The organism is Mesorhizobium sp. EU05-FHT14A09, from assembly GCF_058790995.1.
In genome coordinates this window covers 1-96,191 of record NZ_JBYTDF010000016.1, presented here as the reverse complement: position 1 = coordinate 96,191, position 96,191 = coordinate 1, and the positions used below count along the sequence as shown (strand labels likewise).

The 96,191-nt window shown below is 62.3% G+C and carries 80 protein-coding genes; 42 read left to right on the top strand and 38 right to left on the bottom strand.

Translation table 11 applies throughout. From position 1 onward, the window contains the following. The first annotated feature begins 142 nt into the window (after positions 1-142). The 3 genes from AC3WTO_RS30725 (at position 143) to AC3WTO_RS30715 (ending at position 3,669) form a co-directional block, all read left to right on the top strand. Positions 143-1,237 carry a porin gene (locus AC3WTO_RS30725; RefSeq protein WP_492464985.1) on the top strand — a complete coding sequence of 365 codons (1,095 nt, stop codon included), beginning with the start codon at positions 143-145 and terminating at the stop codon, positions 1,235-1,237. 114 nt (positions 1,238-1,351) lie between these two features. Beyond that, positions 1,352-2,524, top strand: a complete 1,173-nt coding sequence (locus AC3WTO_RS30720; protein WP_492464984.1) for a serine hydrolase domain-containing protein — start codon at positions 1,352-1,354, stop codon at positions 2,522-2,524. Between the two features lie 89 nt (positions 2,525-2,613). Further along, positions 2,614-3,669 (top strand): dipeptidase, encoded by a 1,056-nt coding sequence (locus AC3WTO_RS30715; protein WP_492464983.1) that lies wholly within the window; start codon positions 2,614-2,616, stop codon positions 3,667-3,669. 59 nt (positions 3,670-3,728) lie between these two features. Here AC3WTO_RS30715 and AC3WTO_RS30710 read toward each other — a convergent pair whose 3' ends face one another. The 4 genes from AC3WTO_RS30710 to AC3WTO_RS30695 all read right to left on the bottom strand — a co-directional run bounded on the left by AC3WTO_RS30710 (position 3,729) and on the right by AC3WTO_RS30695 (position 8,351). After that, entirely contained in the window at positions 3,729-4,829 is a 1,101-nt protein-coding gene (locus AC3WTO_RS30710; protein ID WP_492464982.1) for an alcohol dehydrogenase family protein, read from the bottom strand. A gap of 5 nt (positions 4,830-4,834) precedes the next feature. Beyond that, positions 4,835-6,214 (bottom strand): aspartate aminotransferase family protein, encoded by a 1,380-nt coding sequence (locus AC3WTO_RS30705; protein WP_492464981.1) that lies wholly within the window; start codon positions 6,212-6,214, stop codon positions 4,835-4,837. A gap of 29 nt (positions 6,215-6,243) precedes the next feature. Next, a complete protein-coding gene (locus tag AC3WTO_RS30700; protein WP_492464980.1) occupies positions 6,244-7,737 on the bottom strand; it encodes an NAD-dependent succinate-semialdehyde dehydrogenase in 1,494 nt (497 codons plus the stop codon). Positions 7,738-7,862: 125 nt separating this feature from the next. Next, complete coding sequence (locus AC3WTO_RS30695) at positions 7,863-8,351, bottom strand: Lrp/AsnC family transcriptional regulator (protein ID WP_492464979.1); 489 nt, start codon at positions 8,349-8,351, stop codon at positions 7,863-7,865. 84 nt (positions 8,352-8,435) lie between these two features. On the opposite strand from AC3WTO_RS30695, the gene ehuR reads away from it, so the two are divergent. From ehuR to doeB, 10 genes are all read left to right on the top strand, one after another. Next, positions 8,436-9,821, top strand: coding sequence for a MocR-like ectoine utilization transcription factor EhuR (gene ehuR, locus AC3WTO_RS30690; RefSeq protein WP_492464978.1), 1,386 nt, complete (start codon positions 8,436-8,438; stop codon positions 9,819-9,821). Between the two features lie 257 nt (positions 9,822-10,078). Next, positions 10,079-10,864 (top strand): ectoine/hydroxyectoine ABC transporter ATP-binding protein EhuA, encoded by a 786-nt coding sequence (gene ehuA, locus AC3WTO_RS30685; RefSeq protein ID WP_492464977.1) that lies wholly within the window; start codon positions 10,079-10,081, stop codon positions 10,862-10,864. An 81-nt stretch (positions 10,865-10,945) separates the two neighbouring features. Continuing rightward, positions 10,946-11,797, top strand: a complete 852-nt coding sequence (gene ehuB, locus AC3WTO_RS30680; RefSeq protein WP_492464976.1) for an ectoine/hydroxyectoine ABC transporter substrate-binding protein EhuB — start codon at positions 10,946-10,948, stop codon at positions 11,795-11,797. Between the two features lie 76 nt (positions 11,798-11,873). Beyond that, positions 11,874-12,533, top strand: a complete 660-nt coding sequence (gene ehuC, locus AC3WTO_RS30675; RefSeq protein ID WP_492464975.1) for an ectoine/hydroxyectoine ABC transporter permease subunit EhuC — start codon at positions 11,874-11,876, stop codon at positions 12,531-12,533. After that, complete coding sequence (gene ehuD, locus AC3WTO_RS30670; protein WP_492464974.1) at positions 12,533-13,192, top strand: ectoine/hydroxyectoine ABC transporter permease subunit EhuD; 660 nt, start codon at positions 12,533-12,535, stop codon at positions 13,190-13,192. The genes ehuC and ehuD overlap by 1 nt, the downstream gene beginning before the upstream one ends. Positions 13,193-13,194: 2 nt before the next feature. Continuing rightward, positions 13,195-13,968 (top strand): ectoine utilization protein EutA, encoded by a 774-nt coding sequence (eutA, locus tag AC3WTO_RS30665; RefSeq protein WP_492464973.1) that lies wholly within the window; start codon positions 13,195-13,197, stop codon positions 13,966-13,968. Positions 13,969-13,973: 5 nt separating this feature from the next. Then, positions 13,974-14,954, top strand: a complete 981-nt coding sequence (eutB, locus tag AC3WTO_RS30660; protein WP_492464972.1) for a hydroxyectoine utilization dehydratase EutB — start codon at positions 13,974-13,976, stop codon at positions 14,952-14,954. Beyond that, positions 14,951-15,943, top strand: a complete 993-nt coding sequence (locus tag AC3WTO_RS30655; RefSeq protein WP_492464970.1) for a cyclodeaminase — start codon at positions 14,951-14,953, stop codon at positions 15,941-15,943. Before eutB ends, AC3WTO_RS30655 begins: the two co-directional genes overlap by 4 nt. Positions 15,944-15,982: 39 nt before the next feature. Next, positions 15,983-17,161, top strand: a complete 1,179-nt coding sequence (doeA, locus tag AC3WTO_RS30650; protein WP_492464969.1) for an ectoine hydrolase DoeA — start codon at positions 15,983-15,985, stop codon at positions 17,159-17,161. Between the two features lie 2 nt (positions 17,162-17,163). After that, complete coding sequence (gene doeB, locus AC3WTO_RS30645; RefSeq protein ID WP_492464968.1) at positions 17,164-18,159, top strand: N(2)-acetyl-L-2,4-diaminobutanoate deacetylase DoeB; 996 nt, start codon at positions 17,164-17,166, stop codon at positions 18,157-18,159. Between the two features lie 118 nt (positions 18,160-18,277). On the opposite strand, the gene AC3WTO_RS30640 is transcribed toward doeB, so the two are convergent. Further along, complete coding sequence (locus AC3WTO_RS30640) at positions 18,278-19,834, bottom strand: GumC family protein (protein ID WP_492464967.1); 1,557 nt, start codon at positions 19,832-19,834, stop codon at positions 18,278-18,280. A 132-nt stretch (positions 19,835-19,966) separates the two neighbouring features. Beyond that, positions 19,967-21,082 (bottom strand): glycosyltransferase, encoded by a 1,116-nt coding sequence (locus tag AC3WTO_RS30635; RefSeq protein WP_492464966.1) that lies wholly within the window; start codon positions 21,080-21,082, stop codon positions 19,967-19,969. Here AC3WTO_RS30635 and AC3WTO_RS30630 point away from each other — a divergent pair. Then, positions 21,081-21,443, top strand: coding sequence for a hypothetical protein (locus AC3WTO_RS30630; RefSeq protein ID WP_492464965.1), 363 nt, complete (start codon positions 21,081-21,083; stop codon positions 21,441-21,443). The genes AC3WTO_RS30635 and AC3WTO_RS30630 overlap by 2 nt on opposite strands. Before the next feature lie 51 nt (positions 21,444-21,494). Next, the gene (locus tag AC3WTO_RS30625) at positions 21,495-22,802 is read left to right on the top strand and encodes a VpsF family polysaccharide biosynthesis protein (protein ID WP_492464964.1); all 1,308 of its coding nucleotides are present in this window, start codon (positions 21,495-21,497) and stop codon (positions 22,800-22,802) included. 5 nt (positions 22,803-22,807) lie between these two features. Here the strand turns inward: AC3WTO_RS30625 and AC3WTO_RS30620 are convergent, their stop codons facing one another. Next, positions 22,808-24,292 carry a glucosamine inositolphosphorylceramide transferase family protein gene (locus AC3WTO_RS30620; RefSeq protein WP_492464963.1) on the bottom strand — a complete coding sequence of 495 codons (1,485 nt, stop codon included), beginning with the start codon at positions 24,290-24,292 and terminating at the stop codon, positions 22,808-22,810. Positions 24,293-24,550: 258 nt separating this feature from the next. On the opposite strand from AC3WTO_RS30620, the gene AC3WTO_RS30615 reads away from it, so the two are divergent. Continuing rightward, a complete protein-coding gene (locus AC3WTO_RS30615; protein WP_492464962.1) occupies positions 24,551-25,354 on the top strand; it encodes a WecB/TagA/CpsF family glycosyltransferase in 804 nt (267 codons plus the stop codon). Here AC3WTO_RS30615 and AC3WTO_RS30610 read toward each other — a convergent pair. Beyond that, positions 25,344-26,789, bottom strand: a complete 1,446-nt coding sequence (locus tag AC3WTO_RS30610) for a lipopolysaccharide biosynthesis protein (protein ID WP_492464961.1) — start codon at positions 26,787-26,789, stop codon at positions 25,344-25,346. The genes AC3WTO_RS30615 and AC3WTO_RS30610 overlap by 11 nt on opposite strands. 181 nt (positions 26,790-26,970) lie before the next feature. Here AC3WTO_RS30610 and AC3WTO_RS30605 point away from each other — a divergent pair, with 181 nt between their 5' ends. Further along, a complete protein-coding gene (locus tag AC3WTO_RS30605) occupies positions 26,971-28,071 on the top strand; it encodes a glycosyltransferase family 4 protein (RefSeq protein WP_492464960.1) in 1,101 nt (366 codons plus the stop codon). A gap of 25 nt (positions 28,072-28,096) precedes the next feature. On the opposite strand, the gene AC3WTO_RS30600 is transcribed toward AC3WTO_RS30605, so the two are convergent. Further along, positions 28,097-29,434 (bottom strand): glycoside hydrolase family 5 protein, encoded by a 1,338-nt coding sequence (locus AC3WTO_RS30600; protein WP_492464959.1) that lies wholly within the window; start codon positions 29,432-29,434, stop codon positions 28,097-28,099. Between the two features lie 211 nt (positions 29,435-29,645). Between AC3WTO_RS30600 and AC3WTO_RS30595 the strand changes: the two genes are divergently transcribed. Continuing rightward, a complete protein-coding gene (locus tag AC3WTO_RS30595) occupies positions 29,646-30,641 on the top strand; it encodes a sterol desaturase family protein (protein ID WP_492464958.1) in 996 nt (331 codons plus the stop codon). Then, complete coding sequence (locus AC3WTO_RS30590; RefSeq protein ID WP_492464957.1) at positions 30,638-31,792, top strand: GNAT family N-acetyltransferase; 1,155 nt, start codon at positions 30,638-30,640, stop codon at positions 31,790-31,792. The genes AC3WTO_RS30595 and AC3WTO_RS30590 overlap by 4 nt, the downstream gene beginning before the upstream one ends. A gap of 24 nt (positions 31,793-31,816) precedes the next feature. Here AC3WTO_RS30590 and AC3WTO_RS30585 read toward each other — a convergent pair whose 3' ends face one another. From AC3WTO_RS30585 to fepB, 3 genes are read right to left on the bottom strand one after another with little or no spacing between them, the layout of a single operon-like run. Further along, positions 31,817-32,854 carry a FecCD family ABC transporter permease gene (locus AC3WTO_RS30585; protein ID WP_492464956.1) on the bottom strand — a complete coding sequence of 346 codons (1,038 nt, stop codon included), beginning with the start codon at positions 32,852-32,854 and terminating at the stop codon, positions 31,817-31,819. Continuing rightward, the gene (locus AC3WTO_RS30580; protein ID WP_492464955.1) at positions 32,851-33,894 is read right to left on the bottom strand and encodes a FecCD family ABC transporter permease; all 1,044 of its coding nucleotides are present in this window, start codon (positions 33,892-33,894) and stop codon (positions 32,851-32,853) included. Before AC3WTO_RS30580 ends, AC3WTO_RS30585 begins: the two co-directional genes overlap by 4 nt. Before the next feature lie 2 nt (positions 33,895-33,896). Then, entirely contained in the window at positions 33,897-34,856 is a 960-nt protein-coding gene (gene fepB, locus AC3WTO_RS30575) for a Fe2+-enterobactin ABC transporter substrate-binding protein (RefSeq protein WP_492464954.1), read from the bottom strand. Between the two features lie 182 nt (positions 34,857-35,038). Here fepB and AC3WTO_RS30570 point away from each other — a divergent pair, with 182 nt between their 5' ends. Further along, a complete protein-coding gene (locus AC3WTO_RS30570) occupies positions 35,039-35,863 on the top strand; it encodes an ABC transporter ATP-binding protein (RefSeq protein WP_492464953.1) in 825 nt (274 codons plus the stop codon). Then, positions 35,860-37,128 (top strand): NtaA/DmoA family FMN-dependent monooxygenase, encoded by a 1,269-nt coding sequence (locus tag AC3WTO_RS30565; protein ID WP_492464952.1) that lies wholly within the window; start codon positions 35,860-35,862, stop codon positions 37,126-37,128. The genes AC3WTO_RS30570 and AC3WTO_RS30565 overlap by 4 nt, the downstream gene beginning before the upstream one ends. Before the next feature lie 8 nt (positions 37,129-37,136). Here AC3WTO_RS30565 and AC3WTO_RS30560 read toward each other — a convergent pair whose 3' ends face one another. Further along, positions 37,137-37,925, bottom strand: a complete 789-nt coding sequence (locus AC3WTO_RS30560; protein ID WP_492464951.1) for an IclR family transcriptional regulator — start codon at positions 37,923-37,925, stop codon at positions 37,137-37,139. A gap of 306 nt (positions 37,926-38,231) precedes the next feature. On the opposite strand from AC3WTO_RS30560, the gene AC3WTO_RS30555 reads away from it, so the two are divergent. Beyond that, positions 38,232-40,322, top strand: coding sequence for a TonB-dependent receptor (locus tag AC3WTO_RS30555; protein ID WP_492464950.1), 2,091 nt, complete (start codon positions 38,232-38,234; stop codon positions 40,320-40,322). Positions 40,323-40,383: 61 nt separating this feature from the next. Here the strand turns inward: AC3WTO_RS30555 and AC3WTO_RS30550 are convergent, their stop codons facing one another. After that, the gene (locus AC3WTO_RS30550) at positions 40,384-41,391 is read right to left on the bottom strand and encodes a LacI family DNA-binding transcriptional regulator (protein ID WP_492464949.1); all 1,008 of its coding nucleotides are present in this window, start codon (positions 41,389-41,391) and stop codon (positions 40,384-40,386) included. A 198-nt stretch (positions 41,392-41,589) separates the two neighbouring features. Between AC3WTO_RS30550 and AC3WTO_RS30545 the strand changes: the two genes are divergently transcribed. The 5 genes from AC3WTO_RS30545 to AC3WTO_RS30525 are packed head-to-tail and all read left to right on the top strand — an operon-like array spanning position 41,590 to position 47,098. After that, entirely contained in the window at positions 41,590-42,660 is a 1,071-nt protein-coding gene (locus tag AC3WTO_RS30545) for an ABC transporter ATP-binding protein (RefSeq protein ID WP_492464948.1), read from the top strand. Between the two features lie 37 nt (positions 42,661-42,697). Next, positions 42,698-43,663, top strand: a complete 966-nt coding sequence (locus AC3WTO_RS30540) for an ABC transporter substrate-binding protein (protein WP_492464947.1) — start codon at positions 42,698-42,700, stop codon at positions 43,661-43,663. A gap of 21 nt (positions 43,664-43,684) precedes the next feature. After that, positions 43,685-45,403, top strand: coding sequence for an ABC transporter permease (locus AC3WTO_RS30535; protein WP_492464988.1), 1,719 nt, complete (start codon positions 43,685-43,687; stop codon positions 45,401-45,403). Continuing rightward, positions 45,391-46,506, top strand: a complete 1,116-nt coding sequence (locus tag AC3WTO_RS30530) for an MBL fold metallo-hydrolase (RefSeq protein WP_492464946.1) — start codon at positions 45,391-45,393, stop codon at positions 46,504-46,506. The genes AC3WTO_RS30535 and AC3WTO_RS30530 overlap by 13 nt, the downstream gene beginning before the upstream one ends. 10 nt (positions 46,507-46,516) lie before the next feature. Beyond that, positions 46,517-47,098 (top strand): dual specificity protein phosphatase family protein, encoded by a 582-nt coding sequence (locus tag AC3WTO_RS30525; protein ID WP_492464945.1) that lies wholly within the window; start codon positions 46,517-46,519, stop codon positions 47,096-47,098. Between the two features lie 16 nt (positions 47,099-47,114). On the opposite strand, the gene AC3WTO_RS30520 is transcribed toward AC3WTO_RS30525, so the two are convergent. The 7 genes from AC3WTO_RS30520 to AC3WTO_RS30490 form a co-directional block, all read right to left on the bottom strand. Beyond that, on the bottom strand, positions 47,115-47,732 hold the full coding sequence (locus AC3WTO_RS30520; RefSeq protein ID WP_492464944.1) for a cupin domain-containing protein: 618 nt from the start codon (positions 47,730-47,732) through the stop codon (positions 47,115-47,117). 99 nt (positions 47,733-47,831) lie between these two features. Then, positions 47,832-48,590 (bottom strand): SDR family NAD(P)-dependent oxidoreductase, encoded by a 759-nt coding sequence (locus AC3WTO_RS30515; RefSeq protein WP_492464943.1) that lies wholly within the window; start codon positions 48,588-48,590, stop codon positions 47,832-47,834. Positions 48,591-48,619: 29 nt separating this feature from the next. Then, positions 48,620-49,801: a M20 aminoacylase family protein gene (locus AC3WTO_RS30510; protein WP_492464942.1), complete on the bottom strand. Its 1,182-nt coding sequence runs from the start codon at positions 49,799-49,801 to the stop codon at positions 48,620-48,622. Between the two features lie 32 nt (positions 49,802-49,833). Beyond that, the gene (locus AC3WTO_RS30505) at positions 49,834-51,711 is read right to left on the bottom strand and encodes a dipeptide ABC transporter ATP-binding protein (RefSeq protein ID WP_492464941.1); all 1,878 of its coding nucleotides are present in this window, start codon (positions 51,709-51,711) and stop codon (positions 49,834-49,836) included. After that, positions 51,711-52,631 (bottom strand): ABC transporter permease, encoded by a 921-nt coding sequence (locus tag AC3WTO_RS30500; RefSeq protein ID WP_492464940.1) that lies wholly within the window; start codon positions 52,629-52,631, stop codon positions 51,711-51,713. Before AC3WTO_RS30500 ends, AC3WTO_RS30505 begins: the two co-directional genes overlap by 1 nt. Positions 52,632-52,640: 9 nt before the next feature. Beyond that, on the bottom strand, positions 52,641-53,630 hold the full coding sequence (locus AC3WTO_RS30495) for an ABC transporter permease (protein ID WP_492464939.1): 990 nt from the start codon (positions 53,628-53,630) through the stop codon (positions 52,641-52,643). A 129-nt stretch (positions 53,631-53,759) separates the two neighbouring features. After that, the gene (locus AC3WTO_RS30490; protein WP_492464938.1) at positions 53,760-55,325 is read right to left on the bottom strand and encodes an ABC transporter substrate-binding protein; all 1,566 of its coding nucleotides are present in this window, start codon (positions 55,323-55,325) and stop codon (positions 53,760-53,762) included. Positions 55,326-55,606: 281 nt separating this feature from the next. Here AC3WTO_RS30490 and metC point away from each other — a divergent pair, with 281 nt between their 5' ends. Continuing rightward, positions 55,607-56,863, top strand: a complete 1,257-nt coding sequence (metC, locus tag AC3WTO_RS30485) for a cystathionine beta-lyase (protein ID WP_492464937.1) — start codon at positions 55,607-55,609, stop codon at positions 56,861-56,863. A gap of 104 nt (positions 56,864-56,967) precedes the next feature. Here the strand turns inward: metC and AC3WTO_RS30480 are convergent, their stop codons facing one another. From AC3WTO_RS30480 to cofG, 7 genes are all read right to left on the bottom strand, one after another. Then, positions 56,968-58,074: a porin gene (locus tag AC3WTO_RS30480; protein WP_492464936.1), complete on the bottom strand. Its 1,107-nt coding sequence runs from the start codon at positions 58,072-58,074 to the stop codon at positions 56,968-56,970. Between the two features lie 180 nt (positions 58,075-58,254). Beyond that, complete coding sequence (gene npdG, locus AC3WTO_RS30475; RefSeq protein ID WP_492464935.1) at positions 58,255-58,896, bottom strand: NADPH-dependent F420 reductase; 642 nt, start codon at positions 58,894-58,896, stop codon at positions 58,255-58,257. Positions 58,897-59,039: 143 nt separating this feature from the next. Continuing rightward, entirely contained in the window at positions 59,040-59,999 is a 960-nt protein-coding gene (locus tag AC3WTO_RS30470) for an LLM class flavin-dependent oxidoreductase (RefSeq protein ID WP_492464934.1), read from the bottom strand. A gap of 73 nt (positions 60,000-60,072) precedes the next feature. Beyond that, positions 60,073-61,440 (bottom strand): coenzyme F420-0:L-glutamate ligase, encoded by a 1,368-nt coding sequence (gene cofE / locus AC3WTO_RS30465; RefSeq protein WP_492464933.1) that lies wholly within the window; start codon positions 61,438-61,440, stop codon positions 60,073-60,075. Next, the gene (cofD, locus tag AC3WTO_RS30460; protein ID WP_492464932.1) at positions 61,437-62,411 is read right to left on the bottom strand and encodes a 2-phospho-L-lactate transferase; all 975 of its coding nucleotides are present in this window, start codon (positions 62,409-62,411) and stop codon (positions 61,437-61,439) included. The genes cofE and cofD overlap by 4 nt, the downstream gene beginning before the upstream one ends. Then, a complete protein-coding gene (gene cofH, locus AC3WTO_RS30455) occupies positions 62,412-63,677 on the bottom strand; it encodes a 5-amino-6-(D-ribitylamino)uracil--L-tyrosine 4-hydroxyphenyl transferase CofH (protein WP_492464931.1) in 1,266 nt (421 codons plus the stop codon). A gap of 1 nt (position 63,678) precedes the next feature. Next, on the bottom strand, positions 63,679-64,788 hold the full coding sequence (cofG, locus tag AC3WTO_RS30450; protein WP_492464930.1) for a 7,8-didemethyl-8-hydroxy-5-deazariboflavin synthase CofG: 1,110 nt from the start codon (positions 64,786-64,788) through the stop codon (positions 63,679-63,681). 253 nt (positions 64,789-65,041) lie between these two features. Here cofG and AC3WTO_RS30445 point away from each other — a divergent pair, with 253 nt between their 5' ends. The 5 genes from AC3WTO_RS30445 (at position 65,042) to AC3WTO_RS30425 (ending at position 69,503) form a co-directional block, all read left to right on the top strand. Continuing rightward, a complete protein-coding gene (locus AC3WTO_RS30445; protein ID WP_492464928.1) occupies positions 65,042-65,809 on the top strand; it encodes an alpha/beta fold hydrolase in 768 nt (255 codons plus the stop codon). A 226-nt stretch (positions 65,810-66,035) separates the two neighbouring features. Next, entirely contained in the window at positions 66,036-66,770 is a 735-nt protein-coding gene (locus AC3WTO_RS30440) for an enoyl-CoA hydratase/isomerase family protein (protein ID WP_492464927.1), read from the top strand. A gap of 99 nt (positions 66,771-66,869) precedes the next feature. Continuing rightward, the gene (locus AC3WTO_RS30435; RefSeq protein WP_492464987.1) at positions 66,870-67,577 is read left to right on the top strand and encodes a CoA transferase subunit A; all 708 of its coding nucleotides are present in this window, start codon (positions 66,870-66,872) and stop codon (positions 67,575-67,577) included. After that, a complete protein-coding gene (locus AC3WTO_RS30430; protein ID WP_492464926.1) occupies positions 67,574-68,227 on the top strand; it encodes a 3-oxoacid CoA-transferase subunit B in 654 nt (217 codons plus the stop codon). Before AC3WTO_RS30435 ends, AC3WTO_RS30430 begins: the two co-directional genes overlap by 4 nt. A 103-nt stretch (positions 68,228-68,330) precedes the next feature. Then, complete coding sequence (locus tag AC3WTO_RS30425) at positions 68,331-69,503, top strand: ABC transporter ATP-binding protein (protein WP_492464925.1); 1,173 nt, start codon at positions 68,331-68,333, stop codon at positions 69,501-69,503. Positions 69,504-69,680: 177 nt separating this feature from the next. Here AC3WTO_RS30425 and AC3WTO_RS30420 read toward each other — a convergent pair whose 3' ends face one another. The 4 genes from AC3WTO_RS30420 to AC3WTO_RS30405 all read right to left on the bottom strand — a co-directional run bounded on the left by AC3WTO_RS30420 (position 69,681) and on the right by AC3WTO_RS30405 (position 73,377). Then, positions 69,681-71,045 carry an MmgE/PrpD family protein gene (locus tag AC3WTO_RS30420; RefSeq protein WP_492464924.1) on the bottom strand — a complete coding sequence of 455 codons (1,365 nt, stop codon included), beginning with the start codon at positions 71,043-71,045 and terminating at the stop codon, positions 69,681-69,683. 108 nt (positions 71,046-71,153) lie between these two features. Further along, positions 71,154-71,537 (bottom strand): Zn-ribbon domain-containing OB-fold protein, encoded by a 384-nt coding sequence (locus tag AC3WTO_RS30415; protein WP_492464923.1) that lies wholly within the window; start codon positions 71,535-71,537, stop codon positions 71,154-71,156. An 8-nt stretch (positions 71,538-71,545) separates the two neighbouring features. Then, complete coding sequence (locus AC3WTO_RS30410; protein ID WP_492464922.1) at positions 71,546-72,715, bottom strand: thiolase family protein; 1,170 nt, start codon at positions 72,713-72,715, stop codon at positions 71,546-71,548. Next, entirely contained in the window at positions 72,712-73,377 is a 666-nt protein-coding gene (locus AC3WTO_RS30405; RefSeq protein WP_492464986.1) for a glutathione S-transferase, read from the bottom strand. Before AC3WTO_RS30405 ends, AC3WTO_RS30410 begins: the two co-directional genes overlap by 4 nt. Before the next feature lie 230 nt (positions 73,378-73,607). On the opposite strand from AC3WTO_RS30405, the gene gcvA reads away from it, so the two are divergent. Continuing rightward, positions 73,608-74,570 carry a transcriptional regulator GcvA gene (gene gcvA / locus AC3WTO_RS30400; RefSeq protein WP_165358202.1) on the top strand — a complete coding sequence of 321 codons (963 nt, stop codon included), beginning with the start codon at positions 73,608-73,610 and terminating at the stop codon, positions 74,568-74,570. Here the strand turns inward: gcvA and AC3WTO_RS30395 are convergent. The 5 genes from AC3WTO_RS30395 to AC3WTO_RS30375 are packed head-to-tail and all read right to left on the bottom strand — an operon-like array spanning position 74,548 to position 79,108. After that, entirely contained in the window at positions 74,548-75,708 is a 1,161-nt protein-coding gene (locus AC3WTO_RS30395) for a CaiB/BaiF CoA transferase family protein (protein WP_492464921.1), read from the bottom strand. The two genes, gcvA and AC3WTO_RS30395, sit on opposite strands and share 23 nt — an antisense overlap. Then, the gene (locus tag AC3WTO_RS30390) at positions 75,705-76,790 is read right to left on the bottom strand and encodes a CoA transferase (protein WP_492464920.1); all 1,086 of its coding nucleotides are present in this window, start codon (positions 76,788-76,790) and stop codon (positions 75,705-75,707) included. The genes AC3WTO_RS30395 and AC3WTO_RS30390 overlap by 4 nt, the downstream gene beginning before the upstream one ends. Then, positions 76,787-77,518 (bottom strand): dienelactone hydrolase family protein, encoded by a 732-nt coding sequence (locus tag AC3WTO_RS30385; RefSeq protein WP_492464919.1) that lies wholly within the window; start codon positions 77,516-77,518, stop codon positions 76,787-76,789. Before AC3WTO_RS30385 ends, AC3WTO_RS30390 begins: the two co-directional genes overlap by 4 nt. A gap of 12 nt (positions 77,519-77,530) precedes the next feature. Next, positions 77,531-77,938: a Zn-ribbon domain-containing OB-fold protein gene (locus tag AC3WTO_RS30380; RefSeq protein ID WP_492464918.1), complete on the bottom strand. Its 408-nt coding sequence runs from the start codon at positions 77,936-77,938 to the stop codon at positions 77,531-77,533. A 3-nt stretch (positions 77,939-77,941) separates the two neighbouring features. After that, on the bottom strand, positions 77,942-79,108 hold the full coding sequence (locus AC3WTO_RS30375; RefSeq protein ID WP_492464917.1) for a thiolase family protein: 1,167 nt from the start codon (positions 79,106-79,108) through the stop codon (positions 77,942-77,944). Positions 79,109-79,401: 293 nt separating this feature from the next. Between AC3WTO_RS30375 and AC3WTO_RS30370 the strand changes: the two genes are divergently transcribed. The 7 genes from AC3WTO_RS30370 (at position 79,402) to AC3WTO_RS30340 (ending at position 88,056) form a co-directional block, all read left to right on the top strand. Beyond that, on the top strand, positions 79,402-80,193 hold the full coding sequence (locus AC3WTO_RS30370; RefSeq protein ID WP_492464916.1) for an alpha/beta fold hydrolase: 792 nt from the start codon (positions 79,402-79,404) through the stop codon (positions 80,191-80,193). A gap of 137 nt (positions 80,194-80,330) precedes the next feature. After that, positions 80,331-81,386 (top strand): ABC transporter substrate-binding protein, encoded by a 1,056-nt coding sequence (locus AC3WTO_RS30365; RefSeq protein ID WP_492464915.1) that lies wholly within the window; start codon positions 80,331-80,333, stop codon positions 81,384-81,386. After that, positions 81,383-83,137, top strand: a complete 1,755-nt coding sequence (locus tag AC3WTO_RS30360) for an ABC transporter permease (protein ID WP_492464914.1) — start codon at positions 81,383-81,385, stop codon at positions 83,135-83,137. The genes AC3WTO_RS30365 and AC3WTO_RS30360 overlap by 4 nt, the downstream gene beginning before the upstream one ends. Positions 83,138-83,264: 127 nt before the next feature. Then, positions 83,265-84,128 (top strand): HTD2 family dehydratase, encoded by an 864-nt coding sequence (locus AC3WTO_RS30355; RefSeq protein WP_492464913.1) that lies wholly within the window; start codon positions 83,265-83,267, stop codon positions 84,126-84,128. A gap of 59 nt (positions 84,129-84,187) precedes the next feature. Continuing rightward, positions 84,188-85,618, top strand: a complete 1,431-nt coding sequence (locus AC3WTO_RS30350; protein WP_492464912.1) for an aldehyde dehydrogenase family protein — start codon at positions 84,188-84,190, stop codon at positions 85,616-85,618. Between the two features lie 114 nt (positions 85,619-85,732). After that, positions 85,733-86,938: an MFS transporter gene (locus tag AC3WTO_RS30345; RefSeq protein WP_492464911.1), complete on the top strand. Its 1,206-nt coding sequence runs from the start codon at positions 85,733-85,735 to the stop codon at positions 86,936-86,938. A gap of 158 nt (positions 86,939-87,096) precedes the next feature. Further along, a complete protein-coding gene (locus AC3WTO_RS30340; RefSeq protein ID WP_492464910.1) occupies positions 87,097-88,056 on the top strand; it encodes an alpha/beta fold hydrolase in 960 nt (319 codons plus the stop codon). Positions 88,057-88,162: 106 nt separating this feature from the next. On the opposite strand, the gene AC3WTO_RS30335 is transcribed toward AC3WTO_RS30340, so the two are convergent. Beyond that, positions 88,163-89,911 carry a winged helix-turn-helix domain-containing protein gene (locus AC3WTO_RS30335; protein ID WP_492464909.1) on the bottom strand — a complete coding sequence of 583 codons (1,749 nt, stop codon included), beginning with the start codon at positions 89,909-89,911 and terminating at the stop codon, positions 88,163-88,165. Positions 89,912-90,236: 325 nt separating this feature from the next. On the opposite strand from AC3WTO_RS30335, the gene AC3WTO_RS30330 reads away from it, so the two are divergent. After that, positions 90,237-96,191 (top strand): beta strand repeat-containing protein (locus AC3WTO_RS30330; protein ID WP_492464908.1); only part of this gene is annotated, 5,955 nt, incomplete at its 3' end.

Below are 96,191 nucleotides of genomic sequence, written 5' to 3'. Positions count from 1 at the left end.
GCCGACCTCGTCTCACACACCGTCACACAGGACTACACTAGACGCCTCCTCAAGGCTTCCGAGGGGTTCGTCAGGGCAACAAGGGATGCCGAACTTTCGAGACTTCAAACAAAACCAATGAAAAACCAACAGAGGGAAGACAATGAAATCTGGTCTGGTTCTGGGGGGCTTGAGCGCACTCCTGTTTGAAATCCCACACCCCGCCGCAGCGGAAACGGAGATTATCCCCGATCCCGAGCCGGCCCAATACCTCCGCGCCTGTGATGTGATGGGCGCGGGATTTATCCAGCTTCCGCAAAGCGATGTCTGCCTGAAGATCGGCGGTTATGTCAGCTACGAAGTCTCAGCCGGTGCCGACGTCTACACCGGCGAACGCAAGAAGAGCTGGGGCCAGCATACCAAAGCCAAGCTGAATGCCGACGCCCGCTCGGAAACCGAATTGGGGGCTCTGAACACATTTTTCCAGATCGAGGCAAACTTCACCGACGGCACCAATGAAGGCGCGAGCTTTTCCGCAGCAACGATCGAATTGGGGGGGCTGTTGATCGGCGCTTCGGACTCACAGTTCGATGTCTGGCTGGGATCGGCCGGCAATGTCTCGAGCGACGACGTCATTCCTTATGCCGGCGGCATGACCAATCAGGTCAGCTATACGGCGCGGCTCGGCAACGGGCTTTCAGCCATGTTCGGAGCGGAGCAGGGGGCGAGCGCCGACACCAGCAGCAAGGAAGGAGAGATCGAAGACGACGAGGAAGGTGAGGGGCCCGTCGCGCCTGACATGCAGGACCATCTGATCGACAGCTACATGCCGCATCTGGTCGGAGGGTTGAAGCTCGAAAGGCACTGGGGAGCGATCGCAACCATCCTCGGCTATGATGCCGTGTTCCAGGAGATCGCCGCGAAGGTACGACTGGATCTGCGATTGGGTGGTCCGTTCACGGCATTCGTCATGGGCGGCTATCAGTCCGATCCCGAGAAGCCGAATTATTATGGAGCGTGGGATGGCACCTATGCCGCATGGAGCGGCCTGTCCGCCAGCCTGTCGCCGAAACTGACCCTCAACAGCCAGGTCGCCTATGCGGATTCGGGGACATACGCCCTGGCATTCAACGCCGACTATGAGGTGATCCCGGGCCTGATCGTCACGCCCGAGCTCGACTACACGTCGTTCGGCAGCAGGTCCGCGACATCCGGCGACGCGTTTGCGGGCATCCTCAGCATTCAACGCGATTTCTGATGCCGGGACCGTCCCGGCGCATGCACCAACACTTCATCGGCTGGCCACCAAGCGTCAGCCATTCCGACACCCCGGGTCCAACCGGGACATGAGAGCCACGCAAGGACATTGATCATGATTTCAACGCGACGTTCACTGCTCAAGATGGGATTGGCGGGACTGTTCATGCCGCATGTGCAAATCGCTTTGGCGGAAGACAAGCAGAAGCAGTCGTTCGAGAGCTGGCGCCGCGACTTCGAAGCCAGCGTTCCGGATCGAATGAAGGCAGCCAATGTCGTCGGCGCGTCCGTGGCGATAACGACCAGGGACAATGCCACACGTTACACGGCAGCTTTTGGTTTTGCCGACCTCAAGAAGCAGCGCAAGCTCACAGCCGACACGCCGATGCATCTGGCGTCGGTCAGCAAGCTGTTCACCGTCTCGGCCCTGGTGCAGCTGTTTGAGCGCAAGGGCTATGACCTGAACGGCGACGTCAATGATTTCATCGATTTCAAGGTCCGGAATCCTCGTCATCCGAAGCTGCCGATCACCGTGAAGCAACTTGTCACCCATACATCGAGCATCTCCGACGAGGGCTATGGTTTCGTTTCATTCCCCGGCGATCCGACCCAAAGCCTGCCGGATCTGCTGAAGGGCTATCTTGCGGAAGGCGGCAGTGCCTACTCGCCGAAATCGTTCCTCAAGGGAAAACCCGGCACCAAATGGGACTACAGCAATATCGCGATCGCCCTGGCGGGCTACATCGTCGAACACGTCAGCAAGCAGAAATTCCCTTCCTATGTGGCGGCCAACGTGCTTGAGCCGCTCGGCATCCGGAATGCCCATTGGTATCTAAAGGACTTCGCGCCAGATGTGCTCGCCAAGCCCTATCAGTATGAAAAGGGTGAGTTCGTCGAGTTGCCGCAGCAGGGCTATCCAGACGTGCCCGCCGGCATGCTGCGCTGTTCCGCCAGCGATCTCGCGAAAGCACTGCACGCGATGCTGGGACAGGAAACGGGCAACAAAGCCATCCTGTCCCAAGCTGCAGTCCGCAACATGTTGCGTCGGCAGGTGGATCGCAAGATCTACCCCTATCAGGGTCTTTGCTGGACGGAAGAGGAGACTGCGACCCACAAGGCTGTCGGACACACCGGCAGCGACAATGGCGCCCTCAACATGGTCATCCTGACCAAGGACAAGAGCCAGGCGGTGGCCGTGCTGATGAACATCGACGGCACGGACGAAAACCGGAAGTTCCGAGCTTCGGTTGCCGATGATCTGCTCGTTGGCGCGAAGCTTGCCCGATAAGCCTGGACCGAAATCAGACTGAAGAACAGGGGGCGCACCGGCTGTTACCCGGCGCGCTTCCAGCCCAACACGCAAAGTACAAGACAATCATGCCCGATCTCATTCCCGTTTTTGACGGCCACAACGATACGTTGCTCAACCTCCACCTCTCGACCGAGGCCGACAAGGTGCGGCTTTTCACGGAAGGCGCGCCGGCGACTTGGCATATCGACCTGCCGCGAGCCCGCAAGGGTGGCTTCGCCGGCGGCATGTTCGCCATCTTCGCGCCCTCACCGGGAGAAGAGGATCCCGGCTTCACCGCCTCGGTGCTGGGCAATGACGAACCCTTGCCGCCGCCATTGCCGACGGAGGAAGCGCGTTTACCCACCCTCGCCATGGCCTCGATCCTGTTCAGGCTCGAGCGTGCCGCCGCTCTTGCAGTCTGCCGCAGCGCGGCCGACATCCGGGTCGCGATGGAACGTGATGTGATCGCGGCCGTTTTCCACATCGAGGGCGCCGAGGCGATCGATGCCGATTTCGTCATGCTGGATGTGCTGCACGCGGCCGGGCTGCGTTCGCTCGGTCCGGTCTGGAGCCGTCCCAACATCTTTGGCCACGGCGTGCCGTTCCGCTATCCGTCATCTCCCGATACCGGGCCGGGGTTGACCGATACCGGCAAGGCGCTGGTCAGGGCCTGCAACCAGCTGAACATCCTGGTCGACCTTTCTCACATCAACGAAAAGGGGTTCCGTGACGTTGCGGCCATCAGCGACGCACCGCTGGTGGCGACGCATTCCAACGTGCATTCGATCTGCCCGCACGCGCGCAACCTCACCGACTGGCAGCTCGACGCGATCCGTGAGACGCGTGGCATGGTCGGGCTGAACTTCGCCGTCGAATTCCTCCATCCCGATGGCCCGGACGGCAAGAGCGCCGAACTCGACACGATGCTGCGCCACCTCGACGCCATGCTGCAGCGGCTGGGCGAAGACGGAGTCGGCCTGGGTTCTGACTTCGATGGCGCACCGATCCCCGCGGAGATCGGCGACGTATCGGGCCTGCCGCGGTTGATCGAAGCGCTCGAGCGTCACGGCTATGGACGCGACCTGATCGAGAAGATCGCCTGGAGGAACTGGGTCGGTGTCCTGGAGCGGACGATCGGTTAGAGCACTCCAAGGAAAGTGTGTGGCGGAGCTGGAGTGTCCTGCGAGAAAACGGAAACGCTCTAGCCGCGCTGCCACATCGCGTCAGGCACGACCACCAGCTTGCCGACGAAGTCCTTGGCCATGAAGTCGGTCTGGGCGTTGTGGAAATCCGAGAGCCGATAAACGCCGCCGACCAGCGGCTTGATCTTCTTCTCCTCGATGTAGCGCACGATGCGGCGGAAGTCGGCGCGTGTGCCCTGCGAGGAGCCGTGGAGCTGAAGCTGCTTCAGATACATGGTTCTGAGATCGAGCTGCACCACAGGCCCGGCGATCGCGCCGGCCGTGGTGTAGCGGCCTTCCGGCCGCAGGATGCGCAACAGGTCGTTGAAGGCCGGTCCGCCGACGAGGTCGGCGACCACGTCGATCGGCTTGCCACCGGTCACCTCGGCCACCGCGCCGGGCAGGTCGGCGACGCCGCGCGTGATGACCTTCTCCGCGCCGATGTCGAGCAGCGCCTGTTCCTTGCCCTTTCCGACCACGGCATAGGGGATGGCGCCACGCGCACGGACCAACTGCACGATGCCCGAGCCGACACCGCCCGATGCGCCTGTGACCAGAACGCGCTCACCTGCCTGCAGTCGAACGCGTTCCAGCATCTGCTCGCCGGTCAGGTAGGCGCAGCAGAAGGTCGCCAGCTCGATGTCGGTGAGCTCGGTCTCCACCACATGCGCATTCTCGGCCGGCACCACCTGGTATTCGGCGTAACCGCCGTCGCGGCCATGGCCCATATAGTCGATGTCTGCCAGGGAATCGTCGTCGCGATTGTAGATGGAGAAATCCACCATCACCCGTTCGCCGAGCCGCCTGGGCGACACGCCTTCGCCGACGGCGACGATCGCGCCCACCGTGTCGGTGCCCTGGATGCGTGGAAAGGTCAGTGTGTTACCCTGGCGGCGCCAGGTGGAAACGGCCGCTGCATCCTCCTCCGTACCGTAGGCGCCTTGCCGCACCCACACATCGGTATTGTTCATACCGCAGGCCGTTACCTTGACCAGCACTTCGCCGGCGGCAGGTTTCGGCACGCGCGCATCGGTACGGTAGACAAGCTTCTCGAGCCCGCCATGGCCGGTCAACAGAACGGCGGCCATGGTGTCGGGCAAAGGTCTGGCAATCGCGTTCATGCTTCTTAGACCTTGGAAAAGACGCTTTGCACCGCATCGGCGGTTTTCTCAACGATGGTGTCGGCTTCCTGCCTGGTCAGGCAGAGCGGTGGTGCGAAGCCGAGGATGTCGCCTTGCGGCATCGCCCGGGCAATGACGCCGCGCTCCAGCAGGGCCACGGATACCTGCGGCCCGATCTTCTCGGAAGCGTCGAAGAAGACGCGCCCGTCGCGGTCCCTGACGAATTCCACCGCCGCCAGCATGCCTTCGCCGCGCACCTCGCCGACATTCTTGTGGTCGCCCAACGCCTTGCTCAGCTGCTGGTTGAGATAGGCGCCGGTTTCGCCAGCATTTTTCACCAGCCCCATCTCGTCGATGAGCTCCAGATTGGCGACCCCGGCCGCGGCGCAGATCGGATGCGCCGAATAGGTCCAGCCATGGCCGATCGGGCCGAGCTTGTCGGAACCTTCCACCAGCACCTTCCACATCGTGTCGCGCACGATGACGCCGGAGAGCGGCGCATAGGCCGAAGTTAACCCCTTGGCGATGGTGATAAGGTCGGGTTTTATGCCGTAATGGTCGGAGCCGAACATCGTACCCAGCCGGCCGAAGCCGGTCACCACTTCGTCGGCGACCAGCAGGATGTCGTATTTGGCAAGCACGGCCTGGATCTTCTGCCAGTAGCCGGCGGGTGGCGGCACGATACCGCCGGTGCCAAGCACCGGTTCGCCGATGAAGGCCGCGATCGTTTCGGGTCCCTGTGCCAGGATCAGCGCCTCGAGCTGGTCGGCGCAATATTGCGAGAACTGCTCCTCGGTCTGCGATCGGTCGGCGCGACGATAATAATAGGGTGCCTCGGTGTGCAGGATCGGCGCGCGCGGCAGGTCGAAGGCGTTGTGGAAGCCGGCAAGGCCGGTCAGCGAACCGGTCATCACGCCCGAGCCGTGATAGCCGCGCCAGCGCGAGATGATCTTTTTCTTCTCCGGCTTGCCGCGGACGTTGTTGTAGTACCAGATCAGCTTGATGTTGGTTTCGTTCGCGTCGGAGCCAGACAGGCCGAAATAGACGCGTGACATGCCCTGTGGCGCGCGGTCGATGATCATCTTGGCGAGCTTGATCGAGGTCTCGGTGCCGTGCCCGACATAGGCGTGGTAGTAGGCGAGGCTGCTGGCCTGTTTGGCGATGGCATCGGCGATCTTCTGGCGGCCATAGCCGACATTGACGCAGTAGAGCCCGGCAAAGGCGTCGAGGCTCTTCCTGCCGGTCGTATCCCAGACGGTAACGCCTTCGCCACCGGCCATGACGCGGTTCGGCATCTCGCCGCGCGCATGCATGCCCATATGGGTCGAGGGATGGAAGAAGTGGTCGCGATCCCAGGCGGTGAGTTCGTTGGATTGTTGCAGCATGTCGTCTCCTTTTTGTCTCAGCCGCCGGCTCACGCCAGATCGAAGCAGATGTATTTGAGGTCGGTGAAGGCCTCCAGGCCGTGGCGCGAACCCTCGCGCCCGACACCGGATTGTTTGACGCCGCCGAAGGGGATCGGGGCGCCGGTGATCTTGACCCGGTTGACGGCCACCATGCCGTAGTCCAGCGCGCTTGCCAGCCGCCGCTGGCGCGCGCCATTCTCGGTGACGGCATAGGCGACGAGACCGTATTCGGAAGCATTGGCGCGGGCGACGACTTCGTCCTCGGCATCGAAGGGCGTGATCGCCGCCACAGGGCCGAATGTCTCCTCACGCATGATCAGCGCGTCGTCGGAAAGGTCGGCCAGCACGGTCGGCTTGTAGAACAGCGCACCCGCCGCATGACGTTCGCCGCCGCAGAGCAGACGCGCGCCCCTGGTCGTGGCATCCTTCACCTGTTCGTCGACTTTCTTCACCGCCCGCTCGTGCATCAGCGGGCCGATGTCGCTGTCGGCGGCGAGGCCGCCGCCGACCTTCAGCGCCGAGACCTTTTCGGTGAAGGCCGCGCAGAAGCGATCATAGAGCGGCCGTTCGACATAAATGCGGTTGGCGGCGAGACAGTCCTGTCCCGAGGTGGCGAATTTGGCGTCGACGGCGATCTTCACTGCCTTGTCGAGGTCGGCATCGGCAAAGACGATGAGCGGCGCATGCCCGCCCAGTTCCATGACCAGGCGCTTCATCGTCGGCGCGCATTGCGCGGCGATCAGCCGTCCGATCTCGGTCGAGCCGGTGAAGCTCATCGCCCGGACACGGGCATCGACGCAGAGCTGACCGACGATGGTGGCGGCGTCGCCGGTGACCACGTTGAACACACCGGCCGGCAGGCCGGCGCGCTCGCCGAGTTCGGCAAGTGCAAGCGCCGAGAGTGGGGTCTCGGATGATGGGTGGGCAACGATGGTGCAGCCGGCTGCAAGCGCTGCCGCCGCTTTGCGCGTCAGCATCGCGGAGGGGAAATTCCACGGCGTCACCACGCCGACGACGCCGAGCGCCTCGCGCCGAACGGCCATCTCGGCACCAGGCAGGTGGCTGGTGACGGTTTCAACGTTCAGCCGTTTCGCGTCCTCCGCGTACCACTCGACGAAAGATGCGGCATAGTCGATCTCGCCGAACGATTCCTGCAGCGGTTTGCCTTGTTCCAGCGTCATCAGCAGCGCCAGGTCGTCCTTGGCCGCCACGATCAATTCGAACCATTTGCGCAGGATGATCGAACGTTGCTGTGGCAGCAGTGATTTCCAGCCGGGCAGGGCGCGGGCAGCGGCATCGATCGCCTGGCTGGTCTGTCTGGCATCGAGGGCAGCCACCCATGCCAGGCTCGCGCCGGTGGCTGGATCGGTCACCTCGAAACCGGCGGCAATGTCGCTCGCGGTCCAATGGCCGTTGACATAGGCATGCTCACGGAGGAGTCGCCGGTCGGTCAGGCCGTCAAGCGCTTCATGGCGCTGATGGGGGGCGAAATGGGCGGACATGAGGGGGCCTCCGTTTCGGATGCCTGCAGTCTAGGGACGGCGATGCGAGAGAAAGACCATTCCGCATGCGGCTGGCAGAGAAACTCTCTCTTCTGGTGGGATGGAAGAGAGAGATTCAGCGACCCTCAGTCGCCTGCGAGCAACTCCGGCAAGGGGAGCACGACCTCGTCCTTCACCGTCTTGATGACGATGTAGGTGAAGTAGCGGTCGATGCCGAGTTCGCGCTCCAGCAGCGCATCAACCAGGCGCTGGTAGGCGTCGATGTCGGAGGTCATCACCTTGAGCAGGTAGTCGACGCCACCGCCCACCGACCAGCAGGCGACGATCTCGGGAATGTCGCGGATGGCGCGCTCGAAACGCTCGAAGTCGGCCTGCCGGTGCGCGCCCAGCGTCACTTCCATCAGCACCGTGGCGATGGGAGCGATGGCGCGCATGGCGATACGGGCATGATAGCCCGAGACGATGCCGGCCTTTTCCAGCTTCGCCAGCCGCATCCAGCACGGCGTTGGCGACAATCCCACCTGCTCGGCCAGCGCCAGCTTGGTGATGCGCCCGTCTCGCTGGATGGCGTCGAGGATCTTCAGATCAATGGCGTCTAGTTTCAGTCCGGTCATAATGGTCGCTTTTCCTGTCGCCAACACCATGCAGGTGCATGATTCCGATTGTCAATTGCACTGATTTCGATCTCTAATGAAGTCATGACATTGTGGCGTCCCGATCCGGCGTTGATCCGCCGTCCTGCCTATCTATCGCTGGCCGACCAGTTCGCGCGCGCCATCCATGACGGCCGGCTGGCAAATGGCGAACGGTTGCCGACGCACCGGGCGCTGGCGGACGAACTGAAACTCTCGGTGCAGACGGTCAGCCGCGCCTACGAGGAACTGATCCGGCGCGGCCTCATCGCCGGCGAAATCGGCCGTGGCTCCTTCGTCCAGACGCAGCGCCGCGAGCCGGATCCGCCCTATCTGCCAGAGCGGCCGGGCGAAGTGATCGACCTGTCGATCCTGAAGCCGGTCTGCGAGCCGATGCACCTGGAGAAGCTGAAGCAGGCGCTCGGCTGGCTGGCCGAGACGCTGCCGGCCAGTTCGGCGCTGTCGTTCCGGCCGAACATGGTGTTTCCGCGCCATCGCGCGGTTGCGGCCGAATGGCTGAAGCTGTGCGGTCTCGAAGCTTCACCGCAGAACATCACCCTCACCAACGGTGCGACCGCCGGCATGACGGTGGCGCTGATGAGCGTGGCGCCGCCCGGTTCAACTGTGGTGACCGAGGCGATCGGCCATCACACGCTGGTGCCGCTGGCGCGTTATCTCGGCTTCCACCTGGAAGGCCTGCCGATCGACGACCATGGCATCGTGCCCGAAGCGCTGGATGAGGCCTGCCAGCTTTCCGACATCCGCGCCGTCTTCGTGCAGCCCTCGGTGATCAATCCGACCGCGACCTTGATGGGCAGTGTCCGGCGTGCGCAGATCGCCGAAGTGGCGCGCAAGCACGACATCGCCATCATCGAAAACGATGTGCTCGGTCCGCTGCTGGAGGATCGCCCTCCGCCAATTGCCTATTTCGCGCCGGAGCGTACGCTCTACGTCACTTCGTTCTCCAAGATCACCGTGCCCGGCCTGCGCATCGGTTACCTTGCCGCCCCGGATCGTTATGTCGCGGCGGTGGCCAACCGGCACCTTGTGTCGAACTGGATGGCGACGCCGATGGTGGCAGAGATCGCCAGCAAATGGGTGACGGACGGCACCGCCATGGAACTGGTGCGCTGGCAGCGCGCAGCGGTGCGCCGACGCCATGACATCGCAGCGGAAACCCTGGCCGGGGTGACGTTCCATGCCCATGCCGACGGTCTGCACCTGTGGCTGCCGCTGCCTGAGGACCGGGCGGAAGAGGGGTTCGTAGCGCAGGCGCGGCTGCAGGGCGTGGCGATTGCGCCCGGCGCATCGTTCCGCATTTCCGAAGCCCCCTGGCATCCAGCTGTGCGCATTTCGATCGGGTCGACCACCGAAAGCGAGCTGCGCACCGGCCTCGGTGTTGTCACGCGCCTGCTGCTCGCCGACCCCGAACATCTCCTGCTGGCAATCTAGACCTTCAGAAAAAGATCATGCGACGCGCCAGGGCCTCTAAGGCCCTGGGCTTCCACGCATGACCTGTGCGAGTTGGAAAAATTGTCATGAGATTATTTTGTCAATTGACATGATTTTGTTGCTTCCCCATCGTTAGGGGAATTCCAGCAAAAGTGCGCAGCGGTTTTGCGTCCGGGATTGCGTGGAAGAGTTAGAGCGTCTCCGTGAAAACGGAAACGCCCTGGCAGACAAGAATTCTCCAACACGGGGATAGACGATTGGCCGCGCCCATCATCAAGATCGACGCGATTTCGAAGAGCTTCGGTGCCTTCAAGGTGCTGGACGGGCTGTCGATGCAGGTGATGCCAGGCGAGAAGCTGGCGCTTATCGGCCCGTCGGGATCCGGCAAGACCACGATCCTCCGCATCCTGATGACGCTCGAGCGCATCGACGGCGGCCACATCGAGGTCGAGGGTGAGCAGCTCTACCATATGGAGCGCGAAGGCGCGCTGGTGCCGGCGAGCGAAAGGCATCTCGCCAGGATGCGCCAGAAGATCGGCATGGTCTTCCAGCTCTTCAACCTGTTTCCGCACAAATGCGTGCTCGACAACGTCACTCTGGCGCCGATGCTGACCAAGGGAATACCGCGTGCCGCCGCCGAGAAGCGGGCGATGGAACTGCTGGACATGGTCGGCCTTGCCGACAAGGCCAAGGCGATGCCTTCGCAGCTGTCCGGCGGCCAGAAGCAGCGGGTGGCGATCGCCAGGGCGCTCGCTTTGTCGCCTAAGATCATGCTCTTCGACGAAGTCACCTCGGCGCTCGATCCCGAACTGGTAGATGAAGTCCTGAATGTCATGCGCAAGCTCGCTGCCGAGACCGACATGACCATGCTTCTGGTGACGCACGAAATGGGTTTTGCCCACGACTTTGCCGACCGGGTGCTGTTCTTCGACCGCGGCAAGATCGTGGAAGAGGGCAAGCCCGACGACATTTTCCGCCACCCCAAACAGGAGCGCACGCAGAGCTTCCTGAAGAAGATCATCGCGGCGGGGCATCGCATCTGACGCCGAGCGGAAGCGAATGAGTGCCGCGCAGGCAACATCACGACCGCCAACAAAAACCGAAAAAACATGGAGCTGGGAACAATGAGGACATTTGCAACCACGGCAGCTATCGCCGGTTTCACACTGGGCGTCTTGGCAACTACCGCCGTCGGCAGCCGCGCTGAAGACAGCAAACTCGAACAGCTGAAGAGCCAAGGTTTTGCCCGCCTGGCAATTGCCAATGAACCGCCCTACACGGCGGTTGCGGCCGACGGCAAGGTTTCTGGCGCTGGCCCCGATGTCGCGCGTGAAGTCTTCAAGCGGCTCGGTGTGGCGGACGTCGCCGCTTCGATTTCCGAATATGGCGCGATGATCCCGGGCCTGCAGGCTCGGCGTTTCGACGTGGTGACAGCCGGCCTGTTCATGAAACCGGAGCGCTGTGCTGCCGTCGCCTATTCCGAGCCGGTGCTGTGCGACGCCGAGGCGATGCTGGTGAAAAAGGGCAATCCCAAGGGCTTCAAGAGCTATGAGGATGTTGCCAAGGACACCGCCGCCACCATCGGCGCGCCGGGTGGCGGAACCGAGGAGAAGCTGGCGCTGAATGCCGGCGTGCCGCGCGAACGCGTCATCGTGGTGCCGGATGGTCAGAGCGGCATCAAGATGCTGCAGGACGGCCGCATCGACGCCTATTCGTTGCCGGTGCTTTCGATCAACGACCTGATGAAGAAGGCCAACGATCCGAATCTCGAGGTGATCGCGCCGGTGCAGGGTGCACCCGTCTACTGCGACGGTGCCGCCTTCAACAAGAAGGACACCGCGCTGCGCGATGCCTTCGACGTCGAGCTGGCGAAGATGAAGGAGACCGGCGAGTTCGCCAAGATCATCGAGCCGTATGGCTTCTCGGCCAAAGCGGCGTTGTCGACGACGCGCGACAAGCTCTGCGCGGCAAAGTGAGACGCAATGCATTTCCTTCTCCCCGCTCACGGGGAGGAGGATGCAGCCGTCCCGTTTTCGTCAACCGGAAGACCTGATGATCGACTGGTCCGGATATCTCGACCTGATTTTGCAAGGAGCATTGGTCACCATCAAGCTGACGCTGATGGGATCGGTGCTGGCGCTTGTCATGGCGTTCCTGGCCGGGCTTGGCCGGCTGTCGCGTTTCTTCGCGGTGCGTGCGCTGGCAACGGTCTATATCGAGTTCTTTCGCGGCACTTCGATCTTCGTCCAGCTGTTCTGGGCCTATTTCGTGCTGCCCATGCTCGGCTTCGAACTGACGCCATTGCAGGCCGGCGTGCTGGCGCTCGGCCTCAATGTCGGCGCCTACGCCGCCGAAGTCGTGCGCGGTGCGGTGCAGTCGATCGGCAAGGAACAATATGAAGCCTGCACGGCGCTCAATCTCGGCCGCTGGCAAGGCATGCGCCATGTCATTCTGCCGCAGGCCCTGCTGGTGATGCTGCCGACATTCGGCAACAATGCCATCGAACTGCTCAAGGCCACGTCGGTCGTGTCATTGATCTCGTTGGCCGACCTGACGTTCCAGGCGCAGGTGGTGCGCGCCCAGACCGGCAACACGCTGGTGCCGTTCGCCACCATCCTCGTCATCTATTTCGTGCTGGCGATGTTGATCTCCTGGGGCACGCGCGGCCTGGAGCGCCGCCTGTCACGCGGTCTCGACGGAGTGCGCGTTTGATGGAATGGGATTGGGCCTTCGTTCGCGAGATCATGCCGACCCTCCTCGAGGGCGTGAAGATCACCATCCTGGCGACCATCCTGGGCTCCGCGCTCGCGGCAGGACTGGGGTTGGCAATCGCGCTGCTGCGACGTTCGGAGAACCGCATCCTCTCGCGCACGGTCGGTTTCCTTGCCGAATTCATCCGCGGCACGCCGCTTCTGGTCCAGCTCTATTTCATCTTCTACGTGCTGCCTGACTTCGGCCTGCTGCTGCCGCCATTGACCGCTGGCGTCATCGGGCTTGGCCTGCACTACGGCACCTATGCGGCCGAGGTCTATCGCGCCGGTATCGACAACGTGCCGCGCGGCCAATGGGAAGCCGCCAAGGCCTGCAATCTCAATGCCCGCCAGACCTGGACGCACATCATATTGCCGCAGGCTATCCCGCCGATGATGCCGGCACTGGCCAACTATTTCATCGCCATGTTCAAGGAAACGCCGCTGCTTTCGGCCATCACGGTGCTCGAACTGATGAACCAGGCCAAAAGCGTCGCCAACACATACTACCGCTATGTCGAGCCGATGACATTGGTCGGCGCCTTCTTCCTGGTGATCAGCCTTTTCTCGGTGGTGCTGCTGCGGTGGCTGGAACGGCGCTACGGCAAGGTGGAGCGATAAGCATGGCACCCGACATCCACCTGCATCCGGAGCGTCCGGCGCTGGACCCGCGCCCGCTGGAAAAGCGTGTCGGCCTGATCATCCTGGCGACCGACCACACCACCGAGCCGGACTACCGGCGCATGGTGGCGAGCGAGCGCATCGGCATCTATGTCGCGCGCGTCGCCTACGCCAACCCGACCACGCCGGAAAACCTGCGCAAGATGCAGCCGGCTTTGACCGCAGCCGCCGCCCTGATCCTGCCGGACGAAAAACTCGACGCCATCTGCTATTCCTGCACCTCGGCGTCGGTGGTCATAGGCGACGCCGAGATCGAGGCTGCGATACAGGTTACCAAGCCTGGCGTGACCGTGGTGACGCCGCCAATGGCGGCCATGCAAGGGCTGGAGACGCTGGGCGCCAGGACGATCAGCGTGCTGACGCCCTACACGATCGAGACCAGCCGGCCGATGGCGGATTATTTTGTCAGCCGCGGCTTCAACATCGCTTCCTTCACCTGCCTCGGCTTCGACGACGACCGCGAGATGGCCCGCATCCCGCCTTCGACGCTTGTCGAGTTGGCGCGCCAGGCCGTGCACCCGGAAGCCGACGCACTGTTCGTGTCCTGCACGGCGTTGCGTTCGGCGCTCGCTGCCGTGGCGATCGAAGAAGCCATCGGTCGCCCTGTCGTTACCTCCAACCAGGCGACCGCATGGAATTGCCTCAGGCTCTGTGGTGATGACAGCGCCTATCCCGAATGGGGCAGGCTGATGACCAGCCCATTGCCGCGTAACTGACAGCCATGGATACAGTCACCTTCCAGCATATCCTGGTCGCGCGTGATCGCATCGCGGGCAAGATCGCTGCAACGCCGGCCGTAGCCTCCGTCACCCTGTCAGAGCGCCTCGATGTCCCGGTGTACCTCAAGCTCGAGCATCGCCAGACGACGGGCAGCTTCAAGCTGCGCGGCGCTTCCAATGCGATCGCGTGGCTCGACGCCGAAGACAGGAAACGTGGCGTCGTCGCCGCCTCGACCGGCAATCACGGCCGCGCGCTCAGCTTTGCCGCGAGGCTCGAAGGCATGCGCGCTGTCATCTGCATGTCCAGGCTGGTTCCGGTCAACAAGGTCGAGGAGATTCGCCGTCTCGGTGCCGAGATCCGCATCGTCGGCAACAGCCAGGACGATGCCCAGGTCGAGGTCGAGCGGCTGGTCGCGGAAGAAGGGCTGGTCGTGGTGCCGCCCTTCGATCATCCGGCGGTGATCGCCGGGCAAGGTACGCTCGGGCTCGAGATCGTCAGTGCCGTTGCCGACGTCGCGACCGTGCTGGTGCCGCTGTCTGGCGGCGGGCTTGCGGCAGGCATTGCCGCCGCTGTGAAAGGCACCAGGCCGAACACGAGGATAGTCGGCGTTTCGATGCAGCGCGGCGCGGCCATGAAAGCCAGTCTCGATGCCGGACGGCCGGTCCAGGTCGAGGAAGTGCCGACCCTGGCAGACTCGCTCGGCGGCGGCATCGGTCTGGACAACCAGCTGACCTTCTCGATGTGTCGCGACCTGCTCGACGATGTCGTGCTGCTGTCCGAAGCGGAGATCGCCGCCGGCATCACCCACGCCTACAGCCAGGAGCGCGAGATCGTCGAGGGCGCCGGCGCGGTCGGCATTGCGGCGCTCCTGGCCGGCAAGGTCAGGCCGCGAGGCCCGGTCGTGCTGGTGCTGTCCGGCCGCAACATCGACATGGGCCGGCATCGCGACATCGTATGCGGCAAGGAGGAGCTGGCGGCATGAAGCCAATGACCATCCTCACCGAAGCGGACCTGCGCCGCCTCGTGAAGCTCGATCTCGAGGCCGTGGCCTGCGTGGAAAATGCCTTCCGCGCGCTGGCCACGGAAAAGGTGGCGATGCCGCCGATACTCAGGCTCGACATTCCCGAGCATCGCGGCGAAGTCGACGTGAAGACGGCCTATGTGCCCGGCATCGATGCTTTCGCCATCAAGATCAGTCCGGGCTTTTTTGACAACCCCACGCTTGGCCTGCCCAGCACCAATGGGCTGATGGTGCTGCTGTCGGCGGCGACCGGCGTCACTGAGGCGCTGCTGATCGACAACGGCTATCTCACAGATATCCGCACAGCCGCCGCCGGCGCGGTCGCGGCGAAACATCTTGCCCGGCCCAATGCCACGAAAGCTGCCATCTTCGGCGCCGGCATGCAGGCGAAGTTGCAACTGGAAGCGCTGAAGCTGGTGCGGCCGATCACCGAAGTCCGCATCTGGGCGCGCGATAGCGCAAAGGCGGAGATGGCCGCCGGCGAACTGCGCGAGCGGCTGGGCATCGATGTGCGGGCGGAGCCCGACGCGGCGAAAGCGGCAACGGGGGCTGACGTGATCGTCACCACAACGCCGGCGACCGAACCGCTGATCCACGCCGGCTTTGTCTCGGCCGGGCAGCACATCACCGCCATGGGCTCCGACGCCGAACACAAGAACGAGATCGCGCCGGCGGTGATCCGCATGGCCGATCTCTACGTTGCCGACAGCGCCCGGCAGACGCGGCGGCTCGGCGAACTGCACCACGCTATCGATGCAGGGCTGATGGCGACCGATGGCGTGGTCACCGAGCTTGGCCAGATCGTCGCCGGCCTCAAGGCTGGCCGGCGTACCGCAAACGATATCACGCTTGCCGATCTCACCGGCACGGGTGTGCAGGACACCGCCATCGCCACGTTGGCGCGGGATCGGGCGAGGGCGGCGGGTGCCGGAACAATCTTTGAAAGCTGATGCGGCCCCACCAAGGGCCAAAACGAGGAAACTGGAAGAATGCAGCCCAATTTGAAGTTTTCGCGCGAGGAGTATGCGCAACGCCTCGCAAAGACACGCGCGGCGATGGAGGCCAAGGGTATCGATGTGCTGATCTGCTCGGACCCTTCCAACATGGCCTGGCTGACAGGTTATGACGGCTGGTCCTTCTACGTGCATCAGGCGGTGATCGTGCCGCCGCATGGCGAGCCAATCTGGTACGGACGTGGCCAGGATGCCAACGGCGCCAAACGCACCGCCTACCTGAACCACGACAACATCATCGGCTATGCCGACCATTATGTGCAGTCGACCGAGCGCCACCCGATGGACTATCTCGCCGGCCTGCTGGCCGAGCGCGGCTGGGATGGCAAGCGGATCGGTGTCGAGATGGACAATTACTGGTTTTCGGCCAAGGCCTTCGCATCGCTGCAGCAGCACTTGCCCAATGCCCGTTTCGTCGATGCGACCGCGCTGGTCAACTGGCGGCGCGCGGTCAAGAGCGCGACCGAGATCGACTACATGCGCAAGGCCGCCCGCATCGTCGAAGCAATGCATCAGCGTATCGTCGACAAGATCGAGGTCGGCATGCGCAAATGCGATCTCGTCGCCGAGATCTATGATGCCGGCATCCGCGGCGCCGATGGCTTCGGTGGCGATTATCCGGCGATCGTGCCGCTGCTGCCGTCGGGCGAGGATGCGTCGGCACCGCACCTCACCTGGGACGACAAGCCGATGAAGGCGGGCGAGGGCACCTTCTTCGAGATCGCCGGTTGTTACCACCGCTATCATTGCCCGCTTTCACGCACGGTCTTCCTCGGCAAGCCGACGCAGGCTTTCCTGGACGCCGAGAAGGCGACGCTCGAAGGCATGGAAGCCGGCCTGGCGGCAGCGAGGCCCGGCAACACCTGCGAGGACATTGCCAACGCCTTCTTCGCCGTGTTGAAGAAATACGGCATCGTCAAGGATAACCGCACCGGCTATCCGATCGGCATCTCCTATCCGCCGGACTGGGGCGAACGCACCATGAGCCTGCGCCCCGGCGACCGCACCGAGCTGAAGCCTGGCATGACATTCCATTTCATGACCGGACTGTGGCTGGAGACGATGGGTCTGGAGATCACGGAATCGATCCTGATTACCGAGACCGGGGTCGAGTGCCTGGCCAACGTGCCGCGCAAGCTGGTGGTGAAGGACTGACGATGTCACGGCCTTCTCCCATATCCGCGTCCGTCGACTTTGGTCGCGACGGCGTCCAGCACGGCTTCCTGCGGTTGCCCTACAGCCGCGACGATTCCGCCTGGGGCTCGGTGATGATCCCGATCTGTGTGGTGAAGAACGGCGCCGGCCCGGCCGCGCTACTCACCGGCGGCAATCACGGCGACGAGTATGAAGGTCCTCTGGCGCTCTATGAACTCGCGCGCACGCTCGATCCGAAAGCGGTTTCCGGCACGGTGATCATCGTGCCCGCGATGAACTATCCGGCCTTCCGCGCCGGCACGCGGACCTCGCCGATTGACAAGGGCAACATGAACCGCAGCTTCCCTGGCCGTCCCGACGGCACGGTCACGGAGAAGATCGCCGACTACTTCCAGCGTGAACTGCTGCCCCGCGCCGATGTCGTCTTCGATTTCCATTCCGGCGGGCGCACGCTGGATTTCGTGCCGTTCTGCGCCGCCCATATCCTGCCAGACAAGAAACAGGAGGCCCGCGCCTTCGCAGCGGTCGACGCCTTCTCCGCGCCCTTTTCGATGAAGATGCTCGAGATCGATGCGGTCGGCATGTACGACACGGCGGCCGAGGAGATGGGCAAGGTCTTTGTCACCACCGAACTCGGTGGCGGCGGCACCTCACGCGCCGAGACGGTGCGCATCGCCAGGCGCGGCATCCTGAATGTGCTTCGCCATGAAGGTATCGTCGAAGGTGCTGTCGAGAGACTGCCGACACGTTGGCTCGACATGCCGTCCGGCGACTGCTTCTGCTTTGCCGAGGAGGACGGCATGATCGAGACGATGGTCGATCTCGGTGAACCGATCGACGCTGGCGCGGTCGTCGCGCGCATCCATTCGACCGGCCGCACCGGGCAGTCGCCGCAGGAGGTCAGGGCGAAGATTTCCGGTCTGCTCGCAGCCCGGCATTTTCCCGGACTGGTGAAGGCAGGGGATTGCGTGTCGGTGATGGCTGTCGTGGAGGAATGAGCCCATCCAGAGAAGAGGGTTGGCTCAGTCTGCAGCACAAATGTGCAGCGCTTTTGCGCTCGGAATCTCATAAAACAAATAGATAGAGCGTTTCCGTGAGAGCGGAAACGCTCGGATATCAGGCCAGGCCGGCATTGGTTTCCGGGCGGCTTGGCGGGTTGCGCATATCCCGCAGGATGCCCAAGGCAATCGCCAGCAGCATGCCGAGCACAAAACCACCCACGGCGCCCAGGCCGATCATGATGGGGGTGCTCGGCGGCCATGAGCGTGCATTCGGCGGCACCGCCATGGAAATCACCTGCACGTTGGTGGTGTCGATCTGCTCGCGCTCGGTGATCTGGCGGGCGCGCGACAGGAAGCTCTCGTAGATCGCGCTCTTCGATGCCGCGTCGCGCAGAAGCTCGCGCAGAGTGACCTCCGATTCATTGTCGTCGAAGACACTGCCCTTCAGGTCGTTCATCCTGGCGTTGAGGGAAGCCAGCGAGGCCTTGCTCCTGTTGAGATCGGCTTTTGCCTGCTCGACGGTGCGCGCGTATTCGGTTCTCAGCTGCTGGTCCACTGTCCCGAGTTCCGTCCTGAGGCGGACAATCACCGGGTGGCGGGGGCCGAGGGTCATGGCCTGTGAATCGATTTGCTGCCGCAAGCCGTTTGCCCTCTCGCGCAACTGGGCGAGTGCCCCTGACGCTTCCGGCGTAGCGGGGCTTCCGTTGATGCCCGAGGCAACCAGGGCGTCCAGGTTCGCTTTCGCGGCGACAGCGCGTGCCTGTTCTTCGACGATCTGGCCGTTGAGTTGCGTCATGGTTTGGGAGCTGACAAGCTGGCCATTGCTCGAAGACAGGTTACGGCTGCGCCTGTAGGCTTCGACCTTTTCTTCCGCCGCCTGCACGTCGTCCTTGAGTTGGCCGAGTCTGGCGTCGAGAGCTGCCGCCGCCCGCTTCGCTCCGGAGGCGTCGGTGCTCGCCAGTTCTTCCTGGAAGCTTTCGGCGATCTTCTGCGAAATCTCGACGGCTTTTTCCGCGGTTCGCGCCGTTACGGACAGTGTCGTTACAAACGATTTGTCATCCGAGGCGGTCTTGACCTTGGTTTGCAGGGATCTCAGCGCAGCGAGTTTCGGATCGGGCTTGGGGGCTCCTGCGTCATCGTCTTTGCTTTTGGGATTGTAGAATTCCGGGTCATTGAAAAGTTCGAGCTCGTCGACGACACGCGACAAGACGCTGTTGGAGGTCAGGACACGCTGCTTGCTGCGGGCACTCAGGATCTGGCTGTCGATCTGGCCGGACTGAGGGTAGAGGTCGTTCTGGATAACCTGCAGGTTGCCCGGGTTGATCAGGATGTCCGTTGTGACGGTGTAGCGTTGCTTGGCCAGCAGCGCATAAGCACCGCCGGCGATGCCACCGACGATGGCCAGCAGACATGCCATGATGAGGCCAGCGCGTAGCCAGGTGAACAGGCGCCGAAAATCGAGTTCGAGAAAGGATCCGATCTTGTCCAACGTCACCGTTACGACAGGCTCGGGTTCGTTGGCGATCACAGGCTCCGATGTGAGCGCGCGTGCCACGGTCGAAGCGCGTTGCTGGGCTTTCTGGGCGCTGGCCCGCCGCGCATTTTCGATCCGCTCATAGGGGCTGATACCGGCGCCCGCCGCGGACGTAGGAGGGCGGGGACCCGCGGACATCGTGTTAACCCTTGCTAATATTCACCACGCTTCCTGAGTACCGAAACATGGTTAATATTTTGTTTTCCATGTTGGACGCGGGCTGATGATACGATGCCTGGTCCTCAGGGCCGACGGTGCGCGGTACTGGTCTTATGCGTCGAGCAGCGCTTCGTAGCGATCGCCGATCTTTCTGACATCGAAGTCCGCGGCCCTGCTTTTCAGGACGGCGGCAGGGATCGGCCGCTCCAATGTTTCGGACATCACCTTTGCCAAGGCAGCCGCATCGCCAACCGGCACCAGCGGGCCGAAACGGCCGTTCTCGAGGATCTCACGCGGACCATGCGGTGCGTCCGTGGAAACCACGGGAACTCCAGCGGCCATCGCTTCGATCAATACGTTGCCAAAACCTTCGCTCGTCGATGACAGCACAAACAGGTCGGCTTCAACATAACAGGCTGCGGGATCGCTGACGTAGCCGGCAAAGAGCACGTCGGCGGCGATTCCGGTTTCCTCGGCATAGGTACGCAGATCCGCGTTGAGCGGGCCTTCGCCGAAGATGACGAGACGAGCCGGGCGGCTGGTGCGCAGGGTCGCGAAGGCCCGCAGCAGGGTGCGATGATCCTTGACCGGCACGAGGCGGCCTGCAGTCACGATGACCGGACCTCCGCCCATCGCAGCCAGCCTTTCCTGCCAGGCATAGGAGCGTTTCTGGGACACCGTCGCCGGCGGCAGCGGGTTGTTGATGACGACGACCTTGGTGTCGGGAAAGCCGCGGGCGATGAGGTCACGGCCGACACCTGCCGAAACGGCAATGACTTTGGTCGTGCGTGCAGCCGTCAGCCTGGACAGTAAAGAGGTCGCCACGCGCGCGCCGCGCGTGCTCGCTGGCAACGATGCGGCTGCGTGGAAACTCGGAAAGAACTTTGCGCGGCTTCGCGCCAACAGCAGCGCCAGCGTCATGACCAGATTGGCGAATTCCGGCCCGCAATAGACCGCATCGGGGTCAAGGCGCCTGAAAAGGCGGGCGCTTCGCATCATCGCCTTCAGCGTTGCAACCTTGCCAAAGCGGGCGTCTTTCACAGCAAGGCCGAAGTCGATGAGATGCACCGCAGCGGAGCGCAGCGCGGCATTGGGTCCTTCCGCATTCCAGGTAAAAAGCGTGACGTCGTGCCCGCGGGAGGCCAGCTCGTTTGCCATCAGGACAAAGACGCGCTCAGCGCCGCCGCCGCCAAGGCTCGCTATGTGAAAGACGATGCGTTTCCCCATGACTGTGCCCTGCTGTCTGCTGTCGATCAGCCGCGCGCCATGGAGCGCGTGTCCTGGCAGGGGAGCCCAGCCGGTTCATCGCGACTGCGGCGTACCTCGCCAACTTGATCCGATCGCGGTCTTCGATGTTGAAATCCGCCTCGCCAACCATGGTATCAACTGGTTAAAATTCGCTGAGTTTCACGCGTGGCACCGACGGTTCGTTAATGTTCCATTTGCCATGTTTGTGTATCTTGTCGCATCGTCTCGTAGAGCGTTTCCGGTTTCTCCGAAAAGCTCTGACTCTTTGTTACGCAATCTGGACGCAAAACCGCTGCGCACTTTTGCTGGAATTGCTCTGCCGCGTTTTGCGGAAATTTGATCTGGTTTCATGAGCTGGAATGGCTGCTCGATACCTCCACACGGATAGACCATGAGCTCTCTCGCCGGCGGATTGGAAAGTTTGGAGGCCAGCAAGGCGCGCCGCCAGAATGCGCTGTCCATTCTGTTCCTGCTGGGTGCGGCGGTTGCTTTTCTGCTTCGCTTCGGCGTGTCGGTCCAGACGATGAACAGGTTCGTTCCCTATACGACCGAGGGCGGTTCATTCATCGTCAAATTGCATATCGGCACCTATGCGATTTGCCTGATGCTCGTCGTCGTTCTCTTCAGTCGGCCGTTTTTGTTGCACCGCAACGAAATCGCGACGTTCAAAGCCCTGCTGTATTTTTCGGCGTCCATGTTTGCGATGGTCGCTTTCCTGTTTGCTAGCGGACATGCCAGCGCCTCTGGATTTATCATCGATGGATATGCAGGGGCGGGCGCGGCTGGCCTGCTGATGCTGGGCCTCAATACAGAGGTGCGGCGTACACTGGGCGACATCGTGCTGGTTCTTCTGATCACAAGCGCCGTGATTGCCACCGTAGAGGCGATAACCCAGCATCGGTTGATGCCTTATGAGGAAGCCGAACCCGTTTTCAGACCGATCGGGCTGTCGTCGCACCCGCTGGAGCTTGGGGGAATCTGTGCCGCAGCCATCGGTTTCGCGGCGGTGACGAACTGGCGCATGTGGGTGCGACTGAGCGCTATCTTGCTGTTGTACATTGGCTGTGCGGCCTCAGGCGCTCGTACCGCGCTGATCCTCGCTTCCGGCGAAATCCTCATTCTGCTGCTTTTCGTGCGCTGGCCGCGCCTGTCGCCCAAGCATGAACGGCAGGCCAAGTTCATTGTGTTGTTGTTCACTCTGACGATTGGTGCGGCACTGGTGGCTGCATTGTTCGCAGGCGGGCTGCTCGCGCGCTTCGGTGATACGATTTTTGACGCGAATTTCATGGCGCGCGTCACGATCTACCAGGTGTATGGCTATCTCAGCTGGAAAGAGATCTTCTTCGGCATGGATGGTGCGGAGCTCCTGAAGGTCGTCAACGAGAAGCTTAATCTGCCCTTTATCGAGAGCTCGCCGGTGGTGATCTCCATGATGTTCGGTTTGCCGGCGGGGTTGCTTTTTATGACGCTGATCGTCTGGTTTATCTTCCGATTGCTGCGCGGCGTTGAGCTGCCGGCGCGGATCGGCACCATGACATTCCTGATTGCTTCGTTGTCGAACAATGCGCTTTCGTCAAAAGCGCCGAGCATTACCATGATCGTCATGTTGCTGTTGGCCTACAGCAATCCGTGGACGAGCAAAGCGCCGAGCGCTTCCGTTTCCGGTCGAAATGCAAAGCCCCATATCCGTGCCGAGTGAGGCGATCAGCCGGCGCTGTCAACCACTTCGACACGTCCCACACGATTGAGCGTGTGGATGCCCGAGCGGGCCCAGGCCGGACCCGTGTCGATCGGGCGGGGCGGGGCGAAACGCACATCGGAATCGTCGAGCTGGTCTAGCTGCATCAGCCCCAGGCCACCGCCATAGGCGTTCGACCCGTTCTGCACCGGCAGCACCGGCGTGTTGTTCTGCCGGATAAAGGCACCGCCGGGTCGGGTCCCCGAATGATCGATCGCAATAGGATTCAAGGCATGCGCAGTCCAGGGGCCGCGCAACGACGGTGCGGAATAGACAGCCATCGTATCGGATGCATTGCCGTAGCCAAATTTCTCGGTCCCCAGTAGCCAGAAGCGTCCATCTGTTTCGAGCAGCGTCGCGTCATTGAACTGCCTGCCTGTCATCAGGACGGTGTCGCGTGTCCAGCGATCCGGAAACCGTTCAGCTCGATAAAGCACTAGTTCGTGCGCGGCATTGCTTTCGGGGATCATGAAGATCTCCCCGGCATGAGCGAATACCTGCGGATAGGACAAGTGATGGGGTTCTTCGAGGACCACCTTCGGTACACCGAACGTCCCATCATCTCCCAGTTCGGCAACGGAGATCACACCGCGACCTGTCGCGTAGGGAAATTCTTCGACAAACAGATAGGACCGGCTATCGCTCTCGAAGACAAAAGGATCGGCGTAAAAGCGGTGGCCATCATCCGCGAGGACTGTGAATGGCGTGCCGTCGAGTTTGCCGGTTTCTGCGACGCCAGGCCCGTCGATCAGCCGGTAGGCGACCTGCCAATAGAAAGGGCGCTGCCGAAGTCTGAATTTTTGTCTGGCCCTGTCCCTCAGGTTCCCCAGTAAATGGGGCAGGTAGTGCCGGAGAAATCCGTTGCCTGTCGTGATCGGAGCCGGCAAATCAGTTACCGGTCCGAGTTTGCCGGCGGCAAAACGGGCGACGCTTTGTACAAGCAACGAGATGGTTCCGGCGAGCAGGTCATCGCAGCTGCGCGACAGCCAGAGACGATCCCAAAGCACGGGCCGCCCCCGGGCAACCGTCACTCCATCGCGGCGAACGGCAAGTTCTGGCAAACGTTTACGCGCCAGTATCTCAACCAGGCCTGAAGGAAAGGTGCTGTGGCCGCAAAATTCGAGTGTCAGGACCGGCACGCCTGGTCTGATGGTGCTGGCCGTTGCGTTGGCAGTGAGATCGATGACAATATCGGCAGGACCGGAATCGCTGTTCGGCAATGGATCGGAGGGACTTGCCAGCGAGGGACCAAAGCGCCAGCTCTCGATCGTCAGGACTGCATCCAATGCATGCACTGCGGGCATGGGCGTCGCTACGCGGAAGCTGGAAACCGTGTGGCCAGCCGCTTTCAAACGCGCCAAAAGTTCATGCTGCCAGCGTCGAGATCCGTCAGCGTGGCTGATAATTAATATACTGGTCAACTGAATATGTTCTTCTAGAAGCCAAACCACTTAAGCTATCTCTTGATTTGGTCTCTCCAATCAAGAGGCTAATTAAGTGAAGCCACATGGACTGGTCATAAATCGGATGTCAAGGATTAGGTCGCAGACGTACTTTCCAAACCGTTGTCACTCTAATGGTGGTTATTCGAGATCTCGTGGCGGACCTTTGGCGACCAAGTTCCTCGCGACAGACAGATCCGGCATCTATTTCGGCGGCAAAAAATCACGGATCGACCGCTCGCCACTCTCAGGCGCAGAGGAGGCCGCATGAGCGTGGCAGACTCGACATGGGCACAACACCCCTTGCTGGCGTCACGGCGATACGAATTCCTCGGAGCGCCGATCCACTCGCTGACCATGGCCGAAACAATGGCTATCATCGAAGAGGCGATCCGTTCGCGGCGGCCGTTGCATCATGTGGTCGTCAACGTCGCCACGATTGTGAGCATGCGGCAGAGCACCGAACTGCACGAAGATATCGCTGCGGCGGACATGGTCAATGTCGACGGCAAAGGCGTGCTTTGGGGCGCGCGCCTTTGTGGCCTGGCATTGCCGGAACGCGTGGCAAACTATGACGTGATGCTCAACCTGTTCGGCCTGTGCGCGGAGCGTGGTTACAAGCCGTTCCTGCTAGGCGCCGAACAATATGTCCTCGATGCGGTTGCTGCGAGACTTGCCAGGGATTACCCGAGCCTCGTGGTGGCCGGTCGGCGTAATGGCTATTTCAAGCCCGAGGACGAGGCTGGGATCGTTGAAGCGATCAATGCCTCGGGCGCCGACTGTCTCTTCGTGGCCATGCCTACGCCCTACAAGGAGCGCTTTCTCAAGCGTTATCGGGACAAGCTCAAGCCGAGCTTTGTCACGGGTGTCGGCGGCGGTTTCGACGTCTATGGCGGCAAGGTTGCCCGCGCACCGGTGCTGATCCAGGAACTCGGACTGGAGTGGGTGTTTCGCCTCGCCCAGGAGCCGCGACGCTTGTGGCGCCGCTATTACGAGACCAACACCGCCTATGCCGGATTGCTGTTTCGGGAGTTCCGGGACCGGCGCGCGCGCCGAAAGTTCAAGCTCTAGGCGCGTCGTTGGCTCTGCGCAGTTTGGCCAGGAGCAGAGTCACGGCCTCCGGATGGAGCAGCCAGACCTGTCCCAGGAAGACCACGGTACCGACCGTGCCGCCGATGGCGAGCGAAAGTGCGGGCGACACATCACCCAGCAGGTCAGTGGCAAGACGAGCGGTCAAACCGGTGACGAGCGAGATGACAATCGAAAAAGCGATGTCGCGCCATGGCACTGGCACCGGCATCAGCCTTCCGCTGATCACAATGCAGGCGACCAGGGCAACCAGCGATCCGCCCGCCAGAGCCAAAGCGGCGCCGGTTTCCGCCATTGTTGGGATCAGCAGCAGGGAGAGGGCGATCGTTCCGACAGAACCGAGCGACGTCACGATGATCAGCAGCCATGGGCGCTTGTGCGCATGGATGACGCCGCCATAAACATAGCTTGTAAGGTTCGAGCAGAGAACACCGAAGGCGATAATCGGAAACAGCAGGCTGACGCCGTGATAGTCCGCCGGCAACAGTAACCGCGTGATGTCGGTGTTGAGTGCGATAAGCATCGCAGCTACCGGCAGGCAAAGGCGGATCATCAGCGCCATCAATTGGGAAAGCAGTTGCGCTGACGCATCTCGCCCTTCCTCATCGAAGCGGCTGACCACTTCGGGAAATGCACCCATATTGATGGCGTTGGCGATCATATCGATCGGCTGCCGCGCCAACACGTAGATAGCTGCGAAATTCGCGACCGCGCCGGCATCGTAGTAGACCTTGAGAAATATCCGCTCCGCACTGTTGAGGCCGAAGCCGGCAAGAGCCATGACCACCAGTGGAACGCCAAGCGCAAAGAATTCCCTGTGCGTAAAGCGCGGCGGGCCGGGGACGAGATGACGGAAGGCCACGATGCATGCCGCGATGCCGGCGATCAGCGCGCCGAGGCTCGAGCTCAGCGAAACCGTCAGAAACGAAGGGTGGAACAGCAGGGCAGCAGCGACCGGGAGCACGAGTTGCAGCACGCCGCGCAGGGATTCAAGCGCCGAGTAGACGGAATGGCGCTGTTGCATCTGCAAGACCGTCAACGCGAAGCGGCCGATGGCGCCGGCAATCAGATAGCTGCAGACCGCGATTGCAAACTCGACCCAGCGTTCCGGTACGATCACCGCCGAAGCAACCACGGAAACGACCAGCGCCAGCAGCGTGCTGCCAAATAGCACTTCTCCCGCGAGCTTCAGGCTGCCGCGACTGACATCATCACCCTTGCCGCCGAGCCTGAGCAGGGCGATGCGCAGCCAGTTGGTGACGGCGACGTCCGTCATTTCGCCGACGGTGACCACCAGAGTAAGCAGGCCGTACTCGGTCTGGTCGATCAGCCGCGTCATGACGACGAGCAGGAGCAAAGCTGAGATGCGCGTCAGCAGGATTGCTGGGCCATAGATGAGTGTGGAGCGTAGCAGCAAAGCGTATCCCGGCAGTTCGCCTTTGATTAGCCGTTGCCCGGCATGAAATCCAGCTATATCGGCAGAGCGTGAACAGATTCAGTTTGAACTAAAGGATTGATTGTAAACCTTAGTGGCAAACTCTGCGCTGGATTTGCCTGACCCATGCTATTCAAACTCCAGAACACGTCGTGGTATCTTCATGCAGGATAAAAAAGCCTACGTTATGGTCGCGACACCTGAAGGCGTGTCGGGCCAGGGCGGTATCGATCGCATCATGGCCGCGCTGCGAAAGGAGCTTGAACGGCAGCAACGAACAGATGTCGACGCTCGCTTTCTTCCGAGCCGGGGTTCAGGGCCGGTCGCGCTTTCGTTCTTCTACATGAGTGCCTTTTGCTTGCGCATGGTGGCCGCATGTCTTGCCGGGCGTGTGGACGTCGTCCACATAAACGTGTCCGATTTCGGCAGCACCTATCGCAAACTGGTGATTGCGAAATGCGCCTGGCTGCTCGGTATCCCCTATGTCCTGCATTTGCACGGCGGGCGATATCCGAAGCTCTGGACCGACAGCCCAAGCTTCAAGAACCGTTGTATTCGACAGATGTTCGAGAACGCCGGCCGCGTGGTGGTTTTGGGCCGAGTTTGGCGTGACTTCATAGCAAGCCGCGCGCCAGGCGCTGGACCAAATATCGTGATCGTGCCCAACGCTGCCGAAATCCCGACACTCCCGCATCTTGGCGGCGGCGACAGGGTTCATATTCTGTTTCTGGGCCATGTCGTCAGGGACAAGGGTATTCCGCAATTGCTGGAAGCGTTGCACCGCATGAAGTCCGTCGCAGGATGGCGTGCCACGATCGCCGGAAAGGGGGAGGTCGAGGCGGCACGAACGAAGTCAGCCGAATTCGGCCTGTCCGAGCAGATTGCTTTTCCCGGTTGGGCGGGACCTGACGAAGTCGCATCGCTGATCGCATCGGCGGATATTCTGGTGCTTCCTTCGTTCGTCGAAAACCTTCCGGTCTCGGTCATCGAAGGCATGGCCGGTGGACTTGCCGTCGTGGCGACGCCGGTCGGCGCTGTCGAGGATATCATCACCAACGAGCAGACCGGTCTGTTGGTGCAGCCTGGGGATGTCGAGGCCCTGGCGACGGCAATGACCCGGTTGGTCGAGGATAGGGCATTGCGCGAGCGGCTCGGCAAAGCGGCACTGGCGGTGCATCGCGAACGACTTGAACTCACATCGTTTGCCAATACCATCTGCAATATCTGGCTGGCAGCCGTATCGAAGGGCCGTCGGCCGCGCTGATACTGCGGCCTGATGATAGAGCGGATTATGGCATACCCAATGCCCGCAGCAGATCCTGGTCTGGCACCAGCGGCCCCGTGGGTGGGATCAGGGTCATGCCAGCCGCGTTGGAGTACTCCCAGGCCGCCCATGGGATACCGAAGCGCTCCGCCTGCTGCCGCACTGCCGCGACATAGCGGGAACGATCTGCTTCGAACGCTCCCCTGCGTCCATCATCCGACATCAGGATCGCACCGAACTCGCCCATGAAGAGCCGCTGGGTCGGAATGCCGTGCTCCTGTGCCCAATCCGTCGCCTGACGCAAACGCGCCTCCAACTGAGTCGGTCCCCAATTCTCCGCGAAGTATTGGTCGATACGGGGGCGAGCCCTGGCAAGGTTCAATTGCTGGCCCGCGGCGCTCACGCCGGCGATGTCCATTTGCGATTTGAGCGTTTCGATCACCACTTCGGGCGTGCTGCTGTCGGCGGGCCAGGGGAGGCCGGAAACGAAGCTGCCGTCGGGCTCCACGGAGCGCTGGTGGGTGAAGCTGTGCGGCTCATACATGTGGAAGCTGTAATAGATATTGGGATCGTCAAAGGTGGGAGCGAGATTGACCAGGCCGCTGATGTTGCCGCCGCAGGCGCCGGTTACGACAATGGTGAGTTCGCTGCTGATTGCGCGAATATCGCGAACCGTATCCGTCATGATGCGTTGCCAGCCATCAGGGTCGTTAGAATGGCAGGTATCGTAGGCGGGCTCGTTAAAGGGTTCGAGGGCTACTTTGTCGGTGCCGATCTTGACCAGCATGGCGGCGACTGCCGCGACCACTTCGCGATAGTCGGTGACACCCTTGCTGTCGGCGCCGCCATTGAGCATATCGATGCTGTAGGCCGGGACCTGGGTGGCGCTGTGCAGGTCGAAAACCACCTTCAGGCCGGATGCCGTAACCCGTTCCGTCGCCGATGAAAGGATATCCAGGGCCTGCTGCCGTTTTGCGCCCTGACTGGCAAGCAAAGGGCCGGGATCGACGGCCAACCGGATGAAATCAAAGCCCATTGATCGAATGCGTGCAAACTCCGCCTCGCCGCCGCCGGGCCAGTCGTTTTGCGACCGACTTTCCCTCAGCCATTGCACGTCGCTGCGATAGGGCGGCCATTTGTACGTCCCATCCTTCCCGATCGGTGCCCAGTTGAGCCAGTCGTGCAGGCCCATACCGCGTTTGAGCGGCAGGGCCGCGGCTTCGGCTGCTATCGCCATGCCAAGCGTCCAGATTGCGACGCACGCTACCTTAAAAACAGCCGCGGCAACGCTGAGCCGCCGCAACTCCTTGTTTTTGTGCAATCCCGGACGCAAAGCCGCCGCGTCCCCCCGTTGCTCAAGCATCGCTGATCTCCGCGGCAACCATCATTTGACGGTATTCGACTTGGTTATTTTCGGACAGTTAACGGTCGTGCTAGAATTAAGCTGGTACTGATGCCATATGCGTGCCCTGGCCGTTGCATCCACCATGCTTATTGCTGCAGGCAACATGCGGCAGATTTGCGCTTCGTAATTCGCCGGACCGCCGTCTCACGGCCCAGGAGTTGCCGCACTGATGTTTTCTGAGTTGGTCGCGAAGATTGCGGAAAAAATTGCAAATATCAATCTGCCTGTTCTCGGCCTGCTCCTGGCTACAGCGTTGGGCAGTGCGCTGATCGTCTACTGGCGAACGGTCGAGAAAAAGTCCCTCCGCGATTTCTTCGACTTCGCCTTTCCGGCTGAAGTCATTATGCACCCGTCGGCACGCGCGGATCTCCTGTTCTGGATCACCAAGAAATTGATGATGCCGTTCCTGCTCATTCCTGCCGGCTTCGTTTTCGTTGCCGCGGTGGGCTATGCGACGAGAGAGTCGCTCGGCTGGCTCTTCGGTATATCCGAGCCGCTCATCGAAGGCCCTGCCGGTCCGGTGACCCTCGTCCTGTTCACCGCGACCATGCTGGTTGCCTATGACATTTCCTACTATCTCTACCATGTCGCCCAGCACCGGTTCCCGTTTCTGTGGGAATTGCACAAGGTGCACCATTCCGCTGAAGTCATGGTCGGTATCACCAAGGATCGGGTTCACCCGCTTGACGAGCTGATGAACCGAGCCTGGGACGGCGTCATTCCTGGCATCAGCTTCGGAATCTGGAGCCTGATCGCGCTGAATCCGGTGGAGGTCGCCGTGTTCGGCATCAATGTCTATGTCATGCGGAACATCCTGATGATGGATTTCGTCCGCCATACCCATCTCAATATTTCATTCGGCCGGCTGGACAACATCATCCTGTCCCCGCATTGGCACCAGGTGCACCACAGCGTGAACCCCAAACACTATGACAAGAATTTCGGACTGCTGTTTTCATTCTGGGACCGCATGTTCGGAACGCACTACGTGCCGAAGCCGGATGAGGATCTCAAATTTGGCTTGATGGATCGCGATGTGCGCGACTATCAGTCGCTTTACGGCCTCTATCTCCTGCCTCTCAAGAAGATGGCGGGTCATCTCATTCGTCCATTCAAGAAACGCGCCGCGGTTGCGGCGCAGCCGGAGGATCGTCTCCCCTCATGAATGAAACTGTTGTGATCGGGGCAGTTGGGGGAGAGCGTCTGGAGATCGTCAGTTCGGCAGATCGCTTGCAGGCGATCGAGCCAGGCTGGACCGATCTGTGGCGACGCACCGACGGATTGATCTTTCAGAGCCATGGCTGGATCTCAGCGTGGTGGAACACGGTACGCGACCGCGACCAGCGCTCATTGCGGATCGGGTTGATCTGGAACGGCGATCGGCTGGTCGCCCTCATGCCCCTGGCGATCGGCAGGCGCAAAGGTCTCCGGTTTCTCGAATGGGCGGCCAGCAGCTACTCGGACTATGGAGACATTCTGGTTGCCCCTGAATGCTCCCAATCCGCGCTTGAGCAATTGTGGGCTCGCATATGGTCGGCGGGCGGCTTCGATATCGCTTTCATCAACCGCCTTCTGCCGGACGCGGCTGCGCAGAGGATTTTCACGCCAGGTGTTTCGGGCGGTATCAAGCTGCGTCGCAACCATCGCGAAGAGGTCAGCTATCGTGTGGCGGGGCCATGGGCGAGCGGAGCCGAATGGCTGGCGACGCATCCGAAGAAAACCCGTCAGAACTATCGCCGCGGCATCAAGATGATGGAAGAGGCGGGCGAGGTGACGTTTCGCCTGCTCGAACCTCACGAGCCGCTTGGGCCGATGCTGGAGCGGCTCGCTCTCCTCAAGCGCAGATGGCTGGTGCAGCAGTCGCTGGAATCCGATCTTTTCCACGAAGGCGAGTCCGTGCTCGCCGCGCTGGTCGACGTGTTGGCGCGTGCAGGCGTGCTGCGCATTTTTGTGATCGAGTGCAACGGCGCGATGGTCGCGGTCTCCATCAACATCGTCCAGCATGACGTGATGATGGCATTCGTCACGACGTATGATCCGGAATTCAGCCGGGCTTCGCCGGGTATGGTCCTGATCATGGACTACATACAGTGGTCGATTGATCGCGGCCTGCATACGGTCGATTTTCTTTGCGGCGGTTATGCCTTCAAGAGCAGGCTTGCAACCGAGGGCGTGACGCTGCAATCCGTTCTCGGCGCGCGCACCCCACTGGGCATGCTCGTTGCCTTCGGCGATCGCGTCCGCCAGAAGATCAAAAGCAGGCGTGCAGGAGACTCGGAACAGCAGGACGCGTCACCTGACGAAGCAACGGCCTGAAGCCTGGTCCGGATGGACTGAAAGCTAAAGCGTTCTCTTTCGTGTCAGCAACCACAGCAAATACAGTCCGCCAAGCATGCCGGTGGTCAGGCCGACGGGCATGTTGACCTGGAAAGGCGCGCGCTGGCTGATCAGATCGGCGAGCAGGACCAGCAGTGCTCCCATCAGCGCGCCGCTTGCCAATGGCACGTTGGGCGAACGGGTCAGGCGCCTGGCAAGCTGTGGTCCGGCCAACGCGACGAAGGCGACCGGACCAGCAGCCGCGGTCGCGATCGCTGTCAGGCCAACAGCAGCCATCACCATGGTCAGCCGGGTGCGCTCCGGAACGACACCGAGCTGGATCGCAATGTCGTCGCCCATTTCCAGCAGCGTTGTCTGACGGGCATTGAGGACGACAACGGGAACGATCGCGACGAAGCCCATGGCTGCCGGGACCACATGCGCCCAGGTCCGTGTGTTGAGTGAGCCGGCCAGCCACAGTTGAGCGGCGGCGGCCTGGTCGAGCCCACCCTTCACCAGGAGGATCGTATTGATGCCGGACAGGATCGCACCGATGCCGACACCAACCAGGACAAGTCGGTAGCCGCCGGTTGTCCCGTTCCTCGTGGAAAGCAGGACGATGATCGCGGCAGTGGCGATGCAGGAGGCGAATGCCGCAAGCGATACGGCGAGGGGACCTGCATCGAAGAGCACGATCTGCAGCAGGGCGCCGGTTGCGGCTCCTGTGGTGAAGCCGATGATGTCCGGGGAGCCGAGGTCGTTGCGCGAAAGCGACTGGAAGATCGCACCGGCCATGCCGAGCGAAGCTCCAACCAGCATTGCGGTTGCCAGCCGGGGCAGCCGAACGCGCAGGATGATGCGCTCCGCGGTAGGATTGCCACCGGCGCCGAACAGGGCGTCGACCACTTCACCAGCCGTCAGGGGCAGTGTTCCGGTTCCAAGGAGCATGATGGCGATGACCGCGCAGATCAGCACGAGCACCGCGCACACCACGACCGCACGTGGGCGCAGCTGCAATGAGAGACCTGCGGCTCTCAGCACGAGGGAACCGGATGCTTTCATAGCCGCGCCAACCGATACCTGCGTACCACAGCGACGAAGAAAGGGCCGCCGACGAGTAAGACGACGATTCCTGCGGCGAGTTCGGCAGGGGCGACGACAACACGCCCGACAACATCGGCGCACAGAAGCAGGATCGCGGCAAACAGTGCGGACACCGGCAACAGCCAACGGTGATCCGGGCCGGTGGTGGAGCGGGCGATATGAGGGGCGACCAGTCCGACGAAGCCGATCGGTCCAGTACCGGCAGTCGCAGCTCCCGCCAGCAGCATCACGGCGAGGCACGCCAGAAGCCATGTCCTGCGCAGCCTGACGCCGAGGGCCTCTCCAAGGTCGCGGCCTAGGGCTATGGCGTTCAGGTCCCGCGATATGGAAAATGCGATCGCGAGGCCGATCATCACTGTAGCGGCAAGCACGCCGGCAACATCGAAACCGCGCCCTTCGATGGAACCTGCCCACCAATGGCGGAAATTGTCGATCACTTCGAGCGGGGCGTTGAGCATGATGATGCCGGTCAGCGAACCCAGCATGACCGACAGGCCGGCGCCGGCAAGCACGAGGCGGACAGGGTTGGTGCCGGTTTCGTGGGCGCGGCCGAGGATGAAGACGGCAACGCCCGCCAGGCCTGCGCCGACAAAGGCAAACCAGACATATTGGATCATAGCCGTGAGATGGAATGCCGCGATCCCGACGATAACGGCTGTTGCTGCACCGGCATTGATACCGAGCAATCCCGGTTCCGCCAGCGGGTTTCTGGTGATCGCCTGCATGATGGCTCCGGCGATGCCCAGGGCCAGACCGGCAAGGATGGCAACGATGGTGCGTGGTGTCCGCAGCTCCCAGATGACGAGGTGCTGGTCATTGAGTGGATCGTAAGCCCGGAATGTCTCGAGCAGGCCAAGGAGCGGAACCGGCCGCGAGCCTACGGCCAAGCTGAGCATGCTGACGGCTGCCAGCACGAGGAACGCGCAGGCAAGGATCCGGATACGTTTTCGTCGCTGAAGGAGCCGAGACGGTCTCTCGGCCAGACTCTCAGGGGGCATGGCTATCGGAAGTGCGCGGTGATCGCGTCGATCATCTGGCGTCCTGAATAATAGTCGATGCGGAACGAGGTAGGCCCAAGCGCGTAGACTTTCCTGTTCGCGACAGCGGGGAGGTTGGCGAGCATGGGGTCGGCCATGAACGCCTCGACGTCCTTTTCCGTGCCACGCAGCAGGAAAACAGTCTCACCCGCGACCGCGGCCGACAAGTTCTCGCGCGAGATGAAATCGAAGTCCGAGCGCCTGGTCACATCGCCCTGGAGACCTTTCGGCAATCCCATTACCTCGAAACCGAGAGCCGTGAGCAGCCTGGCCTGCGGGCTTTCGGGCCTGCCGATCGAGTAGCTGCCGCCAATGTTGTAGCCAACGATGCTGATCTTGCCTTTCCGGCCTGACATCGAGAGCGCCGCCTGTGCGGCATAGTCGTCGAAGCGCTTGATGGCGTCGCCTGCTTCCGCTTCAAGGCCGGTAGCCTTGCCGAGTTCGACGGCGATCTCCTGCCAGCTCTGGTTGGAATAGTTGACAATCATGGTGGGGACGCCTTGCGCGGCAAGCTCAGCCTGGTGCTGTGCAACGCTGTCTGCGCCCGTGGCCGACGCGATGAGTAAGTCCGGGTTTTGGCCAATGACGGCTTCGATGTCGAAGTTGAGATTGGGGTAGAGGATTTCGACGCCGCGTTCGTCGGCCGCCGATGCCCATTGCAGGAAGTACCCCTTTTTGTCGGTCAGGATCGTGGGTGTCGCAGCGGCAGTGGCGATCACCGGTGCGCCGATCGCCAAAAGGATGCCGGTGACACTGGGCGTGGTCGATACGATCCGCTCGGGTTTCGATTTCAATGTCAGCGTGCCGCCGTCCTGGGCGATCGTTCTCGGCCAGTGCTGTTCCTGCGCAAACGCTCGATCGGGCATCGTCGCGATTGCCGCGACGGCCATCAGGGAGAGGGCGAATTTCTGGATCAACATCATTGGGGAAGATCGGGTCGGGAATTGAAGGGAAGCCGCGGTGCGACCTTGCGTCATCGTCAAGGGTGTTAAACATGACTTGTTTATTCCACAATAGGCATTGTATTCCGCAATGCAATATCCGTTCCGTAATGCGACATCGAAGTTGCATTCCCACGGAACAGCGGTCAGGCAAGAAGGGCAATATGGCGCATCGTCTGCATGCCGAAGGCGTGACGCTTCGCTACGACAAGCGGGTGATCTCGACCGGATTGTCGGTGGTGATCCCGGATGGTTCCTTCACCGTCATCATCGGGCCGAACGCTTGCGGCAAGTCCACGCTGTTGCGTGCGCTGTCGCGGCTGCTGCCGCCTTCCACTGGCCGGGTCGTCCTCGACGGACGCAGCATCGGGGAACTCCCCGCGAAGGAGGTCGCCCGCCGGCTCGGCCTGTTGCCGCAGAGTTCTCTCGCTCCCGATGCGATCACCGTTGCCGATCTGGTCGCCCGGGGGCGCTATCCGCATCAATCCTTCCTCCGGCAGTGGTCGAAGGCCGACGAAGAGGCAGTGGCTGCCGCGCTGGATGCCACGCATATGGCAGATCTGTCCGATCGGTTGATTGACGAACTTTCAGGCGGCCAGCGGCAGCGCGCATGGATCGCCATGGTGTTGGCGCAGGAAACGCCCATCCTGCTGCTCGACGAGCCGACCACTTTTCTCGACATCGCTCATCAGATCGAATTGCTCGACCTCCTGGCCGACCTCAATCGGCAGGGCCGCACGGTCGTTGCCGTTTTGCACGATCTCAACCAGGCCTGCCGATACGCGTCCCATCTGATCGCCATGAAGGACGGGGTGATCGTCGCCGAGGGCAAGGTGGCTGAGATCATCACCGAGCAACTGGTCGAGACGGTTTTCGGCATGGCTTCGGTCATCATCGCGGATCCGGTCTCGGCAACGCCGCTGGTCATCCCGAAAGGGCGGCGGGTGCTCGCAGTCCACACTCCAGATGACAGAAAACAATCGGCATGAGCACAGGCAGGAAGCTGCACATCGGACTGAGCCTGACATCCACCTGGCTCAAGGGACCGCGTCCGCACCCGGATGAGGCGCTGTCGGCAGGCATGGGGCCGGCCGACTACCATGTCGAGCTCGCTCAAAAAGCAGAAAGAGCAAAGCTCGACTTCGTCTTCAGGCCTGATTACCTCGTCATGAACCAGGCCATGGTGGCGCATTCATCGACCCATGTCGGGCTTGACCCGACGATGATGCTGGCCGCGATCGCGCGCGAGACCGAGAAGATCGGACTGGTCACGACTGCCTCGACAACCTTCAATCCGCCCTACATCGTCGCCCGCCAGATCCAGTCCCTGCACTGGATCAGCAACGGCAGGGCCGGGTGGAACATCGTGACCTCGATCGAGGGCGCGGCGAATTTCGGCACCGAGCCGATGCCGTCGCCGGAAGTCCGCTACCGCAAGGCGGCGGAGTTCACCGAAGTGGTGCGTCAACTCTGGCAGAGCTATCCGGGCGTCTCGTCCGCTGTCCGTCCGCTCGACCACGCCGGCGAGTTCTTTGGCGTCAAAGGGCCTCTCAACGTTCCCGGTCATGCGGCCGGTCCACCCCCCTTGTTCCAGGCCGGGGCCTCCGAAATCGGCCGCAGTTTCGCGGCGTCGGTCGCGGACGCGACCTTTGCCGCCATGCCGGACATCGGCGATGGCATCGAGTTGCGCAAGGACTTGCGCAACAGAGCGGAACGGCACGGCCGCTCGGCTGATGCCGTCCGTGTCCTGCCCGGGCTCTATTTCTTTCTTGCCGAAACCCGCGAGGAAGCCTGGAGGCTGCACGAACGCGCCCATGCGCATCTGACGCGTGATCGTCGTATGGAAGCGCTGAAGGCCGTACTTGGGCTGGACGTCGGCGCGCTTGCTCCGGGCAGCCGCATCGGTCCTGATCTGCTGCCTGCTTCCGATCATCCGGTCCGCAGCCGGACCCATGCCGAATTGCTGCGCCGTTTCATCATCGCCAACAGCCCGACGGTCGAAGATGTGCTGGCACGGCCAGAGGTTGTCGGTTCCGCCCACTGGGTTTCGGTCGGTACTGTGGATGATGTGCTGAACGATATCGTCGAACGCTTCGAGGCTGGCGCGCTCGACGGCTTCATCGCGCTGCCCGGCGGCTCGGTGAACTCACTCAACCTCTTCTTTGAAGAGCTGGTTCCCGAACTGGTCCGGCGAGGTCTGTTCCGCAGCAACTATGAAGGCTCGACGCTGCGAGAGCACCTGGGCATCCGGTGAGGCGCGGTTCAGCCGCGGTCCGGAGACGCCCCGGATTCGAGCGAGGCCTGCCTGGCCGCTGCGCGCAGGGCGCCCCAGTGGTCGGTCGCTTCGGCCGTCTTCACGAAGGACACGGTGGTGACGACGCAGGCGATCTCATTCTGCGCATTGAACACCGGTGCCGCCTTGCCGGTGAGCAGCGAAAACAGATGTTCGTTGAGTTCAACGCCGGCGGACTGGCGCGCCGCATCGAGCGTTTCCTTCGACGGCGGACTGCCGCGGAAGGTGGCCGGTTGCCGCTTGCGTGCCGCGGCGATCGTCTCGCGCGGCAGGTAAGCCTGAAAGGCCAGGCCGCACGCGGTGTTGTCGAGCGGAAGCACGTCGCCGAGCGAGACGGTGCTGATCGAAAAATCCGAGCTGCGGTACCAGCGGATGATGGTCGGGCCCTGGTCGGTCCAGATCGCGACGCCGCAGCTTGCCGCGATTTCCGACGCCAGCGTCTTCATCAGGCGCGCGGCGACCTCTATGGGTTCGATACGCCGCAACGCGCCGATGCCGATGCTGAGCGCGGCCGGTCCGAGATCATAGCGACCGGTCATCGGATCCTGCGCCACCAGCCGCTCGCGCACCAGGCTCTGCATGTAGCGATGCGCCGTCGAAGTGCCTGTGCGTCCCTGCCGGGCGACTTCGCCCAGTGCCAGCGGACCATCGGCCCGCGCCAGGATGTCGAGGAAACGGGCTGCAATGGATACAGACTGGATGGTGGTCGAGCGTTTGCCGGCACTGCTGCCGTCGTCGTCGGAGTGGTCTGGTTTCACAAGTTCTGTTCCGTACCGGGCGGCAAAAGCGTGGCTGGGGCAATCATGCAGGCAAACATCAGGGCTGGAATGAACGAGGGCCGTATCTCGGCTAACGACGCGGGGACGTTACGGTGCTTCGGCCCCGTGATCAATCGCACCCGCCAGCCGGTATTTTGCCTGTGGCAATATGGGCACCCTTGCTGAACAGAAGCACCCGCCGTGTTGACATGCGGAATGCGCTATGCATTGTGGAATTCATCATTCAATCCGCGAGCCACGGTCCGTTCCCAGCCAGCGTTTCTTGTTTGGGCGATCGGGGACTTCATGCCATCTCGTTTTCTTGCGTCACTAAAGGTGGGCGCCAGCACGCTTTCGATTGTGTCGATGTTCGCAGCCACCGCTGCGTCGGCCCAGGAAAAACCGCAGGCCGCGGCTGAGAGCAGCACCTTGCTCGAGCGCATCGTCATCACCGGTGAAAAGATCGCGCGCAGCCTCAAGGATACGGCGTCATCCGTTTCCGTCATCACCGGCAAGCAGATCGCCAGGGAAAAGACAGGCAACGCGTCCGTGTCCGAGGTGATCCAGGATGTGCCCAATGTCGTCTATACCGACACTGTCAGCACGCCGGTCATCCGCGGGCAGGATACGCAGGGACCGCTCACGGGGCAGGGGTCGTTCTGGGGCGGTACGGTGCCGCGTGCCACCATCAATCTCGACGGCCACTACCTGAACTACAACGAGTTCTATTTCGGCGCCGCGTCAGTCTGGGATGTCGACAACATCGAGGTTTTCCGCGGCCCGCAGACGACTTCGCAAGGCGCCAACGCCATTGCCGGTGCCATCATCGTCAACACCAAGGATCCGACCTTCACGCCCGAGGGTGCCTACCAGGCGGAGATCGGCAGCTACAATTCGAAGCGGGCTTCGTTCATGCTGTCTGGGCCGATCGTCGACAACCAGCTCGCCGCGCGTCTGGCCGTGGACTATTCCGGTCGCGATACGTTCATCGACTACATCAGCCCCAAATTCCAGCACGGCGACACCGACCAGGATTTCAGCGCGCTGAACGCCCGCTTCAAGCTGTTGTGGCAGCCGGCCGAAATTCCCGGCCTGGAGGCGAAATTCACCTATTCGCACAACGGCTCGAACCGGCCATCCCAGGAAGCGGCATCGATGCCGTTTGAGGATCTCAACCACATCACCACGACGATGCCGACCTGGAAGCAGCACACCAACACCGGCATCCTCGACATCAGCTATGACGTCGGCAACGGCTTCAAGTTCTTCAACCAAACGCAGTATTCGGCGTCGTCCGTGCATCGCACCACCGGTCTCGTCAACAATGGCGATGCCGATGTCGAGCAGAAGAATGCTTCCAACGAAGCACGTGTGACCTTTGGCGAGCAGGGCGATGCGCTGAGTGGTGTGGCCGGTGTCTATTACGCCCATACCAAGAGTGACGAGGTGCTCTACCTCAGCGGCCTGTCGACCTTCGACGATACCAAGCAGAATCTCGGCCTCTTCAGCGAGGCGAGCTACCGGCTGACCGATGTCTGGACCTTGACCGGCGGCCTTCGCTACCAGCAGGACCAGATCCAGCGCGCCGGCAGGTCGGTCTTCGCGCCGCAACCGGTGAATTTCGACACCACCTTCAGCGCCGTGCTGCCGAAGGTCTCGCTGGCCTACGCCGTGACGCCCGATCTCACCGTCGGCGCGATGGTCAACCGTGGCTACAATCCCGGCGGCGTCTCGTTGAACCTCAATGCGCGCAAATGGATGCCGTTCGAGGAAGAAACGCTCTGGAACTACGAGTTGTTCACCCGAGCGAACCTGCTCGACGACACGCTCACGCTGAACGGAAATCTGTTCTACATGGATTTCAAGAACGCCCAGTACACGATCCCTGTGGTGATCTCGTCGGGTGTCGCGCAGTCCTACACGATCAACGCCGAGAAGGCGCACGCCTATGGGCTCGAGGTCGGAGCCGATTATCGCATCCTCGACAATCTGACGCTCAAGGCCAGCGCCGGCCTGCTGCGCACGCGCATCGACAGGATTTCGAGCAACGTCGCCTATGAGGGCAACGAGTTCGCCAAGTCACCCGGCTACATGCTGAGCTTCGGCGCCAGCTGGGACGTGACGGAAAAGTTCAACCTGTCCGGCGAGGTTCGCCACATGGACAGGTATTATTCCGACACGGCCAACACGCCGAGCTACCTGATCGAGCCCTATACGATTGCCGATGCTCGTGCGAGTTACGACTTCAACGAGCATTTGCAGGTCTATGGTTACGTCAAGAACATCTTCGACGAGCGTGCCCCCACCTACATGCAGCAGAACCGCGGTATCGGCGGCGTCGAGGCCAGCATGACCATGCCGCGCACCTTCGGTGTCGGCGTGAAGGGCAGTTTTTAACCCGTTGCGGGGGAGGGCGGCCGCACAGCAACTGTCGCGGCCGCCTGCCGGTTAAGTTCTCCTACGCGTCATGGGCGCCGGTCGTCCCCCGCTCGATCAGTTCGACCGGGATCGTGAAGTTCAGCGCGCCTTCGGACAGCTGCCGATCATCGTCGAGACAGTTCAGGATAGCTTCGATGAAAGCTTCGATGGGGTGGCTCACCGTGGTCAGCCCGAGCGATGGCCAAGCGGCTTCCGGGATATTGTCGAAACCGATGATGGAAAAGTCGCGCGGCACCGCCTTGCCCAGCTCGAACCGGACGGTGTCGAGGAAGCCGAGCGCGATGAGGTCCGTCGCACAGAAGGCGCCGTCGATCGAGTGGTCGGCCAGGAGCGTGCGTGCGGCCTCGCGTCCCGTTTCGAAACTGTTCGGGCCGCTTGTCCACGGGGTGAGCCTGGCTCCCGCCGCGCTCATGCGGGCAACAAAGCTCTCGATGCGCCGTTTCTGACTGACGCTGCCATTGCCGCTGCGCACGATCGCGACGTGACGCCGGCCATCCGACAGCATGCGTTCGGCAGCGAGTTGCCCGCCGGTCAGGTCGTCCGTGTCGATCTTGTCGGCATTGCCGGGCAGTGTGCCGCGGTTGATCAGAATCAGGCGCACATCGTTGCGCAGACAGGCCTCGATGATCTCCTCGGGTGGCGCGCCTGAGAGGATGATCACCGCGCGCACCCGGTATTCCAGAACCTGGTTGACCAGGGTGCCGATGTCGTCGCGTGCGGCTTCGGCATTCAACAGCATGCACTGAAGGCCGCGCTTGAACAGCGCGGCGCTGATGCCGTCGAGCAAGGCGGTGTTGAAGGGCGAGGTCAGGTTGGCTGCCACCACGCCGACAAGATTGGACTGCGCCATCTGCAGGCCCTGCGCCAGCCTGTTGACCCGGTAGCCAAGCTTGTCGGCGGCGCGAAGGATCCGATCCCGCACATCCCTGGAGACGCTGGCACCGGGGGTGAACGTCCGCGAGACGGCGGAACGCGACACGCCGGCCTCCCTGGCGACATCCGCAGCCGTGATGAAACCGCTCTTCATTGTCCATACTCCATCGCTGCGGGGTGTGCTGGTCCGGGGTGGATGACCTGAACTTTTGTCTTTGTCGTCATAAAACTGAAGCACAAGCTCATTAGATTGCACACGTGTGCAAAAGCATTGTTATGAAGTTGCAATGCGATTGTCCAGAGCCGGAAAACAAGAAAAGTCTTTTCTTTTCAAATCGTTGAGGAAACGGTCTTGGCCGATATCGTCATCAGTGACCTGTCGAAGATGTATGGCGACAAGCGCGTGCTCGACCGTGTCACCATGCATATCAAAGACGGCGAGTTCATCGCGGTCCTCGGACCTTCGGGCTGTGGGAAAACCACCCTGCTGCGGCTGCTTGCGGGGTTCGAGACGCCGGACGAAGGCACGATCCGGCTCGGCGATCGCGTCGTGTCCTCCAGGGAGGCCAATGTGCCTCCGGAGAAGCGCAACATCGGCATCGTGTTCCAGAACTATGCGCTGTGGCCGCATATGAGCGTGGCCGATAATGTCGGCTATGCGCTCAAGATCGCCGGAGTCAGTGCGCAGGAGCGTTCACAGCGCAGCCGCGATGCCTTGTCGGTCGTCGGCATGGAGAACCTGGCGGAGCGCGCGCCGTCCGACCTCTCGGGCGGCCAGCGCCAGCGTGTCGCCCTGGCGCGCTGTCTCGCGGCCAAGCCATCGGTGATGCTGCTGGACGAGCCGCTGGCCAATCTCGACGTGCATCTGCGCGCGGCGATGGAAAACGAGTTCGTGCGTTTCCACAAACATACCGGCGCCACCATGGTCTACATCACCCATGACCAGTCCGAGGCGATGGCGCTGGCCGACCGCATCGCGGTGATCGATCGCGGCCGCCTCGTGCAATTCGATCGGCCACGCGACCTCTATCGCGAACCGCAGAGCGAAATGGTCGCCCGTTTCATCGGCAATGGTCAGGTGCTGCCGGTGCAGGATGTGCGCCCCGACGCAGAGGCCGCTGTCGTGAGCATCTTCGGCAAGGACCATCGTGTCCGGGCACGCAGGAGCGAACAGGGTCGATCCTCGGCCAAGCTTTCGGTCCACACTTCTGGCATGCGCCTGGCGCAACCGGGCGAAGCCGGGTTTGCCGGCAAGGTCGAGCGGGTCATCTACCGCGGCAACCACAGCCAGGTCGATTTCCTCGTCACCGCCGAGTCGGATCTGCAGCTGACGCTGCATGCACCGGCGGATGTCTCCATTCCGGCGGACGACACGATCCAAATCTGCATCAGCGACGGCTGGGTCATTCCCGCCGCCGCCTGACGGTTTTTCCTCTCTCACAGCAACAGGAGTTCTTCTCATGCGACTTACCACAGCCCTCATGCTCGTCTTGTTGAGCGGGACGGCCGTCAACGCCGAAATCTTGACACTCTACACCTCGCAGTCACCGGAAATCGCCCAGCAGACGGTCGATGCCTTCCAGGCCAAATATCCCGACATCAAGGTGGAATGGACCCGCAACGGCACCAGCCAGCTGCTGAACGTGCTGCGTGCCGAGATCGAAGCCGACGACGTCAAGCCGGACGTGCTGCTGGTCGCCGACACCATCAACCTTGGCCAGTTGAAGAAGGAAGGCCGCCTGCAGGCCTATCCGCAGGCCCCGGTCGGCTCTTACGACAAGAGCACCTACGACAAGGACATGACGTTCTTCGGCACCAAGATCATCTCCACCGGCATCGCCTACAACACCGAGAAGGCCAAGCCGGTCGAGACCTGGAGCGCCTTGCTGACGGAAGACAACAAGGGCCAGATCGCCGTGCCGAGCCCGCTCTATTCGGGGGCGGCGCTCAATCATCTGCACAGTGTCGTCAATGTGCCGGGCATCGGCTGGGAATTCTATGAAGGCCTGGCCAAGCTCGACATCGCGCCGGAAGGCGGCAATGGTCCGGCACTCAAGGCCGTCGCCAGTGGCCTGGCCAAATATGGCATCATCGCCGACGCCGACGTGATCCGCGCCAAGGCCAAGGGTTCGCCCGTCGACCTGATCTTCCCGAAGGATGGCGTCTCCTTCATCACCGAGCCGGTCGCCATCATGTCGACCGCCAAGAACACCGAGGGCGCCAAGAAGTTCATCGACTTCCTGCTGTCCAAGGAAGGTCAGCAGCTCGTCGTGACGCAGGGCAATCTGCCGATCGATCCGTCGATCACGCCGCCCGCCGGTTTCCCGAAACTGTCCGAGATCAAGCTGCTGCCGATGGATGCGGACAATGCCGTGGCGACCGACAAGGAGACCCGCGAGAAGTTCACCAAGATCTTCGGCGGTTGACAGAAGATGGCGTTGATTGCCATGGAAAGGGTCGAGGAGCGCCGGCGGTTGCCGGCGCTTCTTCCAAAGGCGGAATGGGTGGTGCTGGGGCTGCTGGTGGTCTTCGTCGCCGGCGTGTCCTTCGCGCCGTTGCTGCGCCTTGCCATAACCGCGATCGCGCCGGCCGGCGTGATCGATCTCGGCCATGTCGCCGAACTGCTCTGGAAGAAGAAGGTCCTGACCGCCTCGACCAACACATTGGTCGTTGCCTTGCTGTCCACGGTGCTTGCCATGGTGCTCGGCACCGTTGCCGCCGCGCTGACCGTCCTCACCGACATGCGCTTCAAGACGGCCTGGGTGTTCGCATTCGTGCTGCCGCTGATGATCCCGCCGCAGGTGACGGCGCTTGCCTGGGTTCAGGCCTTTTCACCGTCGAGCCCGGTGCTGGGCCTGCTCGGACTTTCCCTCCACAATGGCGGACGGCATCCGCTCTATTCGCCGGGCGGCATCATCCTGCTGCTGGGCTTTTATCACGCGCCGCTGGTGTTCCTGACCGTGCGGGCGGCCCTGCGGCGTCTGCCTGCCGAACTGGTGGAAGCCGCTCGCGCCGCCGGTGCCACCAGCTGGCCGCTGATCTTCACAATTATCCTGCCATTGGCCCGGGCAGGTCTGTTTGCCGGCGCTGCCCTGGCTTTCGTCTCGTCGATCAGCAATTTCGGCATTCAGGCCATGCTGGGTATTCCGGCGAAGTATCCGACCCTGATCACACTGATCTACCAGCAGATGAACAGCTACGGCCCCTCGGCGCTCGCCGACATGGCGGTGCTCGCTTTGCTTCTGTCATCGCTGACCATCGTTGGCGTTGCCGTCAGCGGCTGGCTCGGCCAGCGTGGCGATGTGCGGGTCGACGGCGTGGGCCGTTCGCTCGAGATAAGACTGGGGCGCTGGCGCCCCGTCGTCGAGGCGGCCAGCTGGCTGTTCATCGTGCTCACCATGGCGCTGCCGCTGTCGGCGCTCGTCGCGACCTCGCTGGTCAACGGGTTTGGGCAGGAGCTGAGCTGGAAGACGCTGACGCTGGTCAACTATGCCAATGCCCTCGTGCATCAGGCCTCGATCCGCAACGCGTTCCTGACCAGCCTGCTGCTGACATCGGTCACCGTCGTCATCCTAATGGTCGTTTCGCTGTTCATGGCCTATTTCATCGTCTGGAAGCGCGGCCCGCTTGTGCGCGTGCTGCATCTGTTCAGCGAACTCGCCTATGCGCTGCCCGGCATCATTCTCGCTGTGGCGATGATCCTGTTCTTCCTGAAACCGCTGCCGTTCCTGGGCTTCAGCATCTACGGCACCGTCTGGATCATTCTCGCCGCCTATCTTTCGAGCTTCCTGGCTCTCGCGCTACGTCCCGTCCTTGGTGGTTTCGCGCAGATCGACCGTTCCATGGAAGAGGCGGCCCAGGTGGCCGGAGCGGGGTTCCTGGCGCGGATGCGTGACGTCATCATCCCACTGGTCGCTCCGGCGGCGGTCGCCGGCGGCGTCATGGTGTTCATGAGTGCGCTCAATGAAATCCAGGTTTCGATCCTGCTGGTGTCGTCCAATGCCCGCACCATCGGCCCGATGGTGGTCTTCCTGGAAGAGGGCGGGTCGTCGACGCTGGCCGCGGCTGTCGGCTGCCTGATGATCGTGGCCGTTCTGATCCTGATGCTGGTGGCGACACGCTTCTCGCGCCACCTGCCGAAAGGGGTGTTGCCTTGGCAAAATTGACTGTTGTCAGCGGGCTGGGCGGCAAGCTTCCTGCCGCCTTCCTGCTGGAGATGCAGGGCCGGCGCATTCTGCTCGATCTGGGCGAAGGGCCGCAGCCCGGCGTGAAACCCGATCTTTCTGGGGTCGGGTCCGTCGACGCGATCTGTCTCTCCCATACCCATATCGATCACGTCGGCTCGCTTGACCTTGCAGGCCAGTTGGGCAACCCACCGGTCTATGCGACCGACCTGACATTCGGGCAGATCTCCGACGTGGTGCTCCCGCTGGATCGGCGCCGGCATTTGCCGGTCCGGGGAGAAGCGGAAATCACCGGCCTGCCCGTCACCGTCGGCCGAAACGGCCATGCGCCGGGTGGCATATGGTTCCATTTCGCCGCTTCTGGCGGTGTTCTCTATATGGGCGACTGGAGCGCGGAATCGCTGCTGCTGCCCTTTGACCCGCCCCCCGCCGCGGACTGCCTCATAACCGATGCGTCCTATGGCGATTTCGACGAGGCGCTTTCCGACCAGATCGGAGCGATTGCCGATTTCGCAGTACCTGGCGCGGTGCTGTGCGTGCCGGCCGGCGGCAGGGGGCCGGAGATGATGCTGGCCCTGCACGAACTGGGGCTGAAGGCGGTCGCCTGTCCTGTGGTGCGCCGGGAAATGCAGTCTCTCGCCAGCGGCGAGGATGGCATGATCAGCGCAGAAAGCCGGATGGGCATCGCTGCATTGATGCCGTCGATGCCACTGGAGGATCAATGGTCCCCGGATCAGGTGATCGTGGCGACGGAGGCCAATGCGGAAACCGGACTGGCGGCGCAGCTTCTGTTCCGTCGGGACGAGGGTTTTCGCTTCCTGTTCTCCGGTCATGTTCCGGCACGGACGCCGGCCTGGGACATGTTGCAACAGGGCCAGGCCCGATGGCTGCGCTGGAATGTTCATCCGCGGCTGCAGGATACGATGGACCTCGTCACCCGGACCGACGCCCGGAAGGTGGTGGCAGCTTTCGTGCGGCCGGAAGAGATGTCTCGGCTTGGGCAATGGCTTGGCGGCCGCCTGTGCCGAACGAGGGTTATTCCCTTGCCTGTCGATCGAGACCAGTTACTGAAAGCCGCGGAATAGGACTGCAAGCATGAACATCAACCACAGCGACAACCGGCAGATGACCGAGGAAGAGGAAGATCGTCTTCCGGTTCTGCTGCCCGTGCTTGCGGATATCGACGACCAAGGAAAGACGCTTTTCATCGGCAACGCGGTTGCCGCGAACGATGCCGATCTGCTTTTGCGCAATGGCATCACCTCGACGATGAACCTTGCGGTGAACATCGAGATGCCGCCGCTGGCGCTCGGTGATGGTACAACAGTCAGGCGCACGCATATCGGCCTGATCGACGGGCCGGGCAACATCGCCCATCATCTTCTCGGCGCCGCGTATATCCTGCACGGCATCATCAACCAGCAAAGTCCGGGCAAGGCACATTATCCGAAGCACCGCGCCGGCAATGTGCTGGTGCACTGCCGTGGCGGACGCAGCCGTTCCGCCGGCACCATCGCGCTTTATCTGCACCTTGCGCGGCCAGAGCAATTCCCGGCCTTCGAGGATGCGCTGCTCCATGTGCGATCATGCCGAGGGCTCGATGAGACCCAGCCGCAGCCGGCGCTGCTGTATCTCTGCCGTGAGGCAAAGGCTCTCCACGCAAGCAGCCGCTTTTGATGGTGCTAAGGCCGATTTAGAATGTCGGCGGCGTGCAGGTCCACAGGATGCTGGCGGGCTCGTCGCCGGTGTTGCGATAGGAATGCGGCACATGCGAGCGGAAGCAGAAGGCATCGCCCGCCTGCAGGCTGTGCACGACGCCGTCGAGGTTCAATTCGATCCTGCCGCGCAGCACATAGCCGGTTTCTTCCCCTTCATGGGTGATGGCCTCGCCGCTTTTACCGCCGACATCGATGTGATGGATGGTGCTTTGAAGCAGGTGGCCGCCCTTGTAGGGAATGATGCGTTCGAACGAGACGCCGGCACCATCGCCTGGCCGGTTGTCGAGCGTCACCACCGGCCGCTCGCCAGCACGGAAGACGGGGGTGTCTTCCGGCTCGGTTTCTTCGAACAGCCAGCTGATGTTGGTTTCCAGCACCCGCACCAGCCGGTGGATCAGCGGTAGCGAAGGCAACGCCTTGCCGTTCTCAGCCTTGGAGAGCAGGCTCTCCGAGCAGCGGCTGCGACTGGCGAGCTCCTTCAGCGTCAGGCCCTTGGTCTGACGCGCCAGCTTGAGCTTGATGCCGACCCGGCGCCGGGCGTCGGACAGGTTCTCGAATTCATGGTCGAGCACCGACCCTGCCGCATCCGTCATGTATCGGACCTCCTTGGTCCGTTCTTCCCTTGTTGGTCGCATGCTCCTTTTCCGAAAAGTCTGCAACTTTACGGGGGCATGCTCCAGATTCGCGCCGGCTCAGTGCGCCATGCCGCCGTCGACCATCATCGATTTGGCGGTAATGTAGCGCGCCTCCTCGGAGGCGAGAAACACATAAATCGGCGAAACTTCCGCCGGCGTTCCCTGCCTGCCGAGCGGCACGATGCGGCGGACGACTTCTCCGTGCGACTCGACGCCACCCATATAATCAATAGCCGGCGTGTTGAAGGGGGTGTCGATCCAGCCGGGCAGGACGGAGTTGACGCGGATGTTGGCTGGAGCCAGTTCCTGCGCGAGCGCGGTGGTGAAGGCGATCACCGCGCCCTTCGCCGCGGCATAGGCGGTCATACCCGGCGCGCCGCGCAGGCCGGCGAGCGACGATGTGGTGATGAAGCTGCCGCCGCCGGCGCGCTTCATGGCCGGTGCGCCATATTTGGCCGCGAAGAAGGTGCCGCGAGCATTGACGTTGAAGATCGCGTCCCAGGTAGCGGCTTCGACGCCGTCGATGGCGCCGGTGCGCATCAACCCGGCCAGGAAGACCAGGGTGTCGAGGCCGCCGAGTTCGCGCTCGGCATAGTCGACGGCGTTGCGCACCGAACCCTCATCGCGCACGTCGCAGGCAATGCTGTGGGCGGTTGCGCCGTGCGTGCGGGCCTGTGCTGCGGCTTCCGCCGCCGCCGTCTCGTTGATGTCGGCCACAACAACGGCCGCGCCGTTGCGGGCGAAATCCTCGACGCAGGCACGTCCGATGCCGGTTGCCGCGCCGATCAGCAAAGCCCTTTTGCCAGCAAGTCTCATCTGTTGTTCTCCTCATCGTGCAAGGGCGATCACGCCTGTGCGGCTGTTCCGATTGTCGTTTTGGGCCAGGAATTCACCAGCGCGGTCCAATAGAGCGCGCCGTAAGGGATTAGCGCGTCGTTGAAGTCGAAGCCCGAATTGTGCAGCGGCGTGCGGTTGCCGTTGCCGATCCAGGCATAGCAGCCCATCTTGGCATCCAGCATGAAGGCGAAATCCTCCGATGCCATGCTGGGCTCGAATTCGGTGATCACCGACTGCTCGCCCCAGGTTTCGGCGGCGATGACCGCGGCGGCCGCCGCCACGCCGGGATCGTTGACGGTGGCTGGATATTTCGGCGTGAAGGCGAGTGTGGCCTTGACGTCATGCGCAATGGCGACGCCGTTGACGACCTGCTCCAGCCGCTGCTGGACCGTTGCCCGCGCCTGTTCGGAGAACGCCCGCACCGTACCATGCAGCACGACTTCGCCCGGCAAGGCATTGAGCGAATTACCGCCATGAATCTGTGTCAGCGACACCACCACCGGTTGCATGGCATCCACGGCGCGGCTGGCGATGCTCTGCAGGCTGCTGATCAACGCGCCTGCCGTGACGATGGCGTCGGTGCCGAGATGCGGCAGTGCCGCATGCACGCCGGAAGCCTTGATGGTTACCGTGAAAAGATCCATCGCCGCCATCATCGGTCCGGGCCTGACCGCAACAGTGCCGAGCGGCAATCCTGGCCAGTTGTGCAGTCCGAACACGGCGTCGACCGGGAAACGCTCGAACAGCCCTTCCTCGACCATCCTGCGACCACCGCCTTCGGCTTCCTCGGCCGGCTGGAAGATGAAACGCACGCTGCCGGCGAGACGGTGGCGAGAAAGGTAGTCCGCCGCGGCAAGCAGCATGGCCATGTGCCCGTCATGGCCACAGGCATGGCTCACGCCCTGGTGCCGCGAGCGATAGGTCAGCTTGCTCTCTTCCAGGATCGGCAATGCATCCATGTCGGCACGCAGCCCAAGCACGGGCCCGGGTTCGTCGCCTTCGAGTGTGGCGACAAGCCCGGTTCCGGCAAGGCCCGTCTCGACCGCGAGCCCCATTTCACTCAGGCGTTCCGCGACATAGGCGGCGGTCTTGTGTTCCTGAAAGGCCACTTCCGGGAACTGGTGCAGATGCTGGCGCCAGCCGGCGTAAACCGCCTGGCGATCGTTGAAGAAAGCTTCGGCCGAACCCATGCGCCGACCTCCGTTCTGGTTTTCACTGAGGGTCACGCAGGCGCTCCGTTCGATGCGCTTTCTGTCTCCGCCGGCGGCAGGCTGTCGGCGCGCAGGTGACAGGCGCTGGTGTTCACGCCTATGTCAGCGCCGCGAACCGGATCGTCGACGGCGCAGCGGTCGAAAGCGAACGGGCAGCGTGTACGGAAACTGCAGCCGGGCGGGATGTCGATCGGATCCGGCGGTTCACCCTCCAGAAGGTAGGTGGCCATCCGGTAAGGCTTGTGTTCGACGGTCGGTACGGCGCTGAGCAGCGCCCGCGTATAGGGATGTGCCGAACGTTCGAACATGGTCTCGTTGTCGGCCAGCTCGACGATGCGGCCGAGATACATCACGGCGATGCGCGCGCAGACCCGCCGCACCATGGCGAGATCGTGGGAGATGTAGACATAGGTGATGCCGCGTCTGGCCTGCAGCGTTTCGAACAGGTCGAGCAGCTTTGCCTGTTCGACCTGGTCGAGCGCCGACAGCGTCTCGTCGAGGATGAGCAGTTCCGGTTCCAGCACCAGCGCGCGGGCGATGTTGACTCGCTGCCGCTGGCCGGCACTGAGACCGACCGGCAGCTGATCGTAAAGCGTTTCCGCCAGGCCGACCTCGGCCATCACCGCCTTGACCTTGGCCTCGATCTCGCTCCGGCTGCCGAGCCCTTGGATCAGCAGCGGTTCAGCGATGGTGCGGCCGATCGAACAATGGGCGGCGATGGCGTTGTAGGGGTCCTGCAGCAGCAGCTGGAACCGTCGTCTCAGCGCCAGAAGGTCTGCGCCGCGCAACGTGGCGATGTCCTGGCCTTCGAACAGGATCTGTCCGCTGTTCGGCGCTTCGAGGCAGCTCAAAAGCCGCGACAGCGTGGACTTGCCGCAGCCCGATTCCCCGATGATGCCGAAGTTTTCGCCGCGCCGGACGGTGAAGGAAACGCCACGCACCGCCTTGACCTTGCGATGGGCGAAGATCGCCTTGCGGTCGCGGACTTCATAGGTCTTCTCGACATCGCGGACATCGAGCACGACTTCGGCGGAAGACGGCCTGGGGATCGTCTCGCCGATCGACCACAGTTTCGGCACCTTGGCGATCAGCTCACGTGAATAGGCGTGCTGTGGTTTCTGCAGCAGGTCGGCAACCGGGCTGTGTTCGACGATGCGCCCGCGGTCGAGCACGATCAGGTCGTCGGCGATTTCGGAAACGATGCCGAGTGACGAGGAGATGAACACCACCGCCGTGTCGAAATCTTTCTGCAGATCGCGCAGCAGGCGCAGGATCTGCGCCGCCACCGTCACATCGAGCGGTTGAGTGATGTTGTCGGCAATCAGCAGCTTGGGGTTGGAGACGAGTGCGTCGACGATCAGAGCACGCTGCATCATGCCGCCACTGAACTGGAAGGGGTACTCGTCGAAGCGCTGGGCCGGTGAGGGAATGCGCACGGCATCGAGTGTGTCGATCACGCGCTTGTGTGCCGCTTCGCGCGAAAGCTGTGGCGAGACGGTGCGCAGCTTTTCGAGGATCTGGTGGCCGACCGGTACGGTGGGATCGAGCGCGCTGGTCGGGTTGGCACCGATATAGGCGATCTCGCGTCCGCGCAGCCGTGCCATTTCGGCTTCCGGAAGCGTGAGAAGGTCGCGCCCGCCATAGCGTACGGTTCCACCGGTGATCCTGAGCGGTTGCCGTACCCAATTGACCAGCGCCCGCGACAGGATGGTCTTGCCTGAACCACTTTCGCCGATGATGCCAAGCACCGAGCGTGCGTTCACCGTCAGGTCGATGTCGGAAAGCAGTTGCCGTTCGCCGGCGCTTCCATCGATGGCGACCGAGAGGCCGCGCACGGCCATCAGCGGTTCGTCGGTGGCTGCGGCAGGCAGCGTTATGATCTGGCCCATCACGCGCGCCCCTGCAGGATCTGGTTGCGGGCCCGCTCCAGCACGCCGCCCATCAGGTTCAGGCTGCTGAGCGCCAGAGCGAGCAGCACACCGGGTACGATGGTGATCCACCAGGCGTTGAGCAGATATTGCGTGCCCGAGGAGATGATGGTGCCGAAGGTCGGGGTCGGCGGCTGGATGCCGATGCCGATAAAGCCGAAGATCGCTTCGAAGATCATCATGCGCGCGACGTCGAGCACCGCGACGAAAGCGATCGGCGGCAGGATGTTCGGCGCGATGTGGCGCACCATGATGCGTAGGTCGCTGGCGCCGAGGATCTTGGCGGCGCGCACATATTCCTTCTGCCGTTCCGACAACGTCACGCCACGCGACACGCGGGCATAGACCGGCCAACTGGCCAGGACCAGCACCGCGATCACGGATGCCGGCGACGGTCGCGACATGCCGAGGATGGTGATGGCCAGGATGACCACGGGGATCGACATCTGCACGTCGGTCAGCCGCATCAGGACCACGTCAACCCAGCCGCCGCGGTAGCCGGCATAGATGCCGATGGCGCAGCCGATGACAAACATGCCGATGACGCTGACCACGCCGATGGCGAAGGCGTTGCGCAGCCCGATCAGGGAACGCAGCAACAGGTCGCGCCCGAGCTGGTCGGTGCCGAGGAAATGCGGCAGCTTGCCACCTTCCATGAAGAGCGGCGGCAGGAACTTGTCGGTCACGTTCATCTTGGTGGCCGACGCGTCGATGATGAAGGGGCCGAGCAAGGTGAGGAGCGCGAGCGCCAGGAACACCGAGGCGGCGACGCGCATCTCGGTGTAGCTCCAGGCACGGCGGAGGATCCGGGCGGTGACGCCTCGGCCTCTCGTCGGCTGAGCGGATTTCAAAGGGGAGGCCTGTGCGGCTGAATTGTTCATCTGCCGGCCTCAGAATTTCAAGCGGCGGTCGATGGTCGTCGAGGCGAAGTCGACGAGCATGTTGATGGCGACGAGCGCGCCGCTGGCCAGGATCGCAACCGCCTGGATGATCGGGAAATCGCGCTGGAACACGGCGTTGATGGTCAGCATGCCGAGCCCGGGATAGCTGAAGATGTACTCGACGACGAACAGGCCGCCGAGCAGCATGCCGATCATCTGGGCACCGAACAGGTTGAGCAGCGGCACGGCGGCATTGCGCAGCACATGTTTGGCGATCATGGCGCGCCGCGACAGGCCGCGCACCAGACCGACATCGAAATAGGTCTCGCCGAGATTGGCGGCGACCGAGACGGAGATGGCGCGGATCAGCACCGGCGACAGCTCGATGGCCAGCACCATCGCCGGGATGATCGTGTAGGCAAAACCCTTGTAGCCGATCGCCGGCAGCAGGCCGGTCTTGGCCGAGAGCAGGAAGATCAGCACCACGCCGACCCAGATGTTGGGCAGCGATACCAGGAAGGAACTGACATAGAGGCCGAGCCGATCCGGCCAGCGCCCGCTGCGCAGGCCGGCGGCAAGCCCGATCGGCACCGAGACAAGCAAGGTGAAGGCGATGCCGAGAGCAGCTAGCTGCAGGCTGTAGGGCAGGGCGGTGCCGATGAGTTCGGCGACCGAAGCCCGGCTCTCCGGATCAAAACCAGCGCTGTCCTGCGATCCGCCGGTGCTGCCACCCTGGACGCCGCGGATGAACGACCGTCCGAGATCGCCGCTTGCAACCTGCCCCACGAAACGGCCGAACTGGACGAGGATCGGATCGCGCAGGCCAAGGTTCTTTGCCGTTTCCTCGAGCACGCTGGCCGGGGTCATCGGGCCGAGGATGATGCGGATCGGATCGCCAGGCACGATGCGCAGCAGCGTGAAGATGACGAAAGCGACGAGAAGCACGATGACCAGACCCTGGCCGATGCGTCGCAGGAAAAATTCGATCGCGAATGCCATGAACTCTTTCTCAGGCAACAGGCGCAGGCGACAGCCGGACCGACCGCCGCCGCGCGGCGCATGATCCGGCGATCATGCGCGAGACAAAGTGATGTGCGGCACCAGCGGTGCCGCACGCGTTTGCCAGGTTCAGGCGAGCGTCGCCTTGCTGAGATCGATCGGGCCGTTCGGGTAGAAGTAGACGCCCTGCAGGTTCTTCGACATTGCTCGCAGGAACACCGAGGAGAACAGCGAGATGCTCGGCACCTTGGCGGCGATCAGCGGCAAGGTTTCGGTCTGCAGGATCTTCAGCCGTTCGTCGGTCGAGGCAGCATTGCGCTCCTTGTCGAGGGCCGCATCGATCTCGGGGTCGGAGATGCCGTTGATCAGTGCGAATTTCGACAGGTAATTCGGGCGCAGCACCAGGTCCGGCTCCGGCGAACCGGTGATCCAGCCGACATCGACGATGTGACCCGGGCCCTGGCCGTCGGCGCGGCGGTAGAGCTGTTCTTCCCAGGCGGCCGGCTCCAGTGTCGTCAGCTTCACCGGGAAGCCTTGTTCCTGCAGCATGGCGGTGATCAGTTCGCCATATTCGCGAGTCTTCGGATAGAAACCGACCGAGGTGATGTATTCGATCTCCGGCAGGCCCTGACCTTTCGGGAAGCCGGCCTCGGCGAGGAGCTTCTGGCTGAGTTCAGGGTCGAATTTCGGATAGGTGGCAACGTCGGTATAGCCGAACTTCACTGGCGAGATGTGGCAGTTCGAGGCCTGTCCCGCGTCGCCGACCACCGCCAGGACCTGTTCGCGGTCGATGGCATGGACTGCTGCCAGGCGCACGCGCACATCGTCGAAGGGCGGCTTGTTGCAGCGGAAATGCAGATATTTGTTTTCGCTGGAAAGGCCGCGCTGCGTGGTGATGTTGGCCTCCTTGGAGAGCGAGGCAAACTGCTCGGGCTCCAGGCGCTCGGTCAGGTGGTACTGGCCGTTCAGCAGGCCAAGCACGCGCGTGTTGGCGTCGGGCACGTAGTTCCACAGAACGGTCTCGATCTGCGGCTTGCCGTCATGGAACTTGTCGAACGCCTTGAAGATGATCTGGTCGCCCTTGGTCGCTTCGTAGCGGAAGGGGCCGGTGCCATTCGGCCGCTGCTTGAGCACATCCGGATTGGCGACATCCTTGGCCGACAGGATCGGCAGGAAGGCCGAGACGTACCAGAAGTTCAGGGCAGGATAGCCAAATTTCTCGGTCTTCAGCCGTACGGTGTAGTCGTCGACGATCTCGACCTCGACCTGACCCGGATACCAGGCCGATGCCGGCCGGCTCGGCTGCGAGGCATATTCATAGGTCGCCTTGACGTCCTCGGCCTTGAATTCCTTGCCGTCATGGAAGGTGACGCCCTGGCGCAGCTTGTATTCCAGAGTGAACGGATCGATCACTTTCCATTCGACCGCGAGGTCGGGAAGAATCTCGCCCGGATTTTCGGGTGTCATCGGGCACTTGGTCAGATGGCCGAACAGGAAGCCTTCGGCGGTGATCTGCGGTGCCACCGTGTGGGAACTCGGGTCCCAACTGCTGGTGACGGTGCCGGCGGCCGCGAAGGACAAGGTCTTGCCGTCCTGCGCAAAGGCGCGGCCCAGTTTGCCTGTCGGTCCAATGATGAGTGAGCCTGCGCCAAGCGCGGTCGCGCCGGCCAGGAACATACGCCTGGTCGTTTTCATGTTTCCCCTCCCATTTGTGCCAAGTTGGAAACTTAGCACGCGAAGGATTCAACTATGATGAGTGATTGTCAAGTGACTTGAATGAAAAGTCATGCGTCTTGAATTTCGGCATTCGTTCAGATGATTTTTGCCCATGCCGCAGGCTAAGTGCCGGCAACCAATACAGGCCGGGTTTTTCGACCTATGTATAAATAATGCGAATAGAATGCCTCGATCTTAGTATTGGACGGAATAGATTTTGATGTGGTTTGGTTCGGCAGCAAATCGAAGGAAGATCGACGATGGACGACCTGACCCGGTGCGTGATCACGCCAAAATCGAAGATGGAGGGGTTCGAATCCCTCGGGCCGGCGGTTTATCGCGCCTCCACCATCGTCTTTGAAAATGCCGCTGCCTATGCCAATCGCCTTTCGCGGGGACCGGACGGCTATTCCTATGGGCTCTACGGCACGCCGACGACGCGCATGCTCGAGCACAAGGTCACGGAACTGGAGCAGGGCTGCCGAACGCTGCTGGTGCCATCCGGCCAGGCCGCCAATACGATTGCGATGCTCGCCTTCCTCAAGGCCGGCGACAAGATCCTGATCGCCGACACCGCCTATCCGCCGGTCCGCGATTTTGCCGATAGCGACCTGCCGCGGTTTGGCGTGAGCGTCGTCTACTACGATCCGACATCGCCGTCGGAGGTCGAGCGGTTGATCGATGAGCACACCCGGATCGTCTGGTGTGAATCGCCGGGTTCGACCACCATGGAAGTCCAGGACCTGCCGAAGATCGCCGAGGTCGCGCACCGGCATGGCGCGCTGGTCGGCTGCGACAACACCTGGGCGACCCCCTTGAACTTCAAGCCGCTTCTGCATGGCGCTGACATCGTCACGGAAGCGCTGACCAAATACGTCTCCGGCCATTCGGACGTGCTTATGGGCTCGATCACCGTCTCCGATGAGGCGCATTTCCTGAGCATTCGCTCGAGCATGGGCCGGCTCGGCATCGGTGTTTCGCCCGACGATGCGTCGCTGGTGCTGCGCGGCATGGAAACATTGGGCGTCAGGATGAGGCATGCTCATCAAGGCGCGATGACGGCGATCGAATGGCTGCAGGCCCATCCGCTCGTGCAGCGGGTGCTCTATCCCGCGCTTGCCGATTGTCCTGGCCATGACATCTGGAAGCGCGACTTCCTTGGAGCCAGCGGGGTGTTCAGCGTTGTCTTCGTTCCGGAAGCTGTCGAACATGTCTCCGCGGCGCTCGACGCGCTCCAGACCTTTGCCATCGGCGCCTCCTGGGGAGGAACGCGCAGCCTCGTCGCGCCCATGCCGGTCAAGGTGAATCGCACCGCCACGGAATGGGTTGGCGACGACCTGGTGCTGCGCATCAGCATCGGACTGGAGGCGCAGGAGGACCTGTTGGCGGACCTTCAGCGCATGCTGGGCGCCATCGAATTGCGGATCGCCGCTGATCTCACACATACTGGATCATATTCAGGATCGACCAGCTCGAAGGTGGCGAGCGGCAAGGATCGGCAGCAAGCAGCCGGCTGACGGATGCGGGTTTCCTCAGTGCGTTCGCATTGAGGTAAGACAAACAAAAAATGCCCGGCAGCATGGCTGCCGGGTTTGACAAGTGGAGAGTGTCGGTCGGTTGGTCAGAAGTTGCGCTGGAGACGGACCATTCCGGAGAACCCGTCATCGTCCGTCGCCGGCTTGCCGTCATCGAGACTGAAATAGGCGATTTCCGGCGTGATCACGAACCCCGGCACTGGTTCGTAATTGACGTTGGTGACGATGGCGAAATGATTGTCCGCCTGTCCGCGCGCAGCGCCCGAGCCCTTGCTGACGCCCGAGTCGCTGTAAGATGCCTGCAGGTTGAACTTGAGCTTGGTGTTGATGCGGTACGAGCCACCGCCCCAGACCGCCCAGTCGCCCTTCCAGGGCTTGTAGTAATTGAAGCTGTCTTCGTCGCCGCTGCCGTAGCCAGCCATTACGAACAACGAAAGCTGCTCGTTGATCTTGCCGTCGAGGCGCGCCTTGATGGCACCTTCTTCGTAATTGGCATCATAGCCCGCCACCACCGTGACGGCGCCCCACTTGGCAGCATATTTCAAACCGCCGACGACATGCGGGACATAGGAGTCCAGCGAGTAGTCTGCACCATAGGAACTGCCGCCCTGTTCGAGCGAGACGACAGCCGAAATGCCGTTGTCGTTCTTGTAGGTGTAGCTGATCAGGTTGGTCTCGACCGGGCTGTAAGGCACGATGTCGTCGCCGATGACCGAGCCGGCATAGTTGGCGAAGGTTTCGAAGACCGATTCATCCTTGCCGATGCGCAGGCCGCCGAGCTGAACCCAGCCGTAATAGAGGGCGACCAGGTTCGGATCTCCGTGATAGCCGTCGCGATACGAGAAGTTGGTCTGTGTGAATGTCGACAGCGTGCCGAGTTCGGTCTCGCTGCCGGTCCAGGTGCGCAGTGAGAAGCGTCCCTGCACGTGATAGGTATCATCCGTGCCGCCGGATTTGTCGGCGACATCGTTGTGGCCGCCATAGGGACCGTCTCCGGCACGAACTTCGTAGCGGATGAAACCGCCGACACGCAGGCAGGTTTCTGTGCCCGGAATGTAGAAGTAGCCAGCGCCATAGATATCGCAGATGCGAACGTATTCAGCGGTTTCAGGTTCGGCAACAACCGTGTTGTCTGCTGAGTTCGCGGCAAAAGAGATCGTGCTCAGCGCCGACGCGCTAAGCAAAAGATACATATTTTTCAATTTCCCCTCCAAATAAGATCTGTGACAGATCTTAGTTTGCTAGCGTTTTGCGCTTAGCTGCATTCTGGAGGGTATTTTTCCGTCATAAAATGTTCAAACCACTTATTAGAATGGGCTTTTGAAATTTCCTCACGGCTTGTATTTCCGCATCCGGACAGCGGGTCGTCCGTTTCAGAGACCGGTTATCGTGATGCCGGCACCCGACACCTTGTAGCTGCGGTTGATCCAGATCAGCACCGAGGTCAGCGCTTCCGCCGCAGCCGAATTCGCCAGCGCGCCGCCGCCGATGCCGCGCTTGGCCACGATGCCGGCCAGTTCGATCACGGCATCGCGGGCTTCCTTGTCGTCGCTGAACACCAGCACGTCACAGTCGGCACGTCCGCCGGCGTGGAGCTTGCTGGCGCCGACGTTGTGAAAGGCCGAGACGACGCGGACACCGTCGCCAAGCAGTTGCTGCGCGATCTGCGCTGCCGAACCGCCTTCGGGCAGTTGCACTGTGCTGACTTTCGGGGGCACCAGCGGAACGACGGCGTCGACCAGGATCTTGCCTTGCAGCACTGGTTTGATCTCGTCCAGCGTCGCCGCATGGCTGGCAAAGGGAACCGCCAGAACGACGACATCCGCCGCCGCTGCAGCGCCGACATTGTGGTGACCTTTCGCAAGGCCGCCAAGCTCGCTGGCGAAGGCTTCCGCCTTCGCGCGCGAGCGGGAGCCGATGACGACTTCATAACCTGCGGCGGCCCAGGCCTTGGCGAGGCCGGAGCCAAGGTCGCCGGTTCCGCCAATGATGCCGATGATGGGTTTTTCTGGCATGCTGCTGCTTTCCGTTTGCTGGGATCGAACGCGTGACGGTGCTTGAGCATTTTGTAGCCAAGTGGAATCGCTTGGCGTTACAAAAATGCAGCGAAAATAAAAGCTTAGAGCGTTTCCGCGTTTCCGTGAAAAACGGAAACGCTCTAGGCGCGTCTCACGATCTCGACGGCCTTGGCCAACTGCTTGAGCTGGTTGGGGTGGTCGTACATCGGATGCAGCACGATCTCGTCGACACCCTTGGCGATGAGCTTTTGCAGGCCCTCGGCGCATTCTTCCGGCGGGCCGAACACCGCAACGCGGTCAGCCATGCCCTCGACGCTGTAGACAGGATTGTCCTTGAAGCCGACGGACAGGATCTGCTGCACCCGGTCACGGGCCTCTTCGCGGGTCGGTTCGACGGCAGCATAGACGTTGACCGAGATCGAGAAGCTTGCCGGATCACGGCCGCTTACAGCCAGTTCGTCGCGCAGGATCGCCAACTCCTCGTCCCGTTCTTCGGCGGGAATCATCGCTGCGCCTGTCCAGCCATCGGCAATGGCGACCGCCCGCCGCAGCGCCGGTTCGCTGCGTGCGCCGATGATGATCGGCGGTCCCGGCTGCTGGACTGGTTTGGGCTGCATGCGGATACCCGAAAAGGAATAGATCTCGCCGTTGAAATCGGCTTCGCCTTCCGCCCAGAGCGCGCGCATGACGGCAATGCCTTCCACCAGGCGTACCGTCGGTTTGTCGGTCGGGATGCCGAGTGCGGCGAGCCGTGGCCGGTGATAGGCGTTTCCGACGCCCATGCCGACAGTAAGGCGGCCCTGTGAGAGCTGGTCGATGGTGGCGAGATCGCGTGCCAGCACGGCTGGGTTGCGATAACCGGAAAACAGCACGGAAATGCCAAGTCGCATGTGCTTGGAAATGCCCGCCGCATAGGAAAGCTGATGCAGGGGATCGAGCGAGAAATTCTTATCGTTCAGCGTGTCCTGTGTCCAGATTCCGTTGAAGCCGACGTCTTCGGCCAAGCGGATGAAATCCGAAAATGTCGTGGGGTCGCCCCTCAAGCCAACGGAGAAGGACGTTGGTCGATTGGCGGTCGATCCTGAGTGTGTCGTTGTCAAAATCCATACTCCATCGGTCTGCGGGCCAGTTGGGATGCGGCCGTTCAGCAAAATCTTTTCGGGGTAGACGCCATCACAGGAACAACTCCTGCGTTACCGGACGGAGCACGTCGCGGGCGCTGCCTCCTGCAATTGCCTGCCATTTGAGACCGCGCAGAACGATGACGGGCAGGCCGGCATCCTTCTGCATGAGAAGGCCGGCGGCGGCCGCGACTTCGTCGGCAAAAGCAGGCAGCGTCGCTTTCAGGCTACGCCCATAGGCATCGGTTCGACCGGCCCAATCGACAATGGCCGGCACGCCGGCTGTGCCGATCGCTATATTGACCAATCCGTTGCGCCAGGGTCGGCCGAAAGTGTCGCTGACGATCACGCCGATGGGCGCGCCGTATCTTGCTTCGAGGCCGCTGCGTATCGCACGGGCGCTTGCATCCGGATCTTCCGGCAGCAGGAGCAGCATACCGTCGCGGCCATCGCCCAGATTGGATTCGTCGATGCCCGCGTTGGCGCAGATCCAGCCATGGCGGTGGCGTGTGATCAACAGTCCATCCGGCGGCTGGCGCCGGGCACGGATCACATCGCTGGATTCCGAAAGGATGGCTTCGACCTTGTGCGGGTCCTTGCCGATCTCAGCGGCGAGCGCGATGGCCTGCTGCGACGGCTGGAACTGCTTGGCCGCGACAAGGCGGCCTTCACTCTTGGAAACGACCTTCTGGGCAATCACCACGATATCGCCGGCCGTCAGAGTGCGGCTTGTCCGCTCGAGCGCTTCGGCGATCAGCGTCGCCAGGTCATCGCCTGCCGCGACTTCCGGCATCGTGGCGACGGCAAAACATTCTGCCTCGACGGGACTGCGGAAGGCTTCGACATGGTCGCGCAGGTCCTGCGGCGTGTCGATGTCTCTCGACAGGTAGGCAAGCTGCAGCTTCTCGCAGGACCGACCACCTTGACGAGCCGCCGCCTCATGCGCCGTTGCGGAACTCGGGCCGTAACAGAAAGGGATTGCATCGGGCGGCGTCAACAGCAGGGCATTGGTGCCACCATCGGCTGAAACCCCGATGGCGACCGAACAGCGTTCGCGTGCAGCCAGCAGCTGGTCGATCTCTTCATCGACAAGGGTCGCGATATCGGCATGAACGACGAGGAGTGATGTCGCGCCGATATCGGTCGCCCATGCGCTGGCGCAGCCGGCGGCCGCATTGATGTCGCCGTGCTCCGTCTCTTCGATGATGGATGCGTCGTATTTCTTGCCGATTGCCGCTGTTTCCCGCGAGGCGGTCACGACGCCGATCGGCTCACTGGAACGCGTCCGCATGAAGAACTGCAGCGTGTTTTCAAACAGCAGCAAAGCGAGTTTTTCGCGCGCGTCGTTTGCGAGGATGGGGCTCAGGCGCGTCTTTGCCGCTCCCGGGTCCTTCATGAGGATGGCGATGGCAACGGTCACGACGCGGCCTTTTGGCTGTGGCCCTGCAGGTCTGCCGCCCAGGCCAGGACCTCGGCGGCAAGGCGTTCCGCATCGTCCGGATCGCGCATCAAGATGTCGGTGGAGAGCACCGAAAGGCCGCGCGCCCGAAGTTCATTCTTCTCCGAAGAGTCCTGCGCATCGATGGCAAAGCCGTCGAGCAGGCCGTTGTAGCGTTCGGCAACGCCGACCGCAGTCGCCACCATGCCGAGCTCTTCCATCAGCCGTGCGAGTGGACCCTTGACGGCCTTGCCACCGATGAGCGGCGAGACGCCGAGCTTAAGGGCTCGCGAAGCGTGGATCGCCGTCCTGAAACCGTCGACGGCGAGAACGGGCTCGATCGAGAGCAGGGGATTGCTGGGGGCAAAGACGATCAGCTGCGCGTTTTCGACGGCCGCCAGCGCTTCGGCTCCCGGCCTGGCCCTTTCGGCTCCTTCGTAGCGAAGCTCCAGAACCTTCGGCTCACAACGGCGGCCGACGAACCATGGCTGAAAATCCATCCAGCCTTCGGCGGTCCTGAGTTTGGTCCGGACCGGGTCATCGCTGGCAGGCAGGATGCGCGCGCGGGCGCCGAGGCGCTCCGCTGCCTCCTGCGTGACCCTGGTCAGGCTGTTTCCAGCCGCCAACTGCCAGCTGCGCCAGATATGCAGTCCGAAATCGGCATCGCCAAGTTTCATCCAGGTTGGAGCGGCGAGGGTGCTCAGCACATCCAGCGCGCGCACAGTATCATTCGCGACGCCCCAGCCCTGTTTGCGGTCGATGCGATCGGAGAGTGTGTAGATCAGCGTGTCGATGTCGGGGCAGACACGCAGGCCATAGAAATCATCGTCGTCGCCGACATTGGCGATCACCGTCAGTGCGCCCGCCGGCAAGTCCCGGGCAAGGCCTTCGGCCATGCGGGCGCCGCCGACGCCGCCGGCAATGAGCACCACGTTGCTGGCGAACGTTCGCATCTAGCGCGCTGCCATGGCCGCGGTGCGTCCGCCGAGAAACGCGACAGGGTTGGCTCCATGCGACCGCTCGACAAGTGGAGCGAACTCGGCGGGATCGTGGTCGGAGAATGTCTCGACCGTGCCATAGAGCGTGTTGCGCTGCACCGGCACGCGCCCGGCCGCACGGATGATCCGCACCATTTCGGATGGCGTGATTTCCTGGCCGTGGCTGGCGCCCGCCGCGCGCGAGATGCTTTCGTTCATCAGCGTGCCGCCGAGATCGTTGGCGCCGCAGTGGAGCATGAGATGCGCCATCTCCGGCCCGAGCTTCACCCAGGAGACCTGGATGTTGTCGATGTGCCCGGCCAGCATCAGCCTGGCGACGGCATGCATCCTGAGGCTCTCTCCAGTCGTCGGGCCGGGCCGTGCGGCCGGATGGTCGCGATAGAGCCGAGTCTGGTCGTGGATGAAGCCCAGCGGTACGAACTCGGTGAAGCCGCCCGTGTCTTTCTGGATGGCTCGGATGCGGGCGATATGGGCCGCCCAATGGGCAGGACCGTCAATGTGCCCATACATGATGGTTGCAGTTGTGCGGATGCCGGCGCCATGGGCTGCGCGGATGATGGTTTCCCATTCATCCGCCGACAGCTTGTTGCGGGTCAGCTGCAGCCGGATCTCCGTGTCGAGGATTTCAGCCGCGGTGCCCGGCATCGAGCCCAGCCCAGTCTGTTTGAGCCCCGCCAGATAGGTGGCGAGCGGAATGCGGCTCTTCCTGACGCCGTACCAGATCTCGAAGGGCGAGAAGGCATGCACGTGAATGTCGGGGACGCGGCGTTTCACTGCCTCGAGGATCTGAACGTAGTAATCAGCGGGCAGATCCGGATGCAGGCCGCCCTGAATACAGACCTCCGTGCCGCCGCGGTTCCAAGCCTCTTCCGCCCGCCTTGCCACTTCGTCCAGCGACAGCCATTCGGCACCGGCCGCATCCTTGCGGACGCCGAAATTGCAGAACTGGCATGCCATGTAGCAGACATTGGTGAAGTTGATGTTGCGCACCACCACGAAGGTGACCTCGTCGCCGACGCGCTGCCTCCGGACCGTATCGGCAACATGCAGCAACGCGGCAAGGTCGGAGCCTTCTGCCTTAAAGAGCGTTTCACCCTCGGCTTGCGTCAGTTCCCGTCCTGCCAATGCAGCGTCGAGGGTTCGCGCGATCGGAAGGCTCGTCTCCGCCAGGCTGGCTTCGAGCGTCGGCTTGCGGTCGATGAGACTTGGAATGCCCTGCATGTCAGTTCACGATCTGGCTGCGTGCGAAACCGTCGGCGCCGGCATGGTCCGACAAGGCGGCGGCCAGTGGTGCGGTCTCGTTTAGGAAGGCCGGGTAGACCGTAAGCCGTTCGACCAGCCGATAGCCTTGTGCCGCCGTGCGCCGAGCCAGTTCGGAAAGCTCCGGCCAGGCGCGTTCCGGGTTGATGTGGTCGATCGTGAGGGGAGAGATGCCGCCCCAGTCGTTGATGCCGGAGGCGATGTAGTCTTCGAAGCGGTCGTCGAGATTGGGTGGCGCCTGCAGGCTGATGGACGGGTCGAGCACCAGCCTGGCAACGGCAAGCGTGCGCAGCATCTCCTCATGGCTTGGCTCCATCCATGCCGCCATCGTCGTGTCGGCCTTGGCGCGGAAGTTCTGCACGATCACTTCCTGCACATTGCCGTGACGCTGGTGGATGCGGTCGATGGCGACGAGGCTTTCGACACGTTCCTCGAATGTCTCGCCGATGCCGATGAGGATACCGGTGGTGAAAGGCACGCCGAGCCGTCCGGCAGCCTCGATGGTCCTGAGCCGCAGAACCGGCGACTTGTCCGGGCAGGCGTGGTGCGCCATGCCGGGTTTCATCAGCCGCTTGCTGACGGTTTCAAGCATCATGCCCATGGACCCGGAGACTTCGCGCAGTTCGGCGATCTCGGCTTCGGTCAGCGTGCCGGCATTGACATGGGGGATCAGCGAGGTGTGCGCGAGCACCAGCCTGCATGCGTCGATGACATAGTCGATCGTCGTCGCATGGCCAAGCCGGCGCAGGGTCTCTCGCGCTTCCGGATACCGCCGCTCAGGGCGCTCACCGAGCGAGAACAGCGCTTCCTTGCAACCCAGCCGTTCGCCGTTTCGCGCGATCTCAAGCACTTCATCCGGCGACAGGTAGCCGGAGCCTTGCTGGCCGGGATGTTTGACAAAGGCGCAATAGCCGCAGGTGTTGCGGCACATGGTGGTGAGAGGGATGAAAACCTTGCGTGAATAGCTGATTGCGTTGCCCCAGCTGAGATCCCGGAGCGCGGCAGCCTCTGCTTGTAATTGCGCTGTTTCGCGGCTGGTGAAGCGGGCGGTTTCGTCAATGCTATGGGCCATCCGGCGACCAACCTCTCTGGGCGGCAACGGACCGGAGGGATCCGATGCAGCCTAGGCAATCCGGGGTCCAGACTGGTCAGTCAGGGGTGTTTGCGTCAAACGACTTAACCGAATGGACGGTTGAGCTGTGCTCAACAGCGATATGGACGTGCGAAGCGACTGGTTGATCGCACCTCACATGGTCGTTCGCTTTAGTCGGTTGAAATCACGCCGTCTCGCCCGCACTAAGTGAGGGTGAAATGGGGAGGCATGTGTGGCTGGGCGATGGATCGAGGCGAATGGCCTGCAACTGCGATACGACTTCACCAAAGGCCGTCGCGCGCCGGTCATCCTGATCCACGAAATGGGGGGCGCCCTCGAGAGCTGGGACGATGTCGTGCTGCCGCTGTCGGAGTTCGCATCCGTCCTGCGCTACGACCAGCGCGGTGTCGGGCTTTCGGAGAAGGTACCCGGGCCCGTCACGGTCGAGCAATTGGCTGACGACCTTGCTGGCCTGCTTGAGGCCTTGTCGATCAAAGAGCCGGTTGCGGTGGTAGGAAACGCCGTCGGCGCTTCGGTGGCCGCTGCGTTTGCCGCGCTCCATCCCGACCGAGCGGCGGCCCTTGTCATGCTGGCGCCGGCGACCAGCATGAGCGCCGAAAGGCGCGAGGGTGCGTTGCGTCGCATCGAGGCGATAGAGCGGCATGGCGTACGCGCGGCATTTGCCGATGGCGGCTCCGATGTGCCGGCGCGCTTCGCGACACTGCGCCTGGCGTCCGATCCGATCGGGCTTTGCGCGATGTGGCGCATGCTCGCCGATCTCGACATGACCGGGTTGTTGCCGCGGATAGCCTGTCCGACGCTGGTGGCGCATGCGATGCGTGACACTTCGCGCAGCGAGCAGGATATCGCCCGGGTCGCGGGAATGATCCCCGGCGCGCGCATGACCGCGATCAACACCACCCACTACATGGCCATGGAAACACCGCGGCTGGTTTGCCGGACCGTCATCTCGTTCCTCGATGAATGCGGATTTCAGTAGCGGCGGCAGAGATTGAGGCGCGCCGAGCGAAACTCAAGAATGGCAATGTCGCCGGTTCGCCTCGTGCTCGCTATGGATGAGCAAAAGTCAAACGGCGGCGCCGTTTAGTCGTTTGACGGTCAAGGGCTCGCTGCCTACCGTCCGGCCACGATGGACACCATCGACAGCATTTCAGGGATACAGAGTGGCGACAGTTCGATTTTTGGTTGAGGGGTATGTTGCAACGGTGACGCTGGATCGTCCCGAGGCGATGAATGCGATCGATCCTGAAACCGAGATCGAACTCAGGGATATTCTGGCACGCATTGAGGCCGATGGCGCGATCCGTGCCGTGGTTCTGACCGGTGCCGGCGAGAAGGCATTCTGTACGGGCGCCGACCTCAAGAAGACGATGGCGATTTCGGAAACTTACGCTGCAAAAGCCTTTGGGGCCGGCGATGACAGCTTCGTTTCCGGTTTCTCGATCGACAAGCCAATCATCTGCGCCATCAATGGTTACGCACTTGGCGGCGGCCTTGAGCTGGCGTTGGCCTGCGACATCCGCATTGCCGCAGCGCATGCCCGCTTCGGCCTGCCGGAAGTCAAGGTCGGCACCATACCGGGCGCCGGTGGTACCCAGCGCCTGCCGCGCACCATCGGCGCAAGCGATGCCATGCTGATGCTTTTGACGGGCGATATGGTGGATGCGACCGAGGCGCTGCGTCTCGGCCTGATCAGCCGTATCGTGCCGGCGGCCGATCTTCTGAGGGAAGCTCAGGCTCTTGCCGAGCGGATCGCGGCCAATGCGCCGCTTTCCGTGCGCGCCATAAAGCGGCTTGTCACCGACGGCCGGGCCCTGCCGCTCAACGAAGCGATCAGGCTTGAGCGCCTGGTCTGGGGTTTGCTGCGCGATACCGAAGACAGGCTGGAGGGGCGGCGGGCATTTCAGGAAAAACGCCCGCCGAATTATGTTGGCCGCTGATTAAGCCTGTGCCGGTGCGATTGCGCCGGCGGCACCGATCGAGTGAAGGCAGATGGCAGCTTGGCCGTGAAGCGCAGTGAGGAGACGTGACCGGGAATGATTAACAAGCAGGTTGAGGATGTCGCCCAGGCGCTGTCGGGAATAACCGACGGCGCATCGGTGCTCGTCGGCGGATTTGGAGCGGTCGGGCAACCGAATGTTCTTCTGGACGCGCTGGGAGAAACGGGTGTCAGAAACCTAACGGTCATAGCCAACAATGCCGGCTTCGAACCCGACATCGGACTTGGGCGGCTGATCGGCAGGGGATGCGTTAGCAAGATGATCTGCAGCTTCCCGCGCGGCTCTTCATCATTCGACACTTTCTACAGGGCCGGCAAGATCGAACTGGAAGTGGTGCCGCAAGGCACGCTGGCCGAGCGCATACGTGCCGGCGGCGCGGGCATTCCGGCTTTCTACACGCCGACCGGCGTCGGCACACAGCTGGCGGCGGGCAAGGAAACGCGGACGTTCGGGGAGCGGGACTATCTGCTCGAACACGGCCTTACCGCCGATGTCGCCTTGGTCGAAGCCTGGGAAGCCGACCGTTGGGGCAATCTCACCTTTCGCGGCAGCGGCCGGAACTTCAATCCGATCATGGCCATGGCAGGACGCCTCACCATCGTCCAGGCGCAGCATCTCGTCCCGCTGGGCGCGATCCTGCCCAACGATGTCGTCACGCCGGGCATCTTCGTCGATCGCGTCGTCCATGTCCCATGTGGTGATCCGCCGATAGCCAAAGTGGCCACGGCACAGGGAGGCACGAAATGACGGTCACCACCTACAAGCCCTGGGGCAAGCTCGACATTGCGCGCCGTGTCGGTGCGGACATTCCGGAAGGGTGGTATGTCAATCTTGGCATTGGCCTGCCGACGCTGGTGGCCGATCACATTCCCGAGGACCGGGAAGTCGTGTTCCACTCCGAAAACGGTATCCTGGGCATGGGGCCGGTTCCGGCACCCGATGAGGTGGATACCTGGCTGGTCAATGCCGGCAAGGAAAATGTCACCCTGGTGCCTGGCGCCTCATTGTTCCACCATGCGGACAGCTTCGCGATGATCCGTGGTGGCCATCTCGATCTCTGTGTGCTCGGCGCCTACGAAGTTGCGCAGAATGGCGACCTTGCCAACTGGACGACCTCGCTCAACGACCGCGTCCCGGCTGTCGGTGGTGCGATGGACCTTTCGGCAGGCGTGCGCAACGTGTGGATCATGACCACCCACACCACCAAGGACGGCCAGCCGAAACTGGTGGAACGCTGCGGCTATCCGCTGACCGCAGGTGGGGCGGTGACGCGTGTCTATTCCGACCTCGCCGTGCTCGACGTCACGCCTCGCGGCTTCGTCGTCATCGACATGGTCGAGGGACTGACGCGGGACGAATTGCAGAAACTGACAGCGGCACCGCTTCACTATGCTTGAACTCTCTGAACACGACGTACCGCCCACCGAGCTGGGTCGAGCCAATGGCGCGACCCATGCTGACGCGGTCGAGGCGGCAACAAACAAGAACAAGGGGAAGGACATGGACAAAGCTTCGACGATGACCCTGGAGGTGACCGGCCTCAGCAAGATGTTCTTCGTCTCCGACGAGAGCACGGCTGGAGGCATACGCGAGGCGACCTTTTCGCTGAAGCCCGGCACGTTCTTCACGCTGCTCGGACCCAGCGGTTGCGGCAAGACGACGACCCTGCGCTGCATCGCCGGCCTCGAGCGGCCGGATCGCGGCCTGATCCGGCTCGGCAACGAGGTCCTGTTCGACAGTTCGCGCGGCATTGCCGTACCGCTCAACCATCGCAACATCGGCATGGTGTTCCAGTCCTATGCGATCTGGCCGCACATGACGGTGTTCGAGAATGTCGCCTTTCCTTTGCGGGTTGCCAAGGATCGCAAGTACAGCCGCGCGGAAGTCACCAAGCTCGTCGACGATGCGCTGAAGCGCGTCGGGCTCGATGGTCTGCAGACCCGCTCCTCGACCCGCCTGTCCGGCGGCCAGCAGCAGCGCGTGGCCCTGGCGCGCGCCATCGTGCGACAGCCGAAGCTGTTGCTGCTGGACGAACCGCTCTCCAATCTCGATGCGACGTTGCGCGACGAGATGCGCACCGAACTCAAGCGCCTGCAGCAGCAGGTAGGCATCACCACCATCTACGTGACGCATGACCAGACCGAAGCGCTGGAAATGTCCGATCTGGTCGCAGTGATCGACAAGGGCAATGTGGTGCAGATGGCGCCGCCGCGCGACATCTACAACCGTCCGACCAGCGCTTTCGTGGCCGGTTTCGTCGGCGCCACCAATCTGGTGCGCGGCAAGGTCCGGCGCGAGGTTAATGGAAGCGGCTTCGGCAGCGTCGTGCTGGAGGGCGGACATGAAATCCAGTGCACCTTCCAGCAGGTGCTGGCGGCCGAGAAGGATATCGCCGTCTCAATCCGCCCGGAATCGATGAGCATCAAGCCGCTGGCGGCACCGGTTCACGACGGGGACAATCGCCTCAAGGGTACCGTCATGCTCAGCGGCTTCCTCGGCAACATGATCCGATACAACGTCAAGGTCGGCGAGCGCGTCTTTCAGATCAATGCAGGCCCTGAGACCATGTTCGAGATCGGCTCCGAAGTGTTCGTCGATTTCCCAGGCTCGGCAGCACTCGGCGTTCCGTGGGAGCTGGTTCCAAGCGAACCGGCGAAAGCCGCCGGGGTATAAAAATCGACCCAACCAACTGTACGTTCGAAGTCAATCGAGGCGGATCCTGGTCTGCCTCGATTTTTTGCATGTTGCAATCCGGATGGTGCGCCATTGCCCGCGAGCATCATGACGCGGCGTACAAAGCAAAACGCGGGCCGATGGCCCGCGTCTCGTTGGTTACTGCATCGCTGGCTATCAGGCGGCGAGGTCGCTGATCCTGGCAACGTTCTGGAGCTGGACCAACTGATCGAACAGATGACGGGCCTTGGCCTCATCCAATTGATTTTTGCTGCAGGCGGCGAACTTGCTCCAGAGTTCCTCTTCGCTCATCCGCCGGGTCCAATGGCCGCGCGCATAAGGAACGCTGGGGCTTTCAAGCATGGTGCCGTTCTTCAGATAGATGCGCACGCCGCCGCTGTAGCCGAGATTGGGTTGGGTGTCGGCCGGAATGCTTTTGTCGGTTGCCGGCTTGATCACCTTCATCAACGCCTGAACCTCGGGTCGGCCGTAGAAGGCTTCGCTCAGCTCATGGAATGTTCCTTGCCGCGAGATGATGGCGCCCGCGACGCCGAGCGCAATGCTGTGGCTCGGCACGAAGTTGATGGTCGACGGCGATTTCGAGACGACGGCATATTGCGCCTCGCTGATCATCACATCGACGCGCTCGATCGCGTCAGGCGAAACGTCATGTTCCCGAACAAGATCAAGGGCTCCGTCGATGGCACGCTGGTTCATGTTGCCGAACGGATATTGCTTGACGTTGATGCCGACGGTTTCCAGACGCCACGCCTTGCCGAGATCCTCGATCGGCGTATCGATATCCACCGCTCCCTTTGGCGAAAGTGCGACAAGCATGCCGCGGCCGCTGCGTTCCAGCCCGTCGTGCGGGGTTGTCATGCCAGCCTTGGCCAGCCGTGCCGCCATGACGCCGGCGGCCGCACCGCGCCCGACCTGGAAGGGACCGACATCGGTGTCGAAACTTGCGGTGATGCCGCCCGGCATCGCGGCAGCGATGCCGATCGCGCGTAAAGTGGTATCCGCGTCGAAGCCGTGCAGGCTGCTGATAGCGATGGCAGCTGCCGTTGGGCCGAACGCCGCCGTCGCGTGCCAGCCTTTGCCTGCATAGGAGTCGGGGTCGCGTTCCGAAAGGCGCGCCCAGGCTTCGTAGCCGGCGGCGTAGCCACGGATGACATCCTTTCCGGAAGCACCGCTGGCTTCGGCCTCGGCAACGAGCGCCGGCATCAGGATCGTGCTGGTGTGGCAGCCGGAGAAAGCGACGTCGTCATAGACGACACTGGTGGTGGTTGCCGAGTTCACGAGGGCTGCCTCGGTCGTCGAGGCGCGTTCCCTACCGAGGAAGATGCGGGCATCGCCTTTGCTGCCGCGTGTGCCGAGCTCGGCCAGCACGATGTTGGAGACCGAGGTGCCTATGCCCGACATCATGACGCCGACGGTGTCGGCCATGCCTGTATTGATCGCTTCGACCGCGAGGTCGGAAATGTCTTCATATTTCAATTTTGCCGCAAACTCGGCAAGCGTGCGGGATATGGGGGCGGGCATCGGCGGTTTCCTCTCTGATTTTCTTGATTGGGGAGCTTCGAGACGCATGGCGCGATGATCAAGCGAGCTTTCGGCAAGCTTGCTTGAGAATTCATCGTGACGGCGTGCTCAGGCGAGCTTGAACATCGGCAGCACGTCGCCGTCGGGCTGCCGCTGGATAACAATCTCCACCGCCTTGCCGATGCGGATCGCTTCCAGGTCGCTGTCGACGATGTTGGTCATCATCGTCGGGCCTTCTTCCAGCGTCACATAGGCGATGGCGTAGGGTGGCTTGGCCTGGCGCATGATGCTGTAGGAATAGATCGTCCCCTGGCCACTGGCCTCCCGCCATTCGGTGTCGGCGCTGGTGCAGAATGGGCAGTGGGCACGCGGATACCAATGTGCCCGCCCGCAGCTGCGACAACCCTTGACCAGGAAACGGCTTTCCTCAAGCGCGGACCAGAACGGCTGGACTTCGGGGTGATGCGGTAGCGTGTTCGACAAAATGGACATGATGGTTCCTATTCGCGTTCCAGGATGAGGCTCGCCGAGCCGTGGCGCGTGCCAAGCAGGCCGCCGGTGCCGTGGGCCATGGCGAGATCGCAATTGGCGACCTGCACAGCGGGATGGGCTTCACCGCGCAACTGGCGCACCGCCTCGATGATCTTGGTCATGCCGCCGCGATGGTTGGGGTGGTTGTTGCAGAGGCCGCCGCCGTCAGTGTTGAACGGCAGCTTGCCGATGCCGGAGATCAGATTGCCGTCCGCGACGAAGCGGCCACCTTCGCCCTTCTTGCAGAAGCCGAGATCCTCCAGCTGGATGATCACGGTGATGGTGAAGCTGTCGTAGACGGAGACATATTTGATGTCGGCGGGGGTTAGCCTGGCTTCTTCGAAAGCAAGCGCGCCGCTGCGGGCTCCGCCGGAATAGGTCAGGTCGACATCGCCGCCGGCGAGATGCTTGATCGCTTCGGCAGCACCGCGCACCTTGACCAGTGGCCGCTTGAGGCTGCGTGCGATTTCGGGACGGGTGACGATGACCGCGCCGCCGCCATCGCTGATGACACAGCAATCCAGCCGGCGCAGTGGGTCGGCAATGACCGGCGAGTTCGCCACATCTTCGACGGTCACGACATCGCGCAGCATCGCATTCGGATTGTGCTGGGCATGATGCGAGGCGGCGACCTTGACCCAGGCCAGTTGCTCCGGCGTCGTTCCGAACTGGTGCATGTGCCGCATTGCGCACATCGCATAGGCGTTGAGCGTGGTCATGCCGAAAGGCTGTTCCCATGGAAAATCCGGCTGCACCGGGTTGTCGACGCGCTGAGGCGCACCCTTTTGCTGGCTTTCACTGCGTGGCCTGCCGGCCAGCGTGATCAGCGCGATGTTGCATTTGCCTGCGGCGATCGCCTGCGCCGCATGATTGACGTGCAGGATGTAAGAAGAGCCGCCGACATTTGTGGAATCGGCGTGGCGCACCTTGAGGTTCATGTATTCGACGAGCGACAACGGTCCTGTGCCCGGCGCATCACCGCCGCAGAAATAGCCATCGATGTCGTCCTTGCCGAGGCCGGCATCCGCGAGCGCTCCGAACGCGACCTCAGCATGGAGTTGCGGCAGCGATTTGTCGGGTGCCTTGCGGGTGGGATGTTCGTAGGCGCCGACGATGTAGGCTTGTCCGTTGATGCTCATGCTTTTCCTGCTTTTTCCTGTTTTCCGGCGCTGGCGGCGGCGGCCAACTCGTCGAAATAGGCCGTCGCGACGACCGATGGCCGCTGGCTGAGCGCCGCAAACCAGTTTGCCAATGAGGGGTAGGTGTCACGCCAGACAACGTCGGCCGACAGGCGGAAGTCGATATAAGAGAGGGCGGACACGATCGTGATCTGCGCCATGTCGAAGGGCGCGTCTATCATTGAGGTCGCTTCAGCTTCGAGATGCGCAAAGATCAGCGGCAGCTTCTCTCTCGATGCGGCGAGCCGTCGCTCCGAATGATCCGGCTGGCGCCGTGATTGTTCCGAAAGCAGATTCATGAGCACCGCGATCAGGCCGTCACCGAGCGCGACCCGGCGCATCATTGCGATTTCCGCCGCAATCTCGCGCGGGTGCAATTGGCCTTTGCCGAGCACGAGATCGAGGTAGCGGCAGATCACGTCTGAATCGTAGAGCGCCTCGCCGTCGTCGAGGATCAGCGTCGGGATCTGGCCCAGCGGATTGACCGAGAGCATGGTCGGGTTGGCTGCCAGGGCCGTGACGACCATCGGCTCCACGACAATATCGCGGATTGCTCCCGTTTCGTGAGCAACGATCAAGACCTTCCGCACATAAGGTGATCTGGAGGATCCGTAGAGTTTCATCTTTTTCATTTTTACGGCTCAGAAAAAATCAATCGCCAAATACATTTTCTGCAACGTCATCATCTTTGCCGTCGTTGCAAAATCATTCTTCCAGGGAGCATCGTGGTAGTTGATTAGCAAGCAAAATTGCGTCAACATCGCCAGAATTCATACGTCTAGACAAATCGAAATCGCGACAATGGTCAATTGACCATTCGGAATGTTCGAATGAGTATTTCTCAAGGATGAGCATGTCGAAACGTCTTCCTCCCCTCAACGCACTGCGCGCCTTCGAAGCCGCAGGCCGTCACGTCAGCTTTACCAAGGCCGCCGAAGAGCTTTTTGTAACGCCTGGCGCCATCAGCCGGCAGATCAAACTGCTCGAAGACGTGCTCGGCCTTGAACTGTTCGAGCGCACCAGCCGTGATCTTCGGATACCCGATGAGGCGCGAGAATATTCGATCGCGCTCGGCGATGCGTTCGAACAGATCAACCGGGCGACCAAGCGGCTGATGTCGGCGCACCGGGCACGTTCGCTGCGCATCCATTGCCCGATGACGTTCACGCTGCGCTGGCTGATGCCGCGCCTGCCGCTGTTCCACCGGCTTTATCCGACGCGCCAGATCCAGCTTACGACCACTCTTCTGCCGATGCCGGCCAACCTGCTCCATCTCGGCGATGCCGACGTGGTGATCCAGATGGGCAAGGGCGACTGGCCCGACCTGATTGCGCACAGGCTGGCCGACAGTGCGCTGGTGCCGGTCTGCAGCCAGGCTTACCTGTCCTCGATGGGCGGGACGATGGCGGTCGAAAAGCTGAACGAAGCGACGCTGTTGTGCTCGATGGCCCGGCCGGACGACTGGCGCGACTGGCTTGACGCCGCCGGAGGGCACGATATCGACGACCAGCGGGGCCTGCATTTCGAAAGCTCAAGCCTTGCCTATCAGGCGGCCATCGAAGGCATCGGCATTGCTATCGGCCAGATCTCGCTGATTGCCGGCGATCTCGTCGCCGGCCGTCTTGTCGCCCCGTTCGACTTCGTCCACGACAACGGCAATGCCTATTACCTGACCTATGCCAAGCAGTCGGAGAACGATTCCCGGTTGATGGAATTCCGCGACTGGATCATGGAGCAGGTGGTCGAGTTCGAGGCCTGGCTGGCGGAGTCGCAGGGACCTGCGGTGCTGGCTCTCAAGCCGAACCAAGCTCAATGACACCGGCCTTCGCCAGCGTTGCGATTTCTTCGGCGCTGTAGCCGGCGATCTCGCTCAGGATCGCTGCGGTGTTGGCGCCGATGCCGGGGGCAGGGCGCTCGATCGACAGCGGCGCTTCGTCGATCTGGAACGGAAAGCCTTTCACACGTTTGCCGTCGAAGCACTGGATGGCATGCGACCAGCTTTCGCCTTCGAGTTTCAGCATGCCGGCGCCGTCCTGGGATGGCGCTGCCGCCAGCCCGATTTCCTGAAATGATCGAGTTGCCGTTTCGCTGTCCAGCGCCGCGACATGAGCGACCAGCGCGCTTCGCAGTGCGGTATCGTCCAACTTGATGTTTCGGCCAAGCAATGTGCTCAAGGCATCGAGATCGGCAGCACGGACCGAGATGGCGATCCACGCCCCGTCCGCAGCCTGGAAGCAGTCCTGCAGCAGGAACGGCTCCTGCGCGTTTCCGCCGCGGCGGGTTTCTTCTCCCATCGAGGCGGCAACGAAAGTCTCGCCGATGAGGAAGGATGTCAGGTCGCGCTGCGACAGATCGAGATGCACGCCAGGGCCACCCTGGTGGATCGAGCGTAGAGCTGTGGTGATCATGCTGGCGGCAAAGATCGCTGCCACCTGGTCCGGATAATTCACGTCCCGCCCGCTGATCACCGGCGCATCGTCCTGATAGCCGGTTCCCCAGGCAAACCCTGCCACCGCTTCGAGCGTCGAGCCGTAGGAAACATGACTCGCGTCCGGCCCGGTCTCGCCCTGGCTGGAAACCGAGGCGAGGATGATGCGGTCGTTGACGGCGCGCAGCGCCTCGAATGAAAGCCCGAGCTTCGGCAGCACGCCGCGACGGAAGTTTTCGACCACCACATCGCTGCAAGCCACGAGCCGCAGCATGACCTCGCGGCCAGCGGGCTGCTTGAGGTCTATGCTGATCGCCTGCTTGTTGCGATTGGTGGCCCGAAACAGTGGTGGCATGTCGTCGTCGGCCTTGGCTTCACCGGTTGGCCACAACCGGAAAGGATCGCGGTAGGTCGGGGATTCGATCTTGATAACCTCGGCGCCGAGGTCGGCCAGGATCGCAGATGTCGCCGCACCAGCGGTGATGATGCCGAGGTCGAGGACACGGCAGCCTTTAAGTACACTCACGATATGCCGACCGCTGTTGCGACCGGCATGGCTCCGATCGTGTTGGAAAATGCAGAACCGTTCCACAGCACCGGCAGGCGCGGCGCAAAAATCGGGCCTTGCGCCTGGGACGGATGAGGCAATTCCTCGAACAGTGCGCGCGCTGCATTGTGTGGATCGCCCAGCGCCTCTTCGGGGGCCCATACCGGGCCGAGCGGGAGGCGGAACGACAGCGCTTCTTCATGCAACTGCCGGCGCGTGCGCGAAAGGAATGCGTGCTCGATGACCTGGGCGAGCTCGACGGCGTTCTCCAGGCGCCCCTGGCGTGTGGCGAACTTGTCCTGGCGGATCCGCTCATCCTTGACCATTGTGCACAGATGCGGCCAGTCCGGCTCCTGGTAGACCAGCGCGATCCAGCCGTCGGCACAACGCACGATGCGCCATTCGGCCGACGCACCGGAGCGCCCCGGTGGCGTTGGTGCATCCGGTTCCAGCGGAACGGCCTTCCAATTCAGCCAGACGACGATGTCCAGCAGGCTGGCGCGTATCGTCGCCGCACTGTCCGAGCCTGGTTCCCTGGCGAGGGAAGCGGAGAGACCGCAGAAGGCGGCGAGGGCGAGCGCATAGGCTTCCTGGTGACCAACCAGTTTCAAGGGCTGGCGATCGGCGTCGCCCACCATGTTCAGGAAGCCGCCCAGTGCCGCAACCGTGAATTCGGTTGCCGTGATGTCGGTTTCGGCATTTCTGCCGCCGAAAAGCGAAAGCAATGCGATCTTGTTCGGCAGATCATTGGCGGGGATCGAGCCATGGACCCGATGGTCGAGGATGGCGACATCGGCCTTGCGCAGGATGCCGGTCAGAAATGCATCGTCAAGGTTGCAATCGACCACCGACTTCCCTGCTGAAAGGAATCGCCGCAGGGCATCCGGGATGGCGGATGTCGCCTTGTCGGCAGGGGCATGATCTTCGACCTGGATCACCGTCGCGCCGAGGTCGGCGAAGATGCGCCCGGCCATCGCAGCCGCGAGCCGAAGCGCGCTGCCAGGCGGGCCGCCGACGGCCTCGACGACCGTCAACCCTTCATAGGGACGTGCAGGCTTCATTTCAGGGTGCGTTCCCACAGCTTGAACATCTTTGCCCAGGTGGCTTCTGCTGCCTGAGGCTGGTAGGCGCGTCCGGCGGTGAAGCAATAGCCATGGCGGCTGTCAGGGTGAATTTCGCTTTCGTGATTGCCGCCTGTTGCCTTGATCGCCTGTTCGATCGCGGCAATCGTTTCCGGCGGCGTCGCCGTGTCGGTCTCGGCGAAGCCGAAATAGAGTTCGCCTTTCACCTGCGACATCAGCTTGTGCGGAGAGCCGTCGTCTTCGGTGAAGAGACCGACGCCGTAGAGGGAAGCGGCCGATGCGAAACGATCGCCGAAATAGGCCGACAGCGACACCACGTAACGTCCGCTCATGCAGAAGCCGACGCAGGAAACCCTGTCGCTCCTGGCGTCCGCTTCACCGTCGAGATAGCCGAACAGGCCGGCGGTGTCCTCGTTTACGGTGTCGTTGTCGATGCTGCGCAGGCACGCGCCGACGACGGCCGACATGCGATCGTCCCGGCGCGGCAGGTCGAAACGCACCGTCCCCAGGCGATAGTAGAGATCGGGCAGGGCGCAGTAGTAGCCTTGGGCCGCGATGCGCCGGGCCATGTCCCGCAACTCCTCGCGAATGCCGGGTGCATCCATATAGAGGATGACGACGGGGTAGGGGCCGTCGCCTTCAGGACGGACCGTGAAAGTCGGCATCCGGCCGTGTTTGGTTACGACGAGTACTTCGTTTTCGCGCATCTTATCCTCGGGTCAGCTGTTGGTGTCCGCCGCTTTCAGCGTGAAAGCGTGCTGGGTTCTGTCGAGATGACGCCGGTAGGTTATCGATACCGGCCTGTCGATCCAGCTTCCTTGTGGCTCCTCGCCCACAAGATTGGAAACGACGATAGGCCCCTCGGCCAGCCGCACGGCAATGACATTGTAAGGCTGCGGAAAGTCCTCGAAATATTGCCGGTGAAAGACCACCCACGACAGGATGGTGCCTTCGCCGGAGATTTCGGTCCACTCGTAGTCCATCGAGTTGCATTCGGCGCAGATCGGTCCCGGCGGATAGCGGAAACGCTCGCAATGTGCACATCTCGGCAATGCCATTTTCTGGCGTTCCATACTGTCCCATAGGGGCAGGTCGTAAAGCGACAGGACGCGTTGGGAGTTTGCCATGGCTCAGTGTCCGTAGATGATCGAGACGGCCTTGCCGGCAACGTCGGAGCTGTAGTGGACGTGGCGACAGTCAGGCACTTGCCGCTCGCCGGCCTCGCCGCGCAGTTGCCGCACCGCTTCGATCTGGTGGTTCCAGCCCTGCATGTAGCTTTCCGACAGATGCCCCCCGCCAGTGTTCACCGGCAGGCCTTTGGCTAGCGAAATGCCATGCTCGCGCATGAATTTGCCGACTTCTCCGGTCCGGCAGTAGCCGTAGCCTTCCAGCGCCAATGGGATGTGCAGCGAAAAACTGTCGTAGATCTGCAGCGCATCCATGTCCGAGGGGCCGAGCGAGGCCATCGAAAACACCTGTTCGCCGACGGCCTGCTGCGCCGGTTGATAGAAGTCGGTCAGGCGGGGCTCGAGGCTGGTGGCGCCGGAGTTGAGATCGTGGCGCCCGATGCCGTGGATCGGCACGGGGGCACGGCCGATGCGCCTGGCCTTGCCGGCTTCTGCGATGATCAGGGCGACGCCGCCGTCGTTGATCAGGCAATAGTCGAACAGGTGCAGCGGCTCGCAGATGTAGGGCGAAGCGAGATAGTCCTCGACGGTGATCGGCTTGCGCATCAGCGCCTGCGGATTGCGTGACGCGGCCAGTCTCTGCGCGACGGCGACTTCGGCGAGTTCCGCCTCGCTCATGCCGCGCTCCTGCATGTAGCGCCGCGCCATCAAAGCGTAGAGCGCACCTTGTGAGGTGAAGCCCCATGGGGCGTGGTAAATGTAGGACAGGAAGGCCGAACCACCCTGTGCGTCGGCGCCGCCGTAATTCACCGCGGCCGAACGCTGGTCATTGCCGTAGACGAGGGCGACGACTTCGGCCTGGCCGGCGTGGATAGCCATGCAAGCTTCGAGAACGGCAAGCATCGCATCGGCCTGGCCGCCCCAGCGGACATCCAGCCCCAGCAACTCGCCAACGCGCTCATAGGCAACCGTCGGCCCGACGATCAGGCCATCGACATCCGCCCGGGATATGCCTGCGTCCGCAAGGGCAGCGACAAAGGCCTCGGCTGCGTAGCCATAAGAATCATGCGGCTTCTGGCCTGCTCTGACCCGGGCGTGATCCGCCGGCCAGTCTGTTTGGCCAATACCGATCACCGAAGCTGTCTTGGCAGCCATGCCGGCAAGTCTCATCACGCCTCCACGCCCGCGGCATTCGCACACCGCCGCATTCTGCTTTTCTGCACTGTCGTTCATGTTGCCCAAGGGACGGACAACTGCTGCCACAGTTCTTGGATGGGCCTTGGTCCGTCAACCGACTTAAGCGTAACGTTTGTTGAGCTATTCTCATCCAAGTGGTGGCGCCCATAGCAAAGCGGCCCTGGCTTAAAAGAACTCAACGGTTGGTCAGTTTCTATCGGTTGACGGTATGGGCAGCATGCCGTGCCCTGTCGCAAAGACCGGTTGCAGGAGGAGCAGGGGTGGGAATGCAGTGGATCGAGGCCAATGGCGCGCGCTTTCGTTATGAGCATCGGCAGCGCGATGCGGGCACGCTTGTCCTGGTGCATGAAATGGGCGGCCGACTCGAGAGTTTTGACGGGATAACGGCGGACCTCGGCGAGCGCTGGAGCATCCTTCGCTATGACCAGCGCGGCGCCGGGCAGTCTGACCGGATCGCCGGATCGCTGAGCCTGGATACGCCGGCTGCCGACCTTGCCGGCATTCTCGACGGGTTGGAAATCCCTGGACCGGTCGTCCTTGTCGGTGCGGCATTGGGGGCGTCCGTGGCGATACGGTTTGCCGCAAAATGGCCGCCGCGCGTGGCGGCACTCGTACTTCTTGCCCCCTCGACCGGTCTTATTCCTGGCAATTATGCCGCAACGATCGAGAAGATCGAACTGCTGGAGAAGAGCGCACGGGAGGGGACGCAGGCGCTGGCGAGCAATGGTGCGCCGCTGCCCGATCCGGCAAGCTCCGCTGCAACATGGCGCATGCTGATCGGCCTCGATCTGGCGGCCGATCTTGCGAGCCTGTCCTGTCCGACATTGGTGGCGGCGGGATCGCGCGATAGCTTCAGGCCGCCGGTCCATGTCGCGGAGATCGCGGCCCGGATTCCTGAAGCGCAATCGCTGGTTCTGGACACGGGCCATGTGATGGCGATCGAGACGCCGGATCTCGTCGCGGCAACGATCGCGACGTTTCTGCATGACATCGGTTTCGTGCCTGGCTCTGCAGAGTCGGCGCGGGCATCGGCATCGTCGGGCCGGGCTTCTAGTTGAGGATTCCTCACGGATGCGGTCTTTTTAGTCGTTTGACGATTGAGGGGCCCGGCAAGCAACATGCACCATCAGTGAGACTTGGCAGCAACCAAGCCACGCGGCTTGCCAAACAAGCCGGACACACAAGGGAGGACTCTTTGAACAATACCCGCCGCACTCTTTTGAGGCTGGTCGGAGCCACGCTGGCGCTGTCGCTGGCAGGTGCTCCGGCTTTTGCCGATCCGTCAAAGGAACTCATCGATGCCGCCAAGGCCGAGGGCCAGATGGTCTGGTACACGGGCCTGATCGTTCCGCAGGTCGTGCGCCCGCTGGCCGAGGGTTTCCAGAAGAAATACGGCATCGAGGTCAAGTATGCCACGACCGGCGATGCCGATACCGTGCTGAAGCTGACCAGCCAGGCGCGTGTCGGCAAGATGGAAGCCGATCTCTTCGATACGCCCGGCACCGCGATCGCTCCGCTCAGTGCCGCCAATCTGATCGAGCCGTACCAGCCGCTGGCGCTTGCTGACTACGACCCGATGTTCAAGCCGGCGTCCAAACTCTATTCGGGCATCTACACGCTGTTCCTGACCACGACCTACAACACCGATCTCGTTCCGGCCGACCAGGCGCCGAAGACCTACGAAGACCTGCTCGATCCGAAATGGAAGGGCAAGATGGTGTGGACCGATACGCGCGGCGTTTCGGGTCCTCCCGGCTTCATCGGCAACATCCTGCAGACGATGGGCGAAGAGAAGGGCATGGACTATCTGCGCAAGCTTTCCCAGCAGCAGATCGCCCGTGACCCGGGCAGCCAGCGTGTCGCGATCGACAAGGTGATCTCCGGTCAGTACGAGATCGGCGTGATGACCTACAACCATCATGCGGAGATCAGCAAGGCGAAGGGTGCGCCGATCGGCTGGGTGAAGATGGAGCCGCTGGTCGCCAATCTCGGCGCCATCGCCATCGTCAAGAACGCGCCGCATCCGAATGCCGCCAAGCTCTTCCTTGAATATCTGTTCTCCGAGGACGGCGCGCAGATCATCCGCGAAGCCAACTATCCGCCCGGCCATCCGAACGTGCAGGCCAAGATCCCCGCGATCAGCCCCAAGACCGGCAATTTCAAGTTCACCTTGCTGTCGCCTGAGGTTGCCTCGCAGGAAGCCGAGCCGCTCAAGACCTGGCTCAAGATCTATGACGAGCTGTTCAAATGACGGCCATCATTGATGGTTCCTCCCAGGACGCTCGGCCCCGGATTTCCGGGGCCGGGCGGCGTTACCGCGATCCGCTCTGGCTGCTGTCGCTGGTGATGGTGGTCATTGTCGGATGTCTCGTCCTGCCGCCTTTCATCGCGCTTGTGCGCAACAGCCTGTTCGAGATCATGCCCGATGGTTCGTCCGGCGCTTTCACGCTGGAGAATTTCGCGCGCCTCGCGGCCAACGGGCATTTCCTGCAGAGCACGATCAATTCCGTTATCTTCGCCTTGCTGTCGACCGTGCTGGCCATCCTGATGGGCGGTTCGCTGGCCTGGATCGTCGAGCGCACCAATGCGCCGTTTCGCGATCTCGCCTATCTGATGACGGTCGTATCGCTGAGCATTCCCGGCGTCATCTATGTACCGGCATGGCTGTTCTTCCTCGGACCGACTGGGCCCTTGAACGACCTCTACAGGCTGGCCGGCGGCAGTGGTCTGCTGTTCAATGTCAATTCCATGACGGGCATGGTCATCATCGAGGGCTTCGGCTGGATTCCGCTGACCTTCCTGCTCTTTGCCGCAAGCTTCCGCATGGCCAACGCCGAGCTCGAGGAGGCAGCCCGGATGAGCGGCGCCAATGTCTTCGAGATGATGCGCAGGGTCTCCATTCCGCTTGCCGCGCCAGCCGCCTTCGCGGCAGCGCTGTTCATCTTCATCCGCTCGTTGCAGGCTTTCGACATCCCGAAGCTGGTCGGTACCGGTGCCGGCATCAAGCTGCTGACGACCGACATCTATGACAGCATCCGCACCGTGCCGCCGCAGATCGGCTACGCCAGCGCTTTCTCTGTCGCTTTGACCATCGTCGTCGCCGGGCTGCTCTATCTCTACAGCCGCCTCGCGATGAATGCGTCGCGTTTCGCGACCGTGACCGGAAAGGGCTACAAGCCCCGACCGCTGGCCTTGGGCTGGGCGCGCTGGGTGTGTGGCGGCATCGTCCTGCTCAATGTGCTGATCGTGCTGGTGCTGCCGCTGCTGATGCTGCTCTGGGTCGCTGTCACGCCGTTCATCCGCCCGGTGCGCTGGTCGGCGTTTTCGTCGCTGACGGGCGACAACTTCGCTTTGGTGCTGACCGACGACCGTTACCTGGAACTTGTCACCAACACGCTGATCGTGTCGGCGTCGGCTGCCACGGTCACGATGCTGCTGATGGTCATCTGCGGCTGGCTGGTGGCCAGGCGGCGGGTCTATCACACGGCGCTCGACCAGATGATCGCGCTGCCCATGCTGATCCCGTCGATCGTGCTCAGCGTGGCGATGATGGATCTGGCGCTGCGTTCGCCGATCCCGCTCTATTCGACTCTGACCATTGTCGTCATCGCCTTCGTCGTGCACTACCTGCCGTTCGGCATGCGCTACACCTTCACCGGCTCACTGCAACTCCACAAGGAGCTGGAGGAATCGGCCGGTGTCTGTGGAGCGACGCCGCTCGGCATGCTGCGCCGCATCGTCGTGCCACTGCTGATGCCTTCGATCGTCGCCGGTTGGCTGTTCGTGTTCCTCAATGCATCGCGCGACCTGTCTACGGCGATCATCCTGGCTGGACCCGACACCAAGACCATCGCGGTGGCGATCTTCGACCAGGCCATCAACGGACAGTTCAGCGAGGTCGCGGCACTCGGCCTGCTGTGGTCGGCAATGATGAGCATCGTAGCGATGATCTTCTATTTCCTGGTGCAGCGTCGGTCCAATGGCGGTGGCATCTCGTTCTAAGACATCTCGTTCCAGGATGTTCGGCTGACCGCCAGCCGAACAACAAAAGCAGGCGACAACGTTCCGGCCATGCCGGCGGGAGCGCAGGATTTTGGGCGGCCCAATGGTGGGCCGCGGAGGCAGTGGCATGACGAGTTTTGCCGAGTGGATCGGCCGCAGAAGCGAGGAAGAGGATGTCGTGACGGAGCGGCTCGTCGACAGCTTTCGCGCCGTGTTCGATCCTCATCTTGCCGCCGTGCCTTCCGGTATCGCCCCGCTCGGCATTCACTGGTGCCTGGCGCCGTCGATTGCCCGCATGGGAGAACTTGGACCCGACGGTCATCCGATGAAGAACCGGGAACTGCCGCCGGTACCGGCGCCGCGCCGCATGTGGGCGGGTGGCTGGGTCGAAACCTTCGATCCGCTGCGTATCGGTGATCGCGTGCGGCGCGTCTCAACCATCGCCGATATTGCACGCAAGGATGGACGCTCAGGCGAATTGTGGTTCGTCGGCGTCGAGCGCGACTATGTGACGGAGCGCGGTGTTGCCGTCAGGGAACGGCACGATATCGTCTATCGGGAGGCGGCCAGGCAGTCGTCTCGCACCGCGGAACGGCTGGCACAGGACGAAGTGGAAATAGCAAGGCGCTCGAGCCGAGATTGGTCGGTGGCGACGTCACCGACCCTGTTGTTTCGATATTCCGCCATCACCTTCAACGGGCATCGCATCCACTACGACCTTCCCTATGCCGTCGAAACCGAGGGCTATGAGGGCCTGGTCGTGCATGCGCCGATCCAGGCGACATTGCTTCTCAACCTGGCAACGGAGGATGCAGGTGTTCCGCGTCGTTTCGTCTACCGCGGCGTGTCGCCTGCCATTGTCGGGCACAAACTCACCGCGCGCGCGGGTGCCGGCAAGGAGCGCGACAGCCTCTGGATCGAGGGGCCATCCGGTCGCGTGTCCATGACGGCCAGCGCCGTGGGCCGTTTCGATTTAACCGGGCCGGCATAACCCGCTTCACCTTGGCCGGAATGACCAGGGTCGAGGCAGAACAAGCACTGGAGGAAACCATGTCTCATGATCTGCAGTTCTACATCGACGGCGCCTGGGTCGATCCGGTCGAGCCGAGGCGGCTGGATGTCATCGATCCCTCGAGCGAGGAGGCTTTCGCTGAAATTTCGCTCGGCTCGAAGGCGGATGTCGACAAGGCCGTGGCGGCCGCGAAACGGGCCTTTGCGAGCTATGGCTTCACCAGCGTGGCGGAGCGGCTCGATCTCCTGGATCGCATCATCGACGTCTACAAGAAGCGCAGCCGGGATCTCGCGCTCGTCGTCTCGCGCGAGATGGGGGCTCCGAGCGAGTTCTCGCTGGAATGGCAGGTCGGCATCGGCCTTGCGCATCTGAAGAAGACGGCCGAGGTGCTGCGCGACTATCCGTTCCGACAGGCGAAGGGCCGGCAGATGGTGGTGCGCGAACCGATCGGTGTCGCCGGGCTCATCACGCCCTGGAACTGGCCGCTCAACCAGATCACCTGCAAGGTCGGACCGGCGCTGGCCGTAGGCTGCACCATGGTGCTGAAGCCGAGCGAGGTCGCGCCGCTCGACGCGATCATCTTTGCTGAAATCCTCGACGAGGCCGGCGTGCCCAAGGGCGTGTTCAATCTCGTCAATGGCGATGGCCCGACTGTCGGCCAGGCGTTGGCCAATCACCCCGACGTCGACATGATGTCGTTCACCGGCTCGACCCGTGCCGGCATCCTGGTGGCGAAGGCGGCGGCGGATACGGTCAAGCGGGTCAGCCAGGAACTCGGCGGCAAGTCGGCGAACATTCTCCTGCCCGACGTCGATTTTTCGGTTGCCGTGGAGAAGGGCGTCGCCGGCTGTTTCGGCAACAGCGGTCAATCCTGCAACGCGCCGACCCGCATGTTCGTGCCGCGTGACCGGCATGACGAAGTCGCCTCCATCGCGAAGGCGGCGGCGGCGAAATTCACGGTGGGACCGGCCAATGCGCCCGACATCGATCTCGGGCCGGTGGTCAGCCAGATCCAGTTCGACAAGATCCAGGACCTGATCCAGAGCGGCATCGATGAAGGCGCCACGCTTCTGACCGGTGGCCCGGGTCGTCCAGCGGGCTTGAACCGCGGCTATTTCGTGCGCCCGACGGTGTTTGCGGATGTCTCGCCCGATATGCGCATATCGCGAGAGGAGATCTTCGGGCCGGTGCTGTCGATCCTGCCTTACGACAGCGTTGACCACGCGGTCGAACTGGCCAACGACACGGTCTACGGACTCGCCTCCTACATCCAGTCGAAGGATATCGAGACCGCCCGCAAGGTTGCGGCCCGCATGCGCACCGGCAATGTCCATATCAACTACCCGGCCTGGGACGCTGCCATGCCGTTTGGCGGCTACAAGCAGTCCGGCAACGGCCGCGAATATGCCGAATACGGTCTGGAGGATTTCCTCGAGATCAAGGGCATCGCCGGTTACGAAGCCGCCTGACGCAAGCAGTCTCCGGCGCCAGGAAAACTCCTGGCGCCGATCGATCGATGCCATTCCAACAGAGCACCTCGCGTACGGCAAGTTGTCGATCCTGCTGCCCGCGCGACTACCGTCATGCACCTCAACGCACTCAACAGCACAAGTTTTCGCCTCTATCTCGCGGCGAATTTCGTCTCGGTAACCGGCATCTGGGTCAACCGTGTCGTTATCGGCTGGTTCAGCTGGACGCTGACGCAATCCGCTGCCTGGGTCGGCATCGTCTCATTCCTGCTGTTTGCACCGACTCTGTTTGCCGGTCCGTTCTTCGGTGTGCTGGCCGACCGCGTCGACATCAAACGCGGCGCCCTGACCACCCAGGCACTGCTCGGCATCCTCATGCTGGCACTTGGTGCCCTGTTCATGCTTGGCGTGCTCGACATATGGATGCTGAGCGTTCTCGCGCTGCTGTTCGGCCTTACCTCGAGCGCCAACACGCCGATCCGGCTGACACTGGTGCCGCTGATCGTCTCACGCGAGGCGCTCTCCAACGCCATCACACTGATCTCCATCAACTTCAACGCCGCGCGTCTGGTCGGTCCCGCCGTCGGCGGCCTGCTTCTGGAGAAGACGGATCCCGGTGGAACGATCGCCGCTGCAATCCTGATGACCTTGCCGATGCTGGCGGCATTGGCCTTTCTTCGACCACGGACACGGGAAGGTGACAGCGCACCTCAGGAGGGGATAACCAGCCAACTGGTCGAAGCATCACGCCATATCTGGGCGAACGGCTGGCTGATCCAGGCGATGACGATCACCACCATCACCGCGCTGGTGCCGCGCGGGCTGCTGGAAGTGCTACCGGCGGTCGCCGACGGCATGTACAAGCGCGGCGCAAGCGGGTTGGGGCAGATACTTTCCGCTGTTGGCACCGGCGCGCTGCTCGCTGGAATCTCGATCACGCTGCGCAAGCGCAAGACGCAACATCTGGAAGAATTGCAGCGCAGCTATATCTGGATGGCCGCCGGTACAGCGGCAGTGGTGGCCATGGGGCTGATTCAGAACTGGTTCGTTGCGCTCAGCCTGGCCGCGGTGATGGGGGCGTCGGGCACATTCACCGCGATCGCGGCACAATCCGTCATGCAGATCGAAACACCCGACGCTTATCGCGGCACCACGATAGGGCTCTGGCTTTTCGCCAGCATCGGCGGCAACGCGCTGGGGGCACTGGCCTTCGGCAGCATGGCGGATGCCGTGAGCATGCCGGTGACCCTGCTTGTGCTGGGGGCGGCCGGTGTTGGTGCCGCCATGGTCGCATGGCTGCTGGCCGCACGCTCCTGGTAGCCGGCGTCCCATCAGCAGGTTTCGTCACATGGCCTTGCGAATTAGTTGTTTGACGATTCAGCCCAATCTTTCGACCATCGCGCCGTTCAGAAAGAGACCCGAGCCAGCGAAGCGGATTGAAGCGCCGCCACGGATGGGTACGTTCAGAGGAGGGAGAAATGCAGTCTGACAATTCCGGGGGCGTCATCAGCCGCCGCACGGCCTTCAAGGCGGCCTTGTTGGGGGCCGCGGCATCAGCGGTGGCCATGCAGCCATATGCGGCCGTGGCCGCAACCGAGAGCAAGGAAGACCCGGGCGTCGTACCGACACCCTTGCCGAAGCAGAAAGCGCAGAAGGAGGGATTGCTCGACGTCGGCGATGGTCATTCGATCTGGTATTTCGACACGGGCGGTGACGGCGAAGCGATCGTTCTGCTGCATGCCGGCACCGGCAGTGGTGCTGTCTGGGGCTATCAGCAACCGGTGTTCTCGGATGCCGGTTACCGCGTGATCGGCTATTCCCGCCGTGGCAGACTGAATTCGAAGCTGGGTGATCCCGAAAAGCCAGGCGTGGGCTCCGAGGATCTGCTCAAGCTGATCGACCATCTCGGCCTCAAGAAGGTGCATCTCGTCGGCACAGCGGCCGGCGGCATGGTGGCCACCGACTTCACCGTTTCACATGAGGACCGGGTCCAGTCGCTGGTGCTCGTCAACACCATCGTCGGCGTCACCAATGATGACTATCGCGCCATCTACAAACTGATCTACCCGGAAGGGTTCGACGATCTGGCCGGCGATTTCAAGGAGCTCAGCCCGTCCTATCGCCATCTGGATCCGCAGGGGCATGCGGCATGGCTCAAGCTGGAGCATAAGGCCAAGATCGGCGAGATGAAAGGGCAGGCCTATGCCAACAAGGTGGTCTGGGACCATCTTGCCGCCTGGAAGCTACCGGTGTTGGTGATGACCGGCGATGCCGATCTCTACACGCCGCCGTCGATGATGCGCATCCAGCACAGCCGCATCCCCGGCGCAGAGAAGTTCGTCGTTCCGGAATGCGGGCACTCAGCCTATTGGGAGCGTCCGGAAATCTTCAACCGCGTCGTGCTCGACTTCGTCAAGCGCAACGGTGCGACGCGCTGACGTCGCCAATCTGAGCGCAGGGTCATGGCCCTGCGCTCAAGCTTCGAGGCTAGAGCATTTCCGGCGAAACAGGATCGCCTTCGATGCGCACTTTCCCGGAATTGTTCTAGTTCTTCGGAAGTCCGACATCGACCATTGTTTGCACGATGCCCTTGCTGGCTTCGACAAAAGTCGGGCTGGCGTTGCGCTCCGGTGGCAGCACGTTGATGGCGTTCGAATTCAACCGCAGCGCCATTCCCTTGGCCAAGGCAGCCTTTGCCTCATCGGGGCGGCCGGCGCGCTGCAGCGCCGCGGCCAGCAGCAGATAAGGACGCCCTGATGCAGGCGTGATGGCAATGGACTTCTTGATCCACTCCACGGCCTCGTCATTGTTGCCGAGCATGAGATGTGCCCAGCCAATGCCGATCTTCCAGGTCCAGCGAGAGACCGCAGGAGTGTCGAAAGCATCTGCCTGTCTGAATGTGGCAAGCGCGTCCTCGGTACGGCCGAGCTGGATCTGCGTCAGGCCCAGCTGGTAGAGCGCACCACCATTCCATGGATCGAGGTTCAGCACACGGGCGCAGGCGACCAGGCTTTCGACGAAGTTGTTGGTGGCGGTGAGGAAACGGCAGTAAGCTTCCATACCGGGCAGATATCGTGGTTTTGCCTGCAGTGCCCGCTCCAGCAGCGATCGGGCTCTCGATTCTGCCGCCGTCATCTCGACGGGATTGTACCAGACCATCTGGATTCCACGCGTCTGCAGTGCGGCAAGCGTGACCTGCAGGTCGACATTGTCTGGTTCGGCCGTCAGCCCGTTTTCCAGCATCGCCTGTGCGGTGGCAAAACGTTCGCGCGTCGTCTGGTTGATCGAAGCGAGTGCCTGCTCGACGACAACCTTGGCGTTGTCGGCAGGTGTATTGAGCGCGATCCCTCGGGTGTCGGGATAGAGCGATGCGTTGATGCGCAGCGCGAGTTCATGACCGAGACCGGCCGCGAGCCTTATCTGCTGGACGTTCAGTTCGGTGTTCTCCGAACTGACCGATACTGATGTCGACCATTTCACTTCACCGGTCGCGGTATCGGTGAGGCGGGCTTCCAACGTCCAGGCATTGGCGTTCCGCTCCAGCTCGCCATTCACCAGGAAATCGGCATCCGCGACAGTGGCGGACACGCCGGCCAGCAACGCCGTCGCGGGCCTTGTTCGGGATGAAACCACCCGGATCGTATCGACCCTGGCCAAGCCATCGCTCAAGCGCTCCGCCACGTTCCCGGCGACCGCCAGCGATTCAGCATCGTCACCCGTCGTGGCGAATGGCATCACCATCACCACGGGCAGCTTACGCGCAAAAATCAGATTGGGTGCGATGGCTGGCGCCGCGACGGCAAATCCGATCACTGCGCAAAAACTGACGACAAGCGTTGCCCAGCCGCGCAAGCCACGGAAGAAGCGCCGTTCTGCCTGCGGTGTCGCATGCGTCGCAGCGGTGACTGGAGTTGTCCTGGCATCCTGCGATGCGGCGTCCGGGGCAGGCGTTTCCGATTCTCTCTGTGCGGCGAAATCAGCGGACGCGCCCGTCACTTCAGCCTCGAACAGGTAACCGCGACCGGAAACGACCTTGATGAGGCTGCGCTCCTCGTCACCGAGCGCGGTCCTGATTTCGCGGATGCATTGGAACAGGCTGTCTTCGCCGACATGGATGTTCGGCCAGATCGCCTCCATCAGTTCCTGCTTGCTGACGACACGGCCGGCATTGGCTGCAAACAGGTGCAGCATGTCGAACGATTTCGGCCGCAGCCTTATCGGGCTGCCACCGGCGTCGCGCAACTCGGCACGTCGTTGATCAAGCTCGAAGCCGGCGAACCGGAGCACATCCATCTCCATCTTTCGCAGCCGTGCCGCGTATCGTTCAGATATCAGAAAATCTTCAGAAAGTCTTCGCCGCCGCTTCAGGACGGCCCCGCGCTTCCAATGAGATGAAAGGTCCGGGATGCCGTTTCAGGGCAGGGCTCGTTGTGCGGGGAAGTCATTTTGAAATCAAGGATGTGGAGGGCGAACTCGGCCGATCGGAACGCTGGTTTGCCTGTCTCTCCCAGGAAAATCCCGCCGTTGCAGCCTCCGACTTTTTTCGGGGGCATCCGCCGCGCGTGACGCGCTGGCCGCACCTCTCCAATTCCACCGCCAAAGTATGCGGAGCATTTTCGTGATTTCTGAGAAGAAGAGCCTGACGCAGACCAACCGGCTTGCGGTCCGGTCCGTTGTCGTCCGTGTGGCGCTGCTGGCTGCCTCGGTGGCGCCTTTGGCATTGGTGGTCGCTACGACATCCTCCTTCGCACAGAGCACTGGTACAGATGGCGGCAGAGGACAGGATGCTCCGACCACAACCACTGCAGGAGCAGGAGGAGGTGCCGGCCAGTCCGGAAATGGTGTCGTGACTGGCACTGGCGGCGGGGCCGGAGGCACCGGAGGCGGTGGCATTCTGGGTGGTGGTGCTGGCGGCTCTGATTCCGGTGGCGGCGGTGGTGCAGGCAGAGGGCCTGGCGGTGCCGGCGGTGGCGGTGGTGGTGCCGGCGGCGCCGGGCTCTCCCTTACCGATCCTGCAATGGCAATTGTCTCGGGCAATACAGCAGGCGGTACTGGCGGCGGCGGCGGACATGCCCGAGCCAGCGGAGCGTTGACCATCAATGGGGGCGGTGGCGGTGGCGGTGGTGGTAGCGGTCTCTACATGAGCGGCGCCAATGCCGGTATCGGAGTCAACATCCTGGACGGGGTCTCGGTAACCGGCGGCAACGGTGGCGCTGGTGGTATGGGCAATGGCTTCACCCCCAATGACAGGATCACGGACGGCGGCGGCGGCGGCAATGGCATCACCGTTAACAGCACTCTCGGCGCTACAATCATCAATGCCGGCACCATCTCTGGAGGTCTTGGTGGCGCTGGCGGCTTTGGTGCGGGATTTCAGCTTCCCAGGGGACGAGCCGGTGTAGGCATTGTCGGTCACGACATTAAACTGACCAACACCAGCACAGGCACCATCAAGGGTGGTGACGGCACCGTCAACGCAATTACCATCACGGGCGGTACAAACAGCATCCACAACGAAGGTTCGATCAACGGCGCGATCGAACTGGCCGGTGGCACAACGGAAATGTCCGGCATCTACAGCGGCGCTCTCCGGATCAACGGCGGTGTTACGCTTACCCTGGGCGCCGCGGGCTGGGCGACGGACTTTTCCAGTCTCTACAATGCCGGGGGCACGATCACCGTTGACGATGAAAACCTGTTGTCCGCCTGGGTGATCACCAACGGCGGCACGATCAACTTGATTGCCCGTGCAGCTCTCCTCGGCCTTGGTAATGCCTTCGACAACAACGGGATCATCAATGTCGGCGCTGGCGGTTCGGTGTCGAACGACGGCGCCATCAACAACAACGCCGGCGGCGTTATCAATTTCAAAGGCCCAACTGGTTTAGCGAACCTTTCCCCGGGGTCCGGCCCCGTCAACAACAGCGGTGAGATCAACGTTCTCGGCGGTGACGTCACGGTACTGCAGAGCGCCGTCAACAACCAGGGCACCAACGGCCTGGTGTCGCTTACCGGCGGCAACATGATCGGCGTGTCCACGTTCACCAATTCCGGTACGGCCACACTGAGCGTTGACGCCGGCCGCAAACTCAGCGTGGGGAGCCTTGTCTTCAACGGGGGCACCATCTCGGGCACCGGCACGATCGAGGCTACCAGCATTTTCAACCTCGTTGGTGCGGGCACGATCGGCGCGACGCTTGCCGGCAGCGCCAGCCTGAGCAAGAGTGGCCCTCCCGGGCTGACAATTCTCACGGGCAACAACACCTATACCGGCGGAACCACCCTGAATGGTGCGGGTGAACTGCAGCTCGGTATCGCGGGCACTGCCGGCTCCATCCGGGGCGCGGTGACGGTCAACAATGGCACCTTCAGCGTGGTGAACGCCGACACCACAGACATCACCCGGATCACGAACAAGAAGACCACGAATTTCTACAACGGCACCAGCGCGGGCGGTGCCATTATCGACAACACCGGCGAATTCTATTTCCACAACACCAGCACCGCCGGCGGCAGCACGATCACCAACGGCCAGTTTCTGGAGTTCCACGACACCAGCACCGCTGGCGGCAGCAGGATCACCAACAGCAAGTATCTCGATTTTTTCAACGGCAGCCGGGCAGGCAATGCCATCATAAACAATTCTGGCGACGTGCTGAATTTCCACGACACAAGTTCAGCCGACCATGCCCGCATCACCAACGATACCGCGACCTATTTCTACGGAACCAGTACTGCTGATAGTGCCGATATCACCAACAACGGTACTTTGGGATTCCTCGGGTCCAGTGGAGCTGGCAGCGCCAAGATCAGCAACAACGGCACCGTGCGCTTCGAGGCCAACACCAATGCCGGTGCAGCCCAGTTCATCAACGGCACCAGCGGTACAGTCGATTTTTCGGCTTCGGCCGGCACCGCCGGCGACAAAAAACTTACCGCCGGCTCGATCGCTGGCGGTGGTTCCTATCTGCTCGGCGTCAACGAGTTGACCGTTGGCTCCAACGACCTCTCGACTGAAGTCAGCGGAACGATCAGCGGTACCGGCGGTTCGCTGGTCAAGGCCGGTAATGGCACGCTTATACTCTCGGGCACCAGTACCTATACCGGGGGGACAAAGGTCTCCAGCGGCGCGCTGCGCGGCGGCGCGTCCAACGCGTTTTCGTCCACCGGGGCGTTCAGTGTCGCCGGCGGCGCGACCATCGATCTCGGCGGGTTCAATCAGGAGATCAGCTCGCTGACCGGCGATGGGGTTGTGACCAACACCGGAATTTCCGACGCGACATTGACCGTCGGTCGCGACAACAGTTCGACCGTCTTCAACGGCACGATCCAGGATGACGTTGCTGGCTCTCCGACCCTGGCACTTAGCAAGGTTGGCACCGGCACGCTGACGCTGACCGGCACCAGCAGCCATCGTGGTGGCACGACAGTCAACGGCGGCACATTGCAGCTTGGCACGACAGGTGCCGGTGCCATTGCGGGCAAGATCACCGGGTCCGTCGACGTGGCCGCGGGAGGCAGCTTTGACATCGTCAACATCGACGCAAGCAGTGCGCTGTCCATAACCAGCAGCGGCACCACGAATTTCCGTAACGCCACAAGTGCCGGTGGCAGCAGCAATACCATCAGGATCAATGCCGGCACGCTGAATTTCTACGACACGGCCACAGGCGGGTCTGCCGAGATCAACAACAGCAGCGGCATCCTCAACTTCAACGACAGTTCCAAGGCCGCAAGCGCCGACATCTTCAACCTGCAGATGGTCAACTTCACCGGCGACAGCTCGGCGGACCGGGCTCATATCCGCAACATGTCGGCCATGTCTTTCAAAGACCGTAGCACGGCCGGCGGAGCGCGGATCGAGAGCGACGGTGTCACGACTTTTGCAGACAACAGCACTGCAAGCACCGCTGTCATCACTGCCCGGGGAACAGTGGAGTTCAAAGGTAACAGCACTGCAGAAAACGCGACCATCACGGTCAACTCCGGCGGCTCGATCAAATTCCATGATACCAGCAGCGGTGGCAGCGGGCGTTTTGCCATCGAGGATGGCGGCAGTTTCCATATTGGAGATCTGACCTCGGCCGGCACGACCGTCGGTTCGATCGAAGGTGCGGGCACCTATTATCTAGGCTCCAAGAAACTGACGGTCGGCTCCAACAATCTGTCGACGGAGGTCAGTGGGACGATCAACGACGGATCCGCTGGCACTGGTGGCTCTCTGGCCAAGATCGGCACCGGCACGCTGACACTTTCCGGCGACAACACCTATACCGGTGGCACCTCGTTTGGAGGCGGCGTCGTGCAGGCTTCGAGGGACGCCAATTTCGGCGATGCCTCCGGCGCCTTGGCCTTCGACGGCGGTGCGCTGAAGCTGGGAGCGTCGTTCAACCTTGCTGCCACGCGCCAGATCGCTCTCAACGGCGGTGGCGGCACGATCGATACCGACACTTTCGACACCGCCATTTCGCAAGGCATCACCGGCGGCGGCGGCCTGACCAAGATCGGTGCGGGATCTCTGACACTCACTGGCACCAGCACCTATTCGGGTGCTACGACGGTAAGTGGCGGCAAGCTGCTGGTGAACGGCTCGATCGCATCGTCGAACGTGACCGTCGATGCCGGTGCCACTATCGGCGGCAACGGCACGATCGGCAACACCGTCGTCAACGGTACGCTGTCGGCCGGCAACAGTCCGGGCACGCTGACGGTCGCCGGCGACCTGACGCTGGGGGCAGGTTCGACCAGCCTGTTCGAACTCGGTGCGCCGGGGACCGTCGGCGGTCCGCTCAACGATCTCGTCCATGTCACCGGCAACCTGACGCTGGGCGGCACCTTGCTGACGCCGGGTGCTGTCTCCGGCTACTACCGGCTGTTCAATGTCGATGGCTCCGTCTTCGGCAGCTATTCGAGCCTGCCGGCCAGCGCCACCATCCAGACTGCAATCCCGCATCAGGTCAACCTGTTCATCCAGAACGGCAACCAGATCGTGCAGTTCTGGGATAGCGCCGATGCTGTCGGCAACGGCACTGTCGATGGTGGCGCCGGCACCTGGAGTGCCGGCGGCACCAACTGGACCGGCGCTCCGGGCGCCGCCAACTTCAACGACCAGTGGCGTGGCTCGGTTGCCGTGTTCACCGGCACCGGCGGACTGGTGACGGTCAGCGGACCAGTCGGCTTCGAAGGCATCCAGTTCACCAGCGATGGCTACAAGCTTGACGGCGGCAACCTGACGCTCACCGGTGACAGCGCCAACAACAGCTCGGCAAGCTTCATCACAGTCACCGGTGTTGACACCACGGCCGAGATCGCTTCGGCACTCACCGGCGCCGCCGGCATCGGGCTCGACAAGTTCGGCAGCGGCACGCTGATCCTTTCAGGCGTCAACAGCTATACGGGTGCCACCACGATCAAGGGCGGTACGCTGGCGCTGAAGGGCAGCGGCAGCATTGCAAACTCCAGCGTCGTGACGGTCGAGAACGGCATCTTCGACATTTCCGGCGCGGGATCTTCCTCTCTGATCACAAGCCTTGCCGGGACATCTTCCGGATCGGTCGAGCTTGGTGGTAACAGATTGGTCGTCACCAATGGCTCGACCGATTTCGCCGGCGCGATCAAGAGCACCGGTGGCCTGGAAATCGCCGGCGGCACGCAGATCCTGTCGGGCATCAACACCTACACCGGCCCGACCCAGATCGATGGCGGTGCCACGCTGGCGCTCAAGGGGAACGGATCGATCGCAAGCTCCGCCTATGTCGGCTTTCTGTCCAACGGTACGCTCGATATTTCGCAGACGAGCGCAGGTGCGCGTGTTGCCGGCCTGTTCAGCGCGACGGGCAGCGGCGTCGTGGCACTCGGTTCGAAGACCCTGGTCATCACCAATGGTTCCCTGTTCGGTGGCTCGATCCGTGATGGCGGCATCGGCGGCGGTACGGGTGGCAACCTGGTGATCGCCAATGGCGCGGAGCAGATGTTCTCGGGCATCAACATGTTCACCGGCTCGACGACGATCGAGCAGGGCGGCACTTTGCAGCTCTCCGGCGACGGCAGCTTGTATGCTTCCTCCGGCGTCATCGCCAATGGCGTCTTTGATATTTCCGACCAGAGCACCGGATCGGGGCCGGGCATCAAGTCGCTGACCGGCAACGGCCAAGTCTATCTCGGCGGTAGAAACCTCGGCATCGCCAATGCGAACGGCACCTTCTCCGGAATTATTAGCGACTGCGGGACGACAGGCAGCGACTGCTTCAAAGGTTCTGCCGGCGGTTCGATCACATTGAGCGGCGGCACGCTGACCTTGAGCGGTGCCAACACCTACACCGGCGGCACCACAGTAGGGTATTTTGGCGCTCCCGGCAGCACCAAGCTCATCGTGACCAACGACCATGCGGTCGGCAGTGGCCGTGTGTTGCTGAACGACGCTGGTGTGTTCCAGGCTGGAGCGGATGGCCTGACGTTTGCCAACCGCTTCGAGGTCAGCCCGAGCTATGGCACGGTCGACACCAATGGCCACACCATGACCATTGCCGGTGTGATCGCCGATGCGACCGATCCCGGTTCGCTGCACAAGATC

Bases quoted from the DNA above. Each gene is read 5' to 3' on its own strand.
- AC3WTO_RS30535 (WP_492464988.1), top strand. From the start codon at position 43,685: ATGGAAAGGGTCGAGGAGCGCCGGCGGTTGCCGGCGCTTCTTCCAAAG.
- cofD (WP_492464932.1), bottom strand. From the start codon at position 62,411: ATGCGAACGTTCGCCAGCAACGTGGTGCTCATTGCCGGCGGCGTCGGC.
- AC3WTO_RS30360 (WP_492464914.1), top strand. From the start codon at position 81,383: ATGACGGCCATCATTGATGGTTCCTCCCAGGACGCTCGGCCCCGGATT.
- AC3WTO_RS30410 (WP_492464922.1), bottom strand. From the start codon at position 72,715: ATGAGCATCAACGGACAAGCCTACATCGTCGGCGCCTACGAACATCCC.
- AC3WTO_RS30720 (WP_492464984.1), top strand. From the start codon at position 1,352: ATGATTTCAACGCGACGTTCACTGCTCAAGATGGGATTGGCGGGACTG.
- AC3WTO_RS30505 (WP_492464941.1), bottom strand. From the start codon at position 51,711: ATGGGCCAGATCATAACGCTGCCTGCCGCAGCCACCGACGAACCGCTG.
- AC3WTO_RS30345 (WP_492464911.1), top strand. From the start codon at position 85,733: ATGCACCTCAACGCACTCAACAGCACAAGTTTTCGCCTCTATCTCGCG.
- AC3WTO_RS30525 (WP_492464945.1), top strand. From the start codon at position 46,517: ATGAACATCAACCACAGCGACAACCGGCAGATGACCGAGGAAGAGGAA.
- AC3WTO_RS30700 (WP_492464980.1), bottom strand. From the start codon at position 7,737: ATGTCCGCCCATTTCGCCCCCCATCAGCGCCATGAAGCGCTTGACGGC.
- AC3WTO_RS30335 (WP_492464909.1), bottom strand. From the start codon at position 89,911: ATGGATGTGCTCCGGTTCGCCGGCTTCGAGCTTGATCAACGACGTGCC.
- AC3WTO_RS30340 (WP_492464910.1), top strand. From the start codon at position 87,097: ATGCAGTCTGACAATTCCGGGGGCGTCATCAGCCGCCGCACGGCCTTC.
- AC3WTO_RS30655 (WP_492464970.1), top strand. From the start codon at position 14,951: ATGAAGCCAATGACCATCCTCACCGAAGCGGACCTGCGCCGCCTCGTG.
- AC3WTO_RS30480 (WP_492464936.1), bottom strand. From the start codon at position 58,074: ATGTATCTTTTGCTTAGCGCGTCGGCGCTGAGCACGATCTCTTTTGCC.
- eutA (WP_492464973.1), top strand. From the start codon at position 13,195: ATGGCACCCGACATCCACCTGCATCCGGAGCGTCCGGCGCTGGACCCG.
- ehuR (WP_492464978.1), top strand. From the start codon at position 8,436: ATGACATTGTGGCGTCCCGATCCGGCGTTGATCCGCCGTCCTGCCTAT.
- AC3WTO_RS30540 (WP_492464947.1), top strand. From the start codon at position 42,698: ATGCGACTTACCACAGCCCTCATGCTCGTCTTGTTGAGCGGGACGGCC.
- AC3WTO_RS30510 (WP_492464942.1), bottom strand. From the start codon at position 49,801: ATGGGTTCGGCCGAAGCTTTCTTCAACGATCGCCAGGCGGTTTACGCC.
- AC3WTO_RS30580 (WP_492464955.1), bottom strand. From the start codon at position 33,894: ATGCCCCCTGAGAGTCTGGCCGAGAGACCGTCTCGGCTCCTTCAGCGA.
- doeA (WP_492464969.1), top strand. From the start codon at position 15,983: ATGCAGCCCAATTTGAAGTTTTCGCGCGAGGAGTATGCGCAACGCCTC.
- AC3WTO_RS30585 (WP_492464956.1), bottom strand. From the start codon at position 32,854: ATGAAAGCATCCGGTTCCCTCGTGCTGAGAGCCGCAGGTCTCTCATTG.
- AC3WTO_RS30370 (WP_492464916.1), top strand. From the start codon at position 79,402: ATGCAGTGGATCGAGGCCAATGGCGCGCGCTTTCGTTATGAGCATCGG.
- ehuB (WP_492464976.1), top strand. From the start codon at position 10,946: ATGAGGACATTTGCAACCACGGCAGCTATCGCCGGTTTCACACTGGGC.
- AC3WTO_RS30605 (WP_492464960.1), top strand. From the start codon at position 26,971: ATGCAGGATAAAAAAGCCTACGTTATGGTCGCGACACCTGAAGGCGTG.
- AC3WTO_RS30710 (WP_492464982.1), bottom strand. From the start codon at position 4,829: ATGAACGCGATTGCCAGACCTTTGCCCGACACCATGGCCGCCGTTCTG.
- npdG (WP_492464935.1), bottom strand. From the start codon at position 58,896: ATGCCAGAAAAACCCATCATCGGCATCATTGGCGGAACCGGCGACCTT.
- AC3WTO_RS30625 (WP_492464964.1), top strand. From the start codon at position 21,495: ATGAGCTCTCTCGCCGGCGGATTGGAAAGTTTGGAGGCCAGCAAGGCG.
- ehuD (WP_492464974.1), top strand. From the start codon at position 12,533: ATGGAATGGGATTGGGCCTTCGTTCGCGAGATCATGCCGACCCTCCTC.
- AC3WTO_RS30425 (WP_492464925.1), top strand. From the start codon at position 68,331: ATGGACAAAGCTTCGACGATGACCCTGGAGGTGACCGGCCTCAGCAAG.
- AC3WTO_RS30500 (WP_492464940.1), bottom strand. From the start codon at position 52,631: ATGAACAATTCAGCCGCACAGGCCTCCCCTTTGAAATCCGCTCAGCCG.
- metC (WP_492464937.1), top strand. From the start codon at position 55,607: ATGGACGACCTGACCCGGTGCGTGATCACGCCAAAATCGAAGATGGAG.
- AC3WTO_RS30430 (WP_492464926.1), top strand. From the start codon at position 67,574: ATGACGGTCACCACCTACAAGCCCTGGGGCAAGCTCGACATTGCGCGC.
- AC3WTO_RS30380 (WP_492464918.1), bottom strand. From the start codon at position 77,938: ATGGCAAACTCCCAACGCGTCCTGTCGCTTTACGACCTGCCCCTATGG.
- AC3WTO_RS30350 (WP_492464912.1), top strand. From the start codon at position 84,188: ATGTCTCATGATCTGCAGTTCTACATCGACGGCGCCTGGGTCGATCCG.
- AC3WTO_RS30705 (WP_492464981.1), bottom strand. From the start codon at position 6,214: ATGCTGCAACAATCCAACGAACTCACCGCCTGGGATCGCGACCACTTC.
- AC3WTO_RS30515 (WP_492464943.1), bottom strand. From the start codon at position 48,590: ATGAGACTTGCTGGCAAAAGGGCTTTGCTGATCGGCGCGGCAACCGGC.
- AC3WTO_RS30695 (WP_492464979.1), bottom strand. From the start codon at position 8,351: ATGACCGGACTGAAACTAGACGCCATTGATCTGAAGATCCTCGACGCC.
- AC3WTO_RS30595 (WP_492464958.1), top strand. From the start codon at position 29,646: ATGTTTTCTGAGTTGGTCGCGAAGATTGCGGAAAAAATTGCAAATATC.
- AC3WTO_RS30635 (WP_492464966.1), bottom strand. From the start codon at position 21,082: ATGGGGAAACGCATCGTCTTTCACATAGCGAGCCTTGGCGGCGGCGGC.
- AC3WTO_RS30520 (WP_492464944.1), bottom strand. From the start codon at position 47,732: ATGACGGATGCGGCAGGGTCGGTGCTCGACCATGAATTCGAGAACCTG.
- AC3WTO_RS30495 (WP_492464939.1), bottom strand. From the start codon at position 53,630: ATGGCATTCGCGATCGAATTTTTCCTGCGACGCATCGGCCAGGGTCTG.
- cofH (WP_492464931.1), bottom strand. From the start codon at position 63,677: ATGCAGGGCATTCCAAGTCTCATCGACCGCAAGCCGACGCTCGAAGCC.
- cofG (WP_492464930.1), bottom strand. From the start codon at position 64,788: ATGGCCCATAGCATTGACGAAACCGCCCGCTTCACCAGCCGCGAAACA.
- AC3WTO_RS30420 (WP_492464924.1), bottom strand. From the start codon at position 71,045: ATGCCCGCCCCCATATCCCGCACGCTTGCCGAGTTTGCGGCAAAATTG.
- AC3WTO_RS30590 (WP_492464957.1), top strand. From the start codon at position 30,638: ATGAATGAAACTGTTGTGATCGGGGCAGTTGGGGGAGAGCGTCTGGAG.
- AC3WTO_RS30555 (WP_492464950.1), top strand. From the start codon at position 38,232: ATGCCATCTCGTTTTCTTGCGTCACTAAAGGTGGGCGCCAGCACGCTT.
- AC3WTO_RS30600 (WP_492464959.1), bottom strand. From the start codon at position 29,434: ATGCTTGAGCAACGGGGGGACGCGGCGGCTTTGCGTCCGGGATTGCAC.
- AC3WTO_RS30490 (WP_492464938.1), bottom strand. From the start codon at position 55,325: ATGAAAACGACCAGGCGTATGTTCCTGGCCGGCGCGACCGCGCTTGGC.
- gcvA (WP_165358202.1), top strand. From the start codon at position 73,608: ATGTCGAAACGTCTTCCTCCCCTCAACGCACTGCGCGCCTTCGAAGCC.
- AC3WTO_RS30550 (WP_492464949.1), bottom strand. From the start codon at position 41,391: ATGAAGAGCGGTTTCATCACGGCTGCGGATGTCGCCAGGGAGGCCGGC.
- AC3WTO_RS30715 (WP_492464983.1), top strand. From the start codon at position 2,614: ATGCCCGATCTCATTCCCGTTTTTGACGGCCACAACGATACGTTGCTC.
- ehuC (WP_492464975.1), top strand. From the start codon at position 11,874: ATGATCGACTGGTCCGGATATCTCGACCTGATTTTGCAAGGAGCATTG.
- AC3WTO_RS30725 (WP_492464985.1), top strand. From the start codon at position 143: ATGAAATCTGGTCTGGTTCTGGGGGGCTTGAGCGCACTCCTGTTTGAA.
- doeB (WP_492464968.1), top strand. From the start codon at position 17,164: ATGTCACGGCCTTCTCCCATATCCGCGTCCGTCGACTTTGGTCGCGAC.
- AC3WTO_RS30640 (WP_492464967.1), bottom strand. From the start codon at position 19,834: ATGTCCGCGGGTCCCCGCCCTCCTACGTCCGCGGCGGGCGCCGGTATC.
- AC3WTO_RS30415 (WP_492464923.1), bottom strand. From the start codon at position 71,537: ATGTCCATTTTGTCGAACACGCTACCGCATCACCCCGAAGTCCAGCCG.
- AC3WTO_RS30385 (WP_492464919.1), bottom strand. From the start codon at position 77,518: ATGCGCGAAAACGAAGTACTCGTCGTAACCAAACACGGCCGGATGCCG.
- AC3WTO_RS30570 (WP_492464953.1), top strand. From the start codon at position 35,039: ATGGCGCATCGTCTGCATGCCGAAGGCGTGACGCTTCGCTACGACAAG.
- AC3WTO_RS30565 (WP_492464952.1), top strand. From the start codon at position 35,860: ATGAGCACAGGCAGGAAGCTGCACATCGGACTGAGCCTGACATCCACC.
- AC3WTO_RS30375 (WP_492464917.1), bottom strand. From the start codon at position 79,108: ATGAGACTTGCCGGCATGGCTGCCAAGACAGCTTCGGTGATCGGTATT.
- AC3WTO_RS30390 (WP_492464920.1), bottom strand. From the start codon at position 76,790: ATGAAGCCTGCACGTCCCTATGAAGGGTTGACGGTCGTCGAGGCCGTC.
- fepB (WP_492464954.1), bottom strand. From the start codon at position 34,856: ATGATGTTGATCCAGAAATTCGCCCTCTCCCTGATGGCCGTCGCGGCA.
- AC3WTO_RS30630 (WP_492464965.1), top strand. From the start codon at position 21,081: ATGACTGTGCCCTGCTGTCTGCTGTCGATCAGCCGCGCGCCATGGAGC.
- AC3WTO_RS30405 (WP_492464986.1), bottom strand. From the start codon at position 73,377: ATGAAACTCTACGGATCCTCCAGATCACCTTATGTGCGGAAGGTCTTG.
- AC3WTO_RS30355 (WP_492464913.1), top strand. From the start codon at position 83,265: ATGACGAGTTTTGCCGAGTGGATCGGCCGCAGAAGCGAGGAAGAGGAT.
- AC3WTO_RS30615 (WP_492464962.1), top strand. From the start codon at position 24,551: ATGAGCGTGGCAGACTCGACATGGGCACAACACCCCTTGCTGGCGTCA.
- eutB (WP_492464972.1), top strand. From the start codon at position 13,974: ATGGATACAGTCACCTTCCAGCATATCCTGGTCGCGCGTGATCGCATC.